We start from the raw sequence: 115,343 nt of genomic DNA on the forward strand, positions 1-115,343 counted from the left end.
ATTGTGTAGGTGTTGCCTTTAATCAAACCATTGGGTAGGCGAATACCGGAGCTACCGTCGAATTTAGCTGCAAGACCAACTTCACTTGTCTCATAGGTGATGTTCCCACCAGTATTGTTAATCCGATTGCCGGTAATTGTACCCTTATCAGTACGATCTCCGTTCTCTGAAAGATCTCCTTCAAAATCATACGCTGCCACCAAACCGTCTTCCAGTATATTTCCTGTCAGTTCCATTACAATGATAGTAAAGGTCTTAGTTGCAGTAGACTCACCCAGCGCAATCGTAGCAGTAAGTTCAATCGTTGCGTTTCCGAGTCCTTTTTCAGGACGAACAACTGAACCATCGTTTCCTACTACGGCTTCATTGGAAGACGACCACGTAATGACTGTTCCTCTTACGGCCTCAGTTGGGAGCGTAAGATCTTTGTATACTTTACTTGTGTTGCCCAAACTTAAACTATCTTTAACATTGGATACAATTTGATCTGTGCTCAGCAGTTCAATTTGGCTGCCCCAGACGGTAACACCCTTATTGGACATGGCTGTGAAAGTCATAACATTGCTCTGACGAGTGGAATCCCATTGTTTTACGAATACACCTTTGTAGAGATTTTGTACAGCAGCTCCGTTTTCTATTTCATTGATGAGCAGGTCGGCGTAATACTCTCCTTTTAGCTCCCAAGAACCGGTTACGGACCCTGTAATGGTTCCATCACCTCGCAGTTCGATAGCTGTTGTGGATTTAATTTTAGCAGAAGTATCTTTCCCGTGATTCACGAACTGGTAAGCTCCAATAACATCTTCCTGCATAACAGCTGCGATAGTTTCACCAGTGTAACGATGAGGAGAAGTGAGCGGCCATCCATCTTCGTTGGTGAACATTTGATGCACACGAAGCTCATGTGTTTCACCACGCTGCGGGAAGCGAGTGTGGAAGAAGTTGAATATTTTACCCGTCTCTTCATCATAATTGACTGAATTATGGCCTGATGCAACATAGCCGTAAGTTTGGAAGTCTGGATCACTATTCACGTTCGTGAACATGAAATTACCAAGAACTTTGTTGCCAATGACCGAATGGTCATTGCTCGTTGCCAGCACTGCACTTTGTCCGGCAGCATCCACATAAGGACCATCCGGATTCGTTGAACGGAACTGACGCATATTGTAACCACCGTCGGACGCTAGTCCTCCATAAGTTACATATAAGAAGTAGTAATCTGTATTCTTGTCGTAAACGATATACGGACCTTCGCCCGATTTGGTCATACCGCCAGAAATATGGGTACCGAAATACCGGTCGATTAGACGTCCATCAGCAGTCGTTCCATCTTTACCCGGATATTTTGGATCGCCGGTAGCTGGATCGATTTCTAGAATAAATATACCGCCTGACCATGATCCATAAGTCATCCACAGCTTGCCGTCTTTATCGTAGAATAACGTCGGGTCAATTGCGTTTGTATACGTTTTGTTCTTATATGAACCGCCTGCGTCAAACCAATCTGGGTTGGCATCTTCTAGTGTTCCGTTATCAATAAGCTTGTGAATATTTGTGTTTGTCCATTTTTTGTTAATTTTGCTGTTAGTATCGTAATCTTCTTCCTTGGTGAAGCCGGAATAAATTACGGTATTTCCATAGGTATAAGGACCTTCAATATTTTGCGAAGTGGCAAAGCCAATCGCTGAGCGGATGTAAGTGGAAGAAGCACTATAATACATCATATAAGCGCCAGTGGTCCCGTCCGCATTCTTATAATCCTCATTCCAGAAAACGTCTGGAGCCCATATGGAGAATCCGCCTTTACTGTCAGAATCGTTCTCTCCAGCCCATTTAAAGGATTCTGCCAGATTCGCGGAAAGATCACCAAAGAGTACGTTGCCTGGTGTTGTATAACCATTTGTGAAACGAGTCCAGTTCAGCAGATCATCCGATTTGGCCGCATCGATATGAGACCCGAATACATAATACGTTCCTTTGTCTACAGCCACTGACGGATCATGTACAGAAACATTGGTGAGTGCTGGTGCCGTTGCTGACGGACCCGGTGTAGCAGTAGGAGTCGCTGTAGCTGTAGGAACCGGGGTAGTAGTAGGTGTAGCAACAGCGCTGCCGTCCGATCCACCAGAACCTGAACTACCAGAACCAGACGTTGCCGTAGCTGTCGGAGTAGGTATTTCAAATTTGATTAGATTACTGTATTTATTGTCAAAGCTAACCTTCCCGGTGCCTTGGATAGTAATCATATCGTTTATGCCAAGGATTAGATTCTTGATTGCTGCACCAGCATCTACACGCAGCTTGGCTAATTGGTTCAATGTAACTTCAGTAATATTGCCTGCAGCTAGATGTAGTGTAGGCACTCCTAACGCTCGTACCTCAGCAGAATCAAAGTTTCCTCTCAGCCTGATGATTGAATCGTTCGGGAGTGTATTCTCTATAACGACCCGGCCGAAGCCTGCTCCCGTCAAAGTGGTATCTTCCTCAAGCATTACACCGGAATGTACACGTACACTTGGTACGGCACTCGTTCCTTTAGTAACGACGCGGAGTTTCCCATTACGCTTATCTACAACCATGTTACCTGCATTAGAGTTACTAAGTACGATACTATTTTCGCCGCCGCCGGATACGAATATTGTTCCTTTAACAGTGACGTTATTCAGCGTGATATCACCTTCTGCAATACCTTCGGTAAGATACAGGTTTCCGGAGATGGTGGAGTTGTTCAACTCAACACCCGGGTTACTAATTACCATATTCTGAGTGGTAATCCCCGTATAACTCCCGCTCTTAGAAGTGATTTCCCCGGCCAACTTCTCAATCATACGCAGTGCTTCCGCTCTTGTTACGGCTTTTGCGCCTTTAAAGCTGCCGTCACTATAACCATTCAAATAACCTTCACCAAATAAAGATAATACAGCTTCTTGGCTCCATGAGGGTAAATCTTCAACATCTTTTGGTGCAGAGGTATTTGCAGAAGAATTGAGCTGGAATAGTCTGTGCAGCATAACCGCGGCTTCTTGACGACTTACTACCTGTGTTGGTCGGAAGGTGCCATCGCTATATCCTGATACATATCCTGCAGCCGAAGCTTTCTGGATATCGCTGTAATAAGCACCTGACTCCAGTACATCCGTGAAGGCAATTTCTGATTTTTCCTGCAAATTAAAGACCCGATTGATCAATGTGACCCATTCCGCGCGGGTGATCTCTTGATTAGGTTTGTAAATTCCATTTCCATAGCCTGAAATCAAGCCCTTATCCACCCAGGATTGAAAATCTTTCTGTGCCCAGTGGCCTGAATAATCGACAGCCTGTTGTTGCGTGGATGGTGGGATTGTTTTGGAATCGCTTGCAGAAGCTGCTGAAATGAATGGTGCAGGTACTAGCAGCGTGAGTGCAAGAAGTGAAGCGGTTAGCTTACGAGTTGTTTTCCTCAAATTCATGATCCTCCGATTCTATTGATTAGAGATTGCGGCGGTACGAAAAATGTAAAACGCTTACAATAGAGCTACTGAAAAAACGTTTTTCACAAATCAAAATGGATTTGTTTTATATTTATACAAACCATATCGTGGAAAACGTTTTATGTTGATCTCATTTTAAGCATGATATTAGCATATAGTCAAATAGAAATTTATGAAACGATGAATCTATTTATATTTTTATTAACAAAAGGTAGTTGGGTTTGGATAGCGTATGAAAAGTACTGCAGATTACTACTGGAGTTGTGGAAAGTGAAAGAAGGTGGGAGATGTGGGCGATAAAGAGATGGATAGGGGAAAGTGATAACTGGTTCATATCACAGTACAGATAGGGGGGCTAAGGAAGAATAAATACTAATTAGTTGTTCGCCCCCATGAAAGAACCAACCTTGATACATGTGCGTACTAGAAGATTTTAAAGGTAATACATTTTGAACATGATATCTTGATCATGATTTCCGAATTTTTTTCCGAAAATTGTCGCGCCTCCGACGTGTTTTGCATCTTCCTTCACTTCGATCCGGAAAGTCCATCGGTCACAGGTCGTATCTAAATCCTCAATCGAAACGGAAGACATGGGGTCACCGTCAATGTATGTTCCATTGTGATTAGTAATTCTAATCGTTTTTAGTAATCCATACTGGTTAATATTGTGCGGCCACCACTCAGGTGTGAATTTACCTCTTGCATCAGCAAAATCCCCAGGGCTTGTCCAAGTACCTAATTCCAAGCCGTTCAATGAAAAGGTGATGTCTGAAGGCCATACGTCATTGGCAAATGGAAATTCGGAAGAAAGCTCTAGGCTAATTTCAAATTGCTGCAAGGTTTCATCTTTTTTCAGAAAATTGGCAATGTTGTATTGAACATAACCTTGGGTAAACCATAGAATCTCTGCATCGACTCTTTTAGAATCCATGAAATATTTAGGTTCGTCTACTCTGCCGATAAACTCTTTCTCTGTGGCAAGTCCGCATGTAGGCTTCAGATCATAATCCGTATAATGACCAATCGGCACCGATGTCTCATAGGAGGCAAAGGAATGAAAGATTTTTTTAGGGAAGTTAATCTCAATATGGTCGACTCTAAGAATTGAGATTTTTTGCATTCCGGATTTACCAGGAACTTTTTCTGTTTTTATGATTCCTGCATCTTCTAACTTTTTAATGTGTTTTGTTACGATGGGACTGCTTATTTTAAGTTCTTCTGCCAAATCTTTGATGTTCATCTTATTTTTGGAGAGTAACTGAATGATTTTTATTCGTACTTCACTTGCCAAGGCTTCATAAACAACGAGAGAGGACTTGTCTATTTCCAATTGCATTTTATCCACTTCTTTCAAAGTAATTTCATATACTGTAAAGTTTATTAATCTCTATATAAAGTAACACGAAAGGTAACTGAAGTAAATAATATATCGCTTTCATCTCGTCTTAATGAACTAAAAGGTTAACTAAGTTTTAAAAAAATCTATTAAGTTTATTTAAAAGTTATTGACTACGCTTTCAAAGCGACTGTATACTAAGTTTAAGTTAATCGTTTCCGACAAAGTTAATGTGAATGATTATCTTAACATTACAGCTGCAGGGGGAGAGAGTAATGAAAAAGAAATTTGGAGTAGTATTAGCAACGGTTCTAATGTTAACGACAGTGTTAGCAGGATGTGGTGGTAAAGATGATAGTAAGACGATTACGTTCTGGACACCGCTGACCGGTGATGATGGTGCTTATATGGATCAAATCGTTAAAGAGTACAATGCAACGAATCCAGAGATTAAAGTGAAGCACGTTATTACAGCTGATATGTACACGAAAATTTCTACCGTTTTGGCTTCCAGCAAAGGTGTTCCTGATTTAGCAATTATCCACGCTGACCGTGTTCCTGGGTTTGTTAAGCAAGGTGTCTTAGAACCCATGCAAGATACTGTATTACCGGCACAACCTGAACTAAAAGCTGAAAATTACTTACCACAAGCTTGGAACACTGGTAACATCGACGGAACACAATACACAGTACCTCTTGATATCCACAGTAACGTAATGTATTACAATAAAGATTTGCTCAAGAAATATAATGCTGAATCTTTCTTGGATGATAACGTTGTTACGATTGATGAAATGCTTTCCTTACAAGGTAAATTGGATGAAGGCGACTATGTAGTTAATGATGCCTTGCTCGGATGGGTTATCCTGGCTCAAATTCAAAACTTGGGCGGAGATATTCAGGTGGACGGCAAACCGGCTGTTAACTCCCCAGTATTTAAACAAGCCTTTGAAGATGTTAAGAAAATTGCTGATGCTGGTTTGATGACTCCATTTGGTGAAGACGGTTACTTGATGTTCCAATCCCAAAACGTACTCTTCTCCACAGACGGAACTTGGAGTTCTACCGCACATGCTGGAGTTGAAGGCTTGAACTTTGGTGTGACTAACATTTATTCTCCAACCGCTGATAAATTCACGAATAGATCTTCTTCTCACTTGTTCGCTATGCTTAAGAACGATAAGAGAACAGATGAAAAAGAAGTAGGGATTGCTAACTTCTTAGAATATGTGCGTACAAACTCAATGGAATGGGCAAAAGCTGGTCAAAACGTCGCAAGTAACGTAGTTAACCAAAGTCCGGAATACCAAAACTACATGCAATCCTTCTTTACTTCTAATGAAAAAGAAATTGAATCCCTTTACATTTACACATATGAGTACTACCCATACATTGCAGAAGCAGTAGATACTTATTGCGCAGATATCGTTCGCGGTAACGTTGATCTAGATGAGACCTTGGCAACCATGCAGAAGTTTGTAGAAGATAAGATCGCAGAAAGCAGCAGTGCAGCGAAATAAAGCGAAATAGAATAGATTGTACGAAGTAATGTGCCGTACTGTGGTGCATTACTTTGTGCAAAAGGAGAAATGAAATCCTATGAAAAAGAAAATAAACTGGGCACCTGCCTTCTTTGTAGGTCCGCACGTCATTTTGTTTGCTGTCTTCATTTTATTGCCAACGATTTATGGGATTTATGCTTCATTTACAAAGTGGAATTTAATGAGTGACCCGGTATGGGTAGGCTTTGATAACTATAAGGCCATTCTATTTGATGGCAAATCAACGTTTCATACTCAATTTTTCAGAGGTCTAAAAAATACTTTGATCTTTGTGGGTCTCTCTGTTCCATTATTAATAGTTATCCCATTAATGGTTGCTGTTGCACTAGAACATAAAAAAGTTAAAATGAAGAGCTTAATTCAATCTATTCTCTATATTCCGGGCTTGATTTCGATTTCTGCGGCTGCACTAATCTGGCTTTTGATCTTTAATAAGCAATTAGGGATTACTGGTAATCTATTCGGATCACAAATTGCTTGGCCTGCAAATCAGCCGTATGCGTGGATTATCATCATTGTAATCACACTATGGGGCGGTATTGGGGGCAACATGATTATTTATCGTGCTTCATTAAGTGGCGTTGCGCAAGAATTATATGAATCAGCTGAGCTCGATGGTGCGGGTTCAATTAAAAGATTCACAAGTATCACCTTGCCATCTATTCGTTTTCCATTAATCTATACCTTTGTTATGACAACTGCCGGAGCCTTCAATGTATTCGGCCAACCGTTAATGATGACTGATGGCGGGCCTCGACAAAGTACACACGTACTCATGATGTATATTCGTCAATTAGCTTTCGGAAACGGTGAATCCATTGCAGGGATGGCATCGGCGATGGCAGTGTTATTGGGATTAGTAATCTTGGTGATCTCAGCGCTGCAATATTATGTAATGAACCGAAATGCTACATAAGGTTCTAGAGAACTAATTGATTAACAAGGAAATGGAAAAGGTAGGTGTACTATAATGTCAAATCAGGCGGTAAATGGCCTAGATAATCGTCCAGTTGCAAATAGAACAGGCAAAGTAAAAGGATCATCCAATGTTAGCATTTCAAAATATGTATCATATGCTTTTTTGCTTATCCTTTGTGTGATTTGGATTATTCCAGTAATATTCGGGATTTCCACGTCTTTTAGATCACAAACGGAAGTGGTTTCTTCAGGCTTTAGACTATTTCCTGAAACATGGGTCTTTGAGAACTATGTTACGATTCTGAACAATACTTCTACAGCCCCAATTCTACGTTGGCTAGGCAATTCATTGTTTATCGCTACAACCCACACAATCCTGGTGGTTATTGTGATTTCGATTACAGGCTTTGGTTATACCCGTATTAACTTTAAAGGAAGAGACACACTGTTCTTTACTTTGCTAGGGATCTCCTTTTTCCCGGGTGTAGTTAACTTAATTCCTTCTTACAAAATTATCGATTCCTTGGGCTGGGTAAACACTTCTTGGGCAATGATCATTCCCGGTCTTGCGGGTATGGGGAATATCTTCTTGGTCAGACAGTTTATGAACGGTATCCCAAAAGAATTAGATGAGTCTGCAAAAGTTGATGGTGCTAGTGACTTTAGAATTTTCGCGCAAATTATATTGCCGTTAGTTAAGCCGATTCTGATTGTTTGCGGATTGTTCTCCTTTACGGGATCTTGGAATGACTTCCTCTGGCCGGTTATCGTGTACACAGATGTAGACAAAATGCCAGTCACAGCTGGGTTGCTCTTGCTACAAGATATCTACGGAAACTATCGTATGATCGGGCAATTAATGGGGTCGGCAATCTTGGCGATCGTTCCAACCCTACTGTTATTTATATTTGCTCAAAAATACTTCGTTCAATCTATTAACTTGAATTCAGGTATTAAAGGGTAGATCAAATGAACATAGCTTAAATACACCTTGCCTTCTTATAAGGAAGGGTGTGTTTTGGTGACCCATAAAATTAAAAATAAAGAGAGATATAGGAGTTGTCATCATGAGAGAATTCAATGCGAAAAATCCGCTTATTGAGCAAAGGGCAGATCCATGGATCTATAGACATACTGATGGTTATTATTATTTCATAGCTTCGGTTCCGGAGTTTGATAGAATCGAGCTTCGTCGTTCTGAATCCATTCAGGGATTAGCTGAGGCTGAGGGTAAGACCATTTGGGTTAAGCATGAAACAGGCTTAATGAGTGCCAATATTTGGGCGCCTGAGATTCATTATATTGATGGAAAATGGTACGTGTATTTTGCAGCTGCACATACCTCCGATACGAAAGATGGCTTATTTGATCATCGTATGTTTGCCATAGAAAACTCATCCGTAAATCCATTAGAAGGTGAGTGGGTGGAAAAGGGTCAAATCAAAACGAAATGGGAATCCTTTGCCCTGGATGCAACCACTTTTGAACACAGAGGGGTTAGATACTACGTATGGGCACAAAAGGATCCCGATATCCCTGGTAATTCTAATATGTATATCTCTGAAATGGAAAACCCTTGGACGTTAAAAGGAGAGCAGGTGTGCATCACCACGCCTGAATATGATTGGGAAAAAATCGGCTTCCTGGTGAATGAGGGTGCGGCAGTTCTTAAGCGAAATGGACGTATTTTCATGACTTTCTCGGCAAGTGCAACAGATCATAACTACTGTATGGGGTTGTTAACCGCTGATGAGGATAGTGATTTAATGGATCCGAAATCATGGGTCAAAACACCAGAACCTGTGTTTACAACTTCTGAAGAAAACGGTCAATATGGACCGGGACATAATAGCTTTACAGTCTCAGAAGATGGCAAACAGGATATCCTAGTGTTCCATGCTAGAAGCTATAAGGAAATTGTGGGAGACCCATTATATGATCCTAATCGGCACGCGCGTGTGCAAGTGATCCAGTGGAATGAGGATGGAACGCCAAACTTTGGTGTCCCTAGACCGGATACGAAATCTTAAAATAATGCTTCTCTAGTGTGAAGAAGCTTATTATATTCTTCTATATGAAAGAGGGACGCTCCAGTAGCCACATGCTATTGGAGCGTCCCTTAATCTTATAATGGAAGAGCCCGTCGTCTGAACAGTTCGATCCCTATGGCAAAAGCGAGAATACCGATCAACAGTAACCAACTAGAAACCTGAATAATCTCCACGTTTCCTTGAACGATTTTACCAGGCTGATAGAAGGAGAACAAGGTCATGTAACGTAATCCCTCCAGTTTATCGCTTATTTTGCCTAGCAGATCCAGAGTGAAGAATCCGAAGGTGATAGCGCCGGAAATTCCAAGCGCTTTTTTCTCATCATTACAAACCGAGGATACGAGGAAAGTGAGTCCCCCCACGGCAAAAAACAATAAAAACGCTACGCTATTCAGCTGAGTGAATCGGCCGCTATTAAATTCATATTCACTGCCGAGGAACCATGCTTTACCTAATAATCCGGCGAGTGTGGTTACGCCCATAATCAGGAGCAATGCTGTTGTGAGTACAAACGCCTGCGTGGTAGCTACTTTTCTCCGCGTAGTTGGTGCTATCAGAAGATAAGCCATAGAGCCACGATCCACAAGTCGAGCCATGAGCTGCGTCGACATTTGTACACATACGATGGATAGAATCAGTACCAGAATAAGTCCATAATATTCTCCTGAGATAAAAGCCTCAGCACTGGTAAATCCGCTGTTTAATCCAAAGGCTTTACCTACACCTTCCGGCATAGCTTTAATGAGGTCATCAATGGCTTGTGTGCTTCCGGCGATCCCTGGATATAGCCAGATCATAAACAGAATATAGAAGGCAGAACCGAAGGCGTAATTCATAATGCCTTTGAGGTTCACCCTCATCATTTCTTTATAGAGTGGAAGATTCATTGCACGGCCCCCTCACGGTCATAATAGTTCATGAAAATGTCCTCTAGATTCTGCGTGAACACATCCATACTGCGGATATTATATTTCCCGGTCTCCTGAATGAATCGATCGTAATTACCCTGAACGGCAATGCGGACCATATTCCCTTCACGAACTTCCACTTGCAGGCCGGAGGCGGCGAATTGTTCTGCATCTTCGCGACTCGCGAAAACAACCTCAAACAGCTTCCGCTGCATCGATTGTAATTCATGGATATTTTTTACAGTGACTATACGTCCGTCTTTAATGATTGCAGCTCGATCACAGGTGCGCTCAATTTCTTGAAAGCTGTGAGAGGACATTAGAAAGGTGGTTCCGGCTGCTTTTTCCTCCAATACGAGATCTATAAATACCTTTTGCATAAGCGGGTCGAGTCCCGAGGTTGGTTCATCCAGAATAATAACTTCAGGATTGTGCATGAAAGCTGCGACAATACCGACTTTTTGTTTCATTCCCTTTGACATTTTGCGGATCGGAGTTGAGGCATCAAATTGCAGTCGTTCAATGAGGCGGTCACGTTTAGTAGTGTTCTTCATCCCTTGCATGCCAGACATGAATTTAAGGAAAGAAATGCCTGTCATCCCGTCAAAAAAGTTGATTTCACCGGGTAGATAGCCGATATGCTTCTGGACTGTACCCTGTGCTTTCCATACATCAAGTCCATGGATGCTCGCATTACCTTTGTCCGGCTTCATAAATCCCATGATATGTCTTATGGTCGTAGATTTACCCGCGCCATTAGGCCCCAGAAACCCAAACACCTCACCTTTATTTACGGTAAACGTAACATCTTCGATTCCCTTGCCATTCGAAAATCGTTTGGTTAAGCCTTCAACTACAAGCATGCCGCCACCCCCGCTGCAAAATAATGAACTATTACTAATTGGATATTTCATATGTTATATTATTCCTAGTGAATAGTGAAGTCAATGGAATTATGAAATAATTGATAATAAATATTTCATTAAATTTAAATAAGCGCACTATATAATGAAGTTAAGGGTGAATAGCATGAATGGATTTGAGAAAAGAGCCGCTCAAATAAAACTCAAAATTATGAAGACTACGATGGAAATGCTCAAGAGCTGTGAGCCCAAACGTCTCCGGATCGCAGACATTGCGAAAGAAGCAGGTGTCTCACAGGTGACGATTTATAATTATTTTGGCAGCAAGGAAGCGCTGCTTGGTGAGTCCTTTAAGGATTTTATAGAGAAGGCGATTCGTGAATTTGAAGATTACATTCATGGAGAGCATTCTCTAAAAGAGATTATTGAATACATTATGACGATGGAGAGAGAAACCTACAGTTCATTGTCTCCCACGACTGTGAAGGAGCTTATGATTGAGGATCAGGACATGTTTCATTATCTTGAAGAACGGTATACAAACGACGTTTTACCATTGATGGTTAAGATGGTGGAGGATGGCAAAGCACGAGGAGAAATTTCAAATAAAGTATCCACCAAAGGGATTCTTTCATTTATGGGAATGTACATGCGAAGTTCGGGGGAAATGCTAGATGAAGCCAGCAAACAAGAAGACATAGATGCCTTCCTGGAGGAAGCCATCCATCTCTTCTTTTATGGGATTTGCGGGCGGGAACAGGAGTAGCGTGAGCTTTGTTGCATTAATAGTTGGAGCACTTACCCAATGTATTTAGATCAGTATTGGTTTAAAAAAACAATGAAGTTGCAGAAAGCTATGTTTACAACGAAATTAAATAATTATCATATTTTAAAATTCCGAAAAATGATCGTAGATTACGCTAACAGTGATTTATCAAAAGATTTTGTTCAAATGCGAATAAATAAAATAGTAGATCCATTGTATACTAACCAAGATACTAAGGAGTTTGCCATTTTTAATGGAAAAGCTTCGGGCACTATTGAAGAAGGAACAACTGACGATTTGAAAGCATTTACTTCTAATGACTTCTCGGCAGGGTTTCTATGTGAATGCAGAGCAGCGGATGAAGGATGCCCGAGGAGCAGCGAAATACATAGGGGGTTATTTAGCGCGACCGGCGATTGCAGAGTACCGGGTGGTCAGCTACGACCACCACAAGGTGCATTACTGGTACGAAGATCACCGAACGGGGAAACGGGTGGATGTGGTGTCGCCGGTGATGAAGTTTATCTACGATCTCGTGCAGCACATTCCACCGAAGCATTTTCGGATGGTGGGTCGCTATAGTCTATACAGCCGGGGGAAAAACAAAGAGTCACAGAAGGTGATTAATCTGTGGTGGTACATGATCCATAAACAAATCGAGATGACCTTTCCTGTGAAAGAACGAAAGAAGAAGAACTACCGTCAGCGGATGCTGGAGAGCTATGGGCGAGACCCGATGCTCTGTCCATGCTGCAATCACCGGATGTTGAGCCGTGGGAGGAAGAACCAGAGGTATGGATCGATTATGTTTGCGTAGAATGTGGGACGGTAGATCCTGTCCCTGAATTTATAGTGGGAGAGTGTGCCTACGACCTGGAGTCTGGAGAATCCCCAGAGTTTGTCTCTGTAACGGAACCTTGGTGAATAACTTTCTAGCCAGCGGACAAATAACCGCTGGCTAAAAAGTTATTCACCCGTTAGGGTGATTTTGTTCGTATATGTAATTAATCTCACTGCGTTTGTAGTCCCTAATCTAACTGCATATTAAAAAATAGTGTCACAAAATAGCATTACGAGATTGTTATATAGGTAAACAAGAAAGGAGGTGAGCTCTTGCAGCCAACCATCCCCGGGGAAGAGGAAGGAAAATGGAATGCTATTGAAGCGGTTGTAGAACAGGTCAGAGCAGGAGACAAAGAGGCATACAGTGCGATCATCATCCAGTTTGAACGGCAAATGTATACCTACTGCTATTATATCCTGAAAAATCATGCGGAGACGGAAGATGCCGTACAGGAGATCTTTATTCGCGCCTATCAAAATCTTCACCAGTACAGCAGGCAAGTATCCTTCTCAGCCTGGCTGTATAAGATGGCATACCATCATCTAATCAATTTGAAGAAGAGACAGAGCCGCTGGCTTAAGCTGATCGATCATTATAAAGAGCAGCAGCCTGTGCTGCAAATCTCCCGTCATGAGTCAGAGGTTTATGAGCTTTTGACTTTTCTCACAACTGAAGAGCGTCATATTTTACTCCTTAAGGCAGTAGAGCAGTACACCTTTGAGGAAATAGGCGAAATCATGGGCCTCAAGTCCGCAACCATACGGAAAAAATATGAACGATTGCGCCGCAAACTGATGGAATGTAAAAGCCAAAAAGGAGAGATAGCACATGGGACATTCGCCGGAACAAACGGAATTCGCTGAAATGAATGCCATCGAACAAATGATTCGTGAATCGTCTTTACCAAAGAAAAGTATGAGTTATCAAATTATGAATACGATTGGAGCGAGTGAATTGAAAAGAACATCATCCAAACCTAATTTAATGAAAAGAACAGCAGTAGTGGCCGCAGCAGCAGCCATCCTAGGTGCAGGTGTGGTGGGTACGGGATTTGTATCACCGGCAATGGCTTCAACGTTAAAGCAAATTCCTATTGTTGGAATTCTCTTTGAGGGAACCAGCAACGAAGCTTTGGATACTGCCATTAAACAAGGAATCGTAACAGAACCTAACCTGAGTGTAACCCATGAAGGAATCACGCTGAAGGTAGCTAATTTACTTTATGATGGAACCCGGTTGTCCTTCGTTTTGGAACGTGAAGGCGTAGATTTGCCGAATACAGGCTCTCCATACCTTTTTGAAAAAGATGTTGAGGAAAAGGATCAGCTTAAAGGTTATATTAAAATGCCAACGATCCTCGCTAACGGACAAGCCATTGAATATGGCGGAGGCAGCTTTGGCGACTCGCCTAGGCAGAAGAATGCTTATGTAGTTGAAGTGACTAAGGGTCTAAATTTGCCTGACCAATTCGAGCTGACTATTCAGGCGAATGTCACACAGGTGAAAGAAGCTTTTGAATTCAAGATTCCTGTGAACGTGGAGAATAAATCGATTGTTGTGAAACCAGAGGCCTCCAAATCTGACGGACAGTTCAGTTATACCGTTAAGCAACTGGATATTTCGCCGGTGTCCACCCGTTTCGTTCTGGATAGTAAGGGCCAAGTACCACAATCTCCGGGGCAAACCGGTGATTACAGCGCCAGTATGGTCTATTACGAGCTTGTAGACGACCAAGGAAATGTCGTGAATCCGAGCAGATTCGAGTATTTCAACAGCGAACCCAAGACTGAATATCAGATTGATCAACTGTTTTCTCCTTTTGCTGGCACTCCTAAAACGATTACAATCAAGCCATTTACTCTTACTGTGAACAACAAGGATTGGAGCGTTGTCGGCCAAGGAAAGAACAGTGTGGGTGAGAAAACATATCTGAAAGATCTGGAATTGACCATTCCTGTTAAGCCTTAATCCATTAGAGAAGGGGACAGTCCCGCAGGTCATCAATAATGACCTGGGGATAGCTCCCTTTTTCTTTTCATAAAAAATAGGACAGGAGCTAATCCATTGAATTCTATGAAACCTGAATTGAGAAAAAAATTCGCTGGAGCAGCATTGGCAGTAACGTTGGTAATGGCAGTCACAGGCAGCGGGTTCCCTTCAACCGTTAGTGCCGAGACCTCCGGGCAATCTGCCAGTTCCAATCTAGCGATTACCCACGAGGGCGTAACGCTCAGTATATCCAAAGTAATGTTTGACGGGAACCGTCTTGACATGGCATTCCGGCAGGAGGGAGGCACTGTGGGTAAGGGGATCATTATTGATATCGCGCAGATCCCGGTTTTGTCTGTTAATGGGAAAAGGATGTTATATCTTCCCTATGTGACGTCTATGCCGGAAGATGAAAGGGCAGCTTTGCTCTCTTTCAACATCCCCAAAGATGGCAAACCGCAGCTCGCGGATGAATTCAAAATGACGATAGAGGTGTACACCAAGAGCGTCAAGGAGCCATTTACCTTTACCGTCCCGGTGAAAAAGCTGAATAGTCTTGCAACCTTGCAGCCGGGTACAACTCAAAAAAGCGGGGATTTTAGCTATACCGTGGACTATTTCCAGATGACGCCGTTAATGATGGAACTCAAGCTGCACAGCAGCGGGAAAGTTCCTGGAGCAGCCAAATCCAAAGGGCGTTCAAGCAAGATGTTGTATGACATTGCCGATGAGAAAGGAAATCTAATTCAGGCAACCGTCAGCGACATCGACATCAAGCGACCGATCACAGCAAACATTAAAGAAGACCTGTTCTATGCAGCCTCCTTCAAAGCAGTGCCGAAAACCATCACAATTAGGCCATTTACGTACACCATAGACGCTAAAGGAGACATCCTGAAAGACTCAGGAAAAAAATGGATCAAGACCTATTACAAGGACTTGGAAATGAAGATTGCAGTTGCTAAATAACAATCTTACAGGTGAGGGGAATTCACGCTGATACCAGCGCGGGTTCCTTTTTTATGCTTGAGGGATTCCAATATAGGTCAATCTCTGGGTGGTCGGCGAACGCTGGGCTGCTCGCTGCAGTGCTCACCCGTGGCCATTCCTGCCTGCAGGAGTGCCTGCAGTTATTTTCGGGCTCCCTGGCTCAGTGCTGGCTCGCGGATCCGCCGCAGATGCTGCTGCTGCAAGTTGCAGCACAACCAGGTGATCGGGTTTTTGATCCGCAGCATCCGGCGCTCTTCCGGAGGCGGATGCACCAGGACCGGCGAACGCCTGGCAGCTCACTACAGTGCCCACCGGTGGCCATACCCGCCGTCTGCAGGAGTGCCTGCTGGTTCAAATAGCAGCGGAGGCCACAGGGAGAGTTGAAGTCCAGGATTGTTTGTGGGACGGAAAATAGTACCCTTAAGTCAAACTACAGGATATGAAAGAGGGTCGTAAGAAAGAAGGATAAATTTCAAGAGGAAATGCAAGAGGAAATGCAAGAGATGAAGAGAGAGTTACAACAGATTAAGGGTGAGGCTGAAAAGAAGGAACAGAACTTTATACGCGAGATTGAAAAGCAGCAGTTAAATGCTGAGATTGATAAAGAGCGTGCCATATTTGAGACGCAGCGGAAAATGATGGATAAAGAGACAGAACTGCGTGATAAGGTGTCTGATCTTCGAGAGCAAATCTCGGAATTAAGAAGTGGAAAATAGTTTGGAGTATAGATGGCATCCGGTTTGTTTTCGGGATTTTTGATTCTAGAGAGTCAGGAACTGATGGAAATGGATTTATTGTACTCTAATCATAAACAGTAGGAGTTGGACATGAAATTAAAGTCCTTAACTTCCGCTGTTTTTTATGGGGGGATGCCTTGGTTAGATTTCTCGCTCGACTTTAGGAGAAGCAAGAGGTACGTAGCATCGGATTAGACTATATGTAGCCGTTCGCATCAATATATTTAATTGCCTAAAAGAATCTAGTATGATTATTGCGATGGTAGTTTCGCGTTATGGGTTTAATGGTTTAAACACATGGAAGGCGAAGAGAATGCTTGTTTAGGCTGATAAGCTAACAGCGAGCATGTGATTGATATCAGATTATACTAATTGCTATGTGTGAAAGTGATTAATACGATACTGGAAGCTGCTGAGTAAAACAGTTAAACTCGCCGAGATATAGTTATTTACATTATAAAGGTTAACAGCATCGTTAACTATTCCGCCTGGGGGAGTAGTAAATTCTACTCCGGCCTGCTGCTTTATAGTGGCCATTCGTACAGATCTGCTTCAGTACAACGTATAACAACAAGGGGTGTGAGCTCTTTGTATCGAAATCATATGCAAAGGAAACCCCTGAAATGATATAGCAAAAACCTTGTAGATGAAGTGACGAACGTGTTCAAGCCGATCGCGCATCTCGAAAATCAGTCGATCATGCCAAGCGAATTCTTTCTGCCCTTTGGAGGAAATTGGACGAAGACAATCTTTGGTTTCAGTTAGTGCGGTTGCTAGATGCCGTGAAGAGGGCAAAAACATAGTCCCATAGAACCTGCGCCCAGCGCGTTTTCTATTTGAAGGGATGAAATTTATTTACTAGCCTAGTCGACAAACCGTCTGCTGAACTTAAAGTAGGATGAAAAGAAAGGAACAGAGTGAGCACCTCATGTAAGAGCTGCTTGATTAGACTGAATGTTTTTATTTCACGCAGTTTTTCAAATAGTACAGAAAGAAGCCTGCACTAATAAAGAGTACGGGCTTCTTTCTAGCAATTTTATCTCTATTCATATAATAATATAAGTATTCATCTATTAAAATATACATTGTTATACTATTATCTTTCGAAAATATTATTAGATAATCAAGTTATAGGTACCAGAATCATTAATTTATTAATATATATCTGCTATACACTAGCGCTAATACTATTATCTATTTTGATCCAATCATAGTCATTGTTTGGCCATCTCATTTTGATTTGATTCAAATCTTTATCGATCTTCCTACGATCATTATATTCTCAATAGGATCGAACATAGTTAAGTAATAGAACTATGATCCTCAATTGACTTAGCCACCACTTCATGAATTTCATCATGGAAAGAGCGGATTCCCTGTCATCCCTACCCACAGCTCGGATTGTTCAAGATGGGCTGCAAGCTGAAGCAGTAAATCTTCCCGGCCTTTAGCAGCCATTACCTGTACCCCCAACGGTAGACCCTCTTGCGACATATGGACGGGAACGCTCATAGCTGGCTGACCCGTCAAATTGGCGAGCTGGGTGAACGGTGTGTAGGTTAGGCTTGGTTTAAACATAGCGTAAATCATTCGCTCTTGTTCCTCTTTCGGCAACTCATGTACATGCAGCAGTTTTTCTATTTCAGCAGAGCTATGCGTTAACTCGCCAATCTTAGGAGCTGAATCCGCATTTGTTGGTGTGATATACAGATCGTAGCGGTTAAGCAGACCTGCCATTTGAGCGGCTGCAATATCCCATTCATCCAGACTATGCACAAATTCTGCCGCAGAGACTTTTCTTCCGGCTTCCCCAAGGACCCAAGTAACGATATCGACTTCACTGGAAGTAATGGAACGTCCCATCATTTTTTCCAGCGATACGAACATCGCTGCCACTTCGCCAGTATTCATCGTATAGTAATTCTCCATCAGCCTAACACCATTTACTGGACTTAGCTTTTCTTCAACTTCATACCCCTCAGCTTCGAGCCATTTTACAGTTTTGAGCACAGCAATGACTGCTTCATTCGTTACAGGAGTGCCTACTGGAGAAGCTGTTGTGAACGCTATGCGTAGTTTTCGCTGTGTTGGCTTGAATAGATCGTCTAAGTAGACGCCCGGATATAGAGGTGTTTGAAAAGCAGCCTCTGGCTGCACAACCTGTAGTAGATCCAGCATCGCAGCACTATCGCGTACGGACCTTGTCAATGCAAAGTCAATAGAAGCGCCTTGCCATTGACGACCGACACCTGGTCCTACTGGAGTACGTCCACGGGTGGGCTTCAGTCCGAACAAGCCGGTGAACGAGGCAGGGATACGGATCGAGCCGCCACCATCACTAGCACCCGCTGCCGGAACAATACCAGAAGCTACCGCTGCAGCTGCACCACCACTTGAACCGCCGGGGGAATATTCCGGATTCCACGGATTACGTGCCGGGCCATGAAGGACGTTCTCGGTAATGTTTTTGAGGCCGAATTCTGGTGTATTCGTATGTCCAAGCGGAATGAATCCGCCGTTTCTGATTCGTGCTACGTAGTTTGAGTCACGTCTGGCAATATTGTCTTTCATAAGCAAGGCACCCGAAGTAAGAGGTTCTCCAGCGATAGCTTGGGAGATATCCTTGAGCAGAAAAGGAACGCCGGCAAACGGGCGAGTGCTATCATGAACAGGCATATCGTCAGCTTCCTTAAGAGCAGCTTCTCTACGAGTACGTACGACCGCATTAAGAACTGGATTAACTTCATCGAGCCGAGCGAAAGCGGCTTCGACAAGCTCACGAGGGGAGACTTCACGTGCTTTGACAAGCGAAGCAAGCCCTAGAGCGTCATATGTAGAATAAGAAAAGGACATGATAGATAACCTCTTTCGAATAGGCGTGAATTGCCTGTATTTTATATATAACAATGTATCATTTATCGTCAGTAAAGGACGACCAAGCCCTTTCTTCTGATCCCATTATACATCTCGATAGTAATGATTTGAAAATGGATATCTGACATCTATCAATTCTTTTTTAAGCTCGATTAGGCTATACTTAGTGTTAAATGGATCTTATGGGGTGTACTGATGAACGAAGATAAATATCAGAATGTTGATGGACTAATGGAAGCTTTCCAGCAATTTGCCAGGATGAATTGGCGTAAAACTACAGTCTGGGGATTGAAGCCAAGTGAGGTTCGGATGTTGGTTTCTTTAAAGCTCGGCAAGGAACGGGAAGGGAAGAAGGGCCAGACAGTATCCGATATCAGCAAGTTTCTTAAAGTCACTTCTCCTACGGTTACGCAGATGGTCAATAGTCTAATTGCACAGGGATATGTAGTGCGTTCTGCCGATGCCCAGGATCGCCGAATCAGTGAGATCACGCTTACGGAAAAAGGAGAGCATTTGGCCGAAATGGCCGTGACGAAATCCCGAAATACCTTTAAAGGCATGATTGATTATATGGGTAGAGAAAAGACAGATTCGTTAATGGAGCTGTTAAACGAAGTCTACGATTATTTCGAAGAATTGAACGATCAACCAACCGAATCCTAATCTCCTTCACATAAAAAAGAGATGCCGCACAGCCAAAGCTGTTTACGGACATCTCTAATGTATATTTATTTGTGATTAGTGTGCAGCAGGTACTGACTTTTCAAGGTTTTTGCCTTCGCTTTTTCCCTCTGCAGTTACCTCTGTTTTTTTCTCACCACTTCGTAACGGAATCTCTTTAAGGAACAGGACAAGCAATGCTGCAATGACTAACAGTGCCGTGCCGCTTAAGAATACAACCGTCAGGGAATCGCTTAGTGCGTTTCGCAACATCTCAATCAATTGATTGAAGAGCGGCTGGATCTGCTCTGGCAGCGTTGCGTGCAGTTCCTTCAGCTTAGGCTGATCTAGCAGCATTTGCGGATTCATAAATGCGGAAAGCTGTTTAGCGGATTCAGGGTCAAGTTTGGTTAAATCTGGACCCTTGCCAGAGGACACTGCTGCCTCTAGTTTATTCGTTAATGAAGTGTTCATGATGGTACCCATAATAGCGATACCGATGGTTCCACCTAAATTACGGAACAAAGTATTTGTAGCAGTAGCAACTCCTAGCATGGAGGGAGCTACAGCATTTTGCACGGTTAAGGTAAATACAGGCATCGATAGTCCTAAACCAATCCCGAAGACTATCATGCTGACTACGGCCATCGCAATGTTGCTCATAAAGGCCATTATGATCATGGCTACAACCATAAATGGCATACCCATCAGGGCATAACGCTTGTATTTACCTGATTTGGAGATCCATCTACCCACGAGCGTACTAAGTACAATCATTGCCAGTGACATTGGCATATTAATGAATCCGGAGTTGGTCGGGGAGACACCTTCTACACCTTGGACAAAGAATGGCAGATAGATCATTGCGCCCATCATACCAGCATTCATCAGGAAGCCGACAACCATGGAGATGGTTACGATGGAATTCTTAAATAAGGATAATGGCAATACTGGACTTTTAGCTTTTCGTTCAATCAGAATTAAAATAATAACTCCGAGAATAGATGCCCCGAACAAGCTGAGAATCTCTGGGGAACCCCATTCATATTTTGTACCCGCCCATGAAAAGCCGAGCAAGAGTGCAACAATGGTAAGGGAAAGGAAAATGGAGCCTAAGTAGTCAATGGATTCTGAAGTGGAGCGTGCAGTTTTAGGGAACATTTTCCAAATCATAAAGAAAGCCACGATACCGAAAGGCAAGAAGATCCAGAAGATCCATTTCCAAGCCATGTGATCCACCATGAAGCCCCCAAGGGTAGGACCAATTACACTAGAGAATCCAAATATGGCCATCATAATTCCAGTCCACTTGGCTCTCTCTCTAGGAGCGAACAAATCACCTACAGCGGTTACGGTAGCCGACATTAGAATCCCGCCGCCAAGACCTTGAATCCCGCGATAAGTGATCATTTGGAAAATATCTGTCGACAATCCGGACAGGAAAGCGCCTATAATAAAAATAACGATCCCCGCTAAGAGGAATGGCTTTCTTCCATAGATATCGGATAATTTGCCGACAAGTACGGTAGCGATTGTAGAGGTGAGCATATAGATGGTAATTACCCAAGTATAATGTTCAATGCCTCCTAACATCGCAATAATTCGGGGCATTGCAGTACCCACAATGGTCTGGTTGATTGCTGCGAAAAACATAGCCGCCATTAAAGCAATCATAATTGTAACTTTTTTCTTTTGCGAAAGATGCTCCAGAGCTGTTCCTCTCCTTTAAGTTCTATATATTGTAGTTTGGGATTTCATGTCTTAATAATTAGGTAGCCAAACTATCATTTATGTATAATACACAAATTCATCATTTAGCACAACTGTTTAATTATTTAATTTTTATGGAAACAGAATGTGATTTGGACTTGATTTTTTGGAAATAGGTAAGTAATCTAATTAGATTGAGTTAAATTGGAGGTGCCCTATGGATACTCAAAATAGTCAAGAGCAGAAGCTAATCATTGCCTTTGAAAATATTAAACGTTTGACCTCTCGTCCGTCCTCGAAGGAAGCTATTTCTTATAGAGAATTTATGATGATGTATGTCATAAACAATTTAATGAAGCGAAAGAAGCATTCAGACGAAGTCGAAGAGCAGCGGGGAGTCATGATTTCTAGATTAAGCGACTTGCTCCAAATTAGCAGACCTACTGCGACACAAATGGTTAACAGTTTGGAGGAGAAGGGTTACGTGGTGCGAACAACGTCCGATACCGATCGGCGGGTTGTATATATTGGTCTGACGAATAAAGGGGAGCAGATTTATGATTCCCAGATGGCTACTTTTTCAGGTATTTTAAGTGAAGTTACGGAAAAGGTGGGTAAGAAAGAGATCGACCAGTTGATTTTTCTATGTGATCGTTTTCAAGAAGCGGTGCATGAAGTCAGAAGCCGCCAGCTTTTTACTCAATCCGATGAAGATCCGCTCGTTATGGATTCCGTATAGCGACCATTACAAAAAAAGATATTTCGGTGCCTCTGCCCGGAACGTCTTTTTTTAATTATAAGAAGAAAGTATAAGTTTCACGATATACTTTATCCTTATAATTCTCGCATAAACGCTCACCGTCCTTTAAAGGACGCCGAAGGCGTTTTAGCTTGCAGCATCCAGAGCAAGGAGGAATTACAATCAGAATATTAGCGATTAGCGACATTCACGGAAGCTATTCCGAATTCAACGCATTATTAAAAAAAATAAACTATCGGCCATCCGAGGACAAGCTCATCCTGATGGGGGATTATGTGGATAGAGGTCTCAATAGTAAAGGAATTGTGGATCAAGTTATGGCCCTAAAGCGGGAATGGGACGTCACAGTTCTAAAAGGCAATCATGATAAAATGGCCTATGACGCGCTCACCAGCGAGGATGATAAACTGGATACGCATTGGCTAAACAACGGTGGTTTGTATACATTGATGAGCTATTGTGAGGCGGATTCTGACTTTTTTAAAGCGGATTTTGGCTGGCATGATTATATGCTGCTGAAAGAAGAAATTAGACAGAAATACAAACATCATTTGGATTTTCTAAGTTCATTGCCACTTTATCATGAGACGGAAGACCATATCTTTGTCCACGCAGGCATTAATCCATTAATAGCGGATTGGAAGCAGCAGGAGCCGTACGATTTTATCTGGATCAGAGAGCCATTTTATACGAATCCTGTAGTTAGCACTGACAAAACGGTTATTTTCGGTCATACCTCGACGATGGATCTACATGATTCGGAAGACATCTGGTTTAGTCCGCTGGGCGATAAGATTGGTGTGGATGGTGGATGTGCCTATGGTCAACGTCTGAACTGTTTGGAGATTTCCGGTGGGGCATACATCACACATTTTGTTCGGAATGGGGAGAAGCCTTGAGCTGTCTCTCTTTTTTAAAAATATTAGAAAGTATAAGTTTTTCACCTATCCTTTGTAGAATAGCACTGTATTTAACGCCAACTATGTATAAAATAAAGAGAATAGGGGGTGTAATAGATGAATGCAAACAACAAATATCATATCCTCATGCAAGGGACTATCAGCAACAATGTGAGCGAAACCTGCAAGGAGTTTGGCATATCCCGGACGATCTATTATCAGTGGTGTAAAGCTTATCAAGAGCAGGGGATGGATGGACTGGCAGAGAAGGAACGAAAGCCGGTAATGCCTAATAAAGTGGATAAGCGAACGGAAAGATTGATCTTACAATACGTTGCCAAATTCCCTGAAGATGGACCCAAGCGAATCTTTTACGAACTGCAGGATGAGGGTGTGAACATAGGGGAGTCAGGTATTTATAATGTGCTGCGTCGAAATGGACTTAGTAAGAGAATAGAACGGGAGGCTTACGCCAAAGAAGTTAAAGCAAAGAAGCGGGACGGCGCGCAAGCGGCTAACAGCAGAGGGTGTAAAGAGAAACCCAAACCTCTGGACTATAGGATGAAAAATCCGGAAAATGCTCATCCCGGGTATATGTGCCAACAGAGTATTAGCTATATGGGAGTGTTCCCAAGGGTAGGAAAGGTGTATCAATACGTGGTCTACGATGCCTATTCCAGATTAGGCTTAGTTAAGCTATATAATCGGAAGTCCGCCATTCATTTTATCGATTTTATGGATTTGAAGGTCATCCCATTGATGAAGACCTTAGAATTCCAAATTAATAATCTGGTTACGAACAAGAGTCGTGAATTTACTACGAACTGGGATAGAGGTAAACATAAATACAGCGATTTTTTACATAAGAACAACATAAATCAAGTAGCTATTACTGCAGATCAGACAGAAGTATTTCAACCCTTACAGCAATTTGCAGCGGTGTTGACGAAAGAGTTCTATCAGCAGGCTTGGTTGGATGATACGATTGATTCCTTTGAGACCTTAGAAAAGCGCTTACACGAATATTTGAGGATCTATAACTTCAGCAGGGTGATCACAGACGGACCTAATCAAGGTAAAATACCATCGGATGTCGCACTTGAGTATGCAGGTCAGCGTGAGACCTTGCCATTATGGTTATTTACAAGGAGATAACGGATGATGACTAATATGAAGTATGAAGACAGAATAGGGATCATCGGTGCAGGGATTTCTGGGGTTACAGCTGCTTACCAGCTCGCGAAAAAAGGATATAACCATATCACTCTCCTTGAGAAGTCAGACCGAGTAGGTGGCAAGTGTCATTCGATTGAATATAAAGGGAAAACCTATGAAATGGGAACCCTAATCGGCTTGCCAACTTATAAACATACGATTGAACTCATGAGGGAGTTTGATCTTATGGATAAGGGGCCACTCTTGGAACGGGGATTTTTTGATACAAATGGGCGAAAAACTACTCAGATTCCTATGGACCAAATTCAGATGTTTACCCAAGAATTCAAACGGTTGCCGGAAATTTTGAAACGTTATAAGTCACTACAAGAACCGGGTTTTCTACACTTACCGGCAGATCTATGTCAGCCCTTTTCAGATTGGTGTACGGAGAATGAGCTATCTGTAATTGGGCAGGTATATATGCATTACTTCAATACTTTTGGTTTTGGGAGTATTCAGGATGTGCCGGCCGCCTATGTATTGAAATTTCTTACTTATGATAATTTATTATCCTTTATTGAGATCACTCACATGATAACCTGGCCTAAGGGAGTTACTGAACTCATTAGAAGAATGGCCGACCAAGTAGAGGATCTGCGTCTGACTTGTGAAGTGCTACATATGGAGCAAGAGGGAAATGGTCAAGTTCGGGTGGAAACAAACCAGGATATCTTTTATTTTGACAAGGTTATTTATACTGCTTCCTTAGAGCATCTGGGCGATATGATTCACTTATCTTCGGTAGATAGAGCATTGTTTGAGTGTATAATCTATGAACGGTTTCGGGTATATGCTTACAGAGTGAAGGGGTTGCCGGAGCTTTCTGGATATATCCCCTGCAATATGAATCCTGAACGCAAGGGACATATGATGGCATGGTATTACAGGTGGGCAGATATGGGAACAACGGATCTAGTTACGGTTTATGTAGCGGAGAATGATGAGATGACAGATCTCGAGATGAGGGAAAAGGTAGAAAATAAACTTCGCGAGCTTGGCGGCGAGAATATCCGTCTGTATATGATGAAGCGCTGGAAGCAGTTCCCCCATGTAGATTCTAATGCGATTCGTGAAGGCTTCTATGAACGGCTTGATCAGATGCAGGGAAGAGATAAGATCTATTATGCTGGAGAAATCATGAATTTTCCTACACTGGAGAACTGTATCGTATATTCGAAATACTTAGTTGAAAGATTTTTTTAAAAATGCGTGAGTAGTAAGCCTTGTCCACAAAGAAATTTGTCGGCAAGGTTTTTTTATATTGCATAAAGTATATATTTTGGGCCTCTCACAAAGTAACTGAGTAAGCATTAAAGCAAAACTCCACTTTGTGGGTTTATTTTACGTTCGAGTTAGGTTTACAGTCTGTAGTTCTGTAGACATAGTTTCTAATAGATTCCCTTACTTGGGGTAGGACCTTGGATGAATTCCAGTCCTATTGATGTGTAAATTCAACTCGAAATGAGACTATGAAAACATTGATAAATCAACGTTTTGAGCAGTTTGATCGTTCGAAGGAGAATGGGATATATTGGACTCAAGACATAGCTTATATACAAAATATGAAGGAGGAATACATTATGTTTTTATTCGAATCGATTCCTTGGTACTCTGCTCTAATGTGGTTAGTGGTACTTGCAGGATTAATGATTTTCAACGAAATAGCTCGAAGAAGCAAGTGGTTCTCAATCATTCTGTTTATCATTGTCCCTATTGTTCTTACCATAGCGGTCTGGCCGAATACGGCAGGCGAAGGCTCCAGTACTGGAACATGGTTTCACTGGGTAAAAGTATATTCTGCCTTGGCAGGATGTATAGGGTTTATGGCTATCCGTTATGTTAAAGGATGGGACAAAAATAAATATATATTAATGTTCCCGGCGATTATCCTTGCAGTTAACATTCTTGAAGCAGTTATCCGTGATTTCCAAGTGTACAGCTTGCAAGGCATGGTGGATGGCGTAATGATGGTAGGTGGTCCTTGGAACATTATGAACGGGATCGCAGGTATTCTGAACATTATTACGATTTCTGGTTGGATGGGTATTGTTATTAGTAATGACAAGAGTAAGGATATGTTGTGGCCGGACCAGCTGTGGTTCTGGATCATTGCTTATGACATTTGGAACTTTGCCTATGTATATAACGCAGTTTCTGACCATTCCTTCTATGCAGGTGCAGCTCTTCTGATCTCTTGTACAATTCCAGCATTCTTCTTCAAAAAAGGAGCATGGCTACAGCACCGTGCACAAACCTTGGCGATTTGGATGATGTTTACAATGTCGTTCCCGGCGTTTGTTGGCGATTCAAAGTTCTCCGTACAATCTTCTCACAGCGAAACGGCACTTTGGGTTGTGAGTGCATTATCTTTAGCAGCTAATATTGCAGTGTTTGTCTATCACTTTTATAAAATTACCAAACATAAACGCAATCCGCTTAAAGTGGAAGTGTATACAGATTTAGCGGCTTATAAGACGATTGCCGAGAGTGCAAAATAATAGAAGGCTTAATAGTTTCTTTAAGAATCCGCGCCTAGCGCGGTTTTTTTTATGGAATAGAATTTATAAAATTTCGAGATTGCGGAGAAATGTGAAACGAATTTATAGGATGACCAATATTCAACTGGTGGCCATGGGGAGCCCTGTTTTTAATTGAGCACACGCCTTTGGGATGTATAACGGCCCGAGCGGACCTTATATCCTTCGAAATGCATGTTTTAGTCGAGCTTACGGACAAATGTATGCGAAAAACCGAATACAATGTGCCGACGGTAACGTAAGCGAGACAAATGTATGCGAAAAACCAAATACAATGTGCCGACGGTAGCGTAAGCGAGCCAAATGTATGCGAAAAATCGAATACAATGTGCCGACGCTAATGTAAACGAGCCAAATGTATGCGAAAAACCGAATACAATGTGCCGACGGTAATATAAGCGAGCCAAATGTATGCGAAAAATCGAATACAATGTGCCGCCATTAACGTAAACGAGCCAAATGTATGCGAAAAACCAAATACAATGTGCCGACGGTAACGTAGACGAGCCAAATGTATGCGAAAAACCAAATACAATGTGCCTACGGTAACGTAAGCGAGACAAATGTATGCGAAAAACCGAATACAATGTGCCGACGGTAACGTAAGCGAGCCAAATGTATGCGAAAAACCGAATACAATGTGCCGACGCTAATGTAAACGAGCCAAATGTATGTGAAAAACCGAATACAATGTGCCGACGGTAACATAAGCGAGCCAAATGTATGCGAAAAACCAAATACAATGTGCCGCCATTAACGTAAACGAGCCAAATGTATGCGAAAAATCGAATACAATGTGCTGACGGTAACGTAAACGAGCCGAATGTATGCGAAAAACCAAATACAATGTGCCGACGGTAACGTAAGCGAGCCAAATGTATGCGAAAAACCAAATATAATGTGCCGACGGTAACGTATACGAGCCGAATGTATGCGAAAAACCAAATACAATGTGCTGATGGTAACGTAAGCGAGCCAAATGTATGCGAAAAACCAAATACAATGTGCCGACGGTAACGTAAACGAGCCAAATGTATGCGGAAAACCGAATACAATGTGCCGACGGTAACGTAAGCGAGCCAGCGCCGTTATCCGCCCCAAGTCACCCGGGAATGGGCTTGTTTTAGGGAATAAGTGCAATATGGTCCGTCTCTCGGAACCTCACTACGAAGGTGTATATAGATACGATTATGGAATTACGGATGTACTCAGCTTGTAACTCTACTCTACCTCCAAGGAAGCCGTCAGGCGTTTTTCTTGCGTAAATGCAAAGATCGATCATAATCATCAGGCATAACGCAATCCGCTTAAAGACTTTTGCCAATACTTTTGATGAACGAATGATTCTATGGTCTGAAGCTGCATAATTCTGATGAAGTTTATGTTCTCCAAATATGTGAAGGGCAGTTACTGTTTTTTGACTCCTGATTAAAGACTTAAAAGTGTATCTATAGTAAACTGAATGTAAAGTGCCCACGGTATAATGGGTATAATTTGTTGAAGAGCTCTTCGGATGAAGAGTTTTTTCCATTTTACAGAAAAGAATGTGATATGTTATGCAGCTTCGGGCTAGTCTTCAGAAGAAAAGATTGCTGGAGAAATATCTTTCTGGGGAGGGGATGGATTATCGGCAAATTATAGCTTTATTTATTCCAATTCTGATTGACCAGGCCTTCATTATTGGACTTAATCTGGTAAATACCGCAATGATCAGCTCGTCCGGGATGGCAGCGGTCAGTGCAGTGAATATGGTGGATTCGCTGAATATTTTTCTGATCAATGTGTTCGTGGCGGTTGCAACCGGGGGGACAGTGGTAGTCGCGCAGTACAAAGGGAGCGGAAACGACCGGATGGTGTCCCAGGCTACGGCCGCTTCGGTCGCTTCGGTGTCGCTGATCGCTTTGGGAATCGGTCTGCTCCTGATGGGCTTACATACTCCTATATTGAACCTTTTGTTCGGAACCGCCTCACCCGAAGTGCTGGACAATGCCCGCATCTACCTGATCGGCAGCAGCATCTCATATCTGGGCATCGCGGTGGTTCAGGCGGTATGCGGAGCTCTGCGAGGAGTGGGCAAGACACGGGCTTCTTTGATGCTGTCGCTCATCATGAACTTGCTGTATGTTATTCTGAACGTGGTCTTCATTAACCTGTTGCACATGGGTGTGCTGGGGATGACGCTTGCGATTAATATCGCGCGGTATGCAGGTATGGTTTGTGCCCTGGTGTATCTGTTCAAGGTGGATACGGCCCTGCGGGTGCGTTTTCGTGACCTATTCCGAATTCCTCTGACCATGCTGCGGAGAATCATGTTCATCGGCGTGCCGTTCGCAGCGGAGCAGATGTTCTTCAACGGGGGGAAACTGCTCACTCAGGTGTTTATTGTCAGCCTAGGCACTTATGCCATTGCGACCAATGCCATTGCCGGCTCGCTGGCTCTGGTGTTTCAAATTCCAGCCAGCGCGCTGTCGCTAACTATTGTAACGGTGGTCGGCCAATGTATCGGGCGGGGGAATGTCTCTGAAGCCAGAAAGTTCATCAAGTCCTTTCTCTGGATCGGGTCCGGCTCTTTGGCGTTGATCGCCTTGATTCTGATGCCGCTATTCCACCCGCTGGTATCGATCTTTTCCCCACCTTCCGAGATCATTGATGATCTGTTTGTGGTGCTGCTGGTGAATTCCATTGCCCAAGTTCCGCTGTGGGCCGTCAGCTTTATTTTGCCGTCCGCACTGCGGGCAGCGGGAGATTCCCGCTTCACCTCAATTACCTCAATGCTGACGATGTGGCTGTTTCGGGTGATTTTTGGATACATCCTTGGGATCGTACTGGGCTACGGCGTCATGGGTGTCTGGCTGGCGATGAACTGCGAGTGGGCCGTTCGCGGGGGTATTTTTCTTTGGCGATTCAGGGGCGAAAAGTGGTTTGCACACAAGCTGATTTAGAATTGTTGTTAAGGATACGTACTGCCTACGCCAGCTGAGGGAAACGTAGCTCTTTTATATTAAAAACGTAAAAATACAGCACAGGGCAGCTTTTCTCATATTTACTAGAGAATTGCTGCCCTCCGTTTTGGTTATCGACTGCTTGCTTTAGCTGATTATGTTTACAATTGGGTTAGTCGCGATTCTAGAGAATTCTCCGATCCCATTTATTCAGCTTGGCACTGCCCCCTCTGATTTCTGCGCTCGGAATTCCTTCCTTTTGAAACAAATTAAAAGACAAGTCAGTAATAACACACAGATTAACGTTGCTGTATGAGTAAAACTACTATTCCAAAACATAATCTGAACATTCATTAAGGAATGGACGCCAATCACGAAAAATAGATTCTTGGTTAAGACATAGAGTAATGAGAATATGACCCCTAGAATTACTAGTACGATAAAATCATAAACAAAATCCATTCCGACTAATCCTGAATAGATCCGATTTGGGATATGTATAGCGGCAAAGATCGATTGTGAGATAAGCATTGCATAACCAATGCGTGAAGTATTGTTATTGACTTTTTTTAATAAGAGATAGATTTGAACTAGCAGAAAGCCCCGAAACAAGACTTCTTCCAGTAAAGCATTTCCGAAAATCTGACCCAGGAATTCACCAAAGACGACGTTCGAATTCGTAAAGATATCATTATTGAATGTTAAACTTGTGTGAGTTAGTAATGTCATACCTAAATCAACAATGTTTATAGCGAGCCAAAATAATAAAGTACCGAAAAGTCCTGCTAATAACTTATTTTTTGTTAACCCCAAATCCTTAGGTGATAATTTAGCTATTATACATAAGAAAATAACCACTTCTAACACAAGACCGAACAGATTTGCAGCTAACGTTTCGTTGATCCATCCGTTTGTGCTTTTGGCAATAACGCTTAAAGTTCCATTTGCAAAAAGGACAAGGTTAGCCGTTAGAGTGAAGAGAATATGAATAAAAATGAGACTGACGATAAAGCGTATTGATGTAGGCTTAACTTTAACAATCGATAGCTCCTCAGTTACTTTATTGCGCAGCATGATTTGTAATCCTCCTTAGTTTTACCCGAGCATTGCGTATTCTAGAACGTTATTTATAATACATAATTTTCCAAATACTATCTGAGATTTACTATATTCTTTAAGTGCCTGAGTTCACCATTACAAAAATCATATATTCTCACGTTATCCTTAACTCCTACTCAGATTGACAGATGAAGGGGCACTGGCTATACTTGAAATGTTAAAATGTAAATCGGATAAAACGTTGATGAAAATGAAGTACGCCGGAGGATGGCTTGATCAGAGAACAGGTTCCTTTACGAAAACATTTCGTAATGGCTGGGAGAACCTTGAAGACAGGCCGGTGGAAAGCTAATTTCGGAGTGTGAGATCACAAACTCACCGGGGGCACCCGTTATCAGCCGCGACAAGGCGATCGCCCTTTAACTTTCCCGTAAATTGGGTCAAGGCGATAACCAGGGTGGTACCGCGATATTAATCGTCCCTGAATTATTCAGGGGCGTTTTTTTGTTTTTATTTTTTAGAAAATTTGTACAATCTGGCGCATGAGCCGAATTAAAAAGATGAGACGGGAGCTGTAAACAATGAAAGCAAGTGAAATTCGTTCCAAATGGCTTAAGTTTTTTGAAAGTAAAGGTCACAAGATTGAACCTAGTGCATCTCTCGTACCGCATAACGATCCTTCGCTGTTGTGGATCAACGCAGGTATGGCACCGCTGAAAGCATACTTCGATGGCCGTGAGATTCCTGAGAATCCGCGCCTGACGAACTCGCAGAAATGTATTCGTACCAATGATATCGAGAATGTAGGGAAGACACGCCGTCACCATACATTCTTCGAAATGTTAGGTAACTTCTCTATCGGCGATTATTTTAAAGAAGAAGCTATCACATGGGCTTGGGAATTCTTGACTGGCAAGGAGTGGATCGGCTTCGATCCAGAACGTATCTCCGTAACTGTGTATGCTGAGGATGAAGAGGCATTCAAGCTGTGGAATGAAAAAGTGGGCTTGCCAGCAGAACGCATCATTAAGCTGGGAGATGAGAACTTCTGGGATATCGGCGAAGGCCCTTGTGGTCCTTGTTCGGAAATCTTTTATGACCGCGGCGAAGCTTATGGCAGCGACATGAGTGATCCAGAAATGTATCCAGGTGGAGAAAACGAACGTTGGCTCGAAGTATGGAACCTTGTGTTCTCACAATTCAACCATAACAAGGATGGCAGCTATACGCCGCTTCCGAACAAGAACATTGATACCGGTGCTGGACTGGAGCGTTTTGCATCCATTCTTCAAGATGTAGATTCCAACTTCGATACCGATTTGTTCCAACCGATTATTCAAAAAACAGCTGAGCTTGCTGGTGTAACTTATAAAGATAATGTTGAGCAGGATATCGCGCTTAAAGTTATCGCTGACCATGTGCGTACCGTTACTTTTGCCGTAGGGGATGGAGTACTTCCTTCTAATGAAGGTCGTGGTTATATTATCCGCCGTTTGCTACGCCGTGCTGTTCGTTACGGAAAGACCCTGGGTCTGGATCGTCCGTTCCTGCATGAGTTGACGGAAACCGTTGGTGAGATTATGGGTGTGTATTATCCATCCGTTGTCGAGAATCGGGAATATATCGCAAAGATTATCCGTACAGAAGAAGAACGTTTCCATGAGACATTGTCTGATGGACTGGCTATCTTGGGTGAGATCAGCGCTAAAGCAAAAGCAGATGGGCACAGCACGATTGCTGGCGCTGATGCATTTAAGCTATATGACACTTACGGATTCCCATTTGACCTGACTGAAGATTTCGCAGCAGAGCAAGGATTAACTGTAGACCGTGAAGGCTTCGATGTCGCTATGCAAGAACAGCGTGATCGTGCAAGAGCTGCACGTCATGACGGTGGCAGCATGAAGATCCAAGGTGGTGCATTAGCGGATCTGACGGTTAAAAGTGAATTTGTTGGATATAATGACTCGGTAACAGAGTCGAAAATCATGGCTATTGTTGTGGGTGATGAATTGGTCGATACCGCTGGCGAAGGCGTTGAGTGCCAAGTAATTCTTGAGGCAACACCGTTCTATGCTGAAAGTGGCGGACAAGTGAGTGACACAGGTCTGCTTACTGGCGGTTCAGTTACAGCTAAGGTTAAAGGATTGTTCAAGGCTCCACATGGTCAACATGTACATTTGGTAACTGTTGAAGCTGGAGAATTGAAAGTAGGCGAATCGGTTCGCGCTGAAGTGGATCGTGCACAGCGTGAAGATATCGTGAAGAACCATACAGCTACTCATCTACTGCATAAAGCGCTCAAAGAGGTTCTTGGCGGTCATGTCAACCAAGCAGGATCTCTAGTAGAAGGTGCTCGTTTACGGTTTGACTTCTCCCACTTCGGAGCGATTACACCGGAAGAACTAAGCGACATCGAGCATCGTGTGAATGCACAAATTTGGCGTGGCCTTGATGTAGTCATTGAGAACAAGCCAATTGACGAAGCTAAGGCTATGGGCGCTATGGCATTATTTGGTGAAAAATATGGCAATATTGTCCGTGTCGTTCAAGTCGGCGATTACAGCCTTGAGCTTTGTGGTGGATGCCATGTATCCAACACGTCTCAAATTGGAATTTTCAAGCTGCTTAGCGAAAGTGGTATTGGTTCCGGAGTGCGCCGTATCGAAGCAGTGACTGGACGTTACGCTTATCAGTTCACTGAGAGCCAACTGGATCTGCTCAAGCAATCTGCGGGTCTACTGAAGTCTTCTCTGAACGACGTTCCAAAACGGATTGAAGCATTGCATAACCAAGTGCGTGAGCTTTCGCGTGAGAATGAATCCTTGCAATCTAAGCTGAGCGCAACATTTGCCGCTGAACTAACAAGCAGTGTGAAGACGGTTGGTGCAGGTACACAGCTTCTTGCTGTTGCTGTTCAAGCAGGAAATATGGACGCTCTGCGTTCTACTGCAGATGAATTGAAATCCAAGCTCCCGGATGCTGTACTTGTTCTGGGTGCTGCCATGGACGACAAGGTGAACTTTGTTGTAGCTGTACCACAGGATCTGGTGAAGAAGGGCTTCCACGCTGGTAAGATCGTTAAAGAAGTCGCAGCAGTATGCGGTGGCGGCGGTGGCGGACGTCCAGATATGGCACAAGCTGGTGGTAAAGATGCCTCCAAGCTTGGCGAGGCACTGGCTAAAGCAGAAGAATTAGTGGCTTCCCTAGCATAAATAAAAATTACGAAACTATTTCTTATTTTAAACGTATTACGAAAAAACATAGCGGTACTGAGAGTTTGACATCAGTACCGCTACTCTTTATTAACAGGTGGTTAGATTTTCATGAATAGTTGTGCTTGACAATAGCTTAAAAGCCAAAAATATCATTATTTTTGTAGAGGAAATGCCAAAAAAAGCGTTATTCCACGCGCAGGATTTCCTCGTTGGGCTATGAATATGTTATGATAAAGGAAGCAAGTGAGCTGCACAGTAGCAACTTTGCGAAGCCGCCCTTTTAGGGTGATTTTGCAGAAGGAAGGTGTCACAAATGGACTCCATGGACAAAACGGTCAAATTCAATGTGAAGGGCGACGAAAAGGAAGCTTCTCCCCAGGAAATATTGCTCGCTGTATACGATGCACTGGTGGAGAAAGAGTATCATCCGATCAATCAGATCGTAGGGTATCTACTTTCCGGAGACCCAGCTTACATTCCGCGTCATAACAATGCGAGAAGTTTGGTCCGGAGAAAAGAACGTGATGAGCTGATTGAAGAGCTGGTTAGATTCTACCTCGTCAATCACAAGGTGGATAATCCCAGATGATGAAGAAGTTAGGATTGGATTACGGCGACCGTAGAATCGGTGTAGCCACAAGCGATGTTTTTGGATGGACGGCACAAGCTCTTGAAACGATTGAGCGCCGCGGTACTGGTAATGAGTTCGAACGTATTCGTGAACTTGTTACGGAGCACGAAATTGGAGAGATTGTAGTTGGTCTACCGAAGAATATGAACGGCTCAGTAGGACCCCGGGGCGAAATCTGCATAGAGTTCGCTGACAAGCTACGGGAGCAATTTGCAATGCCCGTACACCTTTGGGATGAGCGTCTGACGACGGTATCCGCAGAGCGGGTGCTGATTGAAGGGGACGTCAGCCGGAAGAAACGCAAAGGGATTGTGGACAAAATGGCTGCAGCCCTGATTTTGCAAAATTTTTTGGATGCTAACAGTAAAAGGTGAGGGGTGCGAGGATATGACAAACGAACAGATTGGCCAAGAGGAAGAACCGGAAATTATCTATATCCCTGATGAGGAAGGTAATGAAGAGGAATTCGAGGTCATTATGAAGTTTGAGGTTGATGGCTCGGACGCTAAGTACATGATGGTGGTTCCGCTTGATTCCGAGGACGAGGAAACCGATGAGGTTTATGCGTTCCGTTATGTGGAAGAAGGCGACGATCTTCAATTGTTCATGATCGATAATGACGAGGAGTGGGCGATTGTCGAAGAGACTTTCAACACACTGGTTGACGAGTTGGACGGAGGATCTGAGAATGACTGATGTATCCGCTGATCAAGCGGTATGGACTTCGCGGCTTAAGGAAGCCTATGGAGAAACAGTAGAACTGGAAGATGAGCAAGGCAAGTCTTCCATTTACGATATTATCGCCGAATTTGAAGTCGGTGGTATTGGCTATGCGGTGCTGAAAGGCACCGGTAAAGACGTGGAATATGAAATTCTGCGTATCGTTGTCTCTCCTAACGGACTTCCGGAACTAGAGAACATCGTGGACGATGAAGAGTGGGAAGACATCTCTGAGCTATATGATGAGATGACTTTTCCAGTGGACGATGCAGAATAAACTTTAAACATGTACGTTACATTTATGATGAGTACGGAAGAGGGCGGAGAATTCCGCGCTCTTTTTGCTTGGAATACGATCAATATAATTAATACAACAATCATGATCATGAAATATGTATTGAATTTTAAGTAGTACACTTTTATACTTTATAGTCGGAAAGTGAGGAACCTGACTTGAAATCCGCAATCCGTACTGTGCTTATTGTTATTCTTTTGCTGGTAGCAGCAGGAGGCGGAGGCGCTTGGTACATTTGGAACGGGATGCAGCCGGTAGAACCTGCAGGACCTGCCGTAACATTTACGATAGATAAGGGCATGGGCAGCGCGGAAATTGCTGATCTGCTCGAACAAAATGGCATTATTAGGAACAGTCTTTTTTTTAAGGGATATTTGAAATGGACCAAAGAAGGTTCCAGCTTCAAAGCTGGTACTTATGTTGCTAGTCCAGGAGACACCTATGACGAGCTCATCGAGAGGCTAAATGCGGGTGATGTTGTTAAGGAAGAGACCGTAACTTTTACGATTCCGGAAGGATATACTGCTGAGCAGATTGCCAAGAAGCTTGCTGAGGCTTGGAATCAGGATGCTGCTATTTTTCTCGAAATAATGGATACCGGTGCGGGCTTGAAGGGAATTGATGTTCTAGGTATCCCACAGAATAAGAACCTTCGTCATCGGCTTGAAGGGTATTTGTTCCCTGAAACGTATGAACTAGCCAAGGATAGTACGCCTCAGGAAGTTGTAGAGGCATTATTGGATCAGTTCCAGAAGAAACTGGACACGATTCCGAATTGGAAGCAAAAGCTAGAAGCACGTGGAATGACACTTCATGAGCTGTTGACAGTGGCCTCGTTAGTCGAGCGTGAGGTTGTGGTAGATAGTGAACGACCACTAGTTGCGGGCGTGATTTATAACCGCTTAAAGAAAGAGCAGAAGCTGGAGATTGATGCTACGGTTCAATATTTGCTCGACAAACAGAAGGAAAGACTGTTATATAAAGATTTGGAAGTTGACAGTCCTTATAATACGTATAGAAATATTGGGCTTCCTCCGGGACCTATTAGTAATCCGGGGCTGGCCTCCATTCAGGCGGCACTTGAACCTGAGGCATCTGAATACTACTTCTATGTGACTAAGAAAGATGGTACACAGGGCCATTTGTTTGCTAAGACCTACAAGGAACATTTAGCCAATATCGAAAAAAGTAAGCAAGAATCGAAATAAAATATTAAAATGAAGAGTGGTGCGGTTGAAATAACTGTACAAGTAGGAGGTACAACATGATTAACAAACCGGAATTGCTGGCGACAGCAGCATCCTTAGAAGAAGCTGCTGCTTTGCTGGATGCCGGAGCAGATGCATTGCTCATCGGGGATGACCGTTTTGGCATGCGTCTTGCCGGACATTTCTCTCTGGAGGATACAGCTGCTGTTGTAGAAATGGCACATGCGCGTGGCTGCAAAGTATATGCTGGACTAGGTGGACTCATGTCCAACCTTCTTCTCGAAGAGCTCCCTGCCTATGTGAAGGCGATAGGTGAACTTGGTGTTGACGGTGTTGAGTTCGGTGATCCTGCTGTGTTAACCACAGTGAAGAAGGAAGCACCGGGCATGAATCTGCATTGGAATGCGGAAATGACCTCTACCAATTACGCAACCGCGAATTATTGGGGGCGTAAAGGTGCTTCTCGCGTCGTTCTTGCCCGTGAGCTGAATATGGATGAAATGACGGAAATGGTTCCGCTTTTAGAGGTAGAGGCACAAGTTCAGGTTCACGGTATGACCAATATATACCATTCCAAGCGTAAGCTTGTAGAAAGCTATATGTCACATCAAGGACGTCCAAGCGAGGGCGGCAGTCTTGGTAAGGAACGTGGTCTATTTTTGATCGAGGCAGAACGAGATGACCAAAAGTTCCCAATCTATGAAGACGAGAACGGTACACATATTATGAGTTCGGAAGATATTTGTATTTTGGAGGATCTTCATATCCTTATGGCTGCAGGCGTACAGAGTTTTAAGATTGAAGGATTGTTGAAATCAACAGCGTATAATGTGGCGGTTGTTAAGACTTATCGCAAAGCTATTGATCTCTATGTAGCTGATCCAGAAGGATATTCTTTCCAAGAGGATTGGATGGAAGCTATAAGAACGCTGCAGGATCCAGAACGGGAGCTAAGCTTCGGATTTTTCTATAAAGAGCAAGTATATTAAGTTTAATTTAATGAGAGTTTTTTAGTTCCCCGCAAAGACTAGGTGCAGTGAGCATGCACAGACATCACTTTGTGGGGCGATGGAGGGGAGAACAGGAATGGGAACCATGACAAAGCCGCAATACAAGGGCAAACGTTACCGTCTGGACAAACCGGAGCTCCTAGCTCCGGCCGGTAATTTGGAGAAATTAAAATTCGCAGTACACTATGGTGCGGATGCTGTTTATATCGGAGGGCAGAAATACGGTTTGCGTTCAGGAGCAGACAATTTCAGCTTTGAGGAAATGCGTGAAGGTGTTGAATTCGCCAAGAAATACGGCGCTAAGGTATTTGTTGCAACGAACATTTATGCTCACAATGAAGATGTCGCAGGGATTGAAGAATATCTGCGTAACTTATATGAAGTTGGCATTGTTGCTATTATCGTTGCTGATCCGGTCATTGTAGATACAGCACGCCGTTTAGTTCCTGGATTAGAGGTACATTTGAGTACTCAGCAGTCTACACTGAACTGGCAAGCGGTATCCTTCTGGAAAGAAGAGGGTCTGCCACGTGTAGTACTCGGACGTGAGACAAGTCTGGAAGAGATCGCTGAGATTAAGAAGCATGTTGACATTGAAATCGAGAGCTTTATCCATGGTGCGATGTGCTCTTCGTACTCCGGTCGATGCGTATTATCCAATCACTTTACAGATCGTGACTCCAATCGCGGAGGCTGCTGTCAGTCTTGCCGCTGGAAATATGATTTGTTCGAGGATGCGCGTCCTGAAGGCACTTGGGTATCTGAAGAAGATCAAGCTGAAGCACAATCTCCGGCCCCTTTGCTTCCGGGTGTAACTCAGATTCCACTGCATCAGCAAGGAGATAATCCATTCTCCATGGGATCTAAGGATTTGTGCATGCTGGAAAGTATCCCTGAACTCATTGAAGTAGGCATTGACAGCTTCAAGATCGAGGGACGAATGAAGTCGATTCACTATGTAGCTACTGTAGTTAACGCTTATCGTAAAGCTATTGATGCTTACATGGCTGATCCGGAAGGGTACGAGTTGAAGCAAGAGTGGCTGGATGAGCTGAATAAAGCGGCGAATCGTCCGCTTAACACAGGGTTCTTCTATGATACTCCGGATCATGAAGATCATATCTATGAGCCTGAAGAAAAAGCCGCTCCTTATGATTTTGCCGGACTTGTACTAGAATACGATGCTGAGAGTGGAATGGCGCTCATTCAGCAACGCAATCACTTCAAGCCAGGGCAGGAAGTTGAATTCTTCGGACCCAATGATACATTCTTTAAGCAGACTGTAGCGGAATTGTGGGATGAAGCAGGCAACCCGCTTGACGCAGCTCGTCATCCTCTGCAACGTGTCCGCATGAAGGTAGATCAGCCGGTAGCATACTTTGATATGATGCGTAAGAGAAAATCTTAATAAGATACAGGGATGTTCTTTCTATAAGAGCATCCCTGTTTTTCTTTTGACAAAGCTAACAATAAGATATATATATTAGTAACTAACAAATAAATCCAAAAGGAGGGTAGAACGAAGGGAGTTTTTTTGTTTCAGAATACATAGGTTAAAAGTTATAAAAAAAGTATAGTAAAGCTAAGAAAAAAGGCCTAATAAACCGATATATAATATGGTTAGCGCTTTCATATGTCCTCTAATATTAGCGGGTAGATGATCATGATGGGGATCCTGATCAAGATAGTATTAGTGAAAAGCATAAAGAGGGAAGGTTAGAGAGATGAAGAAGAACAATAAAAAATCCGTAAATGTACAGAGCAATGAAGTAGGTACAGGAAAGACATTAAAGTTAGATGCTAAGAAAATGATGTTGGGTTGGGGAAGCCAAATCAAGAGAGTTAATCCTATCCAATCCGTCGGTGTGAAGTTATTTCTAATATTCTTATGTTCCACTGTAATCGTAGTTATGTCACTTGGACTTATATCTTATTCGAAGGCAAAAACAACGATAAAGAATAACGTATCCGAAGCCTACCGCCAGACTATTGTTCAGACTGCTGAGAAGCTGGATATTACCTTGAAGCAATATGAGAATACGGTATTGCAGCTCTTTTTTGATGTGCAGTTGCAAACGGATCTTAGATCAATGGCTACTGCACAAACTGCTTACGAGAAATTTGAAGCAACAAGCTCAATAAGTAAGAAATTGTCCAATCAGACTACAACAGATTCTAATATTCTCAGTGTCGCATTGATTCCCGAGTCACTTGAACAGGAAATTGTTACATCTGGCAGTGGTGGCATTTATTTTGATGGATTACGAGAACAAGAATGGTTCAAGAAAATTGTGGCCGATTCTAAAGAATATAATTCTTATTATTCAGACGCTAACAATAACGACTCTAAAAATATTTGGTTTTCAACCTCTCTTCAAGGAGCGGAAGAAAAAGATATTGCTTTGGTAAGATCTCTTAAAAGTCTGGGAGCAGATAAAGGATACATGATTATGCTTGTGTTGAAGAATACACTGCTGGAAGAATCTTTCGCAAGTGTGAAGCTGGGAGACGGCTCTCGTATTCAACTTGTGTCTCCGCAAGGTACAGTAGTGGCTTCTTCTAATCCGCTAGACGATGGAAAGTCATCGGAGTTTTCTTTTATCAAAGAGAGTAAGAAAAATAATAATAGCCTAGAAGCTAAAGATCCAAACGGAAAAGAAATTCTGGCGGTCTTTAATCCGATGATGCGGGCAGATTGGAAGCTCGCAGGTGTAGTTCCTACAGAAGAACTAGTGAAGGAAGCCCGTCCGATTCTGTTGACGACGTTCATTACGGCTGCCGGTGCGGCATTGCTTGCGATATTTATTGGGATTTGGATGGTTCGTATGATTGCTCGCCCTCTGGCACGATTGAAGGATCTTATGGTTCAAGGTGCAAGCGGAGATTTAAGTGTACGTACAGAATATGTGTCTAAGGATGAGATTGGACAACTATCAGCCTCCTTTAACTTGATGATGGAGCGTATTACTGAGCTTGTATCGCAAACTAGAGAAACTGCACGAGATGTGCTAGAGACCGCTGGCGAGCTTGGAGAAGCTTCGCGTAAGACAGCTATTTCCGCGAAGGAAATAGCAGCCGCTACGGAAGAAATTGCTGGAGGAGCAGGCAGTCTGGCACTTGAAGCTGAACGTGGTAATGAGCTTACAGATGTGATAGCTACGCAAATGCAGACCGTGATTAGTGCCAATAGTGAGATGGATGAGGCAGCACGCGGGGTTGGAGAAGCTAGTGCTCAAGGTGCCAAGCAATTAACGGATTTACTGGATCAAACTAGCCGTACTGGGGAAAAGACAGGTGCGCTTGTAGAACGTGTTAACAATTTGAAAGAAACAGTATTCTCAGTGATTAAGGTGCTGGATGTGATGAAGAGTATCACACAGCAGACGAATATTTTATCATTGAATGCGACGATAGAAGCCGCACGTGCAGGCGAAGCTGGCAAGGGCTTTATGGTGGTAGCAGGTGAGGTAAGACAGCTTGCCGACCAATCGAAGCAGTCTATTGCTCTTGTAGCCGGAATCACCGACAAGATCATAACGGAAATGAACGAAACGGAAGCTGTATTATCTGAAGTGGCACCTCTCTTTAAAGAGCAAATAAGCTCAGTGAAGAGCACGAGCGATATCTTTGTATCCGTAAAAGGACAGATGGATGAGTTCATTACTAGTCTGGAATCGGTGACAACAGCGATCAGTAGCTTGAATCATTCACAGGTTGTGTTGTCGGAAGCCATGGGTAACGTAAGTGCTGTAGCTGAGCAATCATCAGCGACTTCCGAAGAAGTGGCTTCACTCAGTAATGAACAACAAAGTGTAAGTGATCAACTCGTTTCATTGTCAGGTAAGCTGGAAAGTGCTTCAGGACAGTTAAAGGACAAACTGTCATTATTCACGATAAAATAAGTGGGTCCCTAACAAATTTTTATGATTTACATAACAAAACCGCTTCTTCGTTATGAGGAAGCGGTTTTGTTATTGTGTAAAGAAGGACTTCCCCGTATAATAATTTTGTTAGGTAAATAATAATAACAAGTTAGGTAAAAAAGGGTTAAGGAGAAGGACCGTATGAAAGGTAAATGCATCTTTGGCTGGTGGTCCGTTATCGGGGACATGAGTATGGAGCGCAAGCTGCTCCTCGTCTTTTTAATAATTATTACCCTTCCGCTTACCTTCATTAGTGTGTTTACTTATAAGAGTTATTCAGAATCTATTCAGGGCAACACCATTGCTTATTCTGAGAAGTTAATCGATCAAATGATGGATGGAGTAGATGATTATATCGAAGATATGAAGCGTATTTCATCTATGCCAGCCTATGTGAACGATATTAAACAAAATTTAATTCGTTCGAACCACTATCATGAGCAGAAAGAGATCATGGGTGGCGAATCAGGCAGTGCTACATTGTTACCCGGAGATTTTGATTTACTGTTGTCCATTCAGCGGGGCATAGAAGGCAACATTTCATTTATTAACAATATTAAGCGAGGCGCGAACACGGTTTATATTTTTGACGCGCATGGGAATGGTTATTATTCTGCCAAGGATGGTGGCGTACGGCTCGACCTCGATCAAAGCTATAAGTACTGGAGTCAGCAGACGAAGGATTCCAGCGGAGAGGCCCTTTTGTTTGGTACCCAATCATTTACGAGTAATTTGCAGAGCACTCGATATGCTTTTACCGTTGTTCGCAAAATCGTGGATGGTTTGTTAAATCCGATTGGGCTGATCGCGGTTGAAGCGAATATTAGCAATTTGGAGAATCGGGTTACGGAGCTGGATAAAGTAACGCATGGCAAATCTTTGATCGTTGATGAGATGGGGATGGTCGTGTACGACAGTGACAAAAAACTTCTTGCCACGGATGTATCTGATTCAGAGCTATTCAAAAGGGTCGATGGGAAATCCGGGAGTTTCTATGATACAGTCAACGGAAAAGATTTTCTAAATATTTACTCAAGCTCTAACAAGACCAATTGGAAGGCCATTATTTCGATTCCTGTAGATGTGCTAATGCGGGATGTGAAGGTAACCCGTAATACAACGCTCGCTGCTACATTAAGTATCATTGTACTTGCGTTAATTATCTCCATTATTCTTTCCTTTGCACTCACTAAATCACTATCGCAGATGATTCAACTGATGAAAAAGGTTCAGGGTGGCGATCTAGATGTGATGTTTAGGGTTAGACGGCGTGACGAGATTGGTCTGCTCGGGCATCAGTTTAATCGAATGTTGGCTCGGATCAGGCAGTTGATTCAGGATATCTACCGAATTGAAGAACAGAAGAAGGAAGCGGAGCTTCACGCTCTGCAGAGTCAGATTAATCCTCATTTTATCTATAATACGCTGGAGTCGATCCGAATGACCGCTGAGCTCAATGATGATATTGAAGCTGCGGACATGATCTCAATTTTAGGTAAACTGCTACGGTATAGTACAAGTGATTTGAGTGGCAAAACGACAATGAAGCAAGAGCTTGGATATGTACGCAATTATGTTGAGCTGCTGAACTGTCGCTACCCTAATCGTTTCGTACTCGAGATCGACGTACCGAAGGAGTTAGATAATTACTCTATTATCAAGCTGGTCTTCCAGCCGATCATAGAGAATGCTGCTTATCATGGCTTGGATGATAATAAACCACAAATGCATTTAAGTATCCGTTGTGAGATGACTGAGCAAATGCTGTTCTTTCATATTAAAGACGATGGCTGTGGAATGGATAAGATCACTTTGGAGAGATTGAACGATGGGCTGCAGAAAGAAAGTCCTCCTAAGAAAAGTATCAATGGGGGCATTGGTATGAAAAATATACAGCAGCGAGTGCGCCTTCATTATGGAGCGGCTTTTGGAATTGAGGTATATAGTGAGCTTGGACAAGGGACGGATGTTATTTTGTCACTGCCGTTGCTGGAACCGGAAATGATTAGATTATCTGACTGAAATAAGAGGAGGCTGTCCGTTGATGGGGATGAGATTACACTGGACTACGCGTACCATACTGCTGCTTCTCATTTTGTTATCGATTAGTGGCTGTGAGAACAACACCAAGCAGACGGAATCTACAGTGCCTCCAGTTGGAAACGAGGTGAAGTCTGACTTATCCGGCACCATAGTCATGATGACCAATCGAATAGATCTGATTGAGAACGGAACCTTTCAAGGGTACGCAGACCAATTTAAGCAAAAGTACCCCGAAGCGAATGTTGAATTTGAAGGTTTATCCAATTACGCAACGGACATTCTGGTAAGACTGTCCACCAAGGACGCCGGAGATGTACTTTTGCTTCCTGTGAATCTTCCATCAAAGGAACTGGATTATTTTTTCGAACCGTTGGATGAAGAAACTTCGGCTAGTGAGCGCTTCACTTCTTTTGCTACTTATGATGGTAAGCGATATGGGCTATCTACGGGAACTACCACGGTAGGGATTGTCTATAATAAAAGGTCCTTCGAAAAAGCAGGAATTACCGCGGTTCCACAGACACTGGATCAATTCTACGAAGCTTGCGCTAAATTAAAAGAGGCTGGAATTATCCCGCTGTATATGAATTATGGAGCCGTCTGGCCACTGCGTGAATGGGGAAATAGTCTGGTCAATTATATGACAGGCAACCCTGAGTATCTAAATAATATGGTAAATGAGGATAGTCCATGGCAGCTTGATAATGAGTGGGGGAAATCCATTTCCATTGCTCGAACCTTAATTGCTAAAGGTTATGTAGAGAATGAACTTTTCTCGAACAATTGGGAGATCTCTAAGACTAGACTCGCTAAAGGTCAAGCTGGCATGTATTTGCTTGGAAATTGGGCGGTTGGTCAAGTGCTTGATGTGGGGGCTTCACCAGATGATATCGGATTCTTCCCATTTCCTTATGATAATAGCAGTACTCACTATGCGCCGATCAATCCAGACTGGTTCGTGGGTGTTAGCAAATACAGTAAGAATAAAGAGCTTGCAATGGCTTGGTTGAATTTTTTTGTAAAAGAGACTTCGTATTCAGATGATTGGGGATTCCTTCCTGCTGATGGTAGTCTGAACCCTTTTATGCCGCAGTACCGTGAATTTCTATCTTATGAACCTAAGCTGGTTTATGGCACGGTACAAAGTGATGCGTTCATCGATCTGGCAAATGGAGCTAAGCTGTCCTTTTGGTCCGGAGATTATATTCAAGAGTTACTTGCTGCGCCTGATTTACAAAAGTCTTTTGACGAATTAAATGCAAAATGGACGGAAGCGCGGGTAGCTACACAGGTAACTTCTCAGCCTTAACTTTAGTTTAACATTAATTTTATTACAATCTCTGGAGGGTTTAATATGGCTAAAAAGGTCACCATGCAAAAAATAGCTGATCATCTCGGTGTATCCAAATTTGTTGTCTCCAAGTCACTTTCTGGTAAAGCTGGCGTTAATGAGACGACCAGAGAACGAGTGATTCAAGCGGCTTCGCAGTTAGGCTATTTTACGCAAAAAAATGCTTTTGTCCAAGGTGTCAAGCGGACTCCTCCGGTAGGGGGGAGTGATCGGAATAAGCAATCTGTGCTTGTATTAATGCCGAATATCCGCTCGCAAACTCAGGATTCCTTGTATTGGGGAAAAATTGTGGACGGTATTGCCCTTGCGCTGGATCAAGAAGGACTTGGAATGGTGATCATCTCTGAGAATCGTGCGGATAATTTCGTGAATATCCTGAACCCAAGCGGGATTCTTGGTTTGGTAGGTGTGGGCGAAATCTCCACTTCCTTACTACTTGAGGTACATCGCATCGGTCTGCCGATGGTGTTGATTGACCATGAAGATCCATTAATTCCAAGTGATACTGTATTCGCGAACAATGTGGATTCCATGGCTCGACTTACTAATCATTTGATGGGGACAGGCCATACACAAATGCATTTTATCGGGAATATTGGATTTTCACGCAGTTTTAGGGATCGATGGATTGGCTTCCGGAGTGCGCTGGAGGAGAGTGGGATAAGACTGCCTTTGGAAGATGATGCGAATCTCTTTTTAGAAGGGGTGGAGGAAGAGGTATTCCAAGAGGATTTTAAAAATTGGGTGATGAAGCGGAAAAAAGCTAAGACACTCCCAACCGCCTTGGTCTGCGCCAATGACAAAACAGCACTTACGGTCAGTGACATCCTGAAGGCAGAAGGTCTTAATATTCCAGGGGATATCTCGGTCACGGGCTTTGATAATATTGAGGATGCCTCAAGAGGCGTTCCGCCGCTTACTACTGTACATGTCCCTAAAGAAGCGATGGGCCGGGCGGCAGTGGAGAAACTGCTAAGTCGGATTGGGCATCCCTCTGCACCACTGGAGAAGATCCTGATTGCAGCAGACATAGTGCATCGTGATTCTGTGGATATACCGAGAGAATAGAAATCAGCCGATTAAAAATAATTGAAAGCCATGGAATTTTGGTTAGGGGGACTCAGTTATGTCAGAAGCAGTTGCAATACCAAAGATCGAAGGCGAAAATATTCATCTGCGTGGTGTAGGAGAGTCCGATCTGGAGGCCTATTACAAATTTTTACTTGATGATGAGATGGGTCGTCTAACAGGGTCGCAAGGGGAAATCTCTCGCGAGCAAACTTCGGCTTGGATTCGAAAGATTAGTGTTCCAGCTGAGGATCGTGTGGATCTTATGATTATCGTCAAGGAAACGGATGAGCTTATTGGAGAAGTGGTTCTGAACGAAATAGATCCGGACAACCGTAGCGCAAATATTCGAATTGGGATTCGTAGCCATGAACATAGAGGGAAGGGTTACGGTACTGAGGCTATGAATCAAATGCTGCGATATGGCTTTGAAGCCTTGAAGCTGCATCGTATCCATCTGGGTGTATATCCTTTTAATCCAAGAGCCATTCATGTCTATGAGAAGCTTGGTTTCAAGCACGATGGTGTGGAGCGGGATGCTCTTTATGTAGACGGAGAATTTCATAACATGATTCTGATGTCTATGCTGGAGGATGAATATCGGGCTTTGTACAATTAAAAAAAAGTGAACCTATGGTGAGGAAGACGCTGCGTAAATTCCTCACCAGATTCACTTTAAATATTATTCGGTAATATTTCCAGCCATTTTGAGGCGTTTGGCAATTTCTTTAAAGTCTTCGGGGGAGATTCCTGGGGCGAACTCCTCTTCGACAGCAGGAGCTACGGGGATCGGGAAGCCTTTAGGTGCTCCCTTAATGACTTCAAGCGGGAGGTTATCCTCTGGGTGGGTTCCCTTCCAAATCTGATCGATGGCGCCGAAGTCACTGTCACTCCAGGTGTACAGCTTTGTATGCACACCTTTCTCCTCGTATTTCTTCGCTTCACTAAACGATTTGTTATTTAACGAAGGAACCGGCACGAGTTTCGTTACATTAACACCTGTTGCGATTTCGATGGCTTTGGCATAAGCGACCACATGGACACCACCGCGCACTAAGAGAAATCCGACTACAGCGCGTGCAGCTGGATGGTCCGTCATTTCGTAAACTTTCATTTTATGTGTTCTGGCTCCACATTCGAGGAAGAAGTTATGTAGCAGATCTTCCACTAGGTTGCCGCTATTAAATACATTTGCTCCGGTCCATGGATTCCCCGTTGAATCAAAAGGCATAGCACCTTGAGCCCCCGCCAGAAAGTGATAGGATAAACGCGCATCTTTTACGGAACCTAGAGGGGTGGAATCTGGCTCTTTATAACTTGTTGACCCTCGAAGGCATTTGTTGATGGCATGCGAAACTAGCTCCACATGGCCTAGCTCTTCCGCTGTTATACTCATCACCAAATCATAAAAGGGTTTCAGTTTGTCTTTTGAACGGAAATTAAAGGATTGATAGAGATAATTGTTAAGGGTCGACATTTCTCCAAACTTTCCGCCAAGCAGTTCTTGTACAGCGGCAGCAGCATTGGGATCTGGCTTCTCAACTTCAGGAATCTCGATCATGATCTCATCCATACGTTTGAACATTTATATCTCAGCCTCCTTGGAGTTAGGGGATTACTGAGCTATTTTGAGCTTAATCTATAGGAATTAATCATTAAACGGCTAGAAAGTATGGATATTTATCAACAATAAGGGAGTATCCATGAACAGATTTACAAGTCGAAAGAGCATCAGTAAACACTATCAGATACCCACAGTAACGTGCTAGGGGACACAGAATGATCAAAAACGCAGAGCAGCGACCCCTCCATTAAGGAGAATCGCTGCTCTGTTGATTTTTAAGGACTCTGAACTCTTATTTACAGCGCTAAATTACGATCGATGAGGGCGATACGTTGCTCTACACAAGCATAAGAGCGGAGTGGATCTTCTGGTGTGTTCAGTACGTAATCTAACATTTGTTCAACCGTAGTTGTTGCTACATGGATGCGGGTGTCGGAGGAAGCGTAGTAGATATAGATCTCACCGTTATCGCGTGCAATTACACCGTTACAGAATACAACGTTGGAGACATCACCGACACGTTCTTCACCGTCTGGTGCGATGAAATGACCACCTGGTGAATGTGTGACTTTGTTTGGCTCCTCCAGGTCAGATAAAAAGGCATAGAGGACGTATCTAAGCCCAGCTGCAGTGTTTCGCACACCGTGTGCGATATGCAACCAGCCTTTTGGTGTTTTGATTGGAGCTGGACCTTGGCCATTCTTAACTTCCTTGATGGTATGGTAGTGGCGCTCATCCATGATTGTCTCACTTGTAATCACGGCATCCTCAATCGTATCCGAGAGTCCCCAGCCAATACCGCCACCGGAGCCTGCATCAATAAAGCCATCCTGAGGGCGAGTGTAGAAGGCGTATTTTCCATCCACAAATTCAGGGTGGAGCACGACATTGCGCTGTTGAGCAGAACCTGTCTTAAGATCGGCCAGACGTTCCCAGGTCTTCAGATCCTTTGTGCGAACTATACCACATTGTGCTACTGCACTGGAAAGGTCACCGTGTGGAGCGTCTGGATCTTTGCGTTCTGTACAAAAGAGGCCATAGATCCAGCCATCTTCATGGCTTACTAAGCGCATGTCGTAAACGTTGATGTCCGGAACTTCTGTCTCAGGCAACACGACTGGATGATCCCAGAAGCGGAAGCCATCTACACCATTGTCACTTTCAGCTATAGCAAAAAAAGATTTACGGTCATTACCTTCTACGCGGGCAACAAGATAGAACTTACCGTTAAGTTCTATGGCACCAGGGTTGAAAACGCCGTTGACGCCGATTCTTTCGGCGAAGTAAGGATTAGTGTCAGGATTGAAGTCGTAACGCCAGATTAGAGGAGCGTGCTCAGCGGTAAGCAGTGGATAAGCATAACGGTCATAAATACCGTTTCCATAAGGAAGCTTTTCATTTTTACGGGTGATCAGCGCTTCATAACGTTCTGTTAATTGTTGTTTGCGTTCATGAAATAACGATGACATTATACAGTCTCCTTTAGGGTTGAATTCAGTCGTGCGATCATTTCGAAGCAGGCTCTGCTGTTATGATAAGGGCATTTCCAGGCACTAACCTTGGTTGCGTGAGGGAGAGGCAGATGCTTCTCGTCCACGCCCCAGTACCATTCGCCTAGTTTGTGATCCACCATATATTTATCGATAAAAGTCCAGGAGGCTTGGGCAGCCTCGTTAAATTTGCTGTCACCGGTCAGCTGATAAGCATTATAGAATCCAACAACCGCCTCCGCTTGCGGCCACCAATCTTTATCTTTGCTTAGCAATCCACTCGGATTAGCTTCATTCCATATCCCGCCATCGGTATCTATACCTTCTGCAAGAACAGCTTCTGCCATGGAGATAGCGACGGTTCGAACACGCTGTAGCAGCTTTTCTTCGCCAAGTATTTCTGCGGCTTCCACAAGCAGCCAGCTGCCTTCGATATCATGTCCATAGGAGATAATATCTGACTTTACATTCCATGCCTCATCTAAGAAAAGATGAAAATGCTTGCCTTCGTTATCAATGATATGGTCCAGCATCGTTTCGATTAGCTCAGCCAGCGTACTCGCCAACTCCTCTGACTTCCATACTCGATAAAGTCCGGTATACGCTTCCAACACGTGTAGATGCGTGTTCATTGATTTTTTCTCATTCAAGTCCTTGCTGCTAAGACTGAGGTTATCCGTGATTTGCCATTCCCGAGATAAAGCTTCAACATAACCTTTATAAGTTGAATCATAGCCATATTTCTCAACAAGCTGGAATATTTGAATAGCCTCATCTAACACCTCAGGCCGTCCAGTCGCGTGGTAGAATTCAGCCAATGCGTAGATAGTAAAAGCTTGGCCATAGATCTGTTTTTTCTCCTGAGAAGGTTTGCCTTCAGCATTCACCATCCAGTATAATCCGCCATACTCCTTATCGATGAAATGATCCATCAAATAGGCATAGGCACGTTCTGCCATAACCAGATATTCTGTCTTGCCGTAGATCCGGTAAGCGCTGGCAAAGGACCAAAGAATACGGGCATTAAGCACAAGGCTTTTCTCCGCGTCAGGTGCAATGTTCAGCTGATTGTCGATTTCACCAACAAAACCGCCATTGATTTCGTCCTTCGTCTGTTTCATCCAAAAACTAAGAATATTACCCTGTAGCTCATCCTCAAGCTGGGTCAACCATAATTCTGGTGAAATAATCATTGGTAAGTAGTCACTCCTCACATTACTTATTGATTTTCGAGGTGAAGTATTCGTTGATGATCCCAGCGGCTTGTTTGCCATACATACAATAATCATCATTGTGTTCTGCTTCATGAATTGGATAAAGATGAGTAGGCCAATCCCAAAGCATAAAGCCCTGAACCCAATCTCTGCGCTCACAGCCTTGAAACATTGCCTGATAGAATTTGCTTTGTTCTGCTTGACTTGGTTCACCCTTCAAGGTCCAATCATTAGGAATCGCCGCACTCCCGCTTCGGCTTGGGCAACCCGCTTCCATGAAAAAGAATGGCTTATTCTGTGATCTCACCACATGCTCAATCCGGTCGAGCTGAGCTTCCCAATCGTTAGCTGGATAATATCCACTTGATGAAATCACATCGAGCGCATCCCACCAGGTCACGTTATCCTCCTGATACTTATCGCAATTATAAGTAAGAATTCCTGAGTAAACCTTCCGAACCTCAGCAATAAGCGTACGCCATTCGGTTTCTCGTCTATCCGTTTGTACAAGCTCGCAGCCGATACAGAACATCTCACAGCCTGTTTCTTCAGCAATAGCAGCATAATGCAGAATAAATTTAGTATAAGAGCTGAACCACTCAGACCATTTAGGCTCGCAAGGAACATCCTTATCGAAAAAGTTAATGTGAGCACGCCAAGTTCCGTCCGCGCAATTAACGATCGGCTTCAGGCATACCTTTAGCTGCAGTGACTTCGCTTTACTGATGGACTGTTTCACTTCTTCGTCGGTAACGGTTGGCGCCTCCCAGTAGGGAATTTCCGTAGAATGAGTGGTAGCTTGAAGCGCACTAAAGGCAATGGCCGTCCAGTTCGCTCCAGTGACTGAAGACATGAGTTCCATCGAACGTTCCGCTTCTTCCGTTTTCCATGAACCACGTGTACCCGAGAAGCCCCAGGTTATACCTGCAATGTATTCGTTGTTAAATACCATCGAGAATCCCCACCTTACATTGAAAATAGAAAAGAGAATAATTAGTAAAATAATTTTGTTATATAGTTATTATTAATTTGTTAGTTTATAATAACAACTTAATTTAGTTATATACTTTTTCGAAGATGATTTCAAGGACAATTTATAGTTGCAGCTGGGAAATTAGAATAACTTTCGTTATAGTAAATACAAGACTATAAAAGAGTGTAATCGTACATTGACGTAATACATAGGAAGAATTCTATTCGTGATGATGGAGCAATCATAATAACTGGCAGATACAACTGGAGGGAAGTGCTCAAATGATAAATGTTATGATTGCGGACGACGAGGAGGTCATTCGCAGGGGGCTCGAAAAAATCACATCGAGGATGGAGCTAGATGTACATGTAATTGGATCCTACGGTAACGGGGTGGAAGCCTGGGAGCATTTTGAAAAGTTATCCCGAGATGACATTGATCTGCTTATTACAGATATCAAAATGCCTAGAATGGATGGCTTTATGTTGATTGAACAGGTTAGAGGACATATGGAGGATATACCTATTGCCGTTCTTAGCGGTTTTAGTGAATTTGAATATGCCCGCCGAGCAATCCGCCATGGGGTGATGGATTATTTACTAAAACCTATTGATAAGACTCAGCTATATGAATTGCTCAAGAGAGTAGAGGATACAAAGAAAAAGAACGTCACAGAGCAGGAGGAGATGTTCTCTCAAGCGGCAGATGGTGGTGAGCATTACGTAGTTGAACAGACTAAAAGCATACTGGAGAGGGAGTATGATCAGAACTTCGAACTTGAGCGTTTGGCGGAGACCGTCGGTATGAATGCGAGCTACCTCAGCCGGTTGTTCAAAATAAAGACGGGGCAAACCATCACCGATTATCTAATTCGGATTCGTATTACTAAGGCGAAAGAATTGCTGATCGAGCATCCCGACTTAAAAAATTATGAAATTGCCGATAAGGTTGGCTATAGTGATCCGGTTTATTTTAATAAATTGTTCAAGAAAATGTGTGGTATGACACCTAAGGATTACAAAAGTGGCTGTAAATTACCGAAAATGGAACGTGAGTTTTAGTCCTATATAGGAAGCTATTATTTAGGAGAGCGATAAGCTCTCTTTTTTTGTGGTTATTTTCAATAAATTAGATAATAAAAACACCATAACAAAAACAAAAATAACAAATACAAGACCAGAAAAAGCAATTCAAACCATCGTTTTGCGTTAAAAATAGATCTATAATGAGTTTGTAAGCGATATCATCACTTTTTTTAAGAGTATTTCAGTGAGTTTGATAATGGTGATTACTCTATTAAATTGATGGTGATGATAAAAGTTATTATTTTTGTTATTAAACCAAATTAGAGTCGAATTGAAGAGAGGGGTCGTAAAAGCATGAAAAAAGGCAAAACAATGATGGGCTTGATGGCACTGACACTTATGGCAGGATTGTTTAGCGGTTGTTCCACAAACAACAACACCAACAATGAAGGCGCTAAAAACACAGGAAGCAATGGATCCTCAACAGAGGCGACGGCAGCTCCGGCTGATGATGCAGCAGCCAAGGATATTAAAGGGGATATCACGGTTATTACGCAAAGAACGGATATTGTTGATACCGTATTCAAAGAGTATGCGGCTAAGTTCAATGAGAAATATCCTGATGTAAAGGTAAACTTTGAAGCGCTTGCTACTTACGAAGATCAAATTAAAATTCGCATGAGCACTAGTGACTATGGCGACGTTCTGTTGTTACCTACAAGCATAGCTATTAAAGATATTCCCGATTTCTTCGAACCACTGGGTACACTCGAAGATATGCAAAAACAATATACAGGTGTGGAAGAACGAGCAGTAGACGGAATGGCTTACGGAATTCCAATGACCATCAATTTTAACGGTATTATTTACAACAAACAAGTCTTTAAAGATGCCGGGATTACAGAGGTTCCAAGAACACCTGAACAATTCTTAACTGCTCTGCAATCTGTTAAAGACAAAACGAAAGCTGTGCCTCTGTACACAAACTACGCAGCTGGCTGGACATTGACCCAATGGGAAGCGGATCTGGCTACAGTAGCTGGTAACCGTGATTATGTGAACATTGGTCAAGTGGCTAGCGACGATAACTATGTTCCAGGTCAACCTCACTATGAGCTGTACAAAATCCTGTACGATGCAGCACAAAAAGGTTTGATTGAAGAAGATCCGACGACTACAGACTGGGAATCTTCCAAAGCGGATCTGGCTAACGGAAAAATCGGCACGATGGTTCTTGGATCTTGGGCAATCGGTCAAATCAAAGGTTTAGCAACGAATCCAGATGATGTTGGCTTTATGCCATTCCCTACGAATGCAGATAAAATCCTTGTACCACTTGCTGGTGACTACAATCTGGGTGTCAGCGTTCATAGTAAAAACAAAGAAGCTGCTAGAGCTTGGGTGGATTGGTTCATTAACGAATCTGGCTACCCAACGACTGAAGGTGGCGGTATGAGCCCGGCTATCGGTGCAGAGCTTCCAGAAATTCTGAAACAATATGAAGGCACTGAAGTAACCTTTGATACACTTGCAGCTGCTAAAGCCGGTGAAGAAGGCTGGTCTGATGAAATCGACAAACAAGCCGAAATCGGTGCTTGGCAACCAGACTTCAAGAAACGGATTATTGAAGCCGCAATTGGCAACAGAAAAGAATCCTATGATGACATCATGAAGGACCTCAACGACAAGTGGAAAGCCGCTCGCGCTAAAGTCACAGCACAGTAACAACTATAAGCTTTCTTAAATGCTATAGGCGGTAGTGGATGTGGGAGGGGATATGCTAACGGGCATTTCCCCCTTCACATTTAAACGAGTCATAAATAAATGAGGATGCTTTTCTGGAGGTGTATCGGGTGTTCAAGTTTTCGAATTTGAGTTACAAAAATCAACGGATTGCCATCATATGCTTGTTCTCATTAGTGCCGATCGTATTACTACTCACGTTTGCGTATTATCCAGTAATCAGTATGTTTCGGTACAGCTTCACCAGCTGGAATGGCCTAAGTAAAAATATGGAGTACGTTGGGTTAGAAAACTACAAAACCATTTTTACGAAACCGGAGTATTTTTCCGTATTTAAGGTCAGCTTGTATTATTTCTTCACTACCTTTATTCAGATGGCACTTGCTTTGTATTTTGCAACCATTCTGAGCTTTAGTGTTCGCATGAAAAATTTATTCAAAGGGATTTTGTTCTTCCCAACCTTGCTAAACGGTGTAGCGATCGGCTTTATCTTTCTGTTCTTTTTCAAACCAGATGGAACGCTAGATACGATTCTTAACCTGCTCGGACTCAGCGGTTTACAGCAGAAGTGGCTGCTCAATCCGAACTTGATTAACTTCTCGCTCGCAGGTGCGTCACTGTGGAGATACATGGGGATGAACTTCCTGATCTTCCTTGGGGCTATTTCCTCGATCGGTTCGGATATTTATGAAGCTGCTGAGATTGATGGTGCAAACAGATGGCATCAGTTTATGCATATTATTTTGCCAAGTATTAAACGTATTCTGCAATTGAACCTGATTCTTGCGGTCAGTGGCGCTATTGGTGTGTTTGAAATTCCATACGTCATGACAGGCGGATCTAACGGAAGTAGCACATTTGTTATTCAGACAGTCGATGTAGCGTTCAAATATAGCAAAGTTGGATTGGCTTCAGCGATGGCCGTAGTTTTGCTGGGTATCGTTATTGTAGTTACTATTTTGCAGCGCGTTCTGATCAAGGAGGAGAAATAAACTATGCATTCTGTAAAATATACCACTGCTAGTATATTCAAATATCTCACCTTGATTTTGGGAGCTCTTGCAGCATTGATACCTATCGTAGTTGTATTTTTTGCCTCATTAAAAACAGGGCCGGAATACGCTTCAACCGGACCGTTAACGCTGCCAGAGAATTGGCTGAATTTCTCCAACTACACTAAGGCTTTTGTTGATGGCAAAATGCTTCTAGGATTTAAAAACACTGTCATTATCGTTGTGATCTCTATCCTGGGTGCAACGCTGACGGGCTCAATGATGGCTTATATTTTATCCCGGTTTAAATTTAAAGGCAGTAAAGTTCTCATCAGTATGTTTCTGATTGCTACCCTGATTCCGGGTGTTACAACGCAAGTGGCAACCTTCCAAATCATCAATCACTTGGGCTTGTTTAATACCAGATGGGCACCCATCGTGATGTACCTCGGTACCGATATTATCGCTGTATATATTTTCATGCAGTTCCTGGATTCGATTTCCGAGTCACTGGATGAATCCGCGATGCTGGACGGGGCTTCGTATTGGACGATTTATTGGAGAATTATTTTGCCACTGCTGAAACCGGCAATTGTAACAGTAATTATTGTGAAGGGCGTAAATATTTATAACGATTTTTACACTCCTTTCCTATATATGCCGAAAACAGATCTCCAAACGATCTCCACAGCACTCTTTAAGTTTAAAGGTCCATACGGATCGCAGTGGGAAGTAATATGTGCGGCGATTATGATCGCGATTATTCCGACATTGGTTGTGTTTACCGCGTTGCAAAAGTATATCTACAATGGATTTTCACAAGGTTCCGTTAAGTAAGCTTAGTAGTAGATTTCATAGCAGTACTAGATAAAATAGCAAACTGAAAAGTTGCATACATTTGGAGGGAATACTAATGAGTGAAGTGAAATTGGTTGGAGCAAGTGCGATTAACATCCCGAACATGCCTTGGCAGGATAAGCCTGCTGGCTATGAGAACCCGATTTGGAGACATAATGATAACCCGGTTATCAAAAGAAATCCTGCAAAAGGAGTAGCCCGTATTTTTAATAGTGCGGTAACTGCGTTTGAAGGTAGTTTTATCGGAGTATTTCGTGTAGAAGATAACACAACGCGTCCGCATTTGCGCATGGGACATAGTGTTGACGGTCTAGATTGGAAAATCGATGATGAGCCGATCCGATTTATAGATGAAGAAGGTAACTCTTATCAGCCGCGTTATGCATACGATCCACGTCTGGTTAAGGTCGAAGATACATTTTATATTATCTGGTGTACAGATTTTTACGGCGCAGCTATCGGTGTTGCTAAAACGCAAGATTTCAAAACATTTATCAACTTGGAAAATCCATTCCTGCCCTTCAACCGGAACGGTGTATTGTTCCCTAGAAAAATCAATAATAACTTCGTGATGTTGTCCCGTCCAAGTGACAGCGGACATACACCATTCGGTGATGTATTCCTTAGTGAAAGCCCTGACTTTGTATTTTGGGGTAAACACCGCCATGTCATGAGTAAAGGTGGCCAAGGCTGGTGGCAAAGTGTCAAGATTGGCGGCGGACCTGCACCGATTGAAACTACAGAAGGCTGGTTGATGTTCTACCATGGCGTTACTGGTACCTGCAACGGTCTTGTATATAGCATGGGTGCAGTTATTTTGGATATTAACGAGCCTTCGAAAGTAAAATATCGCTCGAAAAATTTTGTACTAACTCCTGAAGAATGGTATGAGGAAAGAGGTTTTGTGAATAACGTTCTGTTCCCATGTGCCACTCTGCATGATGCAGAAACGGGCCGTATCGCCATCTATTATGGCGCTGCTGACACTTATGTAGGCGTTGCATATACAACTGTTGATGAAATCGTCAACTATGTCATCGACACCCATGAAGAGGTTGGCGATGATGCGGGTTTAGGTAAAATTTAATAGGGTGAACAACCTTTGAGGAACAAGCTTTAGGTAGAGTGAAGTTGGCTAGATATTTGGTGGCTGAGCAGCGTTCGAAAAAAGTGTGCGGCGTGTAGTGTGCTGTATTTTATGTGCTGGGTTCTGCACGTTGCGCGCTTTGTGTTATGTGTTATGTGGCTTGAGCTTTTCATTGCATTCTCTGCAATAGAAACTCTCGATTTCGTCTGAAAAATAGAATCTATTGCACTCTCTGCAATGGATTTCCGCAAAAATCACTTTTATGCTCGGTTTCGCTCGAACTGATTGCACAAAGTGCAATAGAACAAAGACGGGCGCTCATATGGAGAGATTCTATTGCACAAAGTGCACTTAAACTAACCTGTTTGGTGGTTTTTAGTGTAAATAGATGCACATTGTACACTTATTTCAGGCGAGATGGCTCGGAATCGCCATTGTTAGCAATTTTAGTTGTATAGAGTGCAATTAAATGAACAACACAACATACTTAGCTGTAATAGTTGCACAAAGTGCAACTAGCGAGCTCTTGTTATTAGTAGAAACTAACGGAAAACTCACATAAGCGGGTTTTCCGTTTCCATTGTTTTTTAAGTGGAAAAACCTTAAGGAGGACCTAAATATGGGAAACGACATGACATTGTCACAATTAAAAAAATATAACGGAAGCAGCCCAAAACCAGTCGACTTTGACGCATTTTGGGAGCGGGCTTTGCATGATCTGGACGCCCAGTCACTAGATTATGAACTAGAGCCTGCGGAGTTCGTCAGCGAGCTGGCGGAATGTTTTCATCTGTATTTTACCGGCGTTGGTGGAGCAAGAATCCATTGTAAATATGTAAGACCGAAGAAAAGGGGTTCAGAAAAAGGTTCTGGTGTCGTGATGTTTCATGGATATTCCTGTGACAGCGGGGATTGGATGGAGAAGGTGAGTTATGCGGCCCATGGGATTAGTGTCCTTGCGATGGATTGCCGGGGACAAGGCGGACTTTCCGAGGATAATCTTACAGTAAAAGGCACAACCATTCGTGGACATATTATTCGCGGCATTGACGATCCAAATCCGGACAACCTTTACTATCGTAATGTGTTTCTGGATACAGCACAGACTGCTCGAATATTGATGGCTATGGAAGAAGTTGATCCAGCACGAGTAGGTGCTTTTGGTTTATCTCAAGGCGGAGCGCTTACTGTAGCTTGTGCAGCTTTAGAGCCGCGTGTGAGTATGGCCGTTCCTGTGTATCCGTTTCTTTCAGATTATAGACGGGCTTGGGAGCTTGATATCACTACGTCAGCTTATGAGGAAATTAACTATTATTTCCGCTTTTTTGATCCCCATCATTTACGTGAGGACGAGATTTTTAATAGACTGGGTTACATCGATATTCAGAATCTCGCGGAGCGAATTCAAGCCAAAATGTTGTGGGTTACAGGGTTATCCGATGTGATTTGTCCACCTTCAACGCAGTTTGCCGCGTACAACAAAGTACTAGCGCCCAAAGAGCTTATGGTTTATTATGAGTACGGTCATGAGTATTTGCCATATCTTTCCGATCGGGTGTTACAAATGTTCATGACCTTGTAAACGATAAGCCAGTAGGCATAACAGACGACAACGGTGGTGAATGATTAGATGAAAGTACAAGTGAAAAAAGAAAAAAGACGATTCCAGCTGCATCCATCCAAATCCATTGGGGTGCGGCTTTTTCTCATCTTCTTTGTTTCGACGATGGTGCTCGTGCTCTCTCTCGGCTACACTTCCTATTCCGTAGCTGAGCATACGATCGAGACGAATGCGCTGTCAGCCAATCAACAGACAGTCGTTCAAACTGCTGAGAAGTTTGATGTGGAATTGTTACGTTATGAGGATGGTCTAGGAAGAATCTTGTACGACAATGAAATTCAAAATGCACTCAAACAAGGGAATAATCCCACTACAAGTAATGAGGAACGTAAGGTACTATCTAACCAGATTAGTGCGCAGCTAAATGATTGGCTCACGGCATCAAACGGTGTGGAGGCCGTATACCTTATTCCGATGAATGAAGGTTTTCCAATTTCTTCGGCGGGTACAAAAGATAGCGCTTTTATTGAGAGTTTCAGAGAATCCTCATGGTTTAAGCAGCTAGAGGAGAAGCCACAGAGTGTATGGATTCCACGTGAATTACAGGGCCAGGAAGGAAATACGTCAGGTGTTTTCCATTTGGCCAAATCGATTGCCGGTGATTCTAAAAGCTCAGGATACATAGTCATTAACGATATTAGAATTAGCGAATTAGAAAATCAGCTTCGTAAAGTGGATCTTGGAACAAGCTCCTACATGCAATTGCTAACGAATAAGGATGAATTGATTGCCTCCTCCCAGCAAGTGGGGACGGATACATATTTGAATCTGGGAGGGACGCTTCTGGGTGGTCTGCAGAATACAGCAGGCTCATTGCCAACAAAGGATGAGAAGGGGAAATCTATATTAGCTGTATACGGAACACTAGAAACCTCGGGATGGAGGTTACTTGGTGTTGTACCGGCTGAGAACTTGACGAAAGACGCACTGCGTATTCTCAAGACTACTTATATTATTGTTGCTGTAGCAGCTGTTATCGCCATTTTAATAGGGTATTGGATGTTCAGAATGGTATCTCGACCGCTGACCAGACTTAAGAATTTGATGTCAGAGGGAGCCGAAGGGAATCTAGGGGTGCGTACGAATATCACCTCACGTGATGAGATCGGTCAGTTATCCAGTTCTTTTAACATGATGATGGAACGAATAACAGAGCTGGTTATCCATACGAATGAAACTGCTCGGAAGGTACTGGAAACCGCCGATGAGCTTAGCGGTGTTTCGCGCAAGACAGCTGATGCAGCTATGGATATTGCCGCGGCCACGGAAGAAATTGCGGGTGGTGCTGGCAGTCTAGCCTTGGAAGCTGATCGTGGCAATGAGTTGACGGGGCAAATTTCGGTACAGATGGATTTAGTTAATTCAGCTACTCACGAGATGGATCACACCGCACATAGCATCGGTGAACTCAGTGAGGAAGGCTTCAACAGGTTGAAAGAATTACTTAATGAGACGAATAGGACGGGCCTGAAGACGAATCAGCTTGTGATGAAGGTTAACGAGCTGACAGAAACGGCATCTTCCGTTATGAAGGTTCTTAATGTGATGCAAAATATTACTCAGCAGACAAATATCTTGTCTCTGAATGCCACCATTGAAGCAGCAAGAGCAGGTGAGGCCGGGCGAGGATTCATGGTGGTAGCCGATGAAATACGTCAGCTTGCAGATCAATCGAAAGAGTCTATTGCTGTTGTGGCAGAAATAACAGATACCGTTATGAGAGATATGAACGAGACGGTTGTGGTCCTTTCAGAAGTTGCACCGCTCTTTAATCAGCAAATGACTTCCGTGCAGAGCACTAGCGATATCTTCGTATCTGTGCAGGATCAGATGCAGCATTTTATCGCCCGTCTGAATGCTGTAACTGTGTCGATGGACAGCCTGAGTCAATCGCAAAAGGTTCTATCCGATTCCATGAGCAACGTAAGCTCTATAGCTGAGGAATCGTCAGCTGCATCGCAAGAGGTCGCTTCACTTAGTGGTGAGCAACAAAGTGTAAGTGATCATTTAGTAGAGCTTTCTTTGAAGCTGGAGGATGCATCTTTGCAGTTAAAGGAGAAATTATCGAAGTTCAGCGTGTAGGGTAGCCGTAACAGAATACTAAATTAAAGAACCGCTTATTCCTTTAGGAGAAGCGGTTCTTTGTTTTGAGCGGCATGTAGCGAGTATAAAATAATCCAGATGCATCTGAAGATAGTCTAGATAAGCCATCCCAAACCTCAAGCTATAATATGTCTATCAAATAGGGGGTGAACTGAAGAGATCTTTTTGTTAGACGGTATTGTTAGCGTTTACACATTTTACTGAGGAGGATGGCATGTTGACAAAATATAAAAACAGTTCAAGCCTAAAAGTTAAGAAAATGCCCATAGCTAGAAAGCTGGCCAGTAGCTTAGCAGTCGCTGCGTTGTTATTCTCATCTGTGAATCCAGGGGCGTTTGCCGCTGAAATTACAAATGTTCAAACGGTTGCGAGTTTTAAGGACGTAAACGGGCATTGGGCGCAATCACCAATAGGAAAATGGGCGTCAAGCGGAATTATAAATGGATATACGGATGGAAGCTTCCTACCAAACGGAAAAGTAACTAGAGCAGAATTTGTGGCAGTGCTCAACCGATTATTCGGTTTTTCACAGCAAACAAGCAATAGCTTTAACGATATACCGAGCGGGAAATGGTATGCAGCTGATGTGCTGATCGCACGTCAAGCAGGTTACTTTGAAGGTTTTGCAGGTAATCTTGCGAAACCAGATAATTACTTAACGAGACAGGACGCTGCAACCATGCTGGCTCGTGTGTTCGAATTGAATCAGGCAGGGACGGCTTCCCTATCCTTCTCGGACGCTGCTTCAATAAGTGCTTATGCTGCCTCAGCGGTTGGCATCCTTACTCAAAAAGGGGCTATCAACGGGTATACGGATGGAACATTCAAACCAACGGGATCCATAACACGTGCTGAGGTCATTAAGATTATTGATGGTATGGCAAAAGGATATTACAATGCTGCAGGTACTTATGATGCCACGGCGATCGCGGGCTCTGCGCTAATTACTGCTTCAGGAGCAATCCTATCTGGTAGCAAAGTGAGTGGAGATTTATATTTAACCGCAGGTATCGGTAACGGAGAGGCTACACTTGATCAAGTAACCGTATCTGGAACCACGTTTGTAAGCGGCGGAGGAATAGACAGTATTCACTTGAAGAGTAGCACTTTGTCGGGTGTAACCATTAATAAGCAAGGCGGAAAGGTTCGAGTTGTAGCCGAAGGGTCCACTGCAATCCAATCTATGGAAATTTTAGTTCCTACCGTTATTGTAATCAATGATGGGGCGAAGGTGGGAACGATCACTATCCGGCCAGGAGCAGAGGGAACAATCATAACTGGTGGGAAAAATGTGACCAGTATCGTGGTACAAACTTCAGGTGTGATCATTGATGGTAAAGAGGTTGGCCAAGGAACAATTACTAATGATGGTAAAGATACTGCCGCTAAGCCAACCAGCAGTCCTGCTACTGGCGGGGGAGGTTCCGGGTCAGGCTCAAATAATGGAGGCAGTAGCACGAAATGGAGCCAAAGCGTTGTTGGTACGATTGGTACAGTGACCAATCCTGGTGGAGAGACCTTAGGATACTCAACACAATCAGGGGTAGCTCTGTTAACCGTAGATGGGTTAGCATTTAAAGATTTGAATAAAAACGGCAAGCTCGACAAATATGAGGATTGGCGTCTTAGCACAGAAGTAAGAGCTAAGGATCTTGCTTCGCAAATGTCTGTGGAGCAAATTGCCGGACTTATGCTGTACAGTGGTCATCAATCCATACCAGCAGCCTCAGCTTCGGGATTCCGTGGGGGAACTTATGGTGGAAAACCGCTGGCGGAAAGCGGTGCATTGGCATCCGATCTAACAGACCAACAGAAAGTATTCCTGACAGAAGATAATTTGCGGCATGTATTGATTACTACGGTTGAGAGCCCTGAGGTGGCTGCCCGTTGGAACAACAATGCCCAAGCCTTAGTGGAGAAGATTGGACTTGGTATTCCAGCTAATAACAGCTCGGACCCTCGTCATAGCACTGTAGCTAACGCAGAGTATAACGAAGGATCAGGTGGAGCGATCTCGATGTGGCCGCAGGCACTAGGTCTTGCTGCTTCCTTCGATGCCAATCTGACGAAGCAGTTTGGCGAAATTGCTTCTAAAGAGTACAGGGCGCTTGGCATCGCAACAGCTTTATCCCCTCAGGTGGATATGTCTTCGGAACCGCGCTGGACTCGTTTCAGCGGAACATTTGGTGAGGACTCTAAACTGTCTGCTGATATGGCAAGAGCCTATGTGGATGGTTTTCAGACTACACCGGGCAGCAGCGATGGATGGGGCAATGAGAGTGTGAATGCTATGGTCAAACATTGGCCAGGTGGGGGTTCCGGCGAGAGTGGCCGAGATGCACACTATGGGTATGGAAAGTATGCTGTTTATCCGGGAAATAACTTCGATGAGCATCTGATTCCTTTTACAAAAGGAGCATTTGACCTGGAAGGACCGACTGGAAAAGCCGCTGCAGTTATGCCGTATTATACAATCTCATTTAATCAGGATAAGGCGAATGGAGAGAATGTAGGGAACTCGTATAGTCCTTATGTAATCACCGATCTTTTACGGAACACGTATCATTACGACGGGGTAATCACAACAGACTGGGGAATCACAGGCGATGAAGGACCTGTTGAGTTATTTGGTAACCGCCCATGGGGTGTAGAAGAAAATTACACAGTTGCGGAACGTCACTATCGAATCATCATGGCCGGTGTCGACCAATTCGGTGGAAATAACGATTCCAAACCTATCATTGCAGCGTATCAAATAGGAATTGAGAAACAAGGCGAGAAGGTGATACGGACACGATTTGAAGAGTCAGCAGTACGACTACTTACTAATATTTTTAATGCAGGGCTATTTGAGAATCCATATCTTGATGTAGAGGAAACAAAAGCTACTGTGGGTAACAAGGAGTTTATGACAGAGGGTTATATGGCCCAGTTAAAGTCAGTCATTATGCTGAAAAACAAAGATAACCATGTACTTCCACTTAAAAAAGATGAGAAAGTTTATGTTCCAAAAACTTATGATGCAGCTACCAAATCGTATTCGTATCCTGTCAACATTGATCAGCTGAAGAAATACTTCAATGTGACGGATGATCCGGCTCAAGCGGACAGCGCGATTGTCTTTATCAAGAATCCGCAAACTGGCGCCGGCTACAGCAAAGCTGACGTAGATGCCGGAGGGAATGGGTATATCCCGATCAGCCTGCAGTATCGTCCATATACAGCGGAGTATGCACGTGAAACGAGTTTGGCTGGTGATGCAAGAGATGTATTGAACCGTTCTAACAAAGGAAAGAAGACTACGGCATCCAATGAGTCTGATTTGGATCTGGTGCTTGATACCAAAAAAGCAATGGGAGATAAACCAGTAGTCGTTTCCCTAACGATGTCTAATCCAACGATTGTTGCTGAATTCGAAGATCGTGCGGATGCGATTATTGCGAACTTTGGCATTCAGAATCAAGCGATCTTCGATATTCTGGTAGGTGCATATGAACCATCGGCCCTTCTGCCTATGCAAATGCCTAAAGACATGAAGACGGTAGAGGAGCAGTATGAGGATGTATCCCATGATATGAAAGTCTATGTAGATTCTGAAGGGAATGCTTATGACTTTGCCTTCGGGATGAACTGGAGCGGCGTAATTAACGATGCCCGGACAGCGAAATACAAAAAAGCTGTTGATCCCGGAACTGAACCTGAAGAAGGACTCGTTGCTGCTCCAACAGCTTCTATCCCGTCAGGAACTTATTATGGAGCTCAGACGGTAATGTTGACTGCTCCGAGTGGCGCAACCATCTTCTATACTACCGATGGATCTACACCTGCAGCATCAGTAATGAATACGACCAAGCAGTATAATTCACGGTCTGGAATCAGTATTACGGCCTCCTCAATAGTAAAGGCATTAACGGTTAAAGACGGCAAGACAAGTAAAGTTGCTGAATTCAATTATGTAATTGGAGCAGCATTGCCTACTGCTTTTCCAGAGCCTGGTGTATATAAGAGTGGCCCTAAGGTTACGCTCACCTCAACATCCGGCGCTACAATTTATTACACACTTGACGGCAGTACACCAACTGAAAACAGTACCGTATATCAAGGGCCCATTACAATTGTAGGTGCCGATAAAGAGACGGCTACAATTAAAGCCTTGGCAGTTAAAGCTGGTATCCCATCCAGTCCTATAGCTGAATTAAAATACACTATCGACGCAAGTCTGGTTGTACTGACAGACGAAGCATCCATTGATGCCGTTATTGGTGAAATGACGCTTAAGGAAAAAGCTTCGCTGGTTGTCGGTGCTGGTTCAGGCACGAAGGTAGCTGGAGCTGCTGGTGGTTCTTATGAGTTGCCACGTCTTGGGATTCCCAAGTTAATCATGGCAGATGGACCAGCGGGAGTCCGCATCAACACGAAACAGGGTGAAGCTACCACATTTGCTACAGGTTTCCCGATCGCCACTTCCATTGCAGCGACTTGGAATGAAGCCTTGGCTAACCAAGTAGGTAATGCGATGGGGAATGAGCTACTGGAGTATGGTGTGGATTTATATCTGGCTCCCGCGCTGAACATTCACCGCAATCCATTGGGGGGCAGAAACTTTGAGTATTATTCCGAAGATCCGCTCATCTCAGGAAAAATGACCGCTGCGATTACGAATGGGGTTCAGGCGAATGGGGTCGGAACGACAATTAAGCATTTTGCCGCGAATAATCAGGAAACGAACCGGATGTCTATCGACACAGTCGTTTCAGAGAGAGCACTGTGCGAAATCTACTTGAAAGGGTTCGAAATCGCAGTGGAAGATTCGCAGCCATGGTCTGTTATGAGCTCTTATAACAAAATCAATGGAACGTTTGCCTCTGAAAATAAAGATCTACTGAGCACAATTCTCCGCGATGAGTGGGGGTTCCAAGGTTTTGTAATGACGGACTGGGGTGGGGGCTCGAACCGGGCACAAAATATGATTGCAGGCAACGACCTCATCATGCCAGGAAATGCGGCTGCCATTTCAGTGATTACTAAAGCTGTGAACGATGGCGATCTGAGCGTAGAACAACTGGATGTTAACGTAAAAAGAATTTTGAAAGTCGTAGTGAAATCTCCATCCTTTAAGGGGATCGGACACAGCAACAAACCTGATCTTGCTGCAAATGCAGTGACCTCTCGTCAAGCCGCAACAGAAGGTATGGTGCTGCTGGAGAATAAAGCTGAGACGTTGCCTATCGCAGCAGGTACGAATATTGCCCTCTTCGGAAATGCTCAGATTGAAACCGTCAAAGGCGGAACTGGCAGCGGCGATGTCAATGTCGAGCATACTGTATCCATTGTGGAAGGGTTAAGTGACGCAGGCTACAGCGTATATGAACCTTTAAATGTCAGCTATCAAGAATATATTACAGAGCTAAGAAAGAAGCCAGAATACGGTCCAGTGAGCAGCTTTGGCGGCTTGGCCTATCCACCACTTCCGGAAAAGGTATTATCAGCGGATGAGATTAATTCAGCAGAAGCTTCTTCCGAGACGGGCATTATTGTAATCAGCAGAATATCTGGTGAAGGTGCAGACCGGAAAAATGCTGAGGGTGACTTTTTGTTGACAGCGACAGAGCTGGATATGATTGATAAGGTATCAACTGCTTACCATGAGCAAGGTAAGAAGGTCTCCGTGATTCTGAATATCGGCGGTCCGATTGAAATGATCTCCTGGAAAGAAAAAGTGGATGCTATTCTCTTGGCTTGGCAGCCAGGACAGGAAGCAGGCCATGCGATTGCCGACGTATTATCCGGAGCTGTGAATCCATCGGGCAAGCTGCCAATGACTTTTCCTACAAGTTATGGTGTAGCTCCTTCCGCTAATAACTTTCCAGGAAATAGTACGGAAGTGAAGTACGAGGAAGATATTTATGTGGGTTACCGTTACTATGATACGTTTGGCAAAAGCAGTGCGGTTGCCTATTCATTCGGATATGGCCTCTCCTATACAACCTTTGACTACCGCGATCTTAAGATCAGTTCAGATGCTTTTGATTCTGCAGCAGGAAGTGTGACTGTAACCGTGGATGTATATAACAACGGTACAGTTGCAGGTAAAGAGGTAGTTCAGCTATATCTAAGCGCTCCGGGTGCCAATAAACCAGTTCAAGAATTGAAGGCTTTCCAAAAGACAGCGTTATTGAATGCAGGAGAGCATCAGACCCTTACGTTCACACTAAATAGTATGGATCTAGCTTCCTTTGATGAGAGCAGTCATTCTTGGGTAGCAGATTCAGGCACTTATGCGGTTCGAATCGGTTCCTCTTCCGCAGGAGAGAAACTGAATACGTACTTCCAGTTGGAATCGCCAATGACAGTGAAAACCACCAACAGTGTACTGATTCCAGTCAAACCGCTAAATCTTTTGGTTCATCCGGTCATTGCCGATTACGCGCAAGAGGCTTTAACTATTGCACCATAGTCTTTTCCCTTCGCAAGCAGGAATGACAAAGCTGCCTCAAGCTATAAGTAGCTTGGGGCAGTTTTTTTGGGAATCGGGAATTGACTATATTTACTATAGTACCTATTATTATTTTAATGTAAGCGCATTCTTATTGGCATAAACAATGCTAGAGGGGGAAGAACACCATAAATATACTTCGCCGACCTTTTTATATTTTCATGCTGCTCTTACTGTCCATTTCCCTATGTTTTACTGGCGTGTTTACTGGAAAAGTGTTGTATTACGATCATTTACTAGCCGAACGAAAGCCCGCGCAAAAGCCACTACTACATCTGGTCTTAATTTCGGAAGAATTGGATAATCCCTATTGGCGTGAAATTGAGAAAGGTGCTCAGAGAGCAGCAGCAGAGGAAGGGATTGCGCTGGAATATCTCGGACCCGTCCAAGCAGATAAGAGAGAGCAAATTCGAATCATAGATAAAGCTATTGCATCGAAGGTAGACGGAATATTGACACAAGGGCTTAACGATAAGGAATTTAATCCCATCATTGCTGAAGCTGTTAAACAAGGTATCCCAGTCATTACTATTGATTCGGATGCACCATCTAGCGGGCGGATTGCCTATGTTGGCACTGATAACTACGTGGCTGGATATTTAGCTGGAACGACACTTGTTCAGCAATCGAAGGGTGTAGGTCAAGTTGGGATTGTGACCGGGAGCTTTACCTCTACGAATCAACAGCAGCGGGTTAAAGGTTTTATGGATGCAATTGATGGAGAGTCTGGTATCCATGTCGTACAAATTGAAGAATCAAACATTAATCGGATTCAGTCAGAAGTCATAGCTTTTAAAATCATGAATCAGCATCCAGAGATAGACACTTTTTTGGGTACAAGTTCTTTGGATGGATTGGGGATTGCCCAAATGCTGAAAGGTAAAAATCAGCAGGCGCGGATCATTGCTTTTGATGACTTACCGGAAACGCTTGAATTCATTGAAGAGGGCATCATAGATGCCTCTATAGTGCAGCAACCGTACATGATGGGACGAAAAAGTGTGGAACTGATGGTGGATTATCTAGCAGGGAAAAAGATTGTTACCATATTTAATACGGATGCCAATGTGGTCCGCAAAGAGGAAATTTCCCGCGGAAAGGGGGACTTCGGGCCATGATTCGTATTAAAAGCAAGCTGATGATCTTTTTTAGTGCTTTTATAGTACTACTTAGTAGTGTTTTCGTCTTTCTTTACATAGATAATATCAATATGGCAAGGACATACGATCAAGTTCTGCACCGATTTTTTCTGCTTAATGAGCTATACCAGGATGCCACTGATGTTAATGATGCTATGAACCGGTATGTGCTCCGGAATCGAAGCGGCGATGAGACCCTGAAGCAGTATGAAACTGCCATTATGAAGCTTAATAACAAACAGGATTTACTAGTAAATATTCTACAAAATGATCATAATCAACTGCTCGTTGATAACTATAGCAATATGATAGACAGCTACATGACAGAGAGCCGGCAAAGCCTTATAGCTTTTGATCTAGGCAACCAGGATGCTTACTACGCACACTTAAAACAATCGGGTGAGATTACTAGATATATTCAAGAGACCACATTGACGATTATTAATAGCGAACTGACGGATTACCGGAATGTGTTTGAGCTGATTAGTCGAAAGAATGAGAACTTTAGATATTTAGGTGTTTTTGTTTTTAGTTCGGTAGCCATTTTGTGTATGATTTTTGCATATTGGTTCTCCAATGGAATTACGAAGCCCATACAGCAATTGACGGCTGCGGCGAATCGGATATCTCGCGGGAATTTCGAGGGGGAGGTTATAGTGAATACGCGTGATGAAATGCGCTTTCTCGCAACAACCTTTAATAATATGCGCTCTAACATTCGCGATCTCGTGGTTGAAATCAAACAGAAATCGGAACTCGATCAATTGGTTAAGAAAATGGAGCTGAAAAGTCTGCAAAATCAAATCAATCCACATTTCCTATTTAATACACTGAACATGGTTTCTAAAATGGCTTATGTCGAGAGCGCAGAAAGAACAAGCGAGTTGGTGGATTCCGTTTCGACCTTGCTGCGTTACAATCTGAAGAAGATGAATTATATTGTTCAACTGCGTGATGAAGTGAATATTGTTAAAGAGTATTTGTTTATTCAAAGGATGCGTTTTGATGATAGAGTTGCGTTTACGGATGACATTGAGGAGCGAGCCTTGGATTGCTTGTTACCACCACTGACTTTGCAGCCCTTTATTGAGAACGCTTTCACCCATGGTGTGGAATCCTATGAACAGGGTGGGAAACTACATCTGGCCATTTACGAGAGTGGTAATGATGTCATCGTAGAGGTACAGGATAATGGCGTTGGAATAGACCCAGAAACGATTGCTCGCTTGAGCGGAGATATTCCTTTTTCTGAACATACGCCCATAGATTCAGAGAAAGAAAGGGAGCCTGTGGGGAGCGCTGATTCGAACTCCAATGGAATTGCAATTCGAAATGTACAACGACGGCTGCAGCTTTTCTATCAAAGGAACGATGTAATCGAGATTATGTCCGAGCAGGGAAAGGGAACGACCATCAAACTGAGGCTAACGCGTGTGAATAATAGCAAGGAGGAGATCCTGCATGCTTAAGCTCCTGATTGTGGATGATGAACGTATTGAACGTAGTGCTCTCCGGATGATCATCGAGCGGTTTCTACCAGAGATTCGAGTAGTTGGTGAAGCCGAAAATGGTAGGGTAGCTGTAGAGCTCGCGGAACAACTACGGCCTGATGTCATCACTATGGATATCAAAATGCCGGGAATTGATGGTACGGAAGCTGTGTCCTTGATCCATAATAGGTTTCCAGCGATTCGTTTTATTATGATGTCTGCGTTCGATACGTTTGAATATGCACGTAAAGTCATGCGTTATGGTGTGAGGGAGTATTTGCTCAAGCCATATCGGAAGGATCAGATCGTGGAGGTCATCCGCACGATGTCCCATGAGATTGCACGAGAAAAAGAGGATAAACAAAGAACTAATGAGCTGGAGTCCAAATTTAAAGAGACATTATCACTAGTAGAGTCCGAATGGGTTAGTGCTATTTTGATGGATCGTATACAGGAAGTGCAGGTTAGAGATTGGAGCCATACCCTTGGTGTACCAGAATCTTCAGGATTCGCTATCGTATTTGTGATGTCAACGAAGGAGAAGGCATGGAGTGTTCAGGAACGAAGGGAGATATATTCTTGGCTTAGGCATCAGTGTAAGATTAGTTGCTTCTCTCTTGTAGGTCCGATGACAGGAGCTCGTATCCCGGTCTTCATGTTTCCGGATGCGAAATCCCGTTTGCCAATACAGCATATTCATAATGCTAAGGATTTTGCGTCCAATCTGGCTAAATTTGCTTCCCGGCGTTTCCGTTCATTGCAGCTGTCTGTTGGAATCGGAGGTTTAGCAGCTTCTACTGATCAGTTGATAGGCTCTTATCACGAAGCGCTGTTATCAGCCAGTGCTCTTAATAAGGGGGAAAGCTCACAAGCACAAGAGGAATGGCTCTCAAATTCTGGTATGAGAGAGGCGGAACGAAGATTGCTTCGTTCTTTAGGTAGTGGACAGTTCCGAGAGATGGAGGAAGATTTCGAGTTTTGGGTAGCGGAACTTCGCCTCTTCTGTAGTGACGAGATCCAGGATATAAAGAGCGGACTACACCGATTATTTACTTTGGCTGATGAGACGCTCAGTGAGAGCGGGCTTGAGCCTTTGCCGCAGCTTAGCTTCGGAGAGGTGGAACAGGTAGAACTGCTGGTAGAGCAAGCCCATTCAAGACTTTTCCTTCAGGCTCGAATGTTGAAGCATTGGTACGATAACAATTCGGCTAGCGCGATTCGTCGGGCTCAGACGTTTATTTCCGACCATTACAGGCGGGAGCTATCGCTTGAGGAGACGGCTGAACATGTAGGGCTGAACCCAAACTATTTTAGCAAAATATTTAGTGATCGCTGCGGCATAACCTTTATTGATTATTTAACTGGTCTGCGAATCAATAAAGCCAAAGAGCTGTTAGCCGATCCTGCGCAAGTGCTGAAAGAGATCAGTATAAGAATTGGATACCGTGATCCTAACTATTTCAGCAGAGTATTCAAAAAGACAACAGGAATGTCACCGACGGAATTTCGGCAATCCATTGGCAGACTGTAAGCAGAAAATAAACGAATACAGCGGGAACTATAGGAAGGAAGAATCTCAATGAAAAGGTCGCTGATTAGTCTGGTATCCAACACGCTCATTGTCAGCTTGCTTTTATCCTCATGTATGAACTTAAGAGAAAAAGATTTGTCTGCATTTTTTCCAGATGAGGAGGCCATGCGATCTAGTGAACCGGTTAACAACATTCAGGAGGCAATAACGAGAAGCGAGGCGGAGTCGGATCATCCGCAGTTGGAAATCTTTAGCTGGTGGACAGGGGCCGGGGAAGAAGCAGGGTTAAAAGCTTTGATCAAGGTATTCAAAGAAAAGTATCCCGGCATTTATGTCTTTAATGCTGCCGTTGAAGGTGGTGCAGGGGGAAATGCCAAGGAAGTACTTGAACGAAGAATGAAGGAGGGTGAACCGCCGGATACCTTTCAGGGAAGGAATATGCTCTGGGCAGCTGAAGGGCGGGTAGAGCCGTTAAATGATCTGTACGAAGAAGAAGGCTGGTATACAGTATTTCCTCCAGAGATCATCGATATGCTTAGTCTTGGGGATGACATTTATTATGTCCCACTTAACATTCACCGTCAAAATGTGCTCTGGTACAATAAATCCATCTTCGCTGATAACAACCTTCAGGTTCCATCGACATTCGATGAGTTTTTTAAGGTGGCTGATCAATTACAAAGAAAAGGCATCACACCGCTGGCTTTTGGAAACAAGGAACCGTGGATGGTTAGCGCTCTTTACACGAATGTCATGCTCGGAACACTGGGGGTCGAGAATTATAAAAAGCTAAGTAAAGGAGAAATCAATACTGACGATCCTCATGTAAAAGAAGGGATGGAGCGGTTCGCCAAGATGTTGACCTATGTGAATGCTGATCATGCTGAACGAAACTGGCAGGAAGCGGCTAAGCTCGTTGCTGAGGGAAAAGCGGCAATGAACATTATGGGTGATTGGGTGAATGGCTTTTTCACACATGATCTGAAGCTGAAGGACGGTGTGCAGTTTGGCTGGAACGCTTCACCAGGTACAGAAGGGATATTTAGATTCCAATTGGATGCTTTTGGATTGTCACGCGGTGCTGAGGATCGAGAGTCAGTTCGTGATTGGTTAAGGGTACTGGGATCTGCCGAAGGTCAGAATGCCTTTAATCCGCTTAAAGGTTCGATTCCAGCTAGGCAGGACGTTTCGATTTCGAATTATGACAGCTATAGCCGACAGGCCATGGAGGCATTCCGAAACAGTGCAAAGAACAAGGAGCTAGTATCTGATAGTAGGCTGCCCGCTTCTTTAGAAGCTGAAGCTTTTAAGAAAGCAAAGGAACTACAGTCTAATCCATAAACAATCCTTATATTTCCCGAGAAACGTTTCACACATACTTAATCCGAATATTTCTCCCACAAACACTTACCGTCCTTATAAGGATGGTAAGTGTTTGTGTTTGGAAAATAAATTATGGATTGTGATGTTGCAATGAACATTTTATGGCGATTCTAATGGATGTAGGTAGGACATAATAGGTGTGGAGTCTGCTCAGGAGGGAAGACATTGCGTAATAACAAACATCGGCGTGTATTCAGCGGTCTTCTTATTTTATCTGCGGCTGTAGCTGTGTTGATCCTTAGGCTGGCGTGGGTTCAGCTAATTATGAAGGAACAGACGGTTCCTGGAACAAAATATACACTTGCGAAGATGGCGGAAATTCAAAGTGAACGGGAGACTGTACTGGACAGCGGTCGGGGACGTCTGTATGACCGCAAGAATGAGCCTCTTGCGGGGGAAACCATTTGGACGGCGGCTTTTTTTCCACAAGAGGAGATGGCTAAGAAATCTGTGACGAAGGTTGTTTACCAAGAAGCTAAACCCATGCACCGACTGGCGGAGATTCTGGGTGTCAGCTATGAACAACTGTTGAATAAGCGGTCGTCACTGAAAGAACCTTTGCTATGGCCATCTTCAGTGGGAAAAGGACCACTCGCGTTGTCTCAGGCACAGGCAGAAGAAGTGAGTGCACTGGGGATCGACGGAGTAGGCGTGCTCCCTTTCGCACGCAGATATGATGGGATTTCTTCAGGTCGGCAATGGCTAGGCTATTTATCGGAAGCCACTATGCATACTGGAGCTAAAGCTTCTCCTACGGGTCTTAGAGTTCCTATGACGGGAACGGACGGTTTAGAGAAGACATTAGAGCCTTTGCTTCAAGGGGTAGGACACACGGAAGCCTATGTTCAAGTGGATGCGCGTGGGAATCGCCTTCCAGGCAGTCCCATTCAAGTTAAAGCTCCGGGCAATCCTTATTTCCCTCTGTCTTTATATACAACGATTGATAAGAAGCTTCAGGAGGGAATTGAGGAGCTTGCGCTCAAATCCGGAATGAAGGAAGGAGCCATAGTGGTGTTAGATACCGGGACGGGAGATATTGAAGCCATGGTATCTTTACCCTTCTATAATCCAGAGAAGATATCTCCGCAAGGCGGGGAGTGGAACAATCGGGCACTCCAGGCTGCCGTTCCTGGATCGATCTTCAAAATCGTTACAGCCGCCGCGGCCTTAGAAGCGGGTGTAACCTCCGCTGATGAGCTTTTTTATTGTTCCGGGCAATTTGAGAAATATGGATTGTCTTGTCTGACAGGAAAAGGACACGGACCCCTTACGCTGGCGCAAGGATTCGCCGTGTCCTGTAATACTGTATTTGCTGCTCTGGCAGAGCGCTTAAGCGGTATCCAGCTTCAATCAACTGCACTGGCGCTAGGACTCGGTAGAGATATCAGCTGGCAAGCCGAGAAGACGCTTGGGTTTCCACTTCTAAAACCACTTTTCGGAGAGCAAAAGGGAACCATCTTTACTACCTTACTGCCGGATGACAAGGGAGCCAGGGTACAGACTGCAATTGGACAGCGAGATGTACAAGTCACACCCTTACAAGCAGCTAATCTTATTGTAACGCTACTGCATGGAGGTGAAGTAAGGGCACCAAGGATTCTGCAGCGAATCACATTTGCGAACGGGCAGAAGCTGGAGGAGCTGCCGGGACATCTGTCCCCTTCCTCAGCAGGGAGGATTTCTGAGTCTACAGCCCGCCAGTTACTGTCCATGATGCGCAAAGTTGTAACGGAAGGAACGGGAACCCGCCTACAAAGCACACACTGGCCTGTTGCAGGTAAATCTGGGACGGCACAGACGCTGGTTAAGGGCGTAGCACGCAACAATCAATGGTTTATCGGCTACGGTCCGGTGGATCACCCAAAATATGCTGTATCAGTTGCAGTAGAGAATGTCGCTCCGGATAGTCCGCATCTCGCCATTAAGCTGTTCGGTCAGATATTTGATTTATTATCGTCTTCTACAGAAGCTTGAGGCTCCGGAGGAGTAGCAGTGGCCTTGCTCTTAGATGAAGGGCCATTTGCAGCAAAGGGCGAAACGATAAACTCTTCTTGAGGCAAATAGATCCAGCTCTGAAGATATCCTTGTTGAATTAGTTCTTTGATCAGAATAAGCAGAATCGGCGACAGGATCAGACCGGCCATACCGAAAGCGGATGTGGACAGAATGACGAAGGACAGCATCAGAAAAGCAGACGATACGCCAATCGAATTCCCGGTAATCTTCGGTTCAAGCAGTTGTCTTACAATCAATACAATCGCCAGGAGTATGATTAAACCGATTGCTAATGAGGTATTGCCAACAATGAACAGATAGATGATCCAAGGGACTAAAATCGTCGTTACACCAAGGAGCGGCAAGACATCAAATACAGCACAGATAAGCGCCATAGTGATTTCGTTACCGGTCCTTAGTATGAATAAGCCAACCAGTACGATAACAAAGGTAATGCTGATCAGAATAAGCTGGGCTTTTAAATAAGAGCCGATGGCTTTAAAGACGTTGCCCTGCAAAAAAGCGTAAGCAGTTTTAAATGTTTTTGGCATTTTGTCATGGGCAATCTTGCGCCAATCTTTAATCTCCATACTAAGGAAAAATGCTAAAATAATGGCGATCCCAAAATTGGCCATGAAGGAGGAAAAGGATCCGAGCACACCGACCATATATTTTAGAAAAGTAACAAGCCATCCAGTAAGAACATTCGTGGCATCTTTAAAGTAGCCATTCACTTTATCGGTAATATCCGGCGGCAAGCTTTCGATTTTTTGCTGAAGGTAGGTTGTGGATTCCACGAAATGTTGTTGCACCACATATGTATACTTAGGAAGATTATCTTGAAAGTGAAGCGCTTGGATGGTGATCAATAGCCCAGCGCCAAATAACGTACCCAGAAGAACGATTAAGAACAGAAGCACTGAGATCGCTGAAGCGAATGGTTTGGCAAGCCCCCGTCGGTTCAAGAAACGGGCAAGCGGTTCAATAAGCAAAAATACAAAAAAAGATAGGAATACAGGTGCAGCTAACTGATACAATTTACTGAAGGCGAACATAACCAGATAGACCGTGAGGACAATTAATCCAATGTCGAAGAACGTGCGCCAATATTTTTTGTATAACGGCAGCATAGATATAAACAACTCCCTTTTTTAATAAGTTGATAGGTCAGCTTGAATACATTGTACATGATTTTACCTAAAAACCGTCTATTTCTTTGATACATGTGTTAAAATAGGGGGTAACGTATTTTTTATCTAACTTCACTTGGCCGTATCACAGGTTCTGCTTGCAGACGTAAGGCGAGCCAAAGTCAACTCTGGAAAAGCGAGGAATTCATATGCAGACTTTGCTGCTCTGGTTATTTTATATCTCATCTTTTTATGCTTTTATCCCGGGTATGATTAGCCGCATTTTTGGTTACCGTGTCTTTCGTAAAGGAACTGGGCGAAATGAGTTCGCGTTGACCTTTGATGATGGACCTGACCCTCGATTTACACCGTTACTTCTGGATTTATTGAAGAAGTATGATGCAAAAGCAACCTTTTTTGTAGTAGGATCTAACGCTGAACGTTATCCGGATCTTATTAGGCGGATACATGAAGAGGGACATCTTATTGGAATTCATAATTATGTTCACAAGACGAACTGGCTCATGCGGCCCGCAACCGTTCGTCGGCAGATTCAGCGCACGAATGATATTATCTACAACATAATAGGCGAGCGTAGTACTTATTACCGTCCACCTTGGGGGATTGTCAATTTGTTCGATATTTCCAAACGTCGCCAAGTTGAAATTGTTCTATGGTCGGTAATGTTTGGAGATTGGCGTGAGAAGCTTGGTGCGCAGCGTCTCACTGAGAAGATGCTGGCGCGATTGAATCCCGGTGAAGTGATGCTGCTGCATGATAGTGGCACAACGTTAGGTGCCGATCCGGACGCACCCGAGAATATGCTTGTAGCCCTTGAACTGACGCTGCAGGAGGCCCAAAGAAGAGGACTGCGCAGCATTCGAGTGGATGACATGATCAAGATGGCGGAGAAATCACCGATTCGGCGTTTATCCTTTGGTAAACGAGTACTGGTCGGACTCTGGTTGGCTTGGGAGCAGGTATTCCAAGTAATGTTCCAGATCAAGACGATTAACCCGGCCGATCCATTCATGCATTATCGAATGCGTAAATATCAGGGAGAGCCTGTTGAACTTGGTGATGGAACCTTGCTGAGTAAAGGTGATAAAGTCATTGAGCTGCATATTGATAACAGGCAATTATTCGAGTTAGGTATTCATTCTCGTTCTTCTGCTCAACTTGCGATTCGAATGATCCGGAGAATGGAGAAAGGGTTGCCAATGCTGGCAGAAGTTATTGCCGAAGATGTAAACCTCGCGCAAGCCAAAGCACTCTATGGGGTTAGTATGATTAACCGTGGGCCAGAGAAATTCGGCTTTAGTGTACATGATTTGCCCGATGGCATATTCGCACGCTCCACCAAGTTTTACTTAAAGATCCTGTTAAGTGTGATTCATCCAGATGGTGGTGCTAGGCTCAAGGAGCGTAGTGAGGTCCTTGTACCGAAGCTAATCCTGATGCCTGTCTCAGAATTACTCAAGAAGATGAATAAGCAACTGCCTCATGATGAAAGGTCAGTAAGAAAACGTAAACCGCAGCAAGAAGAAGCGTTGTCACTTAATGATTCACTCACAGAAGTGGAATTGCCAGGAGCAACAGTAACGAATTGATTCATGATATTATTTAGTCTTATATAATGAAACGAAATATAGATGCCTCACAAACCAGAAATGGATTGTGGGGCGTTTTTTCTTGTGCCCAATAAAAAAGAGCAGTCCGACCATAGATTATCTAAGGTAGACTGCTCTTGTATGCTAGGAACAACTAGAACTCGGATTTGCTAATTAAATCTTCAGTACTGCACCGTTACTTGCGTTGGTAACCATTTTGGAATAGCGAGCCAGGTAACCAGTCTTAACTTTAGGCTCAAACTCTTTCCAGCCCGTACGGCGAACCGCTAATACTTCTTCGTCAACCAGGAGTTCAATCTTGCGATTGTTGAGGTCGAGTTCAATGATGTCTCCATCTTCAACAAAAGCGATCGGGCCGCCTTCAGCAGCCTCTGGAGAAATGTGCCCGATGCTAATTCCGCGGGAAGCCCCCGAGAAACGTCCGTCTGTAATCAGACCAACCTTAGCACCAAGACCCATCCCCACGATTTGCGATGTAGGAGCTAGCATTTCCGGCATTCCCGGTCCACCCTTTGGACCCTCATAACGGATAACGACTACATGGCCTTCTTTAACCTTACCGTTAGCGATACCTTCGAGTGCGGATTCTTGGGAATCAAAGCAGATCGCAGGACCTTTGTGATATCCACCAACAGAAGCATCTACTGCACCTACTTTTATGATGGAACCTTCAGGAGCCAGGTTGCCGTAAAGTACGGCGAGACCGCCTCTTTCGGAGTAAGGGTTATCGATTTTATGAATTACGGAAGTATCTTGGATTTCATGTCCGGTTACGTTCTCGGCTAATGTTTTGCCGGTAACCGTCATGCAGTCTCCGAACAGAGCACCCGGTTTCTTAAGTAGTTCATTTAATACGGCACTAACGCCGCCCGCGCGGTCCACATCTTCAATGAAAATATCGGAAGCCGGAGCCAGCTTAGCCAGATAAGGAACACGGTTAGCCACTTCGTTAATGCGTTCAAGCGGATAATCGATACCAGCTTCTTGAGCAAGTGCAAGGGTGTGCAGCACCGTGTTAGTGGAGCCGCCCATTGCCATATCCAGCGCAAAAGCGTTATCGAGGGATTCTTTAGTTACGATATCTCTTGGTTTAAGGTCTAACTTAATCAATTCCATCAGTTGAGTAGCAGATCTGCGTACAAATTCTCTGCGCTCATCAGCTACAGCTAGGATGGTACCATTACCTGGCAATGCCAGTCCAAGTGCCTCTGCCAGGCAGTTCATGGAGTTGGCCGTGAACATTCCCGAACAAGATCCGCAGGTAGGACAACCGAATTGTTCTAATTCAAGCAATTCAGCATCGTTGATTTTGCCTACTTGGTGAGCACCTACGCCCTCAAATACCGAGGTAAGGGAGAGCTTTTTACCTTTACTATCTACGCCGGCTTTCATTGGACCGCCGCTTACGAACATGGTTGGGATATTAACACGCAGTGCGCCCATCATCATACCCGGTGTGATTTTATCGCAGTTAGGGATGCAGACCATGCCATCGAACCAATGCGCCGAAACTACAGTTTCCAAGGAGTCAGCGATGATCTCACGGCTTGGCAGTGAATAACGCATACCGATATGTCCCATTGCGATACCGTCATCAACGCCGATCGTATTAAATTCAAAAGGAACGCCGCCAGCTTCACGAATCGCTTCCTTAACGATCTTACCGAACTCTTGAAGATGCACATGACCTGGAACAATATCAATATAGGAATTGCAGACCGCAATAAACGGCTTTCCGAAATCTTCTTCTTTTACTCCGGCTGCACGCAGGAGACTACGGTGTGGAGCACGGTCAAAGCCTTTTTTAATCATGTCTGAACGCATTTTCTTAGCTGCCATATTGACATTTCCCCCCTAAATAAATTGCAATGAAATATAGTGTCGCATTAACGCAATGAACTCCAAAGACCTGCGTATATACGGTTTATAGAATGAACGGGGACGAGCTTCCTAGAGAAGAAGGGCGAAGCCGATTCTATAAAAAATGCCGCTGTTTTGGTATAAACGGTTCCCGCCTTTAATGAACGGAGAAGTCATTGTTATTAGTGAGTCTATCACAAAGAGCACGTTTTTTCTACCGGACAATGTGAAGTTTCTCATAAGGAGACCGGCCTTAAATAGTATAAAAAAACCTATCCGCAAGGGGATAGGCCACTTATAATGAGCGCCTTAAGGCAACACGCTGCAGGGTGATCATCCAGCCAACGGGGGGCTCAACAATAGGATGCATCAGCCTTTTTACACTTGGTTGGGCTAAGAGAATGGTCAGTAAGATTGCAGAAAGCACCAATAACATGGCACCTAAAGAATGATTGATATAAGAGTACAGGCCAGAAACAGCGGCAAAACGAACGATAAATCCGTGAAGTAGAAAAACATATAACGTACGGGAGCCCCAGTCAGTCAGCCGGCTAAGCGAGTAAGGAATCCATCCCATAAACGCTAGTGCAGCAGTGATTTGTAGCCCGTAAACGCCCAGACGATAAATTCCAGCGTACCATTCTTGAAGCCCAAGCTGCATGTAGGTCATACTTCCATAAAGCCAGCCTATCGGCAAGTCTGATCCCCAAGATGCAAACAGAAGGAATAGAAGGATGGAGACTGCGGCAGCGGTAATTTTAATCCATTTTTGAAAAAAGCGAGAAAAGGACTGGAACGAAAAATGATAACCTAATACGAAGAATGGCAGGTATACAAAAGTGCGGCTAATGCTGAACCATACGCCATCAAGCTGTAGGTACCCAACGGCAATTCCAGCGGCGACAGCAAAAATGAATTGAGTGGCAGGCGCCCATTTACGCATCCCGATCATCAATATACGCCAGAAGGCATGACTTGCCAAGAACCATAAGAGCAAATAGGGGGCGAAAAAGGAATGATGGATACCCTGCACCTGATATATGGTGGCGTCCAGCACAGAGTAGAGGCTTTGAAAAATAATGTACTGGAATCCGATTTGCATGATAATGCGACGGCCTTGTGTACCTGTAAGGTGTTTATTGGCAAAAAAACCTGTAACGAGCACGAAGAGCGGCATATGAAAGCTGAAGATCCACATATATAAGCTATACAAGCTGCTCATTGAGCCTATCAATGGTTCTATGGCGTTTCCAACGATTACAGTAACAATGAGAACAAAACGTAAATTTAGAAAAAAGGTCTTTCCAGGCGTGTCTAGCGAGTTTTCCCCTACCATGACTTCCCCCCAAAGATGCTTGATGCTTTAATTTTAAAATACAAGATTTTCTTCAATTGAATTGTGAATTAACTCACTATTGAAAGCGTTATCATAAGTGCCAAATGTGGCGATGTGTTGAAGGTTGTTAGAACAGTGGGTTTCTACTATAATTTTCTTATATGCAGTAACATCCGGGAGTGGAGCATGTTGAAGAAAAGAATAACTAAGCGTCGTATTGGTTTAATTGTACTAATCATTCTTGTTGTAGCCGGATTGCTGATTTGGAAATATTTAACTCCGTATGCACCGGCAGAAGAAGCCGAAACTGCACTGATTTCAAGCGGTGGAGTTACAGTTGAACAGAATGAAAACTGGATTTCGTTCGAACCCTCCATTACTAAGGGGGCCTCGATCATATTTTACCCTGGAGCTCTGGTGAAACCAGAAGCTTACTCCCCACTGGCGAAGGGCATTGCTGCTGCGGGGCATCCGTTCTACATCGCTAAAATGCCGCTTAATTTAGCAGTAACAAAGGGCGATGCTGCAGAAGAGATTATTCGTGTGCATCCCAAGCAATCTTTTGTTCTAGGTGGGCATTCGCTTGGGGGTGTCATGGCGTCACGTTATGCGATTGAGCATGCGGACCAGCTGGAAGGTGTGTTTTTCCTGGCTTCTTATCCAGATGAAAAAGGTAGTCTGCGTGAGACTACTTTGTCAGTATTGTCGGTAGTGGGTACAGAGGATCAGGTTATTGACAGAGACAGCTACAACAAAGGACGTTCCTATTTGCCAGATAATACGATTTATAGTTCAATCGTCGGTGGAAATCACGCTCAGTTTGGAAGTTATGGACCACAAAAAGGAGACGGGAAAGCAACCATTTCCGAAGAAGAACAGCAAAATGACACTGTGCGCGCCATGCTGGATTGGCTTGGGAATATCAGGTAGTCTTCGGTCTTTCCAACAAAGGGAGGATACTTATGCCAGAATTACAGATTAACGATGAATGCATACCCTGTTCAGGAATATTGTTCGACAAAGATGGCACGTTATTGGATCTATTAGCCACTTGGGGGAATTGGGCCGAGCTTGTACTATGTGGAATGGAAAATCAGCTTGCGATTATGGGAACTGATTTTATCGTGGATCGGAGTAAAGTGCTAGGTACCCAGCATGATGCTGCAGGAAAGTTGATTGGTTATGATCCAGCAGGGCCGCTCACCATGGCTACAGAAGAAGAAAGTTATGGTGTGCTTGCATGGCAGCTGTATGCTGCTGGTGTTCCTTGGAATGAAGCGTTGACCCGTGTAAAGAGTATAGCTAAGGACGCTATGTATGAATTACGCAAACGCCGCACGGCACAACCTCTAGAAGGGCTTCTTCCTTTTCTGGAACAGTGCGCGGCTGCATCACTCAAGCTAGGGGTGGTTACCTCAGATGGCGCAAAGACCACTCAGGAGCATCTGGATTGGCTTGGTATTGCTCATTACTTCCATTCGGTAGTTACAAGAGACAGAGTATTAAATGGAAAACCCGCACCTGAAATGGCTGAATTAGCCTGCCGGGAGCTGGGGCTGTCTCCTGAAGTGACGATTATTATTGGTGACAGTAATGCAGATATGCAATTGGGTAAAGGTGCAGGCTTACGCCTCGCCGTTGGAATCTCCAACATGGGTGATGGAAATCACTTGATTGACGCAGATGTGATTATTTCTAGCTATAATGAGCTAAGGATCACCTACTGATCAGCATACTAATGGAAAGGATGTGCTACAACATATGGATCAATTGCAGACACTTGCTTCTTGGATTAAAGACTGTGACAACATCGTTTTTTTCGGAGGGGCAGGTACATCAACAGAGAGTGGGATCCCGGATTTCCGCTCGGCAGCAGGATTATACCAGACTCAGCACAATTCACCTTATCCGCCTGAAGTGATGCTGAGCCGAACTTTTTTTATGTCCTCACCGGACATTTTTTTTGATTTTTACCGCAGTAAAATGATTCATCCCGATGCTCGTCCGAATGGTGCACATCTGCTGCTTGCAGAGTTAGAACGGCAGGGCAAGCTTAAAGCAGTTATTACGCAAAATATTGATGGCCTACATCAGCTGGCGGGTAGCCAAAAGGTACTTGAGCTGCATGGTTCCATTCATCGTAACTATTGCATGGACTGCTCACGTTATTACGGGCTGGAGCAGCTCCTAAGTACCACTGAGATCGTCCCTCGCTGCCCCGAATGTGGTGGTATTATTAAGCCGGATGTTGTGCTATATGAAGAAGAATTGGACCACTCGGTGCTGGTGAGTTCTGTCGAAGCGATAGCAGCTGCAGATATGCTTATGATTGGTGGAACCTCTCTTACTGTCCAGCCTGCGGCTAGTCTAGTCACTTATTTCCGGGGCAAACGTACGGTGCTGCTGAATGGCGACCCGACACCTTTTGATGATCAAGCTGATCTTCTGATTACAGATCGGATTGGGAAAGTACTCGGCAGTGTAAAGGATCTGCTTGGTTAGAAGGGATAATCTCATGGCTTGTCGGTTACCAGATTATTATTGCGCTTAGTAGTTTAAAGATAAGGTAGTACAGAAACAGCGCGTAATGAGAGGCAGGGATAAGCAATGGTATATGTAGCAAATGAAGCACGATATGAAGACATGCGTTATAACCGTTGCGGGAACTCAGGTCTTAAGCTTCCGGCAATCTCATTAGGACTATGGCAGAATTTTGGTGGAATTGATACTTACGAGAATGGCAGAGAAATGATCACTCGTGCTTTTGATCTTGGAATTACTCATTTTGATCTAGCCAACAACTATGGACCACCAGCGGGTTCAGCAGAAGAGCTCTTTGGTAAAGTGCTTGCAAGTGATATGGCTCCATATCGAGATGAAGTGGTGATTTCTACAAAAGCAGGGTACAACATGTGGCCCGGTCCTTATGGCGAATGGGGTTCGCGTAAATATATGCTGGCTAGTCTGGATCAGAGTCTGAAGCGGCTGGGCATAGATTATGTTGATATCTATTATTCGCATCGGCCGGACCCGGAAACACCTCTTGAAGAAACCATGCAGGCGTTAGACCATGCTGTGCGATCCGGCAAAGCTCTGTATATAGGATTATCTAACTATACCGCGGAGCAGACGCTCGAAGCGGTTAGAATCTTGAACAGCTTAGGCACGTCGCTCTTAATTCATCAGCCGAGTTATTCTATGCTCGATCGCTGGATTGAGGGGAGTTTACAGGGTGTGCTGGAACAGAGCGGAGTTGGCAGTATCGCTTTTAAACCTCTGGCTCAAGGATTGTTAACCAATAAGTATTTAAATGGAATCCCAGAAGGATCAAGAGCGGCCAAACCCTCTGCTGCGTTAAATGAGAGCCGAATTACACCGGATGTGAAGCGCAAGATCCACGCGTTAAATCAGCTTGCTGTTTCAAGAGGCCAGAGTTTGGCGCAGCTTGCACTAGCTTGGACACTACGTGATGGGAAGATTACTTCTGCATTGATAGGGGCTAGCAGAATTAGTCAGATTGAAGAGAATATAGCTGCACTTCAGCATTTGGAGTTCTCGCAGGCAGAATCGGATCGCATTGAGACTATTCTTCAAACGGAGAATGGAACTGGATGAAGACGTAGGTGAAGGGATGAGCTGCATCGATGGAGTTGCTTCAAGATGAGAACAAGGTGAAAGAGTGGGCCGAAGCCAACTCGGAGTCTATAGGCCTAAATAGGTCGAAGATTGAGGCTAAGTATATTTGGAATCCTGGAGGGTTTGTAAACCAATCTTATCGCATAACGGATGGTCAAACCTTTCGTCATTTAAAACTCTCGCAAGAACAAAAAGCAGTGGGACTTAAACAATGGGTTAAGATCAGTGAACATTTGACTTATAATTACAAGGCACCACGGTTGATTAGGGAGATTACACAAGAAATAACATCTGGTTATTCTTATGGTTTAGTGTTTGATTTTATCGAAGGTAAACCATTAAGCTCCATTTCCGATCCACTGCCAGTGATTGAAAAAGTTCTGAGGTCCCTTCATCAATTACATACGGATAAAGGAATTAGGATGGCAGTTGTAAGTGAGGATGAGGACTACAATTATGCCGCCGCATTTACTGACGAATACATCAATCGATTTGAAGAAGATCTGCAAATTATTAGAGCGGAAAAGCATTTGCTGGACTTCGTAACGGCGGACACTTTAGATTGGTTCGATACAGAAGTGGAAGCTTTGAGAATTATGGTTAGTCAGCACCCTTCTTTTCAGAGAAAGGCGTCGGACATCGTACACAATGATGTGAATTGGCAGAATATCTTAGTCAATGATAATAATGAATTTTGGATTATTGATTGGGATGACCTTACGGTTTTTGGAGACGCTGCAATGGATTATTCCGTACTACTTTGGCCGCTCTATAAATCAAAAGATTGGACTTACTGTAGGGATCTAGTTATTGATTTAGCAGGCCTTGCAATATTGGAACGGATTGAGTTTTATTTTAGAGCGAAGCTCCTTGATGATGTGATTGATGTTCTCGCTGACTATGTTGAAGCGGAGCAAGTGCCAGAACTGAAGGAAATGGCTCAGAAAAGGGCAAAAGAGATACATCTTCGTGCTTACCCTGAATATCTGAGTCTATATGCAACATAACCGAAGCTAACTGAAAGATCAGCTTAATAAAGGGATTCACATATTGGACTTGCCTAATATGTGAATCCCTTTTTCAAAGGCTTCCCTTACTGATTTGTCTTTTTTACATGTCTAGTCGTTGTGAGACGGTAAGCGGTGGGTGACTGAGCACAAAACCGTTTGAATTGGCGTGAGAAGTATAAAGCATCGGTGAGCCCCACGGATGCTGCTACCTGTTCCACGGACAGCTCGGGCCGTTCACGCAGCAGCTGTCTGGACTTTTCAATGCGCAGCTTCAGCAAGTAGGTCACCGGAGATAATCCGGTCTCTTGCTTAAATACACGGGATAGATAGGCCCGGTTATAGCCAAGAGTATCACACATTTGTTCAATGGATACTGGATGAGCATATTGGGAGGCCATGTAGTGGATCATTTGCTTCACAGTACGCTTAACCTGCGATTCAGCTCCAGGAAGACGGGAGAAGGAAGATAGTAAATCTGCGGCTTCACCTACAATGAGATAAAGATACCCTAGAGAAGTTAGGTGTGCACTTTCTTTGTTTGCTTTGAAGGCTTGCATGATACTGGAAAGGGCACCTGGGATGACGCTATCACCCGTTGTAGTCACCACAGGTTTTTGAGGTGTAAAGCCTGTCTGCAGCACGAGGCTATCAGCCTCACTCCCAGTAAAAGCTGCCCAGCGATAGCACCAGGGCTGATCTTTATCCGAAACATAACTGACCAGCTGTCCTGGATGAATAAGGAAGCAGTCACCTTTTCCCAGTGCATATTGATGATGTTCAGTACGAAAAACACCTGAGCCAGACTCTATAAAGTGAAGTAAATAATAATCGTAAATCTTAGGGCCAGCTTGATGCATAGGAATCGTCTGACTCTGTCCGGCAAACAGTACATGGAGATTTTGTTTATCGTAATATACGGGATTAGATCCTACGGAATAAGTATGCTCCATTTGAGACAGCCTTTCTTGTGTTATTGTCATTTTATGGCTTATAGTTTAGGGTGTATCAATTATTTGTGTAATTATTATATTATGGGAAGTCACATTTATCCATACATTACACACATGATTGCATTATCAGAGGATGACTGATTCTATTATAATGAATACATAAAGAACGCTTTACTTATTCCCACTGGCTGAAGCAGCGAAAGGATGGAGTGGCATTAATGAGCACACAGGAACTTAAAAAGAAATTCATCGAAAAGTACGGGGTAAGCGAGCAAGAAGCTCAAGTATTTTATGCACCAGGCCGTGTTAATCTCATTGGAGAGCACTTGGATTATAACGGTGGATACGTGCTGCCGGCAGCTTTGGAATTCGGAACAACATTGATTGTCCGTCCACGCAGTGACAGCAAAGTGAATTTTGCATCTACTAATTTTCCTTATGAAGCATCTATTGATTATAGTGAAATTGGCAAGGCCAAAACTGGAGAATGGATCGACTATCCGGTTGGAGTAATGGTTGAATTGGAGAAGAAAAACACTCCAGTATCTAAAGGTTACGATCTGCTGTTTCATGGTGATATTCCGAATGGCGCAGGCTTGTCCTCATCGGCTTCTCTTGAAGTCGTGACTGCTTATGCTTTCCTAACTCTCGAAGGCGGCGACACGGATACCGTTGAGATTGCACTCTTGTCTCAGCGTGCTGAGAACCAGTACGTAGGTGTAAACTCCGGAATTATGGATCAGTTCGCAGTTGCTAATGGCAAACGAGATCATGCAATCCTGTTAATGTGCGATACGCTTGAATATAATCTGGTACCTTTCATCACTGGTGCTTACAAACTGGTTATCGGCAACACGAACAAACGCAGAGGACTTGTAGATTCCAAGTACAATGAGCGTCGTCAGCAGTGTGATGAGGCCTTGTCTATTTTGCAAAAAGAAGTTCCTTCACTAGCTTATCTGGCACAGCTCAATCGTGAACAATTCGAAGCACATCAAGATAAAATCACAGATGAAATTGTTAGACGCCGCGCTCGCCATGTTGTGGAAGAGAATCAACGTGTACTAGAATCCGTTGAGGTCTTAAAGAACAATGATCTGAAGCAGTTTGGACAGTTCATGAATGACTCACATACTTCCTTGCGTGATTTGTATGAAGTTAGCTGTGAAGAGCTAGATATTATGGTTGAAGAAGCACAGCGTATTCCCGGTACACTGGGTTCTCGTATGACTGGTGCAGGTTTCGGTGGCTGTACTGTATCCTTGGTACATGAAGATGATGTAGAACGTTTCATTCGTGAAGTAGGCGAGGCATATACCACAAGATCTGGTTTGGTTGGTGAGTTCTACGTTTGCGGCATCGGTAATGGTGTCCAAGAATTGAAGGGAGTGTAATCAAATGGCAATTTTAGTAACAGGCGGAGCAGGGTATATTGGATCTCATACTGTAGCAGAGCTGTTGGATCGCGGCGAAGAAGTGGTCGTCATCGACAATCTGCTAACGGGGCATCGTGAGGCGCTACTGGGTGGCAAGCTGTACGAAGGCGATCTGCGTGATAAGGAGCTGCTGGGTAAGCTGTTCGCCGAGAATGAGATTGATGCGGTTATCCATTTTGCAGCAAGCTCTTTGGTTGGTGAAAGCATGAAGGACCCAGTGAAATATTATGACAACAACGTATACGGCACACAATGCCTTTTGGAAGCTATGCAAAAAGCTGGCGTGAACAAAATCGTATTCTCGTCTACAGCTGCAACCTACGGCGAACCGGAAAAGGTGCCGATTGAAGAAACAGACCGTACAGAGCCAGCAAACGTATATGGCGAAACTAAGCTGACTATGGAACGCATGATGGCTTGGTTTGATAAAGTACTGGGTATCAAATATGTAGCGCTTCGTTATTTTAATGCTGCAGGTGCACATGCTAGTGGCAAAATCGGTGAAGACCATCGTCCGGAAAGTCATTTGGTTCCGCTGGTATTGCAAACCGCTTTGAAGCAACGGGAGAGCATCGCCGTATTCGGAGACGACTATCCTACAGAAGACGGTACTTGTGTGCGCGACTACATTCATGTTAGCGATCTGGCTGACGCCCATGTTCGCGCAGTAACTTATCTGCGTAGCGGAAGCAGCAGTAATATTTTTAACTTGGGAAATGGACTTGGCTTCTCGGTAAAACAGGTTATTGAAACTGCGAAGAAAGTTACAGGACTAGAAATCCCTGTAGTTATTCAAGAACGCCGTGCTGGAGATCCGGCAGTACTGGTAGCTTCCTCCGATAAAGCGCGCTCTATCCTTGGATGGAACCCTCAGCATGCTGACTTAGAGAATATCATTCAAAGCGCCTGGAACTGGCATTCTGCCAATCCGCAGGGGTACGGAGAATAAGGGGCTTTAGCATAGCTTAACTAGAGCATGAGACCCTACTTAAGGAGAATTGAAAATGCACAACGAGAATAAGGTTACGCCTGCTGGCCAGAAAGCCTTACATGCGATTGAGCAGCTAGTTCTGTTTGCACTACGTGAGCAGCTCATTGCTCCATCAGATGAAGACTATAGCCGTAATGTGCTGCTAGATCAGTTCGGATTTAGTGAGCCGTTCGTTGGCGAGATCGATCAAAGTCCACTTACAGGTCCACAGGTTCCACTGGATGCACTGATTGATTATGGTTTTGAAATCGGATTGATTCCAGAGAATAGCGACACTTACCGTGACTTGCTGGATGCCAAGATTATGGGACTCCTAATGGCCCGTCCATCAGACGTAAATGCGGAGTTCAACCGTTTAGCTGCTGAAAAAGGTATCTCCGCGGCTACAGATCGCTTTTATAAATTAAGCATAGATTCCAACTATATCCGGATGGACCGGATTTCCAAGAATGTCTACTGGCTGCAAGATTCGCCTTACGGTGACATCGAGATGACAATCAATTTGTCCAAGCCTGAGAAGAGTCCGAAGGAAATTGCTATGGCCCGCTTGCTCCCGCCGCCGGTCTATCCAAAATGTCTGCTGTGCCGCGAGAATGTTGGGTATGCTGGTCGGGTTAATCATCCGCCGCGCCAGAACCTGCGTGTCATTCCACTTCAGCTGAATAATGAGAAATGGCTCTTTCAGTATTCGCCATATGTTTACTATAACGAGCACTGTATTGTATTCCATCATGATCATGTGCCAATGAAGCTTACCAAGGATACCTTGAAGAGGCTACTTAGCTTCGTGGAATCTTTCCCGCACTATTTTATTGGCTCGAATGCAGACTTGCCGATTGTTGGCGGATCGATTCTGACGCATGACCACTTTCAAGGTGGACGTCACACCTTCCCTATTCAGAAAGCGCCTAAGGAAGATACGTTCACGCATGCATCTTATCCGGGTGTCAGCATTAATATCGTAAAATGGCCTATGTCCGTATTACGTTTGAATGGTGACGATCCAGCGGTATTGCTGGAGTGTGGCAATGCACTTTATGAAGCTTGGAAGGCGTATAGTGATCCTGAAGCAGAAGTGTTGGCATTCAGCGAAGTTGATGGTGAAGTGCAGCCTCATAATACCGTTACTCCAATCGTTCGTCGGGCAGAAGATGGCAGCTTCGAGATGGATCTCGTGCTGCGTAACAACCGGACTAACGAGCAATATCCTGAAGGGATTTTCCATCCCCATCGGGAGATGCACCATATCAAGAAAGAAAATATCGGCTTGATCGAGGTCATGGGACTCGCAATTCTGCCAGGTCGTCTGAAGGAAGAGCTTGATTCTATTGCGAGCATCCTTACAGGAGATCAAGCACTATTAGAAGCGGTGAAGAATGATCCTAGTCATCCACTTGCGCAGCACGCTGCTTGGGTTAAGGAGCTTGTAGAGCGTTTCGGAACGGCATTACAGCATGAAGAAGCCGTCAAGATTGTGCAGAACGAAGTCGGCATCAAATTTACACATATTCTTGAACACGCGGGTGTCTATAAACGGACTCCGGAAGGGCAAGCTGCTTTCCGTCGTTTCGTGAAGAGCTTCGGCGCGATCTAAAGTTTGGAAAGGGGATGTCCTTAAGCCTGTAGGCTTAAGGACGTCCCCTATTTTATGTGGCTTGAAGCTAATCCATTTGAATGCGGGTATTCAGAGGTTTATAATACGAGTGAGCAAAACATTCTGAAATAACTAATGGAGGTTTACACATATGCGTAAATTTGATTTTTATAATCCTACCAAGTTGATTTTTGGACAGGGTACGCTGGAAGCGTTGAAGACTGAGGTTCCTAAGTATGGCAAGAATGTATTGTTGATGTACGGTGGCGGTAGTATCAAGCGTAGCGGTCTGTACGATAAGGTAATGGCTGAGCTGAGTGCAATAGATGCTGTGGTTACTGAACTCTCAGGTGTAGAGCCGAATCCACGCCTTTCCACCGTACATAAAGGTGTAGAGCTGTGTCACGAGCATAATATCGACCTCATCCTCGCTGTAGGTGGTGGTAGCGTGTTGGACTGCGCTAAAGCAGTTGCTGTTGGGGCGAAATATGAGGGTGACATGTGGGACTTTGTTGAACGTAAGGCAGCTGCTCAAGACGCTCTCCCACTCGGTACAGTACTGACGATGGCAGCTACAGGATCAGAAATGAATAGCGGCTCTGTAATCACCAACGAAGTGACCAAGGAAAAAATGGGCTGGGGCAGTATTCATGCATTCCCGGCATTTTCGATTCTTGACCCAGAGAATACCTTCACTCTGCCACGTGATCAGACGGTCTACGGCATGGTAGATATCATGTCTCATGTTCTGGAGCACTATTTCCATACTGATGGCAACACACCGGTACAAGACGGCTTCTGTGAGACTTTGCTACGTACGGTGATCGAAACCGCACCGAAGCTTATTGAAGATTTGAATAATTACGAACTGCGTGAGACGATCATGTACTGCGGCACAATGGCGCTTAACGGTATGGTTAGCATGGGTTTTGCAGGAGATTGGGCGACTCACAACATCGAGCACGCAGTATCAGCTGTATACGACATTCCACACGGTGGAGGCCTGGCCATTCTGTTCCCACAATGGATGAAATATAATATCGATACTGATCCTGCCCGTTTCCGCAAGCTTGCTGTAAACGTGTTTGGAGTTGATCCTGCGGGCAAGAACGATAAGGAAATAGGGCTGGAAGGAATTGAAGCGCTGCGTAACTTCTGGGATTCCATTGGCGCACCGAAGACACTCGCTGATTATGATATTGATGACAGCGAGATCGGCAGTATGGCTGATAAGGCGGTTCGTTTCGGACCGTTTGGTAATTTCCGCAAGCTTGACCGTGAGGATGTAGTTGAAATTTATAAAATGGCTCTGTAAGTAGATTCGTCTACGAAAGAGACCCTTCATCTTTAGTCTAGAAGATGTTATAGAACGTCAAAGAAGCGATTCTTCCGTAATGGATGAATTGCTTCTTTGCGTTTATGCTCTACTGTGGATTTCTCCTCAACATCGTCCCTGATCTCCGCTGCTGCTGACCGCATTTTTCGTGCGTTTATCCTCAGAATGGAACTTTTATGGCTAAATATCCAAAGATTGTGAAACCAAGGACCTACTTTGTACGTTTAATGTAATATGACAGTCCTGATTGAAGACAGGAGGAAATAAAAATGCAAACGCTGTATTTAGGCTGCTTGGCGCTAGGCGTCATATTTGCCATAGTCAGCGTCCTGGTGGGCGATGTGATCGGAGATGCCTTGCATGGGGTCTTTGATTTCGTATCCGTAGATTTTCTGAATCCCACCGTACTGGCAGGAGGAATAACCGTGTTCGGCGGAGCGGGCATTCTTCTAACCCGGTACAGCGCTCTGGAAGCTGGGGCGATCATTGCTTTGTCTTTGTTAGCCGCCGCTTTTTTGGGAGTACTTATGTATCTAGGGGTGGTTAAGCCCATGGAAAAAAGCGAAATGTCCAATGGGTTCTCTATGAGTGATCTGCCTGGCAAGATCGGGGAAATCACAATTCCTGTTCCCGCCACGGGTTATGGTGAGATTATGGTAAAGTTTGGCGCCGGCAATAGCCTGCATACGGCAGCAAGCTTTGATCATGAGCTGCTTCCGGCAGGGATTAAAGTTGTTGTAGTGGAGGTTAGAGAAGGCGTTGCATTGGTGTCAGAATTCGAAAAGAGAAGAGGAGTGGATCTTTAATGTTCGGTATTCCTGAGTATTTGTTAGTCCCTGCTGTTGTCGTTGCTGTTTTGTTTGTGCTAGGTATCGCATTCTGGGCACGTTACAAAACGGTTGGACCAGATGAAGGGATGATCGTAACGGGGTCGTTCTTGGGGAAAAATCATATTTCAGACGATGGATCTGGTCGTAAAATAAAGATAGTACGTGGGGGCGGGGCATTTATCCTCCCTATCTTTCAGAAGGCTGAATTTATGTCGCTTCTTTCTCATAAACTCGATGTGACGACCCCGGAAGTATACACCGAACAAGGGGTTCCGGTTATTGCTGACGGTGTAGCGATTATTAAAGTGGGTAGCTCGACTGAAGATGTGGCGACAGCCGCTGAGCAATTTATGGGCAAACCGATTGAAGCGCTGAAGAGCGAAGCACAAGAAGTTCTTGAGGGTCATCTACGGGCCATTCTCGGTTCGATGACCGTTGAGGAAGTATATCGTAACCGTGACCGTTTTGCGCAAGAGGTTCAAGGCGTGGCGGCACGTGATCTTAAGAAAATGGGTCTGCAAATTGTTTCCTTTACTATCAAGGATGTCCGAGACAAACATGGATATCTTGACGCATTAGGTAAACCGCGGATAGCTGCAGTGAAGCGGGATGCAGAGATCGCTGAAGCAGAAGCAGTGCGGGATGCGAGAATTCAAAAGGCAAACGCTGAAGAGCAAGGGCAAAAAGCAGAACTGCTGCGGGATACGAATATCGCCGAAGCCTCCAAGGAAAACCAGCTTAAAGTGGCCGCGTTTAAACGGGATCAGGATACAGCGAAAGCGGAAGCCGACCAGGCTTATCATATTCAAGAGGCACGTGCAAAGCAGACCGTTGTTGAAGAACAGATGAAGGTTGAGCTGGTACGTAAGGAACGTGAAATCGATTTGCAAGCCAAAGAAATTCAAGTTCGTGAGAAGCAGTACGACGCAGAAGTGAAGAAAAAAGCGGAAGCGGATCGTTACGCAGTAGAGCAAGCGGCGGAAGCTGATAAGGCGAAGAGAATGCGTGAGGCAGATGCCTTGCAATATAGTATTGAAACGCAAGCTAAAGCGACAGCTGAGCAGAAGCGTCTTGAAGGTCAAGCGATGGCGGATGCAGAGCTGGCTAAAGGTACAGCGGATGCTGAGGTTATCCGGTTGCGCGGTCTAGCGGAAGCAGAAGCCAAAGAAAAGCTGGCGGAAGCTTTCCAGAAATTCGGCGAAGCAGCCGTGCTCGATATTATCGTCAAAATGCTGCCTGATTTGGCTGGCCAAATCGCGAAGCCGCTGGCATCCATTGACAAGCTTACGGTTGTAGATACCGGTAATGGTGAAGGTGCGGCACGTGTCAGCAACTATGTAACTCAGTTGATGTCTACGGCTCCTGAGATGCTGAAGAGCGTCTCTGGAATTGACGTAGAGGCCCTGATCAAAGGGCTGACGACTAGATCCTCAGGGTCAACTGGAAGCAAGGCTGCTCCAGTCACACCCGTGACCTCCATACAACCTCCAGCGGCATCGGGGGGAGCGAGCAAAGCTTCAACTTCTGTGGCTGAGCAACCTGAAGACTAGTTAAAGCAATAACTACTATAGAATGATTTAATTTAAGGTAAGCTCGGTGATTGCTACCGGGCTTACTCTATGTTTTGGGTCTTAGCTATAGAATAGGAGAGGTGCGCGAGCGTGCAACTAATTTTAGATCATATCCATAAAAGCTTCGATGGTAAACAGGTGATTAAAGATGCAGATTTCACCTTTGAAAGAGGGAAGATCTACGGGCTGCTTGGACGGAATGGAGCAGGTAAAACCACACTTTTCAATTGTTTGAGTGGTGAGATCCAAATGGATAGCGGAGCTGCCTTTATTGGTGATAAGGATAGTGCCCGTCCGCTTCGTGACGAGGACATCGGATATGTATTTTCCCTACCCATTTTGCCTGAGTTTCTGACAGGTTATGAGTTCGTAAAGTTTTATATGGACATCAACCGTGAGAAGATCGATCCGAATAAAAGCATTGAAGATTATTTTTCAATTATTAAGTTTGAGGAAGAAGATCGGCACCGACTGATTAAAGGTTATTCCCACGGGATGAAGAATAAAATTCAAATGCTCTGCTTTATCATTACTCGCCCGCCTTTGATTTTATTAGATGAGCCTTTAACTTCTTTTGACGTGGTTGTGGCTCTTGAGATCAAGAAATTGCTGCGTGAGATGAAGCAGGATCATATCATTATTTTTTCTACGCATATTTTGCAATTAGCCGCCGATTTATGTGACGAGTTAGTTATTCTAAATCATGGAACCCTTCAAGAAATTCCGCGTGAAACTCTGCAAAGTCCAGAATTTGAGGAGCAAATTATAGCTTTACTTCAGGATGGCAACAATGATTAGTACACTTCGCAGCATTCAGAGGATTAGAGGTTCGTCCGGAGCCAATCGGCTGATTTACTATTTCAAAAAGCTGCCTGTTCTTGGCAAACTTTTAAAAGGGGATATTTACTCTAACATTGCACTAAAACAAGTCTTCGCTGGGATAGTACTTGCATTGAAGGTAGTGTGGGGGTTTTTAGGCAAGTTCGCCTATTTGGGAATTGTGATCTATTTACCAATCGTCCTTACACACAAAGAATTGTCGCTCGCCGAACAGTATGCATTGTTCTTACATATTTTTATAGTTCTGAGCTTTATAGTGGCTGCGGTTTCGAATGTATTTATATTAGAGCCCAAACGGGATAAATATATATGTGTGAAGCTGATGAGAATTCCGGCTAAACAGTATATGCATGCTACGCTTTTGCTTAAAGGGCTAACGTTCTTTATATATTTTATTCCGGCATTAACCGTGTTTGCGGGGATTTTTGGGGCACCGCTGTGGCATGGCGTATGGCTTACACTACTGTTAACGGCCTGGAGAATAGTCACCGAGGCGCTAAATCTTTGGTTTTTTGACAAAAAAGAAATTGTGTTAGTTAAAAAGATGAGCTGGGTATGGTCGGTGATTGGACTAGGTGGCCTACTTGCCTATTTGCCCCTTTATCTAGGGTATGCTTTTGTAAATGATGCGACAGGATTTAGTGTCCCCGTGAGTCTTGTGATTGTTGTACTTGGAGGAATTGCAGCTGTGTATATTGGGAAATATCCTAACTATCGCAGTGCTGTAGATGTCGTTACCAAGATAGATGATCCATTGCTGGATATGAACCGGATGATGAAAGAAGCGAGGGTGGCAGATGTTCAGACCAAGGAGAAGGACTTTTCGTCGGAAGAACTTAAGGGGAAAGCTTTTCAAGGAAAGACAGGTTACGCCTACCTAAATGCTATTTTTTTCTCCAGGCATAAACGCTTGTTGATTCAACCCATCCAGAGGCGTTTAACGATCATTGGTGTGCTCTTTATAGTGGCTGTCCTAATGATGCTTATTTCGCCGGAGACTTCGTCCGAATTTACAGCATATCTGCTCGGTGGACTTCCCTTTTTTGTATTTATAATGAACTATACCTCTATAGGTGAGCGCGTATGCAAAGCGATGTTTTACAATTGTGATCTAAGCTTGTTGCGCTATGGATTCTATCGTGAACAAGCTGCGATTCTAGACAATTTTAAGATTCGTCTAATTAAATTGAGTGGCCTTAATCTTATTCCTGCTGTCGCCATTTGTTTAGCATGTACTCTGCTGTTTCTGCTCTCTGGTGCAGATTGGGGTTTTATGGATGCGGTGATCTTTTGGGTAACGATTCTTTGTCTTTCCTTGTTCTTCTCAGTGCACCATTTGTTCATGTATTATATCTTTCAACCGTACAGCACGGAGCTAAATATGAAAAATCCGTTCTTTTTTATCGTCAACAGCATTGTATTGGGACTAAGCATCGCTTGTATCGGATTTCCAAAAGCATCGTCACTATTTACGCTAGTTGTTCTTGCGGGAACGATTGCTTATATGGTTATTGCCGTGACGTTGGTATACAGGTTCTCCAGTCGAACCTTTCGGGTGAAATAGAACGCAGAGTGTTCTTCTAATATCGGAATGTTGATGATATGATGGTAGCGAGAGTTTTTTAATCGTACCGTTTCATGTTGCGTTTGCTGCTTGGAAGTCAGGTGTTTAGAAATAAAAGAGGTGTCAAAAATGAGTAGCATAACTGTAGCAAAGGTGTTAAATAACAACGTTATTATTGCAGACCATCCCCAATATTCCGAGGTTGTAGTGATTGGCAAAGGAATAGGGTTTAACCGAAAATTGCATGATCGGATTGATCTATCCTCCGTGGAGAAGATGTTTATTCTTCGCAGCCAGGAAGAACAGGAACAATATAAACAGCTTCTTCCCCAAGTGGATGAGAAGTTGATTGAGATTGTACATGAAATTTTGTTATATATTATGCATAGCAGTAGTCAACCACTTAATGAGCATGTTCATATTGCACTCACTGATCATATCTCATTTGCTATACGGCGTTATGAACAAGATATCCCAATTCATAATCCGTTTCTGTATGAGACTAAGGAAATTTATCCTGAAGAGTATAAGATGGCAGAGTATGCGATTGAGCGGATTAATGAAGGCATGGGCGTGGAATTGCCTGTAGATGAGGTGGGTTTTGTTGCACTTCATATCGTTAGCGCGCTGAGTAATAGACAAATTTCCGAGGTCAGACAGCATTCTCTTTTAATTGGTGATTTGATCGGAATCGTAGAGAATAATCTCGAATATCGAATTCCACGTGATTCACTTGATTATTCGCGGTTGGTGACTCATCTACGATTTGTTCTAGAAAGACTGCGTCGTGGAGAATCAGTGCGGGAGACTTCTACGCTGGATGGTCTTATGAAACGAGAGTATCCCGAAATGTATACCTTGGCTTGGCAATTAACTAAGGTGATTGAGAACCGAGTACGAATTCCTGTGTATCCAGCAGAGGTCAGTTATTTGACAGTTCATTTGCAACGTCTTGCCCAGAAGAAAGAGGATGAAGTGGGTATGGAGACGAAGCGAGAAATATAAGGATAATGTATAAAGTGAAACTTATACTTTCTTATATTTAAAAAAAAGCTTGTCACTACAAAAAAACGGTGCTACAATATCGGTGTCCTAATTAAAACAGAATACCAAGCGTGTAACTGATTCGATCAGGCATGAGTGATTTACAGTATTTTGGTTGCTAGTCCCCATCTTGGGGTAATCTAACCTTAGCGTTAGATAACAACCTTTATACTGTGTTGCTCATGCCTTTTTTGGCATCTGTTTTACTGAAAATGTGAATAATGAAAGGAAGTGACCATGATGTTCAAAAAGCTTTTCGGCGTTTTACAAAGAGTCGGTAAAGCGCTGATGCTCCCAGTAGCCATACTGCCAGCAGCCGGTCTGCTCCTTGGAATAGGAAACATGCTGGTAAACCCCGATTTTCTACAATACGTTCCGGCACTTGAGAACGATGTAGTTCAGGCAATTGCGAACGTATTGATGAACTCAGGGCAAATTGTATTTGATAATTTATCCTTACTATTTGCCGTGGGTGTTGCCATCGGTTTATCCGGTGGTGAGGGTGTTGCTGGTCTAGCCGCTATTATTGGTTTCCTCGTAATGAATGTTACGATGGGTACTGTAATTGGCGTCAATGATTATATCCTGAGCCAAGGCGACTTTTCCTATGCTAGCGTCTTAGGAATTCCAACACTGCAAACGGGGGTATTTGGAGGTATACTCGTCGGTATATTGGCATCGTCCATGTACAAACGATTCTTCAAAATCGAACTTCCATCCTACCTGGGTTTCTTCGCAGGTAAACGTTTCGTTCCGATCATGACTGCGGTAACGTCTTTGATTCTTGGTCTGGCATTGACCTTAGTTTGGCCGCCAATTCAACACGGTCTGAACTATGTATCACAAAGTATGATTGATACGAATAAAACGCTCGCAGCGTTTATCTTCGGAACAATCGAACGCTCGCTTATTCCTTTTGGTCTGCATCACATCTTCTATTCTCCGTTCTGGTATGAATTTGGTACCTACGTAGATAAAGCTGGGGAATTGGTTCGTGGTGACCAACGGATCTTCATGCAGCAGCTTCGTGATGGCGTAGAATTCACAGCAGGAACATTTACAACAGGTAAGTATCCTTTCATGATGTTCGGTCTTCCAGCAGCTGCTTTGGCCATTTATCATGAAGCTAAACCTCATAATAAAAAACTTGTCGGAGGTTTGATGCTTTCCGCAGCATTGACTTCATTCCTGACAGGGATTACAGAGCCGCTTGAATTCTCATTCTTGTTCGTAGCTCCATTGCTGTTCGCAGTACATGCTGTTTTTGCAGGTTTGTCCTTTATGACCATGCATATTCTTAATGTCAAGATTGGTATGACCTTCTCTGGAGGTTTTATTGATTACGTGCTCTTTGGTATTATCCCGAACCGTACGGCTTGGTGGCTCGTAATTCCAGTAGGTCTTGCCCTTGCCGTAATTTACTACTTCGGATTCCGCTTTGTTATTCGGAAGTTCAATCTGATGACACCGGGTCGTGAAGAGGATACGGGTGAGGTTGAAGATACTAACACAGAAGCCGTTTCTAAAACGGGTGATGATTTACCACGAAACATCTTGTCTGCGCTGGGTGGTAAAGAGAACATCGCTCATCTGGATGCTTGTATTACCCGCCTTCGTGTGGAGGTTAAAGATAAATCAGGTGTGGATAAGACTCGTCTGAAGAAGTTAGGTGCATCAGGTGTGCTTGAGGTGGGTAATAACATTCAAGCGATCTTCGGCACACGTTCCGATACCATTAAATCTCAGATTCAAGATGTAATTAGCGGGAAGACACCTGCACCAACGCCGGTAGCGGCTACGCCACAGCCTGAAGAAGAACAGCAGGCAGGTGAAGCTGGTGAAGCGATTATCAAAGAAGATATCGTCTCTCCGGTAAATGGTGAACTAGTGGATATCACTGAGGTTCCTGATGCAGTATTCTCCCAAAAAATGACGGGTGATGGTTTTGCTTTCTTATCCGATGATGGAAAGATTGCTTCACCGGTCTACGGTAAAGTGTTTAATGTGTTCCCGAGCAAGCATGCGATCGGCATTATGTCCGATGGAGGTAAGGAAGTGCTCGTTCATATAGGGGTTAATACAGTTAAGCTTAAAGGTCAAGGCTTTACAGTTCTAGTCGAAGAGGGCGACCTTGTAGCTGCTGGACAGCCGATCATGGAAGTGGATTTAGAATATGTAAAAGCACATGCACCATCAGTAATGTCACCTGTTATTTTTTCCAATTTACCAGAAGGCTCTTCCGTAACCTTGAAGAAGCCAGGTAAGGTATCTATTGGTGATAAGGATATTATTACCATTCAGTAAAAGTGCAAGGGTGGACGCTTCCTTTAAACATTAAAGGGAGCGAAGCCTTCACTATAAATTTAAAAATATTCTATTAAAAGAAAGCGAGTTGGATAATATTATGCAAACAACATTCAGAATTATCGATGAAGATGGAATTCACGCACGTCCGGCAACTGCCTTGGTAAATACAGCTACGAAATTCAAAGGTACGGAAGCTTTTGCAGAAGCAAAAGGCAAAAAAGTTACATTGAAATCTATCCTTGGCGTATTGTCATTGGGTCTAGAAGCTGGAGACACTTTGTCTCTGATTACTGAAGGTAGCGAAGAAGCTGAAGCTCTGAGCGCACTTTCTGATGTAATGATTAAAGAAGGGCTAGGGGAAATCCATGAATAAAATTTCAGGAATCGCGGCTTCAGCAGGGATTGCAGTAGCCCGTGCTTTTATCCTGAAACATCCGGATTATACAATTACAAAAACTAATATCAGTGATCCTGAAGCAGAAGTCGCCAAGTTGAATGACGCACTAGCTAAATCAAGTGCTGAACTGCAGACCATTAAAGAGCGTACTTTAGCAGAACTAGGAGAGAAGAAAGCAGAGATTTTTGCATCCCATCTGCTGATTCTTGAGGACCCTGAGCTGATTAATCCCGTAATTGATAAAATTCGTCAGGAATCGGTTAACGCGGACTATGCACTAAACGAAGTAGCTACACAATTCATTGAAATGTTCGAAAACATGAAGAGTGCTTACTTACAAGAACGTGCAGCTGACATGCGTGATGTGACCAAACGCCTGCTGAACCACTTGCTGGGTATTCATTATGTTAGTCCTGCAGAAATCAATGAAGAGGTTATTGTTATCGCTGAGGATTTAACACCTTCTGACACAGCACAGCTAAATCGCAAGTATGTTAAAGGCTTCACAACAAACATTGGTGGACGTACGTCACACTCCGCGATTATGGCACGTTCTTTGGAAATTCCAGCGGTAGTTGGAACTAAGAATGTCATGACAGAAGTGAATTCTGGGGATCTAGTGATTGTCGATGGTCTGAACGGTGACGTTCTTATTAATCCTAGTGAAGCAGAAGTGGCAGAGTACGTTCGCAAGCAGGAAGCTTACGACTTGCAAATTGCAGAGTGGAAGAAACTTCGTGATAAACCAACGATTTCTGCAGACGGTAAGCACGTGGAGCTGGCGGCTAACATTGGTACACCAAACGATGTCAATGGTGTAATTGAGAATGGTGGCGAAGGTGTAGGCTTGTATCGTACTGAGTTTCTATACATGGGCCGCGATAAGCTGCCTTCTGAGGAAATTCAATATAACGCCTATCGTACTGTGCTTGAGAATATGAAAGGCAAACCGGTAGTCGTACGTACACTTGATATCGGTGGCGACAAAGAACTTCCGTATCTGGATCTTCCAAAGGAAATGAATCCTTTCTTAGGATTCCGTGCGATTCGTCTTTGTCTGGATCGTCAAGATATTTTCCGTACGCAACTGCGTGCTTTACTGAGAGCAAGTGTTCATGGGGATCTTCGCATTATGTTCCCTATGATCGCAACACTTGGTGAATTCCGTGCAGCTCGTGATCTTCTGCTTGAAGAGAAAGCGAAGCTTCGTGAAGAAGGCAAGGAAGTATCTGACAACATTCAGCTCGGCATTATGGTTGAGATTCCTTCCACTGCTGTACTGGCTGACCAGTTCGCAAAGGAAGTTGATTTCTTCAGTATTGGTACGAATGACCTTATTCAATATACAATGGCTGCTGACCGTATGAATGAACGGGTGTCTTACCTGTATCAGCCATACAATCCGGCCATCCTGCGTCTGGTCAAGAATGTAATTGATGCAGCGCATGCAGAAGGTAAATGGACAGGAATGTGCGGTGAGATGGCTGGGGACGCAACAGCGATTCCACTCTTACTAGGTCTTGGCCTTGATGAATTCAGTATGAGTGCAACGTCAATTCTACCAGCACGTAGTCAAATTTCTAAATTGTCGGCTGCCGACATGAAGGAACTGGCTGCAAAAGCATTGCAACTTGGCACTGCTGAAGAAGTAGCTGCACTTGTTCAAAGCATCACTAACTAACTATTTCCATATGCATTACTCCGTTAAACGTTTTATAACGTTCCAACTACTATTACCGACTTCCGATGTTTGGAGGTCGGTTTTTTTGTGTGTATATCGATAATTTTATTTCTTACGTTGGCTTAAGTTCATACGTGAGCGTTATACTCAATTTAGAATAATTAAATTCACTTTTTATTTGCTTTATTGCACAGATGTCTATGCCGATAGTAATAGTGATGAGTATAAAGTCGGTAAGGAACCCAAACCTGTAAATATGTCTTACATATAATAATAGTATGAATCCATAGAAAGTTTATACTCCTTTACCGACTTGCAGAGCTGTGCAAGTATTAATATGATCTAAATTGGAAATATTTGGACTTATAAGCATCCCTATAAGTTAGCCAGGGAGCCATAGGATGGTGTTAACTCATGAGTAAAAATGTTATAAATACAGAATTAATGTTAGAGGTCTATGAAGGTAAAGACCTGGGCTTGACGTACTCGGTGGAGTACAGTGTATTTAAAGTTTGGGCACCTACTGCTTTTGCTGTATCTCTAGTTATGTACGAAACAGATGGAAATCAACGTAACATTGGATTTGATCCGAGCTCTACAGATAGTGGGCGTATTATATATATGCAGCGTCAGAACGGCGGAGTCTGGCAGACTAAGTTATCAGGTGATTTAAAAGGGAAATATTATATGTACCGTGCTGTATTTGCTGATGGAAATGTGACGGAAGCAGTAGATCCTTATGCAACAGCCGTATCGGCAAATGGTTTAAGAACAGCAATCGTTGATTTGCGTAGGACCCATCCAGAGCATTGGGAGAAGGACGTTTCTCCTCCATTGCAGCATCCTGCAGACGCGGTTATTTATGAGCTGCATGTGCGTGACTTCTCCTCACATGAGAGCTCTGGCATGTACTATAAGGGCAAATTCAAAGCATTTACCGAATTTGGCTTAAGAGATCCGGAAGGAAATGAAATAGGTATTGATCATCTGGTTGAATTGGGTATCACCCATGTACATCTGATGCCCGTGTTTGATTTCCAGACCGTAGATGAGTTAAGTGTAATAAATCGTGGTTCGTCCATTGAACATACCGACTACAATTGGGGATATGATCCTCAGCATTATAATGTACCGGAAGGATCATATAGCACTGATCCTACCGATCCAGGTCTACGGATCCGGGAATTTAAAGAAATGGTTCAGGCTTTGCATAGTCGTGGGATTTCAGTGATTATGGATGTGGTTTACAACCACACGTACGCTGTGGAGAAGGGCCCCTTCGAGCCGCTTGTCCCAGATTACTTCTATCGCCGTGATTTCTTGGGACGTTTATCTAATGGCTCGGGAGTTGGTAACGAGCTGGCTACAGAGCGTCCGATGGTACGCAAATATATTAAGGATTCGTTGTCCTACTGGGCTACGGAGTATCATATTGATGGCTTCAGATTTGATCTTATGGGTCTGATGGATAGTGTGACCATGCGTGAAATAACGGAAGAGCTTCGACTTGAGGTGAATCCTAATCTGCTGTTATATGGCGAGCCTTGGACAGGTGGAGATTCTCCACTGGCAACAAAGACGCTAAAAGGTGTGCAGCGGGGGAAAGGATATGCTGTCTTCAATGATAACTTTCGTTCCGCGATCAAAGGTGATAGTGATGGATGGGGACGGGGATTCATTACAGGGGAATACGGCAAAGAAGGGGCTATTGCAGCCGGAATCAAAGGAGCCATCCACGAATTTACAGACTCCCCAGTGGAATCGGTGAACTATGTAACGGCCCATGACAATTTGAATTTATGGGATAAGGTGCTTACCGTTCAAGGGGGATCTCAGGATGCCGTTTCACGGGCTAATCCTTACGTGAATGTAGATCTGGAGAATATTCTTAGCAATGAGACCGTGCGCCGATCCCTACTTGCAAATGGAATCATCCTGACCTCGCAAGGGATTCCATTCCTGCATGCCGGTGATGAGCTACTGCGCAGTAAATTTGGAGATCATAATAGCTATCGTAGCGGTGATACGATTAACGCGATCCGCTGGAACATGAAGAGTATGTTTAAGCCTGTATTTCAATATTATAAAGGTTTGATCGAACTGCGGCGTACACATCCGGCATTTCGTCTACATGGTCGGCAGGAAATTGAGCGTTCGCTGGAATTTCTGCGCTGTGATGGGGGGATCGTGTCGTACCTGCTTAGAAATCATGCAGGAGGCGACCTCTGGAACAATATAACAGTCATCTTTAATGCCAATAATGATCGAGTAAAGCTATCTCTTCCTGAAGCTAACAACGGTTGGAACGTGGTAGTGGATCATACCCGAGCGGGGACAGAAGCATTCCGGAAGGTCGCAGGTAGCGAAGTGGAAATTGAAGGCTTGTCGATGATGGTGCTCTATGATGAATGTGGTGAGCCAGCACCGCGGTCCAAAATTATCGAAGTACACTATGAGCGGCCAGATGGGAAATATCAAGGCTGGAATCTTTGGGTTTGGGATACAGGAATTCAGGACGGACAATGCGACTTTCGGTATATGGAGGATGGGCGTGCAGTTGCACGAATTGAGGTCTTGCCAGATACCGATTCTATCGGGTATATATTACGACTTAATGACTGGGAAGAGAAAGATGGGGATGGCGATCGCTTCATTGATTGTTCCAAGGATGAAGAGCTGATCAAGGTCATGGTTATAGATCGTGATCAGGAGAATGATGGGATCTCAGATGATCATCTGCAGTTAACCAGTTAAAAAAATAAAAAAGAGCTGCTTCAGGGTTAGTTGTACCCCGGAACAGCTCTTTTTGTTGATCTTATGGTTTTCCGATGATCTGGTTGGATAAACCTACATCTAAAAGCTCGTAGTAGAGATTAGCTTCATTCCCTCCATGGTCTTTGGAAAGGTACATAGCTAGATCAGCGGCACGCAGAAGTTCATTAATACTGCCTCCATGCTCAGGAAATAGGGCTACACCAATACTTGCGGAGGTGTGGAAGCTAGATCCATTGTCAATAGACCAAGATTTGTTGAATAACTTAAGCAACCGTTGTAGCATTTCATCTAACATTTCTGGAGAAGTAAATCGGTGCAGTACCACCGCGAATTCATCACCGCCAATCCGGAACGCCTGGCCTACACCTTTAACCGTTTGCAAAAGCTCTCGAGAGAGCAGTTGGAGAAATTCGTCTCCGGCCAGATGTCCTAAGGTATCGTTTAGCTGCTTGAATCTGTCACAATCCAGCAATGCGAGTGCAATATTCTTTCTCCGTTCCTCGGGTTGGTTGATGAGATTCTCCATGTACATTTTGAAATGAGCACGGTTGGGAATCGCGGTTAAATGATCATAGAAGGCTAGCTTATGTAATCGTTCTTCGTATTGCTTCCGTTGTGTAATTTCACGGGACACTAACATAAATTGTGCTGGGAAATTATTGCTTCCCCGAACAGGCGACACCTTCGTTTCCAGCCATACCCATTGCCCTTCAGCTCCACGCATTCGTAGCTCTGAGATACGAGGGGTTCCTTGAACGACACTCTTTAGTTTAGCCCAAGCAATTTCCGGTTCACGAATGTAGTTGGAGAGTGGGTCACCCTTTTTAGGAACATAGCCGAGAATACTTGAATGTGAAGGGGAGCTATATAGTATCAACCCGTTAGGATCAGTCAAAATAATAAAGTCAGACATGGTTTCACCGATTAGCTGATAGAGTGTTTGTTCCTCCAGCATTTCATTTTTGAGCCAAATGATTTTGCGACCCAGATAAATAATAACTAGAAGCAGAATAAAGAAGACCAATGAGTATAGCGCAAAGAGTGCACTCTTTTTATCTTGGAACCCATCTGTTACTTGTAAAGCGTAGGTGTCTATCAGGTCTTCTGATTGATCTAGATGAGTTCTGACTTCATTTAACTGCATGTTCAGACTTACAGCATGATATGAAGCAGGGTCCCATCCGATTTGCATCCGTTCAGCTATCAATTTACTTCCTGTACTCTTCCATAGGACTAGGGATGTTTCGAAGGCATGGAGCTCGTTCTCTAATTCAGTAAGTATATTTGCCTGTTTCAAATCACTGTAGGGTTTGTTGATAGATTTGATGTCTGAACTTGCTAGGCCTACCCGTTCTTGTGCTTGTTGATTATTGTCCTTAAATTCCTGAATGAACTGATCACGTTCAGCGTCAGTGAGGTTCGAGCTCATGGAGGAGTGGAGAGCGATTGCGGCTTGATGCAGATCACGATCAGCGCTCAGTATGAGCTCAGAGTTCTCAAATACATCTTCATATAAAGAATCTGACATTCTGTTAATGGTGTGATTTAGATAGAGTAAAGAAGCTACACTAATTCCAACCAGTAGAATGGAGATCGCAGCGAAAATAAAGATTAGTTTGCGTGTTACTTTGATATCGAAAAATCCAGCCACGGTCATCTTCTCCCCGCATAAGATGTTTAACAAATCTTATTGCTGCTAACTATAACCTGCGGAACTTCCATTTGTGGCAGGCGTGTTTTATTTTCAGGCAAAGATGTTGAGAGTAATTATGTAAAAAAAAGAGGTGTTGTAACATAGTGGGAATTGAGGCATGGGAAAGATAAATTGTGTGTGGATCGCAGTTTGTAGTACAACAAGTATATAGGACGTCCTACTTATAGAGCAATCGCTTCCTCAAATAAATATCAATAATAAAAAATTTAAATGATTATGGTATGGGCCTATTGCCTTATCTATATTCAAATCCATAAATCCTATTACCCAACGCCTTCGTAAATGATACCCAGCTCAGCCCCAAAAATATGCGTTCTGTTATGTTAAAAAAGCTGCCTAGTCATAATAATGACTGTGGCAGCTGACTTGAAGTTACTATTCGTTACGTAGTGCATGAATGGGGTGAAGCCGTGCGGCTTTGTTCGCAGGCATCATTCCGAAAATCACGCCGATAAGCAAGGAGAAAACAAAAGATATCAGTACCATATCCCAAGCAATGGATACTGTAAGTGAAGTGTACTTTCCTAGTAACCAACTACCTGCGACTCCAATGCCAACACCGATCACCCCACCCAATCCGCTAAGCACAATGGATTCGATCATGAATTGAGCGAGAATATCGAGCTTTTTGGCGCCGATTGCTTTGCGGATACCAATTTCTCTTGTTCTTTCATTAACGGATACGATCATAATATTCATAATGCCGATCCCCCCGACAAACAGAGAAATTCCGGCAATTCCCGCAAGTGCCATTGAAAGCGTAGCTGTCGTAGAATTTACAGTTTCCAGCATCTCTTGAGAGTCAAAGACACTAAAAGCATTATCCGCATAATTAAATTTAGCATCCAGTGTACTCTCTAGTTTATCTTTTACGGTAGCTACAGTGTCTGCTGAAGTCGTCGCAATTGTGATGGAACGTACGCCTTTGCTTTTTAACTGACGTTCTGCAGTAGCTATAGGAATCAATAAGATATCATCGTTGGAGCCACTTAGACTAGAGCCTTTTGCTTCCAAAAGACCGACGATTTTATAGCTGATCCCGTTTAGCTGTACCTTTTGGCCGACAGGATCATCTGTACCGAATAAATCCTCAGCCGTACCTGTGCCGATTAGCGCTACCTTCTGCCGGTACTCCGTATCAATATCAAGCAGGAAACGTCCTGACTGTACATGAAAATCCTTAACGTCCTCATAAGAAGGTGTAATGCCCTCAACTGTAACGCTAACATTCTCAGTATTATGCTTGGCTGTAACGTTGCCACTGATCACAGGAGCTACATTTTCTATCCCCTCTATATCTCCTAGTGCCAAGGCTTCTTCATAGGTGAGGGAGGTGGTAGCCCCACGGCCAGTGATGTTTACCGTCAGTTGATTTGTTCCGAGTCCATTAAGCTGCTCCGTAATCTGAGAAGTAGTTCCCTGCCCCACAGAAACGAGGATGATAACGGATGATACACCAATAATAATACCCAGCATCGTTAAAAAAGCTCTTACTTTACTGCTGTAAATACTTTTTAGAGCCATCCGCATACTTTGAAATAATTTCACCTCGCATTCCTCCGATCTTCTACGAGGTTGCCATCCTGAATACGAATGATCCGCTTTGCTTGCTTTGCAATTTCGAGGTCATGTGTGATTAGGATGATTGTATGACCCTGCTCATTTAATTCTCGTATCATCTGCATGACCTCTTGTCCAGTTCGCGTATCAAGCGCCCCGGTAGGTTCATCTGCAAGTAGAATCGGGGGAGATCCAGCCATGGCTCGCGCAATCGCTACACGCTGCTGCTGTCCTCCTGAAAGCTCAGAAGGTCGGTGATGCATTCTCTCCTCCAAACCAACTTTAAGGAGTGCTTGCTGCGCTGTTTCTCTGCGTTCTCGATGTGAGAGGCCGCGGTATATTAGCGGAAGCTCCACATTCTCGACAGCAGACAACTTGGGGAGGAGATTGAAGTTTTGAAAGATAAAGCCGATCTTCTCATTCCGGATAACTGCCAGCTTGTTGTCGGATAACTTACGAACCTCTTGTCCGTCTAGGAGATAGCTTCCTTCATCCGATACATCCAGGCATCCGAGCATGTTCATTAGTGTTGATTTACCAGAACCGGAAGGACCTATAATCGCTACGAACTCTCCGAAGTCGATTGTAAAGGAAAGATTTTTTAGAACTGTCATAGTTTCTCCGGCCATAGTATAGCCATGGGTCATATTCTGGACTTGGATCAGTGGTGTTAAAGCACTCATCTACTGCCACCTCCGCCACCACCAGGTGCTCCGCCCGTGCCACCAGTACCACCTCCACTGAAGCCACCACCGCCACTAAAGCCGCTACCGCCGAAACCGGCGCCACCCATACCGCCCATGCCACCTTGCATTTGCATCTCAGTACTAGTTGTACCTGTTTTGGTAGAGATGACAGTAGGGATGATCACTTTGTCTCCTTCATTAAGCCCACTGACAATTTCAATACTGCTCTCATCATGGATGCCCACTTCGACGGAAACTGTTCGCTGATTACTATTTCCACGGTTTCTTGTGCCAGCTGCTCCGTTAGGCATAGTACCGCCGCGAGCATCAGGCGCTCCACTAGGCATAGCGCCATCGCGAGCATCAGGAGCCCCGCTAGGCCTCGGTGCTTGGCCCTCGCTAGAGGCTTTTGAGGAATCGGTTGAACCCGCTGAACCCGCTGTTAAAGGGAGAGAAACTGTGTACTTGCCATTTCTTTCTTGAACAGCTTCAATAGGTACGGTTAATACATCTTTTTTCTCAGCTGTTGTAACTGAAACTTCTGCCGACATCCCTACAAGGGCGCCTTCGGAGGTGGTTAAGCCAACGGTAACATCGAAGAGGGAGACTCCGTTCGAGACGGTGCCTTCCTTGGCAATCTTAGTAACACTCCCCTTGAATTCAGTGTCGGGCAGGGCATCCAATGAAATGGTAGCAGGCATCCCTATTTTCACTGTAGGAATATCAAGCTCATCCACCTGCACTATGACGCTTAAATTAGCATAATCGGTGATATCGATGAGTTCAGAGCCATCCATCGCTTTTTCACCGCTGGCTATGTTAACTGCTGTAACAGTTCCGTCAATAGGGGCGGTTAGGGGATCTGGAGGGATCATATCCTCTTGTACAGCTGCAATTTTTTCGATTTGAGAAGCGATATCCGTTTTCGCTTTTTCAATCGAACGTTTGGCACTGGCTAATTCATCCTCGGAGGCACCTGCCACGGCAAGCTTCTTATACTGCTCCTGCTTGTCCTGAAGATCCTCTTCAAGCGAGGTAAGAGAGGTTTGTTCCTGCTTGAGATTGTCGCTCAAATCATTGCCTTCGAAGGTAATTAATGTCTGACCTTTTTTCACATTGTCGCCTTCTTTGACAAGCACCTCAGCTACGGTTCCAGCCTCCTTCGTTTTCACTTTTCCTGTTTTTGTGGCCGTGACGGAGCCTGCTCCAGATACATTTACTACGATATCGCCCTTCGTAACCGTGGCTGTATTAACGGGCACTTCAGCAGCCTGACTGCTCTTATCAGGTAAAAATGTATACACCAACAATCCGGCTGTTGCTACAGCTACTACTCCGATGGACCAGAGCAACACTTTTTTCTTCTTCATTTCTTTCCTCCATAGATCATCAAATTTCTTTTAACTTAGGCCACCCCTCGCACGTTTACTAAGTGTCGGATGGATTGTTAGCACTAGAATCGGTGTTTGAAGTGGAATTGTTGTTTGAAGTCGTTGACGCTGTCTGATAAGTGACAACATAGGTCCCAGTTCCCAGCAAATTTCGATGACCTTGGAATTCGTCGTATACATTCAATCGGATCGCGCCGCCACCTAGAGTTTTGTAAAGATTGCTTGTGAATGTTGTGGTGTATGACTTGAAGTTCCCTAATGGTAGATCTGTGCCCAGTGTTAATGTCTTCTCCATCGTTTGTCCGAAGGGGTCGATCAGCTCTAGTACAAGCTTGTGCTCATAGGTACCCGATTCGTAAAGCGTGCTGCTCGACAGGTTGTAGGTTAGGACAGTGCTTAGTGTATCTTTTCCACTAGTGACGGTGGCGACTGCATTTGTAACGGATAGGTTATAAGGGAACGATTCTACATCCAAAAGATTACTTTTTGACTCCACCGCAACATTATTTAGACCCAGTGACACCGTATTGATATAACCCGTTGATTTCCCGCCAGGAGCCGTAAGTTTTCCTTCGGATACCCCTTCACCGATATAAAGAACAAGCTGAGAAGGATCTACTCCAAGTGGAAGCTTAGTCCAGACGGTAACCAGATTTTTTCCGTTAGGGCTCGTGGAAGTGGTAGACTGGTTGACCTCGGCTTCGTAATATTGATTGTCAGGCGTTTTGTAATAAGCTACGAGTTGAGCCTGCTCCGATTTACGTGTTTCCTCACTGTTCATTTCCAGTTCTGTGTACATGATATTGGAGCTCGCACCCTGATAAACCGTTGTCCGGCGCTCTAACACTTCTGCTTTTTTACTTTCAAGGTCAATTTGGAAGGAACTTAGTGCTGCAACTTCCTGAACACGGCTGTCCAACTGATTTGTACTTAAAGAAAGAAAATTATTTTTGCTTTCGCCGGAGGTTTCTTGCAGCGTTATTTTTAATTGATTAAATTGGTAGGTGTAAGGAACATTGGCCACGACATAAACGTCTGCGGATTCATTTGGCCCGAGTATGGTTTGCGTGCTTTCTGTGACGACTTGGGAAGTGCTGCTAATATCACTCTCACCAGCTTTAATGACACTTGTAAATGCAGGAAGCTGCACAGAGGTCGATTTCGTGTTGCGAATATTGATTTTAGCTACAAGCTGATCTTTGTCTGCCCAAGGTAGCCGCTGGATGTTCTTAAGCTTGACAGCAAACGTGCCGTAACTGTTCTCCACCGCGTATTCTGTATCCTGCCAATTGTTAGTTTGGAGTGTGTAAGGAATCTGATAATAGGCTGTAGGAAAAATGATCTTACCCTCTACAGCGGGTTCAGTCATTTGCAGCTGTAGCGTTCCTTGAGCTATCGTTAACGGAACTTCTGCACTGAGCTCAATTATTTTTTCTTCAAGGGGTTTGAGTGTAAGGTTTGCGAAAGCCTTCGTGTCCAACGGAAAGCTATATCCTTCAGCGGCTTTAACGGTAAACTCATAAGCAGGCAAAGTAATCGCCTTGTTGCCGCTATTTTTTACTCGAAATTGCAGCGTCCACTTCGCGGTGCCGTTGTCGGCATAGACATTGGCGCTTTTTAACTGCGTCTCGACAGTATTATTGTTGATCGTAAGCTTCTTGATGACATTGCTAGCTACGACAAGATCTGGTGTGGTAGCAGCGGGAAGGTTATAGGTGACGATGGGCAAAGCAATTTTTAATGAGGTATCTTCTCCAGCAAACTGCAGAGTCATATTGTCTGTCTTCATATAAGAGGGAATTTCCGTCATGTAGTAGATCGTCTTTTTTTCCTGTGGCTGTACTTTGTAGTTACTGCTCGTATCATCAAGCGTTAATTCAAATACAGATCCTCCTGCAGATGCGAGGTATCCCTTAAGCCCAGGATCACTTAGCACTTTGGTTCCTTGATTGGTTAAGCTCACACCTACTTTGGCGTATACCTTACCGTTATATTTGTAAATTTGCAGACTTTCTGTTTTGGTTGTTACGGGCTGATTATTCAAGGTTATCTTTTTACTTTGGCCTCTAGCGACCGCTTGTGAAAAAGCCACAGGCAAGGTGAAGGTCCCCAGCTTTTTTTGATAATCAGTACTGCTGAAATCCCAACCGAATACTGAAATCTTCACTCCATTTAAAGATGTGGATTTACCGACGTTTGCGTAATAGGTTACGGATTGACTGCTTTTGGAGGGGATAGATTTGATGGTTGCACTGCTGGTTACTGGGCTTCCTTGGATAACGGTTCCTCCGGCAGTAGTTACTTTAGAGAAATAGTCCACAAGATTGATGCTGCTTCCGCTCCCATTGTTATAGCTGAGGGTGTATGTAAGAATATTGCCGCCATCCTGAGTCAAAAACCCAGCATCGGTCAGCTTCACACTAAAGTTACTCTTTAAAGCTATCGAGCCGAGTTTATCCAGAGTGGATGCAGTGGTGGCAGTTGCTGTTTTGGTGGATGAAGTAGTCGTTGATGCCGCGTATGCTCCATACGCTGAAGCTTGACTCAGAACTGCTGCGCTAAGTATGATCACAGCTACTTTTGTTCTTCGTGCATGCATGTAATTCCCTCCCGGTATGAAAGTCCTTGTATTTTGAAGGTGATTTATGATTGAGTACAACCATGCCTTCTTAATAATGGAAATTATCAAGCTCCGCTGAACGTTAGCTGAAAAAAAGTCCCCCAAATGGCTCTGAACCTTAAAGCCAGCTTAAAGCCAGATAAAAATTGCCCTAATTATGCTTGAACTTGTCAAAACGACAGATTTTGCATATAATAAACAGACATATCTCTTGCATAAAAGAGATACCTGACAATTAGAATGAATTGTGAAATGCAGTGATGGAGAAGAGTACACAGTGCCTGACTTACAGGGAGGAGACGCCGGTGATTGAGAGCGTTTCTAGGATACAGAGCTGTCGAAGTTCACTCCGGAGCAGTTCCTTGAATTCCTTAAGATTGCCTTGTAAGGAAGCGTAGGGGAAACCGGTCACAGACCGTTATTTCTGTATAAAGTGAGATAGGTATCTGTCCAGCTAAAAGAGGGAATGAAGCTCTTAAGGGGAACAGATCAGCTTGTCTAACAAGGGTGGTACCACGGTCTTTTCGTCCCTTACCGGGAGGAAAGGCCTTTTTTTGTTGAACTAGACAATGATTGAAGGGGGCTGTACACGGCCATGAAAGAGAAGTTGGAAGCATTGAAGGTTGAAGCGCTGGCTAAGTTGCAGGAGGTTATGGATCCACAGGTTTTGAATGACCTAAGAGTGAAATATCTCGGTAAAAAAGGCGAGCTTACAGAAGTTCTACGTGGTATGGGAGGACTTAGTGCTGAGGAGCGTCCGGTTATCGGGCAAGTAGCGAATCAGGTGCGTAGTGCCATTGAGGAGATTATTGGAGCGAAGCAAGAGACTTTTCAACAGCAAGAGACTCAGCAACGTCTACAGGCTGAAAAAGTAGACGTAACATTGCCAGGTCGCCGCATGCAGCAAGGGGGCGTTCACCCGCTTAGCAGAGTGGTTCAGGAAATTGAGGATATTTTCATTGGTATGGGTTACCGTGTGGCTGAAGGCCCGGAAGTGGAGACCGATTATTATAACTTTGAAGCCCTAAATCTGCCTAAAAATCACCCGGCACGCGATATGCAGGATTCCTTTTATTTAACGGATGACCTGCTTATGCGTACTCAAACGTCTCCGGTACAGATTCGTACTATGCAGGCTATGAACGGTGAAGTTCCAGTTAAAATCATTTGCCCGGGTAAAGTATTCCGCCGCGATGATGACGATGCAACGCATTCCTTCCAGTTCCATCAAATTGAAGGTTTGGTTATTGGAAGCAACATTCGGATGAGTGATCTGAAAGGCACCTTGCAGCAATTCGTACAAGAAATGTTCGGCCCGAATACAGACATTCGTCTTCGTCCGAGCTTCTTCCCATTCACCGAGCCAAGCGTTGAAGTGGACGTAAGCTGCTTCAAATGTGGCGGCGATGGCTGCAGACTGTGCAAGCAAAGCGGATGGTTAGAAATCCTTGGCGCCGGCATGGTACATCCAAATGTTCTGAAAATGGGTGGCTATGATCCTGCTAAGTATAGCGGCTTCGCATTTGGTATGGGTGTTGAACGGATTGCTATGCTTAAATACGGCATCGATGACATCCGTCATTTCTATAACAACGATATGAGTTTTGTAAAGCAGTTCAAGGGCGTTTAGATTTTTGGTGGGCGAGCTGGCTGACGGGTTAGGAGTAAGTAGCAATTGGGTTACTGATCTTGCTTAATAAAAGACTATTAATAGAAGGAACGGAGAGAAATTTTGGAACTGTAGAAGCGCCAGCGTTCGCCTTTATCCTCGGATTTCTACCGCGAGAAGTGGTTTTAATCAGGAAATCTGAGGATAACAGCGATCGGAAGTCCAATATTTTTCGTAGTGACTGCTCTAAATAGGACGGTTATGAAGCTTTGATCGAGTAATCCTAAATTGTACTACTCCCACAGGAAGCAGATCGAACGGCAAGTAGATAAATACATCTGAAACATAAAGGAAGTGAGCGGACATGAAAGTATCAACCGGATGGTTGGCTGATTATACATCGATTGAAGGAGTAACCGCCGATAAGCTAGCGGAGAAGATTACCGCTGCCGGCATTGAAATTGACGGAGTAGAGCGCCGCAATAAAGGGATTTCCGGCATCGTAACCGGCTATGTGAAATCGAAAGAAAAGCATCCTGATGCGGATAAACTGAACGTATGTATCGTGGATGCA

The 115,343-nt window shown here is 43.9% G+C and carries 85 protein-coding genes, 3 pseudogenes and 1 other annotated feature (2 of these 89 running past the window's edge); of the genes and pseudogenes, 67 read left to right on the forward strand and 21 right to left on the reverse strand.

What is annotated here, in order from left to right:
* Window positions 1-3,446, reverse strand: partial view of a LamG-like jellyroll fold domain-containing protein gene (locus tag MKX35_RS29760; RefSeq protein WP_076300060.1) — the 5' portion only. The gene continues 1,303 nt to the left of window position 1, outside the view; the window shows 3,446 of its 4,749 coding nt (coding positions 1-3,446); it begins with the start codon at window positions 3,444-3,446; its stop codon lies off the left edge, out of view.
* Between the two features lie 460 nt (window positions 3,447-3,906).
* A complete protein-coding gene (locus MKX35_RS29765; protein WP_042186035.1) occupies window positions 3,907-4,812 on the reverse strand; it encodes an ArsR/SmtB family transcription factor in 906 nt (301 codons plus the stop codon).
* A gap of 275 nt (window positions 4,813-5,087) precedes the next feature.
* Here MKX35_RS29765 and MKX35_RS29770 point away from each other — a divergent pair, with 275 nt between their 5' ends.
* From MKX35_RS29770 to MKX35_RS29785, 4 genes are all read left to right on the forward strand, one after another.
* Window positions 5,088-6,332: an extracellular solute-binding protein gene (locus MKX35_RS29770; RefSeq protein ID WP_042186037.1), complete on the forward strand. Its 1,245-nt coding sequence runs from the start codon at window positions 5,088-5,090 to the stop codon at window positions 6,330-6,332.
* Window positions 6,333-6,411: 79 nt separating this feature from the next.
* Entirely contained in the window at window positions 6,412-7,290 is an 879-nt protein-coding gene (locus MKX35_RS29775) for a carbohydrate ABC transporter permease (protein WP_042186039.1), read from the forward strand.
* A 54-nt stretch (window positions 7,291-7,344) separates the two neighbouring features.
* Window positions 7,345-8,256: a carbohydrate ABC transporter permease gene (locus MKX35_RS29780; protein WP_076300059.1), complete on the forward strand. Its 912-nt coding sequence runs from the start codon at window positions 7,345-7,347 to the stop codon at window positions 8,254-8,256.
* Between the two features lie 103 nt (window positions 8,257-8,359).
* A complete protein-coding gene (locus tag MKX35_RS29785) occupies window positions 8,360-9,322 on the forward strand; it encodes a glycoside hydrolase family 43 protein (RefSeq protein ID WP_076284288.1) in 963 nt (320 codons plus the stop codon).
* 95 nt (window positions 9,323-9,417) lie between these two features.
* Here the strand turns inward: MKX35_RS29785 and MKX35_RS29790 are convergent, their stop codons facing one another.
* Window positions 9,418-10,230: an ABC transporter permease subunit gene (locus tag MKX35_RS29790; RefSeq protein WP_076300058.1), complete on the reverse strand. Its 813-nt coding sequence runs from the start codon at window positions 10,228-10,230 to the stop codon at window positions 9,418-9,420.
* Entirely contained in the window at window positions 10,227-11,114 is an 888-nt protein-coding gene (locus MKX35_RS29795) for an ABC transporter ATP-binding protein (protein WP_076300057.1), read from the reverse strand. The genes MKX35_RS29790 and MKX35_RS29795 overlap by 4 nt, the downstream gene beginning before the upstream one ends.
* 166 nt (window positions 11,115-11,280) lie before the next feature.
* On the opposite strand from MKX35_RS29795, the gene MKX35_RS29800 reads away from it, so the two are divergent.
* The 6 genes from MKX35_RS29800 (at window position 11,281) to MKX35_RS29825 (ending at window position 15,682) form a co-directional block, all read left to right on the forward strand.
* Window positions 11,281-11,880 carry a TetR/AcrR family transcriptional regulator gene (locus tag MKX35_RS29800; RefSeq protein WP_076300056.1) on the forward strand — a complete coding sequence of 200 codons (600 nt, stop codon included), beginning with the start codon at window positions 11,281-11,283 and terminating at the stop codon, window positions 11,878-11,880.
* A gap of 358 nt (window positions 11,881-12,238) precedes the next feature.
* Complete coding sequence (locus tag MKX35_RS31960) at window positions 12,239-12,697, forward strand: transposase (RefSeq protein ID WP_256716354.1); 459 nt, start codon at window positions 12,239-12,241, stop codon at window positions 12,695-12,697.
* The gene (locus tag MKX35_RS29810) at window positions 12,628-12,804 is read left to right on the forward strand and encodes a hypothetical protein (RefSeq protein WP_339801801.1); all 177 of its coding nucleotides are present in this window, start codon (window positions 12,628-12,630) and stop codon (window positions 12,802-12,804) included. Before MKX35_RS31960 ends, MKX35_RS29810 begins: the two co-directional genes overlap by 70 nt.
* A 189-nt stretch (window positions 12,805-12,993) precedes the next feature.
* Window positions 12,994-13,587 carry an RNA polymerase sigma factor gene (locus tag MKX35_RS29815; RefSeq protein ID WP_076300054.1) on the forward strand — a complete coding sequence of 198 codons (594 nt, stop codon included), beginning with the start codon at window positions 12,994-12,996 and terminating at the stop codon, window positions 13,585-13,587.
* Window positions 13,553-14,692, forward strand: coding sequence for a DUF4179 domain-containing protein (locus tag MKX35_RS29820; protein WP_076284283.1), 1,140 nt, complete (start codon window positions 13,553-13,555; stop codon window positions 14,690-14,692). Before MKX35_RS29815 ends, MKX35_RS29820 begins: the two co-directional genes overlap by 35 nt.
* Window positions 14,693-14,797: 105 nt before the next feature.
* A complete protein-coding gene (locus MKX35_RS29825; protein WP_231573476.1) occupies window positions 14,798-15,682 on the forward strand; it encodes a DUF5643 domain-containing protein in 885 nt (294 codons plus the stop codon).
* 123 nt (window positions 15,683-15,805) lie between these two features.
* Here the strand turns inward: MKX35_RS29825 and MKX35_RS29830 are convergent, their stop codons facing one another.
* The gene (locus MKX35_RS29830; RefSeq protein WP_341044526.1) at window positions 15,806-16,015 is read right to left on the reverse strand and encodes a hypothetical protein; all 210 of its coding nucleotides are present in this window, start codon (window positions 16,013-16,015) and stop codon (window positions 15,806-15,808) included.
* A 191-nt stretch (window positions 16,016-16,206) separates the two neighbouring features.
* On the opposite strand from MKX35_RS29830, the gene MKX35_RS29835 reads away from it, so the two are divergent.
* On the forward strand, window positions 16,207-16,419 hold the full coding sequence (locus MKX35_RS29835) for a hypothetical protein (RefSeq protein WP_076284280.1): 213 nt from the start codon (window positions 16,207-16,209) through the stop codon (window positions 16,417-16,419).
* 1,377 nt (window positions 16,420-17,796) lie between these two features.
* Here the strand turns inward: MKX35_RS29835 and MKX35_RS29840 are convergent.
* Window positions 17,797-19,293, reverse strand: a complete 1,497-nt coding sequence (locus MKX35_RS29840) for an amidase (RefSeq protein WP_076284279.1) — start codon at window positions 19,291-19,293, stop codon at window positions 17,797-17,799.
* A gap of 216 nt (window positions 19,294-19,509) precedes the next feature.
* Between MKX35_RS29840 and MKX35_RS29845 the strand changes: the two genes are divergently transcribed.
* Window positions 19,510-19,977 carry a MarR family winged helix-turn-helix transcriptional regulator gene (locus tag MKX35_RS29845; protein ID WP_042186061.1) on the forward strand — a complete coding sequence of 156 codons (468 nt, stop codon included), beginning with the start codon at window positions 19,510-19,512 and terminating at the stop codon, window positions 19,975-19,977.
* 75 nt (window positions 19,978-20,052) lie between these two features.
* Here the strand turns inward: MKX35_RS29845 and MKX35_RS29850 are convergent, their stop codons facing one another.
* Complete coding sequence (locus tag MKX35_RS29850; protein ID WP_076300052.1) at window positions 20,053-21,684, reverse strand: MDR family MFS transporter; 1,632 nt, start codon at window positions 21,682-21,684, stop codon at window positions 20,053-20,055.
* A gap of 217 nt (window positions 21,685-21,901) precedes the next feature.
* Here MKX35_RS29850 and MKX35_RS29855 point away from each other — a divergent pair, with 217 nt between their 5' ends.
* The 6 genes from MKX35_RS29855 (at window position 21,902) to MKX35_RS29880 (ending at window position 30,040) form a co-directional block, all read left to right on the forward strand.
* Window positions 21,902-22,423 (forward strand): MarR family winged helix-turn-helix transcriptional regulator, encoded by a 522-nt coding sequence (locus MKX35_RS29855; RefSeq protein ID WP_076300051.1) that lies wholly within the window; start codon window positions 21,902-21,904, stop codon window positions 22,421-22,423.
* 152 nt (window positions 22,424-22,575) lie between these two features.
* Complete coding sequence (locus tag MKX35_RS29860) at window positions 22,576-23,343, forward strand: metallophosphoesterase family protein (RefSeq protein WP_256716347.1); 768 nt, start codon at window positions 22,576-22,578, stop codon at window positions 23,341-23,343.
* Window positions 23,344-23,460: 117 nt separating this feature from the next.
* The gene (locus MKX35_RS29865; RefSeq protein WP_076284276.1) at window positions 23,461-24,498 is read left to right on the forward strand and encodes a helix-turn-helix domain-containing protein; all 1,038 of its coding nucleotides are present in this window, start codon (window positions 23,461-23,463) and stop codon (window positions 24,496-24,498) included.
* A 3-nt stretch (window positions 24,499-24,501) separates the two neighbouring features.
* On the forward strand, window positions 24,502-25,764 hold the full coding sequence (locus tag MKX35_RS29870; RefSeq protein WP_076300050.1) for an FAD-dependent oxidoreductase: 1,263 nt from the start codon (window positions 24,502-24,504) through the stop codon (window positions 25,762-25,764).
* A 377-nt stretch (window positions 25,765-26,141) separates the two neighbouring features.
* On the forward strand, window positions 26,142-27,059 hold the full coding sequence (locus MKX35_RS29875) for a DUF5692 family protein (RefSeq protein ID WP_076300049.1): 918 nt from the start codon (window positions 26,142-26,144) through the stop codon (window positions 27,057-27,059).
* 1,595 nt (window positions 27,060-28,654) lie between these two features.
* Window positions 28,655-30,040: an MATE family efflux transporter gene (locus tag MKX35_RS29880; RefSeq protein WP_076284273.1), complete on the forward strand. Its 1,386-nt coding sequence runs from the start codon at window positions 28,655-28,657 to the stop codon at window positions 30,038-30,040.
* A gap of 210 nt (window positions 30,041-30,250) precedes the next feature.
* Here the strand turns inward: MKX35_RS29880 and MKX35_RS29885 are convergent, their stop codons facing one another.
* A complete protein-coding gene (locus MKX35_RS29885; RefSeq protein WP_076300048.1) occupies window positions 30,251-31,114 on the reverse strand; it encodes a CPBP family intramembrane glutamic endopeptidase in 864 nt (287 codons plus the stop codon).
* A gap of 566 nt (window positions 31,115-31,680) precedes the next feature.
* Here MKX35_RS29885 and alaS point away from each other — a divergent pair.
* The 13 genes from alaS to MKX35_RS29950 all read left to right on the forward strand — a co-directional run bounded on the left by alaS (window position 31,681) and on the right by MKX35_RS29950 (window position 47,185).
* The gene (alaS, locus tag MKX35_RS29890) at window positions 31,681-34,314 is read left to right on the forward strand and encodes an alanine--tRNA ligase (protein ID WP_076300047.1); all 2,634 of its coding nucleotides are present in this window, start codon (window positions 31,681-31,683) and stop codon (window positions 34,312-34,314) included.
* A gap of 316 nt (window positions 34,315-34,630) precedes the next feature.
* Window positions 34,631-34,906 (forward strand): IreB family regulatory phosphoprotein, encoded by a 276-nt coding sequence (locus MKX35_RS29895; protein WP_042125473.1) that lies wholly within the window; start codon window positions 34,631-34,633, stop codon window positions 34,904-34,906.
* A complete protein-coding gene (ruvX, locus tag MKX35_RS29900) occupies window positions 34,906-35,322 on the forward strand; it encodes a Holliday junction resolvase RuvX (protein ID WP_042193474.1) in 417 nt (138 codons plus the stop codon). Before MKX35_RS29895 ends, ruvX begins: the two co-directional genes overlap by 1 nt.
* A gap of 13 nt (window positions 35,323-35,335) precedes the next feature.
* Window positions 35,336-35,644, forward strand: a complete 309-nt coding sequence (locus MKX35_RS29905) for a DUF1292 domain-containing protein (RefSeq protein ID WP_038569507.1) — start codon at window positions 35,336-35,338, stop codon at window positions 35,642-35,644.
* Window positions 35,637-35,945 (forward strand): DUF1292 domain-containing protein, encoded by a 309-nt coding sequence (locus MKX35_RS29910; RefSeq protein ID WP_076300046.1) that lies wholly within the window; start codon window positions 35,637-35,639, stop codon window positions 35,943-35,945. The genes MKX35_RS29905 and MKX35_RS29910 overlap by 8 nt, the downstream gene beginning before the upstream one ends.
* 176 nt (window positions 35,946-36,121) lie before the next feature.
* Window positions 36,122-37,171 carry an endolytic transglycosylase MltG gene (mltG, locus tag MKX35_RS29915; RefSeq protein ID WP_256716346.1) on the forward strand — a complete coding sequence of 350 codons (1,050 nt, stop codon included), beginning with the start codon at window positions 36,122-36,124 and terminating at the stop codon, window positions 37,169-37,171.
* 56 nt (window positions 37,172-37,227) lie between these two features.
* On the forward strand, window positions 37,228-38,160 hold the full coding sequence (locus tag MKX35_RS29920; RefSeq protein WP_076300045.1) for a peptidase U32 family protein: 933 nt from the start codon (window positions 37,228-37,230) through the stop codon (window positions 38,158-38,160).
* Between the two features lie 97 nt (window positions 38,161-38,257).
* Window positions 38,258-39,589, forward strand: a complete 1,332-nt coding sequence (locus MKX35_RS29925; RefSeq protein ID WP_076300044.1) for a peptidase U32 family protein — start codon at window positions 38,258-38,260, stop codon at window positions 39,587-39,589.
* 316 nt (window positions 39,590-39,905) lie between these two features.
* The gene (locus MKX35_RS29930; RefSeq protein ID WP_076300043.1) at window positions 39,906-42,083 is read left to right on the forward strand and encodes a methyl-accepting chemotaxis protein; all 2,178 of its coding nucleotides are present in this window, start codon (window positions 39,906-39,908) and stop codon (window positions 42,081-42,083) included.
* Window positions 42,084-42,245: 162 nt separating this feature from the next.
* Window positions 42,246-44,126 (forward strand): cache domain-containing sensor histidine kinase, encoded by a 1,881-nt coding sequence (locus tag MKX35_RS29935; protein WP_076300042.1) that lies wholly within the window; start codon window positions 42,246-42,248, stop codon window positions 44,124-44,126.
* 22 nt (window positions 44,127-44,148) lie between these two features.
* The gene (locus MKX35_RS29940) at window positions 44,149-45,456 is read left to right on the forward strand and encodes an ABC transporter substrate-binding protein (protein WP_081382962.1); all 1,308 of its coding nucleotides are present in this window, start codon (window positions 44,149-44,151) and stop codon (window positions 45,454-45,456) included.
* Between the two features lie 45 nt (window positions 45,457-45,501).
* Window positions 45,502-46,566 carry a LacI family DNA-binding transcriptional regulator gene (locus MKX35_RS29945; RefSeq protein ID WP_076300041.1) on the forward strand — a complete coding sequence of 355 codons (1,065 nt, stop codon included), beginning with the start codon at window positions 45,502-45,504 and terminating at the stop codon, window positions 46,564-46,566.
* Between the two features lie 58 nt (window positions 46,567-46,624).
* Complete coding sequence (locus MKX35_RS29950; RefSeq protein WP_076284264.1) at window positions 46,625-47,185, forward strand: GNAT family N-acetyltransferase; 561 nt, start codon at window positions 46,625-46,627, stop codon at window positions 47,183-47,185.
* A 63-nt stretch (window positions 47,186-47,248) separates the two neighbouring features.
* Here the strand turns inward: MKX35_RS29950 and MKX35_RS29955 are convergent, their stop codons facing one another.
* The 4 genes from MKX35_RS29955 to MKX35_RS29970 form a co-directional block, all read right to left on the reverse strand.
* On the reverse strand, window positions 47,249-48,151 hold the full coding sequence (locus tag MKX35_RS29955) for a manganese catalase family protein (RefSeq protein WP_076284263.1): 903 nt from the start codon (window positions 48,149-48,151) through the stop codon (window positions 47,249-47,251).
* A 275-nt stretch (window positions 48,152-48,426) separates the two neighbouring features.
* Window positions 48,427-49,599 (reverse strand): glycoside hydrolase family 130 protein, encoded by a 1,173-nt coding sequence (locus MKX35_RS29960; RefSeq protein WP_076300040.1) that lies wholly within the window; start codon window positions 49,597-49,599, stop codon window positions 48,427-48,429.
* Window positions 49,599-50,813, reverse strand: coding sequence for an AGE family epimerase/isomerase (locus MKX35_RS29965; RefSeq protein ID WP_076300039.1), 1,215 nt, complete (start codon window positions 50,811-50,813; stop codon window positions 49,599-49,601). Before MKX35_RS29965 ends, MKX35_RS29960 begins: the two co-directional genes overlap by 1 nt.
* A 22-nt stretch (window positions 50,814-50,835) precedes the next feature.
* Window positions 50,836-51,786, reverse strand: a complete 951-nt coding sequence (locus MKX35_RS29970) for a glycoside hydrolase family 113 (RefSeq protein ID WP_076300038.1) — start codon at window positions 51,784-51,786, stop codon at window positions 50,836-50,838.
* 302 nt (window positions 51,787-52,088) lie between these two features.
* On the opposite strand from MKX35_RS29970, the gene MKX35_RS29975 reads away from it, so the two are divergent.
* From MKX35_RS29975 to MKX35_RS30045, 15 genes and pseudogenes are all read left to right on the forward strand, one after another.
* Window positions 52,089-52,868, forward strand: a complete 780-nt coding sequence (locus MKX35_RS29975) for a response regulator transcription factor (protein WP_042186104.1) — start codon at window positions 52,089-52,091, stop codon at window positions 52,866-52,868.
* Between the two features lie 318 nt (window positions 52,869-53,186).
* Complete coding sequence (locus MKX35_RS29980; protein WP_076300037.1) at window positions 53,187-54,557, forward strand: ABC transporter substrate-binding protein; 1,371 nt, start codon at window positions 53,187-53,189, stop codon at window positions 54,555-54,557.
* A gap of 128 nt (window positions 54,558-54,685) precedes the next feature.
* Window positions 54,686-55,567, forward strand: a complete 882-nt coding sequence (locus MKX35_RS29985) for a carbohydrate ABC transporter permease (RefSeq protein WP_042186108.1) — start codon at window positions 54,686-54,688, stop codon at window positions 55,565-55,567.
* 3 nt (window positions 55,568-55,570) lie between these two features.
* Window positions 55,571-56,404, forward strand: a complete 834-nt coding sequence (locus MKX35_RS29990; RefSeq protein ID WP_042186110.1) for a carbohydrate ABC transporter permease — start codon at window positions 55,571-55,573, stop codon at window positions 56,402-56,404.
* 76 nt (window positions 56,405-56,480) lie between these two features.
* Window positions 56,481-57,512, forward strand: coding sequence for a glycoside hydrolase family 130 protein (locus MKX35_RS29995; protein ID WP_042186112.1), 1,032 nt, complete (start codon window positions 56,481-56,483; stop codon window positions 57,510-57,512).
* 619 nt (window positions 57,513-58,131) lie between these two features.
* A complete protein-coding gene (locus MKX35_RS30000; RefSeq protein WP_076300036.1) occupies window positions 58,132-59,094 on the forward strand; it encodes an acetylxylan esterase in 963 nt (320 codons plus the stop codon).
* Between the two features lie 48 nt (window positions 59,095-59,142).
* A complete protein-coding gene (locus MKX35_RS30005) occupies window positions 59,143-61,215 on the forward strand; it encodes a methyl-accepting chemotaxis protein (RefSeq protein ID WP_076300035.1) in 2,073 nt (690 codons plus the stop codon).
* A 280-nt stretch (window positions 61,216-61,495) separates the two neighbouring features.
* Window positions 61,496-62,083, forward strand: a pseudogene (locus MKX35_RS30010) (S-layer homology domain-containing protein); the annotation flags it as partial.
* A 639-nt stretch (window positions 62,084-62,722) separates the two neighbouring features.
* A pseudogene (locus MKX35_RS30015) lies at window positions 62,723-64,915 on the forward strand (glycoside hydrolase family 3 N-terminal domain-containing protein); the annotation flags it as partial.
* 69 nt (window positions 64,916-64,984) lie between these two features.
* Window positions 64,985-67,693: pseudogene (locus MKX35_RS30020) on the forward strand (glycoside hydrolase family 3 C-terminal domain-containing protein); the annotation flags it as partial.
* A gap of 200 nt (window positions 67,694-67,893) precedes the next feature.
* Window positions 67,894-68,850: a sugar-binding protein gene (locus MKX35_RS30025; RefSeq protein ID WP_076300033.1), complete on the forward strand. Its 957-nt coding sequence runs from the start codon at window positions 67,894-67,896 to the stop codon at window positions 68,848-68,850.
* On the forward strand, window positions 68,847-70,340 hold the full coding sequence (locus MKX35_RS30030) for a sensor histidine kinase (RefSeq protein WP_081382960.1): 1,494 nt from the start codon (window positions 68,847-68,849) through the stop codon (window positions 70,338-70,340). The genes MKX35_RS30025 and MKX35_RS30030 overlap by 4 nt, the downstream gene beginning before the upstream one ends.
* A complete protein-coding gene (locus MKX35_RS30035) occupies window positions 70,333-71,892 on the forward strand; it encodes a response regulator (protein ID WP_076284254.1) in 1,560 nt (519 codons plus the stop codon). The genes MKX35_RS30030 and MKX35_RS30035 overlap by 8 nt, the downstream gene beginning before the upstream one ends.
* Window positions 71,893-71,940: 48 nt before the next feature.
* Entirely contained in the window at window positions 71,941-73,233 is a 1,293-nt protein-coding gene (locus tag MKX35_RS30040) for an ABC transporter substrate-binding protein (protein ID WP_076284253.1), read from the forward strand.
* A 207-nt stretch (window positions 73,234-73,440) separates the two neighbouring features.
* Window positions 73,441-75,249: a peptidoglycan D,D-transpeptidase FtsI family protein gene (locus MKX35_RS30045; RefSeq protein ID WP_076300032.1), complete on the forward strand. Its 1,809-nt coding sequence runs from the start codon at window positions 73,441-73,443 to the stop codon at window positions 75,247-75,249.
* On the opposite strand, the gene MKX35_RS30050 is transcribed toward MKX35_RS30045, so the two are convergent.
* The gene (locus tag MKX35_RS30050) at window positions 75,210-76,400 is read right to left on the reverse strand and encodes an AI-2E family transporter (RefSeq protein WP_076300031.1); all 1,191 of its coding nucleotides are present in this window, start codon (window positions 76,398-76,400) and stop codon (window positions 75,210-75,212) included. The genes MKX35_RS30045 and MKX35_RS30050 overlap by 40 nt on opposite strands.
* A 209-nt stretch (window positions 76,401-76,609) precedes the next feature.
* On the opposite strand from MKX35_RS30050, the gene MKX35_RS30055 reads away from it, so the two are divergent.
* Window positions 76,610-78,010: a polysaccharide deacetylase family protein gene (locus tag MKX35_RS30055; RefSeq protein ID WP_076284250.1), complete on the forward strand. Its 1,401-nt coding sequence runs from the start codon at window positions 76,610-76,612 to the stop codon at window positions 78,008-78,010.
* Between the two features lie 174 nt (window positions 78,011-78,184).
* Here MKX35_RS30055 and ilvD read toward each other — a convergent pair whose 3' ends face one another.
* Both ilvD and MKX35_RS30065 read right to left on the reverse strand, forming a co-directional pair.
* Window positions 78,185-79,870 carry a dihydroxy-acid dehydratase gene (gene ilvD / locus MKX35_RS30060; RefSeq protein ID WP_076284249.1) on the reverse strand — a complete coding sequence of 562 codons (1,686 nt, stop codon included), beginning with the start codon at window positions 79,868-79,870 and terminating at the stop codon, window positions 78,185-78,187.
* A 316-nt stretch (window positions 79,871-80,186) separates the two neighbouring features.
* Window positions 80,187-81,227 carry an acyltransferase family protein gene (locus MKX35_RS30065; protein ID WP_076300030.1) on the reverse strand — a complete coding sequence of 347 codons (1,041 nt, stop codon included), beginning with the start codon at window positions 81,225-81,227 and terminating at the stop codon, window positions 80,187-80,189.
* Window positions 81,228-81,413: 186 nt separating this feature from the next.
* Here MKX35_RS30065 and MKX35_RS30070 point away from each other — a divergent pair, with 186 nt between their 5' ends.
* The 5 genes from MKX35_RS30070 to MKX35_RS30090 all read left to right on the forward strand — a co-directional run bounded on the left by MKX35_RS30070 (window position 81,414) and on the right by MKX35_RS30090 (window position 85,870).
* Window positions 81,414-82,157 (forward strand): alpha/beta hydrolase, encoded by a 744-nt coding sequence (locus MKX35_RS30070; protein ID WP_076300029.1) that lies wholly within the window; start codon window positions 81,414-81,416, stop codon window positions 82,155-82,157.
* Window positions 82,158-82,189: 32 nt separating this feature from the next.
* Window positions 82,190-82,954 carry an HAD family hydrolase gene (locus MKX35_RS30075; RefSeq protein ID WP_076300028.1) on the forward strand — a complete coding sequence of 255 codons (765 nt, stop codon included), beginning with the start codon at window positions 82,190-82,192 and terminating at the stop codon, window positions 82,952-82,954.
* 34 nt (window positions 82,955-82,988) lie between these two features.
* A complete protein-coding gene (locus MKX35_RS30080; protein WP_076284245.1) occupies window positions 82,989-83,729 on the forward strand; it encodes an NAD-dependent protein deacylase in 741 nt (246 codons plus the stop codon).
* A gap of 105 nt (window positions 83,730-83,834) precedes the next feature.
* Window positions 83,835-84,842 (forward strand): L-glyceraldehyde 3-phosphate reductase, encoded by a 1,008-nt coding sequence (mgrA, locus tag MKX35_RS30085; protein ID WP_076300027.1) that lies wholly within the window; start codon window positions 83,835-83,837, stop codon window positions 84,840-84,842.
* A gap of 29 nt (window positions 84,843-84,871) precedes the next feature.
* Window positions 84,872-85,870 carry an aminoglycoside phosphotransferase family protein gene (locus tag MKX35_RS30090; protein ID WP_076284243.1) on the forward strand — a complete coding sequence of 333 codons (999 nt, stop codon included), beginning with the start codon at window positions 84,872-84,874 and terminating at the stop codon, window positions 85,868-85,870.
* A gap of 86 nt (window positions 85,871-85,956) precedes the next feature.
* On the opposite strand, the gene MKX35_RS30095 is transcribed toward MKX35_RS30090, so the two are convergent.
* Entirely contained in the window at window positions 85,957-86,853 is an 897-nt protein-coding gene (locus MKX35_RS30095; protein WP_339302279.1) for an AraC family transcriptional regulator, read from the reverse strand.
* 188 nt (window positions 86,854-87,041) lie between these two features.
* On the opposite strand from MKX35_RS30095, the gene MKX35_RS30100 reads away from it, so the two are divergent.
* The 13 genes from MKX35_RS30100 (at window position 87,042) to pulA (ending at window position 105,168) form a co-directional block, all read left to right on the forward strand.
* A complete protein-coding gene (locus MKX35_RS30100; RefSeq protein WP_060625251.1) occupies window positions 87,042-88,217 on the forward strand; it encodes a galactokinase in 1,176 nt (391 codons plus the stop codon).
* Between the two features lie 4 nt (window positions 88,218-88,221).
* Window positions 88,222-89,208, forward strand: coding sequence for a UDP-glucose 4-epimerase GalE (gene galE / locus MKX35_RS30105; RefSeq protein WP_042186143.1), 987 nt, complete (start codon window positions 88,222-88,224; stop codon window positions 89,206-89,208).
* A gap of 55 nt (window positions 89,209-89,263) precedes the next feature.
* A complete protein-coding gene (locus MKX35_RS30110; RefSeq protein ID WP_076300026.1) occupies window positions 89,264-90,844 on the forward strand; it encodes a UDP-glucose--hexose-1-phosphate uridylyltransferase in 1,581 nt (526 codons plus the stop codon).
* Between the two features lie 151 nt (window positions 90,845-90,995).
* Window positions 90,996-92,159, forward strand: a complete 1,164-nt coding sequence (locus MKX35_RS30115; protein ID WP_076284241.1) for an iron-containing alcohol dehydrogenase — start codon at window positions 90,996-90,998, stop codon at window positions 92,157-92,159.
* Between the two features lie 290 nt (window positions 92,160-92,449).
* Entirely contained in the window at window positions 92,450-92,986 is a 537-nt protein-coding gene (locus MKX35_RS30120; protein ID WP_042186148.1) for a hypothetical protein, read from the forward strand.
* On the forward strand, window positions 92,986-94,560 hold the full coding sequence (locus tag MKX35_RS30125; RefSeq protein WP_076300025.1) for a flotillin family protein: 1,575 nt from the start codon (window positions 92,986-92,988) through the stop codon (window positions 94,558-94,560). The genes MKX35_RS30120 and MKX35_RS30125 overlap by 1 nt, the downstream gene beginning before the upstream one ends.
* Before the next feature lie 111 nt (window positions 94,561-94,671).
* Window positions 94,672-95,379 (forward strand): ABC transporter ATP-binding protein, encoded by a 708-nt coding sequence (locus MKX35_RS30130; RefSeq protein WP_076300024.1) that lies wholly within the window; start codon window positions 94,672-94,674, stop codon window positions 95,377-95,379.
* Complete coding sequence (locus MKX35_RS30135; protein WP_076300023.1) at window positions 95,372-96,985, forward strand: hypothetical protein; 1,614 nt, start codon at window positions 95,372-95,374, stop codon at window positions 96,983-96,985. Before MKX35_RS30130 ends, MKX35_RS30135 begins: the two co-directional genes overlap by 8 nt.
* Window positions 96,986-97,114: 129 nt before the next feature.
* Window positions 97,115-97,990, forward strand: a complete 876-nt coding sequence (gene glcT / locus MKX35_RS30140) for a glucose PTS transporter transcription antiterminator GlcT (RefSeq protein ID WP_076300022.1) — start codon at window positions 97,115-97,117, stop codon at window positions 97,988-97,990.
* 279 nt (window positions 97,991-98,269) lie between these two features.
* The gene (gene ptsG, locus MKX35_RS30145) at window positions 98,270-100,333 is read left to right on the forward strand and encodes a glucose-specific PTS transporter subunit IIBC (RefSeq protein ID WP_076284236.1); all 2,064 of its coding nucleotides are present in this window, start codon (window positions 98,270-98,272) and stop codon (window positions 100,331-100,333) included.
* A gap of 100 nt (window positions 100,334-100,433) precedes the next feature.
* Window positions 100,434-100,709 (forward strand): HPr family phosphocarrier protein, encoded by a 276-nt coding sequence (locus MKX35_RS30150; RefSeq protein ID WP_076284423.1) that lies wholly within the window; start codon window positions 100,434-100,436, stop codon window positions 100,707-100,709.
* The gene (ptsP, locus tag MKX35_RS30155) at window positions 100,702-102,414 is read left to right on the forward strand and encodes a phosphoenolpyruvate--protein phosphotransferase (protein ID WP_076284235.1); all 1,713 of its coding nucleotides are present in this window, start codon (window positions 100,702-100,704) and stop codon (window positions 102,412-102,414) included. The genes MKX35_RS30150 and ptsP overlap by 8 nt, the downstream gene beginning before the upstream one ends.
* A gap of 414 nt (window positions 102,415-102,828) precedes the next feature.
* Window positions 102,829-105,168, forward strand: coding sequence for a type I pullulanase (pulA, locus tag MKX35_RS30160; protein ID WP_076300021.1), 2,340 nt, complete (start codon window positions 102,829-102,831; stop codon window positions 105,166-105,168).
* Window positions 105,169-105,229: 61 nt separating this feature from the next.
* On the opposite strand, the gene MKX35_RS30165 is transcribed toward pulA, so the two are convergent.
* From MKX35_RS30165 to MKX35_RS30185, 5 genes are all read right to left on the reverse strand, one after another.
* Window positions 105,230-106,840: a diguanylate cyclase domain-containing protein gene (locus MKX35_RS30165; protein WP_076284233.1), complete on the reverse strand. Its 1,611-nt coding sequence runs from the start codon at window positions 106,838-106,840 to the stop codon at window positions 105,230-105,232.
* A gap of 438 nt (window positions 106,841-107,278) precedes the next feature.
* Window positions 107,279-108,451, reverse strand: coding sequence for an ABC transporter permease (locus tag MKX35_RS30170; protein WP_143759518.1), 1,173 nt, complete (start codon window positions 108,449-108,451; stop codon window positions 107,279-107,281).
* Window positions 108,448-109,146, reverse strand: coding sequence for an ABC transporter ATP-binding protein (locus MKX35_RS30175; protein ID WP_042186162.1), 699 nt, complete (start codon window positions 109,144-109,146; stop codon window positions 108,448-108,450). The genes MKX35_RS30170 and MKX35_RS30175 overlap by 4 nt, the downstream gene beginning before the upstream one ends.
* Window positions 109,143-110,519 carry an efflux RND transporter periplasmic adaptor subunit gene (locus tag MKX35_RS30180; protein WP_076300020.1) on the reverse strand — a complete coding sequence of 459 codons (1,377 nt, stop codon included), beginning with the start codon at window positions 110,517-110,519 and terminating at the stop codon, window positions 109,143-109,145. The genes MKX35_RS30175 and MKX35_RS30180 overlap by 4 nt, the downstream gene beginning before the upstream one ends.
* A 58-nt stretch (window positions 110,520-110,577) precedes the next feature.
* The gene (locus MKX35_RS30185; protein WP_076300019.1) at window positions 110,578-113,139 is read right to left on the reverse strand and encodes a hypothetical protein; all 2,562 of its coding nucleotides are present in this window, start codon (window positions 113,137-113,139) and stop codon (window positions 110,578-110,580) included.
* A 269-nt stretch (window positions 113,140-113,408) separates the two neighbouring features.
* Window positions 113,409-113,695 (forward strand) — a binding site (T-box leader).
* 60 nt (window positions 113,696-113,755) lie between these two features.
* On the opposite strand from MKX35_RS30185, the gene pheS reads away from it, so the two are divergent.
* Window positions 113,756-114,790, forward strand: a complete 1,035-nt coding sequence (gene pheS, locus MKX35_RS30190; protein WP_076300018.1) for a phenylalanine--tRNA ligase subunit alpha — start codon at window positions 113,756-113,758, stop codon at window positions 114,788-114,790.
* A gap of 343 nt (window positions 114,791-115,133) precedes the next feature.
* Window positions 115,134-115,343, forward strand: the 5' portion of a protein-coding gene (gene pheT, locus MKX35_RS30195; RefSeq protein ID WP_076284230.1) for a phenylalanine--tRNA ligase subunit beta. The gene runs 2,235 nt beyond the window's last position; 210 of the gene's 2,445 nt are visible here — the first part of the coding sequence; the start codon lies at window positions 115,134-115,136; its stop codon lies beyond the right edge, outside the window.

Origin of the sequence: Paenibacillus sp. FSL R5-0923 (assembly GCF_038009145.1) — a bacterium.
Taxonomy (GTDB): domain Bacteria; phylum Bacillota; class Bacilli; order Paenibacillales; family Paenibacillaceae; genus Paenibacillus_AQ.

Bases quoted from the DNA above. Each gene is read 5' to 3' on its own strand.
- MKX35_RS30110 (WP_076300026.1), top strand. From the start codon at position 89,264: ATGCACAACGAGAATAAGGTTACGCCTGCTGGCCAGAAAGCCTTACAT.
- MKX35_RS29770 (WP_042186037.1), top strand. From the start codon at position 5,088: ATGAAAAAGAAATTTGGAGTAGTATTAGCAACGGTTCTAATGTTAACG.
- MKX35_RS29780 (WP_076300059.1), top strand. From the start codon at position 7,345: ATGTCAAATCAGGCGGTAAATGGCCTAGATAATCGTCCAGTTGCAAAT.
- MKX35_RS29795 (WP_076300057.1), bottom strand. From the start codon at position 11,114: ATGCTTGTAGTTGAAGGCTTAACCAAACGATTTTCGAATGGCAAGGGA.
- MKX35_RS29945 (WP_076300041.1), top strand. From the start codon at position 45,502: ATGGCTAAAAAGGTCACCATGCAAAAAATAGCTGATCATCTCGGTGTA.
- pheS (WP_076300018.1), top strand. From the start codon at position 113,756: ATGAAAGAGAAGTTGGAAGCATTGAAGGTTGAAGCGCTGGCTAAGTTG.
- MKX35_RS30000 (WP_076300036.1), top strand. From the start codon at position 58,132: ATGGGAAACGACATGACATTGTCACAATTAAAAAAATATAACGGAAGC.
- MKX35_RS30030 (WP_081382960.1), top strand. From the start codon at position 68,847: ATGATTCGTATTAAAAGCAAGCTGATGATCTTTTTTAGTGCTTTTATA.
- MKX35_RS30175 (WP_042186162.1), bottom strand. From the start codon at position 109,146: ATGAGTGCTTTAACACCACTGATCCAAGTCCAGAATATGACCCATGGC.
- MKX35_RS29855 (WP_076300051.1), top strand. From the start codon at position 21,902: ATGGATACTCAAAATAGTCAAGAGCAGAAGCTAATCATTGCCTTTGAA.
- MKX35_RS29885 (WP_076300048.1), bottom strand. From the start codon at position 31,114: ATGCTGCGCAATAAAGTAACTGAGGAGCTATCGATTGTTAAAGTTAAG.
- MKX35_RS29790 (WP_076300058.1), bottom strand. From the start codon at position 10,230: ATGAATCTTCCACTCTATAAAGAAATGATGAGGGTGAACCTCAAAGGC.
- MKX35_RS30150 (WP_076284423.1), top strand. From the start codon at position 100,434: ATGCAAACAACATTCAGAATTATCGATGAAGATGGAATTCACGCACGT.
- ptsP (WP_076284235.1), top strand. From the start codon at position 100,702: ATGAATAAAATTTCAGGAATCGCGGCTTCAGCAGGGATTGCAGTAGCC.
- MKX35_RS30035 (WP_076284254.1), top strand. From the start codon at position 70,333: ATGCTTAAGCTCCTGATTGTGGATGATGAACGTATTGAACGTAGTGCT.
- MKX35_RS30005 (WP_076300035.1), top strand. From the start codon at position 59,143: ATGAAAGTACAAGTGAAAAAAGAAAAAAGACGATTCCAGCTGCATCCA.
- MKX35_RS29845 (WP_042186061.1), top strand. From the start codon at position 19,510: ATGAACGAAGATAAATATCAGAATGTTGATGGACTAATGGAAGCTTTC.
- MKX35_RS29875 (WP_076300049.1), top strand. From the start codon at position 26,142: ATGTTTTTATTCGAATCGATTCCTTGGTACTCTGCTCTAATGTGGTTA.
- MKX35_RS30180 (WP_076300020.1), bottom strand. From the start codon at position 110,519: ATGAAGAAGAAAAAAGTGTTGCTCTGGTCCATCGGAGTAGTAGCTGTA.
- MKX35_RS30070 (WP_076300029.1), top strand. From the start codon at position 81,414: ATGTTGAAGAAAAGAATAACTAAGCGTCGTATTGGTTTAATTGTACTA.
- MKX35_RS29990 (WP_042186110.1), top strand. From the start codon at position 55,571: ATGCATTCTGTAAAATATACCACTGCTAGTATATTCAAATATCTCACC.
- MKX35_RS29965 (WP_076300039.1), bottom strand. From the start codon at position 50,813: ATGATTATTTCACCAGAATTATGGTTGACCCAGCTTGAGGATGAGCTA.
- glcT (WP_076300022.1), top strand. From the start codon at position 97,115: ATGAGTAGCATAACTGTAGCAAAGGTGTTAAATAACAACGTTATTATT.
- galE (WP_042186143.1), top strand. From the start codon at position 88,222: ATGGCAATTTTAGTAACAGGCGGAGCAGGGTATATTGGATCTCATACT.
- MKX35_RS29925 (WP_076300044.1), top strand. From the start codon at position 38,258: ATGGGAACCATGACAAAGCCGCAATACAAGGGCAAACGTTACCGTCTG.
- MKX35_RS30065 (WP_076300030.1), bottom strand. From the start codon at position 81,227: ATGGTAGGGGAAAACTCGCTAGACACGCCTGGAAAGACCTTTTTTCTA.
- MKX35_RS29935 (WP_076300042.1), top strand. From the start codon at position 42,246: ATGAAAGGTAAATGCATCTTTGGCTGGTGGTCCGTTATCGGGGACATG.
- pulA (WP_076300021.1), top strand. From the start codon at position 102,829: ATGAGTAAAAATGTTATAAATACAGAATTAATGTTAGAGGTCTATGAA.
- MKX35_RS29905 (WP_038569507.1), top strand. From the start codon at position 35,336: ATGACAAACGAACAGATTGGCCAAGAGGAAGAACCGGAAATTATCTAT.
- MKX35_RS30125 (WP_076300025.1), top strand. From the start codon at position 92,986: ATGTTCGGTATTCCTGAGTATTTGTTAGTCCCTGCTGTTGTCGTTGCT.
- MKX35_RS31960 (WP_256716354.1), top strand. From the start codon at position 12,239: ATGAAGGATGCCCGAGGAGCAGCGAAATACATAGGGGGTTATTTAGCG.
- MKX35_RS29950 (WP_076284264.1), top strand. From the start codon at position 46,625: ATGTCAGAAGCAGTTGCAATACCAAAGATCGAAGGCGAAAATATTCAT.
- MKX35_RS30185 (WP_076300019.1), bottom strand. From the start codon at position 113,139: ATGCATGCACGAAGAACAAAAGTAGCTGTGATCATACTTAGCGCAGCA.
- MKX35_RS29835 (WP_076284280.1), top strand. From the start codon at position 16,207: ATGAAGAGAGAGTTACAACAGATTAAGGGTGAGGCTGAAAAGAAGGAA.
- MKX35_RS29955 (WP_076284263.1), bottom strand. From the start codon at position 48,151: ATGTTCAAACGTATGGATGAGATCATGATCGAGATTCCTGAAGTTGAG.
- MKX35_RS29975 (WP_042186104.1), top strand. From the start codon at position 52,089: ATGATAAATGTTATGATTGCGGACGACGAGGAGGTCATTCGCAGGGGG.
- MKX35_RS29810 (WP_339801801.1), top strand. From the start codon at position 12,628: ATGCTGCAATCACCGGATGTTGAGCCGTGGGAGGAAGAACCAGAGGTA.
- MKX35_RS29895 (WP_042125473.1), top strand. From the start codon at position 34,631: ATGGACTCCATGGACAAAACGGTCAAATTCAATGTGAAGGGCGACGAA.
- MKX35_RS29820 (WP_076284283.1), top strand. From the start codon at position 13,553: ATGGGACATTCGCCGGAACAAACGGAATTCGCTGAAATGAATGCCATC.
- MKX35_RS29840 (WP_076284279.1), bottom strand. From the start codon at position 19,293: ATGTCCTTTTCTTATTCTACATATGACGCTCTAGGGCTTGCTTCGCTT.
- MKX35_RS29765 (WP_042186035.1), bottom strand. From the start codon at position 4,812: ATGCAATTGGAAATAGACAAGTCCTCTCTCGTTGTTTATGAAGCCTTG.
- MKX35_RS29980 (WP_076300037.1), top strand. From the start codon at position 53,187: ATGAAAAAAGGCAAAACAATGATGGGCTTGATGGCACTGACACTTATG.
- MKX35_RS30075 (WP_076300028.1), top strand. From the start codon at position 82,190: ATGCCAGAATTACAGATTAACGATGAATGCATACCCTGTTCAGGAATA.
- MKX35_RS29930 (WP_076300043.1), top strand. From the start codon at position 39,906: ATGAAGAAGAACAATAAAAAATCCGTAAATGTACAGAGCAATGAAGTA.
- MKX35_RS30090 (WP_076284243.1), top strand. From the start codon at position 84,872: ATGGAGTTGCTTCAAGATGAGAACAAGGTGAAAGAGTGGGCCGAAGCC.
- ruvX (WP_042193474.1), top strand. From the start codon at position 34,906: ATGAAGAAGTTAGGATTGGATTACGGCGACCGTAGAATCGGTGTAGCC.
- MKX35_RS30115 (WP_076284241.1), top strand. From the start codon at position 90,996: ATGCGTAAATTTGATTTTTATAATCCTACCAAGTTGATTTTTGGACAG.
- ilvD (WP_076284249.1), bottom strand. From the start codon at position 79,870: ATGGCAGCTAAGAAAATGCGTTCAGACATGATTAAAAAAGGCTTTGAC.
- MKX35_RS30135 (WP_076300023.1), top strand. From the start codon at position 95,372: ATGATTAGTACACTTCGCAGCATTCAGAGGATTAGAGGTTCGTCCGGA.
- MKX35_RS29865 (WP_076284276.1), top strand. From the start codon at position 23,461: ATGAATGCAAACAACAAATATCATATCCTCATGCAAGGGACTATCAGC.
- ptsG (WP_076284236.1), top strand. From the start codon at position 98,270: ATGTTCAAAAAGCTTTTCGGCGTTTTACAAAGAGTCGGTAAAGCGCTG.
- MKX35_RS30050 (WP_076300031.1), bottom strand. From the start codon at position 76,400: ATGCTGCCGTTATACAAAAAATATTGGCGCACGTTCTTCGACATTGGA.
- MKX35_RS30040 (WP_076284253.1), top strand. From the start codon at position 71,941: ATGAAAAGGTCGCTGATTAGTCTGGTATCCAACACGCTCATTGTCAGC.
- MKX35_RS29910 (WP_076300046.1), top strand. From the start codon at position 35,637: ATGACTGATGTATCCGCTGATCAAGCGGTATGGACTTCGCGGCTTAAG.
- MKX35_RS29995 (WP_042186112.1), top strand. From the start codon at position 56,481: ATGAGTGAAGTGAAATTGGTTGGAGCAAGTGCGATTAACATCCCGAAC.
- MKX35_RS29800 (WP_076300056.1), top strand. From the start codon at position 11,281: ATGAATGGATTTGAGAAAAGAGCCGCTCAAATAAAACTCAAAATTATG.
- MKX35_RS30120 (WP_042186148.1), top strand. From the start codon at position 92,450: ATGCAAACGCTGTATTTAGGCTGCTTGGCGCTAGGCGTCATATTTGCC.
- MKX35_RS30100 (WP_060625251.1), top strand. From the start codon at position 87,042: ATGAGCACACAGGAACTTAAAAAGAAATTCATCGAAAAGTACGGGGTA.
- MKX35_RS29920 (WP_076300045.1), top strand. From the start codon at position 37,228: ATGATTAACAAACCGGAATTGCTGGCGACAGCAGCATCCTTAGAAGAA.
- MKX35_RS30025 (WP_076300033.1), top strand. From the start codon at position 67,894: ATGCTGCTCTTACTGTCCATTTCCCTATGTTTTACTGGCGTGTTTACT.
- MKX35_RS29870 (WP_076300050.1), top strand. From the start codon at position 24,502: ATGATGACTAATATGAAGTATGAAGACAGAATAGGGATCATCGGTGCA.
- MKX35_RS30095 (WP_339302279.1), bottom strand. From the start codon at position 86,853: ATGACAATAACACAAGAAAGGCTGTCTCAAATGGAGCATACTTATTCC.
- MKX35_RS30080 (WP_076284245.1), top strand. From the start codon at position 82,989: ATGGATCAATTGCAGACACTTGCTTCTTGGATTAAAGACTGTGACAAC.
- MKX35_RS30055 (WP_076284250.1), top strand. From the start codon at position 76,610: ATGCAGACTTTGCTGCTCTGGTTATTTTATATCTCATCTTTTTATGCT.
- MKX35_RS29880 (WP_076284273.1), top strand. From the start codon at position 28,655: ATGCAGCTTCGGGCTAGTCTTCAGAAGAAAAGATTGCTGGAGAAATAT.
- MKX35_RS29775 (WP_042186039.1), top strand. From the start codon at position 6,412: ATGAAAAAGAAAATAAACTGGGCACCTGCCTTCTTTGTAGGTCCGCAC.
- alaS (WP_076300047.1), top strand. From the start codon at position 31,681: ATGAAAGCAAGTGAAATTCGTTCCAAATGGCTTAAGTTTTTTGAAAGT.
- mgrA (WP_076300027.1), top strand. From the start codon at position 83,835: ATGGTATATGTAGCAAATGAAGCACGATATGAAGACATGCGTTATAAC.
- MKX35_RS29960 (WP_076300040.1), bottom strand. From the start codon at position 49,599: ATGTCATCGTTATTTCATGAACGCAAACAACAATTAACAGAACGTTAT.
- MKX35_RS29970 (WP_076300038.1), bottom strand. From the start codon at position 51,786: ATGGTATTTAACAACGAATACATTGCAGGTATAACCTGGGGCTTCTCG.
- MKX35_RS29785 (WP_076284288.1), top strand. From the start codon at position 8,360: ATGAGAGAATTCAATGCGAAAAATCCGCTTATTGAGCAAAGGGCAGAT.
- MKX35_RS29825 (WP_231573476.1), top strand. From the start codon at position 14,798: ATGAAACCTGAATTGAGAAAAAAATTCGCTGGAGCAGCATTGGCAGTA.
- MKX35_RS29940 (WP_081382962.1), top strand. From the start codon at position 44,149: ATGGGGATGAGATTACACTGGACTACGCGTACCATACTGCTGCTTCTC.